The 115,343-nt window shown below is 37.2% G+C and carries 103 protein-coding genes, 1 other RNA gene, 1 pseudogene and 4 other annotated features (1 of these 109 running past the window's edge); of the genes and pseudogenes, 93 read left to right on the top strand and 12 right to left on the bottom strand.

Going from position 1 to position 115,343, the window contains the following annotated elements:
• Together C7Y47_RS12280 and C7Y47_RS12275 are read right to left on the bottom strand one after the other, a co-directional pair.
• Positions 1 to 760: the 5' portion of a DUF2785 domain-containing protein gene (locus C7Y47_RS12280; protein ID WP_142509041.1), read on the bottom strand. The gene continues 83 nt to the left of window position 1, outside the view; 760 of the gene's 843 nt are visible here — the first part of the coding sequence; it begins with the start codon at positions 758 to 760; the stop codon falls past the left edge of the window.
• A gap of 310 nt (positions 761 to 1,070) precedes the next feature.
• Positions 1,071 to 1,547, bottom strand: a complete 477-nt coding sequence (locus C7Y47_RS12275) for a hypothetical protein (RefSeq protein WP_142509040.1) — start codon at positions 1,545 to 1,547, stop codon at positions 1,071 to 1,073.
• A gap of 388 nt (positions 1,548 to 1,935) precedes the next feature.
• Between C7Y47_RS12275 and C7Y47_RS12270 the strand changes: the two genes are divergently transcribed.
• From C7Y47_RS12270 to C7Y47_RS12080, 38 genes are all read left to right on the top strand, one after another.
• Positions 1,936 to 2,925 carry a hypothetical protein gene (locus C7Y47_RS12270; protein ID WP_142509039.1) on the top strand — a complete coding sequence of 330 codons (990 nt, stop codon included), beginning with the start codon at positions 1,936 to 1,938 and terminating at the stop codon, positions 2,923 to 2,925.
• 112 nt (positions 2,926 to 3,037) lie between these two features.
• Positions 3,038 to 4,327, top strand: a complete 1,290-nt coding sequence (gene tig / locus C7Y47_RS12265) for a trigger factor (RefSeq protein WP_142509038.1) — start codon at positions 3,038 to 3,040, stop codon at positions 4,325 to 4,327.
• Positions 4,328 to 5,156: 829 nt separating this feature from the next.
• On the top strand, positions 5,157 to 6,428 hold the full coding sequence (clpX, locus tag C7Y47_RS12260; protein ID WP_142509037.1) for an ATP-dependent protease ATP-binding subunit ClpX: 1,272 nt from the start codon (positions 5,157 to 5,159) through the stop codon (positions 6,426 to 6,428).
• Positions 6,429 to 6,657: 229 nt separating this feature from the next.
• Positions 6,658 to 8,982 carry an endopeptidase La gene (gene lon / locus C7Y47_RS12255; RefSeq protein WP_142509036.1) on the top strand — a complete coding sequence of 775 codons (2,325 nt, stop codon included), beginning with the start codon at positions 6,658 to 6,660 and terminating at the stop codon, positions 8,980 to 8,982.
• 4 nt (positions 8,983 to 8,986) lie between these two features.
• On the top strand, positions 8,987 to 9,568 hold the full coding sequence (yihA, locus tag C7Y47_RS12250; RefSeq protein ID WP_100545006.1) for a ribosome biogenesis GTP-binding protein YihA/YsxC: 582 nt from the start codon (positions 8,987 to 8,989) through the stop codon (positions 9,566 to 9,568).
• Positions 9,569 to 9,687: 119 nt separating this feature from the next.
• Positions 9,688 to 9,861 (top strand): YjfB family protein, encoded by a 174-nt coding sequence (locus C7Y47_RS12245; protein ID WP_012295488.1) that lies wholly within the window; start codon positions 9,688 to 9,690, stop codon positions 9,859 to 9,861.
• Positions 9,862 to 10,023: 162 nt separating this feature from the next.
• Positions 10,024 to 11,682: a hypothetical protein gene (locus tag C7Y47_RS12240; RefSeq protein ID WP_142509035.1), complete on the top strand. Its 1,659-nt coding sequence runs from the start codon at positions 10,024 to 10,026 to the stop codon at positions 11,680 to 11,682.
• A 296-nt stretch (positions 11,683 to 11,978) separates the two neighbouring features.
• On the top strand, positions 11,979 to 13,433 hold the full coding sequence (locus C7Y47_RS12235) for an S-layer homology domain-containing protein (RefSeq protein WP_142509034.1): 1,455 nt from the start codon (positions 11,979 to 11,981) through the stop codon (positions 13,431 to 13,433).
• Positions 13,434 to 13,452: 19 nt separating this feature from the next.
• Complete coding sequence (locus C7Y47_RS12230) at positions 13,453 to 16,356, top strand: vWA domain-containing protein (RefSeq protein WP_142509033.1); 2,904 nt, start codon at positions 13,453 to 13,455, stop codon at positions 16,354 to 16,356.
• A 902-nt stretch (positions 16,357 to 17,258) separates the two neighbouring features.
• Positions 17,259 to 18,623, top strand: a complete 1,365-nt coding sequence (hemA, locus tag C7Y47_RS12225; protein WP_142509032.1) for a glutamyl-tRNA reductase — start codon at positions 17,259 to 17,261, stop codon at positions 18,621 to 18,623.
• Between the two features lie 195 nt (positions 18,624 to 18,818).
• On the top strand, positions 18,819 to 19,646 hold the full coding sequence (gene ccsA, locus C7Y47_RS12220; RefSeq protein ID WP_142509031.1) for a cytochrome c biogenesis protein CcsA: 828 nt from the start codon (positions 18,819 to 18,821) through the stop codon (positions 19,644 to 19,646).
• An 18-nt stretch (positions 19,647 to 19,664) separates the two neighbouring features.
• Positions 19,665 to 20,597, top strand: coding sequence for a hydroxymethylbilane synthase (gene hemC / locus C7Y47_RS12215; RefSeq protein WP_142509030.1), 933 nt, complete (start codon positions 19,665 to 19,667; stop codon positions 20,595 to 20,597).
• Entirely contained in the window at positions 20,587 to 21,348 is a 762-nt protein-coding gene (locus tag C7Y47_RS12210; RefSeq protein ID WP_142509029.1) for a uroporphyrinogen-III synthase, read from the top strand. The genes hemC and C7Y47_RS12210 overlap by 11 nt, the downstream gene beginning before the upstream one ends.
• Positions 21,345 to 22,325 carry a porphobilinogen synthase gene (gene hemB / locus C7Y47_RS12205; protein WP_142509028.1) on the top strand — a complete coding sequence of 327 codons (981 nt, stop codon included), beginning with the start codon at positions 21,345 to 21,347 and terminating at the stop codon, positions 22,323 to 22,325. Before C7Y47_RS12210 ends, hemB begins: the two co-directional genes overlap by 4 nt.
• Positions 22,326 to 23,618: a glutamate-1-semialdehyde 2,1-aminomutase gene (gene hemL, locus C7Y47_RS12200; RefSeq protein ID WP_142509027.1), complete on the top strand. Its 1,293-nt coding sequence runs from the start codon at positions 22,326 to 22,328 to the stop codon at positions 23,616 to 23,618.
• A gap of 794 nt (positions 23,619 to 24,412) precedes the next feature.
• Positions 24,413 to 24,859, top strand: coding sequence for a CoxG family protein (locus C7Y47_RS12195; protein ID WP_142509026.1), 447 nt, complete (start codon positions 24,413 to 24,415; stop codon positions 24,857 to 24,859).
• Between the two features lie 540 nt (positions 24,860 to 25,399).
• Positions 25,400 to 26,299, top strand: coding sequence for a valyl-tRNA synthetase (locus tag C7Y47_RS25655; RefSeq protein ID WP_255505153.1), 900 nt, complete (start codon positions 25,400 to 25,402; stop codon positions 26,297 to 26,299).
• A gap of 268 nt (positions 26,300 to 26,567) precedes the next feature.
• Positions 26,568 to 26,846 (top strand) — a binding site (T-box leader).
• 126 nt (positions 26,847 to 26,972) lie between these two features.
• The gene (locus tag C7Y47_RS12180) at positions 26,973 to 29,618 is read left to right on the top strand and encodes a valine--tRNA ligase (protein ID WP_142509025.1); all 2,646 of its coding nucleotides are present in this window, start codon (positions 26,973 to 26,975) and stop codon (positions 29,616 to 29,618) included.
• 291 nt (positions 29,619 to 29,909) lie between these two features.
• Positions 29,910 to 31,205, top strand: a complete 1,296-nt coding sequence (locus tag C7Y47_RS12175) for a bifunctional folylpolyglutamate synthase/dihydrofolate synthase (protein WP_142509024.1) — start codon at positions 29,910 to 29,912, stop codon at positions 31,203 to 31,205.
• Positions 31,202 to 32,455: a bifunctional folylpolyglutamate synthase/dihydrofolate synthase gene (locus C7Y47_RS12170; protein WP_142509023.1), complete on the top strand. Its 1,254-nt coding sequence runs from the start codon at positions 31,202 to 31,204 to the stop codon at positions 32,453 to 32,455. The genes C7Y47_RS12175 and C7Y47_RS12170 overlap by 4 nt, the downstream gene beginning before the upstream one ends.
• A gap of 527 nt (positions 32,456 to 32,982) precedes the next feature.
• The gene (locus C7Y47_RS12165; protein ID WP_142509022.1) at positions 32,983 to 33,630 is read left to right on the top strand and encodes a hypothetical protein; all 648 of its coding nucleotides are present in this window, start codon (positions 32,983 to 32,985) and stop codon (positions 33,628 to 33,630) included.
• Positions 33,631 to 33,729: 99 nt separating this feature from the next.
• Entirely contained in the window at positions 33,730 to 34,323 is a 594-nt protein-coding gene (locus tag C7Y47_RS12160) for a Maf family protein (protein WP_142509021.1), read from the top strand.
• A gap of 34 nt (positions 34,324 to 34,357) precedes the next feature.
• On the top strand, positions 34,358 to 35,029 hold the full coding sequence (radC, locus tag C7Y47_RS12155) for a RadC family protein (protein ID WP_132357282.1): 672 nt from the start codon (positions 34,358 to 34,360) through the stop codon (positions 35,027 to 35,029).
• A 605-nt stretch (positions 35,030 to 35,634) separates the two neighbouring features.
• Positions 35,635 to 36,654: a rod shape-determining protein gene (locus C7Y47_RS12150; RefSeq protein ID WP_142509020.1), complete on the top strand. Its 1,020-nt coding sequence runs from the start codon at positions 35,635 to 35,637 to the stop codon at positions 36,652 to 36,654.
• A 13-nt stretch (positions 36,655 to 36,667) separates the two neighbouring features.
• The gene (gene mreC / locus C7Y47_RS12145) at positions 36,668 to 37,594 is read left to right on the top strand and encodes a rod shape-determining protein MreC (protein WP_142509019.1); all 927 of its coding nucleotides are present in this window, start codon (positions 36,668 to 36,670) and stop codon (positions 37,592 to 37,594) included.
• A complete protein-coding gene (gene mreD / locus C7Y47_RS12140; protein WP_142509018.1) occupies positions 37,594 to 38,118 on the top strand; it encodes a rod shape-determining protein MreD in 525 nt (174 codons plus the stop codon). Before mreC ends, mreD begins: the two co-directional genes overlap by 1 nt.
• Positions 38,119 to 38,145: 27 nt before the next feature.
• Positions 38,146 to 38,814 carry a septum site-determining protein MinC gene (minC, locus tag C7Y47_RS12135; protein WP_142509017.1) on the top strand — a complete coding sequence of 223 codons (669 nt, stop codon included), beginning with the start codon at positions 38,146 to 38,148 and terminating at the stop codon, positions 38,812 to 38,814.
• A 1-nt stretch (position 38,815) separates the two neighbouring features.
• A complete protein-coding gene (gene minD / locus C7Y47_RS12130; protein WP_132356990.1) occupies positions 38,816 to 39,613 on the top strand; it encodes a septum site-determining protein MinD in 798 nt (265 codons plus the stop codon).
• A 93-nt stretch (positions 39,614 to 39,706) separates the two neighbouring features.
• Complete coding sequence (locus tag C7Y47_RS12125; RefSeq protein WP_142509016.1) at positions 39,707 to 40,261, top strand: M23 family metallopeptidase; 555 nt, start codon at positions 39,707 to 39,709, stop codon at positions 40,259 to 40,261.
• The gene (locus C7Y47_RS12120; protein WP_142509015.1) at positions 40,251 to 40,862 is read left to right on the top strand and encodes a stage IV sporulation protein FB; all 612 of its coding nucleotides are present in this window, start codon (positions 40,251 to 40,253) and stop codon (positions 40,860 to 40,862) included. Before C7Y47_RS12125 ends, C7Y47_RS12120 begins: the two co-directional genes overlap by 11 nt.
• A 45-nt stretch (positions 40,863 to 40,907) precedes the next feature.
• Positions 40,908 to 40,983 (top strand) — a sequence feature (ribosomal protein L21 leader region).
• Between the two features lie 14 nt (positions 40,984 to 40,997).
• Positions 40,998 to 41,306 carry a 50S ribosomal protein L21 gene (rplU, locus tag C7Y47_RS12115; RefSeq protein WP_036124117.1) on the top strand — a complete coding sequence of 103 codons (309 nt, stop codon included), beginning with the start codon at positions 40,998 to 41,000 and terminating at the stop codon, positions 41,304 to 41,306.
• 16 nt (positions 41,307 to 41,322) lie between these two features.
• Positions 41,323 to 41,679 (top strand): ribosomal-processing cysteine protease Prp, encoded by a 357-nt coding sequence (locus C7Y47_RS12110; RefSeq protein ID WP_132356987.1) that lies wholly within the window; start codon positions 41,323 to 41,325, stop codon positions 41,677 to 41,679.
• Positions 41,676 to 41,975, top strand: coding sequence for a 50S ribosomal protein L27 (gene rpmA, locus C7Y47_RS12105; RefSeq protein WP_132356986.1), 300 nt, complete (start codon positions 41,676 to 41,678; stop codon positions 41,973 to 41,975). Before C7Y47_RS12110 ends, rpmA begins: the two co-directional genes overlap by 4 nt.
• 138 nt (positions 41,976 to 42,113) lie before the next feature.
• Positions 42,114 to 42,641, top strand: coding sequence for a Spo0B domain-containing protein (locus C7Y47_RS12100; RefSeq protein ID WP_142509014.1), 528 nt, complete (start codon positions 42,114 to 42,116; stop codon positions 42,639 to 42,641).
• Positions 42,642 to 42,646: 5 nt separating this feature from the next.
• Entirely contained in the window at positions 42,647 to 43,936 is a 1,290-nt protein-coding gene (gene obgE / locus C7Y47_RS12095) for a GTPase ObgE (RefSeq protein ID WP_142509013.1), read from the top strand.
• Between the two features lie 23 nt (positions 43,937 to 43,959).
• The gene (locus tag C7Y47_RS12090; protein ID WP_053484814.1) at positions 43,960 to 44,415 is read left to right on the top strand and encodes an ACT domain-containing protein; all 456 of its coding nucleotides are present in this window, start codon (positions 43,960 to 43,962) and stop codon (positions 44,413 to 44,415) included.
• 474 nt (positions 44,416 to 44,889) lie between these two features.
• Entirely contained in the window at positions 44,890 to 45,765 is an 876-nt protein-coding gene (gene pheA, locus C7Y47_RS12085) for a prephenate dehydratase (RefSeq protein ID WP_132356983.1), read from the top strand.
• A gap of 24 nt (positions 45,766 to 45,789) precedes the next feature.
• Positions 45,790 to 46,179: a thiol-disulfide oxidoreductase DCC family protein gene (locus tag C7Y47_RS12080; RefSeq protein WP_142509012.1), complete on the top strand. Its 390-nt coding sequence runs from the start codon at positions 45,790 to 45,792 to the stop codon at positions 46,177 to 46,179.
• Positions 46,180 to 46,309: 130 nt separating this feature from the next.
• Here the strand turns inward: C7Y47_RS12080 and C7Y47_RS12075 are convergent, their stop codons facing one another.
• Positions 46,310 to 46,843: a transcription repressor NadR gene (locus C7Y47_RS12075; RefSeq protein WP_142509011.1), complete on the bottom strand. Its 534-nt coding sequence runs from the start codon at positions 46,841 to 46,843 to the stop codon at positions 46,310 to 46,312.
• Between the two features lie 140 nt (positions 46,844 to 46,983).
• Between C7Y47_RS12075 and C7Y47_RS25980 the strand changes: the two genes are divergently transcribed.
• The 8 genes from C7Y47_RS25980 (at position 46,984) to C7Y47_RS12035 (ending at position 54,396) form a co-directional block, all read left to right on the top strand.
• Positions 46,984 to 48,021 carry a LysM peptidoglycan-binding domain-containing protein gene (locus tag C7Y47_RS25980; protein WP_142509010.1) on the top strand — a complete coding sequence of 346 codons (1,038 nt, stop codon included), beginning with the start codon at positions 46,984 to 46,986 and terminating at the stop codon, positions 48,019 to 48,021.
• A gap of 70 nt (positions 48,022 to 48,091) precedes the next feature.
• Positions 48,092 to 48,889 (top strand): phosphotransferase, encoded by a 798-nt coding sequence (locus C7Y47_RS12065; protein WP_142509009.1) that lies wholly within the window; start codon positions 48,092 to 48,094, stop codon positions 48,887 to 48,889.
• A 115-nt stretch (positions 48,890 to 49,004) separates the two neighbouring features.
• The gene (gene ruvA, locus C7Y47_RS12060; protein WP_053596159.1) at positions 49,005 to 49,625 is read left to right on the top strand and encodes a Holliday junction branch migration protein RuvA; all 621 of its coding nucleotides are present in this window, start codon (positions 49,005 to 49,007) and stop codon (positions 49,623 to 49,625) included.
• Between the two features lie 18 nt (positions 49,626 to 49,643).
• On the top strand, positions 49,644 to 50,648 hold the full coding sequence (ruvB, locus tag C7Y47_RS12055) for a Holliday junction branch migration DNA helicase RuvB (RefSeq protein WP_142509008.1): 1,005 nt from the start codon (positions 49,644 to 49,646) through the stop codon (positions 50,646 to 50,648).
• 17 nt (positions 50,649 to 50,665) lie between these two features.
• Positions 50,666 to 51,709 carry a tRNA preQ1(34) S-adenosylmethionine ribosyltransferase-isomerase QueA gene (gene queA, locus C7Y47_RS12050; protein ID WP_142509007.1) on the top strand — a complete coding sequence of 348 codons (1,044 nt, stop codon included), beginning with the start codon at positions 50,666 to 50,668 and terminating at the stop codon, positions 51,707 to 51,709.
• 53 nt (positions 51,710 to 51,762) lie between these two features.
• Complete coding sequence (gene tgt, locus C7Y47_RS12045) at positions 51,763 to 52,908, top strand: tRNA guanosine(34) transglycosylase Tgt (RefSeq protein ID WP_132356976.1); 1,146 nt, start codon at positions 51,763 to 51,765, stop codon at positions 52,906 to 52,908.
• A gap of 167 nt (positions 52,909 to 53,075) precedes the next feature.
• Positions 53,076 to 53,336 (top strand): preprotein translocase subunit YajC, encoded by a 261-nt coding sequence (gene yajC / locus C7Y47_RS12040; RefSeq protein WP_142509092.1) that lies wholly within the window; start codon positions 53,076 to 53,078, stop codon positions 53,334 to 53,336.
• Positions 53,337 to 53,760: 424 nt separating this feature from the next.
• Positions 53,761 to 54,396: a DUF421 domain-containing protein gene (locus C7Y47_RS12035; protein WP_142509006.1), complete on the top strand. Its 636-nt coding sequence runs from the start codon at positions 53,761 to 53,763 to the stop codon at positions 54,394 to 54,396.
• Here C7Y47_RS12035 and C7Y47_RS12030 read toward each other — a convergent pair.
• Complete coding sequence (locus C7Y47_RS12030) at positions 54,393 to 55,910, bottom strand: putative polysaccharide biosynthesis protein (RefSeq protein WP_142509005.1); 1,518 nt, start codon at positions 55,908 to 55,910, stop codon at positions 54,393 to 54,395. The two genes, C7Y47_RS12035 and C7Y47_RS12030, sit on opposite strands and share 4 nt — an antisense overlap.
• 93 nt (positions 55,911 to 56,003) lie before the next feature.
• On the opposite strand from C7Y47_RS12030, the gene C7Y47_RS12025 reads away from it, so the two are divergent.
• Both C7Y47_RS12025 and secDF read left to right on the top strand, forming a co-directional pair.
• Positions 56,004 to 56,312: a post-transcriptional regulator gene (locus C7Y47_RS12025; RefSeq protein ID WP_142509004.1), complete on the top strand. Its 309-nt coding sequence runs from the start codon at positions 56,004 to 56,006 to the stop codon at positions 56,310 to 56,312.
• 346 nt (positions 56,313 to 56,658) lie between these two features.
• On the top strand, positions 56,659 to 58,926 hold the full coding sequence (gene secDF, locus C7Y47_RS12020) for a protein translocase subunit SecDF (RefSeq protein WP_142509003.1): 2,268 nt from the start codon (positions 56,659 to 56,661) through the stop codon (positions 58,924 to 58,926).
• A gap of 213 nt (positions 58,927 to 59,139) precedes the next feature.
• Here secDF and C7Y47_RS12015 read toward each other — a convergent pair whose 3' ends face one another.
• Complete coding sequence (locus C7Y47_RS12015) at positions 59,140 to 60,828, bottom strand: methyl-accepting chemotaxis protein (RefSeq protein WP_142509002.1); 1,689 nt, start codon at positions 60,826 to 60,828, stop codon at positions 59,140 to 59,142.
• 320 nt (positions 60,829 to 61,148) lie between these two features.
• Positions 61,149 to 61,506 (top strand) — a binding site (T-box leader).
• A gap of 241 nt (positions 61,507 to 61,747) precedes the next feature.
• Between C7Y47_RS12015 and C7Y47_RS12010 the strand changes: the two genes are divergently transcribed.
• From C7Y47_RS12010 to C7Y47_RS11970, 9 genes are all read left to right on the top strand, one after another.
• Positions 61,748 to 63,112 (top strand): chorismate-binding protein, encoded by a 1,365-nt coding sequence (locus C7Y47_RS12010; protein WP_142509001.1) that lies wholly within the window; start codon positions 61,748 to 61,750, stop codon positions 63,110 to 63,112.
• Positions 63,112 to 64,143 (top strand): anthranilate phosphoribosyltransferase, encoded by a 1,032-nt coding sequence (gene trpD / locus C7Y47_RS12005; RefSeq protein ID WP_142509000.1) that lies wholly within the window; start codon positions 63,112 to 63,114, stop codon positions 64,141 to 64,143. The genes C7Y47_RS12010 and trpD overlap by 1 nt, the downstream gene beginning before the upstream one ends.
• Positions 64,140 to 64,931: an indole-3-glycerol phosphate synthase TrpC gene (trpC, locus tag C7Y47_RS12000; protein WP_142508999.1), complete on the top strand. Its 792-nt coding sequence runs from the start codon at positions 64,140 to 64,142 to the stop codon at positions 64,929 to 64,931. The genes trpD and trpC overlap by 4 nt, the downstream gene beginning before the upstream one ends.
• Positions 64,928 to 65,542, top strand: coding sequence for a phosphoribosylanthranilate isomerase (locus C7Y47_RS11995; RefSeq protein WP_142508998.1), 615 nt, complete (start codon positions 64,928 to 64,930; stop codon positions 65,540 to 65,542). Before trpC ends, C7Y47_RS11995 begins: the two co-directional genes overlap by 4 nt.
• Complete coding sequence (trpB, locus tag C7Y47_RS11990; RefSeq protein WP_142508997.1) at positions 65,542 to 66,753, top strand: tryptophan synthase subunit beta; 1,212 nt, start codon at positions 65,542 to 65,544, stop codon at positions 66,751 to 66,753. Before C7Y47_RS11995 ends, trpB begins: the two co-directional genes overlap by 1 nt.
• Positions 66,750 to 67,541 carry a tryptophan synthase subunit alpha gene (gene trpA, locus C7Y47_RS11985; protein ID WP_142508996.1) on the top strand — a complete coding sequence of 264 codons (792 nt, stop codon included), beginning with the start codon at positions 66,750 to 66,752 and terminating at the stop codon, positions 67,539 to 67,541. Before trpB ends, trpA begins: the two co-directional genes overlap by 4 nt.
• A 197-nt stretch (positions 67,542 to 67,738) precedes the next feature.
• A complete protein-coding gene (gene recJ, locus C7Y47_RS11980; RefSeq protein ID WP_142508995.1) occupies positions 67,739 to 70,057 on the top strand; it encodes a single-stranded-DNA-specific exonuclease RecJ in 2,319 nt (772 codons plus the stop codon).
• A 33-nt stretch (positions 70,058 to 70,090) separates the two neighbouring features.
• Positions 70,091 to 70,603 carry an adenine phosphoribosyltransferase gene (locus tag C7Y47_RS11975; protein ID WP_142508994.1) on the top strand — a complete coding sequence of 171 codons (513 nt, stop codon included), beginning with the start codon at positions 70,091 to 70,093 and terminating at the stop codon, positions 70,601 to 70,603.
• 207 nt (positions 70,604 to 70,810) lie between these two features.
• Positions 70,811 to 71,668, top strand: coding sequence for a PhzF family phenazine biosynthesis protein (locus C7Y47_RS11970; protein ID WP_142508993.1), 858 nt, complete (start codon positions 70,811 to 70,813; stop codon positions 71,666 to 71,668).
• Positions 71,669 to 72,354: 686 nt separating this feature from the next.
• Here the strand turns inward: C7Y47_RS11970 and C7Y47_RS11965 are convergent.
• The 4 genes from C7Y47_RS11965 to C7Y47_RS11950 all read right to left on the bottom strand — a co-directional run bounded on the left by C7Y47_RS11965 (position 72,355) and on the right by C7Y47_RS11950 (position 76,062).
• Positions 72,355 to 73,014, bottom strand: coding sequence for an HAD family hydrolase (locus C7Y47_RS11965; RefSeq protein WP_142508992.1), 660 nt, complete (start codon positions 73,012 to 73,014; stop codon positions 72,355 to 72,357).
• Between the two features lie 90 nt (positions 73,015 to 73,104).
• Positions 73,105 to 74,388 (bottom strand): aspartate aminotransferase family protein, encoded by a 1,284-nt coding sequence (locus C7Y47_RS11960; protein ID WP_366151270.1) that lies wholly within the window; start codon positions 74,386 to 74,388, stop codon positions 73,105 to 73,107.
• 38 nt (positions 74,389 to 74,426) lie between these two features.
• Positions 74,427 to 75,140 (bottom strand): amino acid kinase family protein, encoded by a 714-nt coding sequence (locus C7Y47_RS11955; protein WP_142508991.1) that lies wholly within the window; start codon positions 75,138 to 75,140, stop codon positions 74,427 to 74,429.
• Entirely contained in the window at positions 75,109 to 76,062 is a 954-nt protein-coding gene (locus C7Y47_RS11950; protein ID WP_142508990.1) for a nucleoside-diphosphate kinase, read from the bottom strand. The genes C7Y47_RS11955 and C7Y47_RS11950 overlap by 32 nt, the downstream gene beginning before the upstream one ends.
• A gap of 365 nt (positions 76,063 to 76,427) precedes the next feature.
• Here C7Y47_RS11950 and C7Y47_RS11945 point away from each other — a divergent pair, with 365 nt between their 5' ends.
• From C7Y47_RS11945 to C7Y47_RS25640, 8 genes and pseudogenes are all read left to right on the top strand, one after another.
• Positions 76,428 to 77,156 (top strand): CPBP family intramembrane glutamic endopeptidase, encoded by a 729-nt coding sequence (locus C7Y47_RS11945; protein WP_142508989.1) that lies wholly within the window; start codon positions 76,428 to 76,430, stop codon positions 77,154 to 77,156.
• Between the two features lie 12 nt (positions 77,157 to 77,168).
• A complete protein-coding gene (locus tag C7Y47_RS11940) occupies positions 77,169 to 78,134 on the top strand; it encodes an ABC transporter ATP-binding protein (RefSeq protein ID WP_142508988.1) in 966 nt (321 codons plus the stop codon).
• Positions 78,134 to 78,931 carry an ABC transporter permease gene (locus C7Y47_RS11935; RefSeq protein WP_142508987.1) on the top strand — a complete coding sequence of 266 codons (798 nt, stop codon included), beginning with the start codon at positions 78,134 to 78,136 and terminating at the stop codon, positions 78,929 to 78,931. The genes C7Y47_RS11940 and C7Y47_RS11935 overlap by 1 nt, the downstream gene beginning before the upstream one ends.
• Positions 78,932 to 79,720 carry an ABC transporter permease gene (locus C7Y47_RS11930; protein WP_142508986.1) on the top strand — a complete coding sequence of 263 codons (789 nt, stop codon included), beginning with the start codon at positions 78,932 to 78,934 and terminating at the stop codon, positions 79,718 to 79,720. It begins immediately after the preceding gene.
• A gap of 13 nt (positions 79,721 to 79,733) precedes the next feature.
• Positions 79,734 to 80,561: a hypothetical protein gene (locus C7Y47_RS11925; RefSeq protein WP_142508985.1), complete on the top strand. Its 828-nt coding sequence runs from the start codon at positions 79,734 to 79,736 to the stop codon at positions 80,559 to 80,561.
• Complete coding sequence (locus C7Y47_RS11920) at positions 80,562 to 80,831, top strand: PqqD family protein (RefSeq protein ID WP_142508984.1); 270 nt, start codon at positions 80,562 to 80,564, stop codon at positions 80,829 to 80,831.
• A gap of 96 nt (positions 80,832 to 80,927) precedes the next feature.
• Positions 80,928 to 81,389 carry a hypothetical protein gene (locus C7Y47_RS11915; RefSeq protein WP_142508983.1) on the top strand — a complete coding sequence of 154 codons (462 nt, stop codon included), beginning with the start codon at positions 80,928 to 80,930 and terminating at the stop codon, positions 81,387 to 81,389.
• A 296-nt stretch (positions 81,390 to 81,685) separates the two neighbouring features.
• Positions 81,686 to 81,814 (top strand): annotated as a pseudogene (locus C7Y47_RS25640) (transposase); the annotation flags it as partial.
• A 352-nt stretch (positions 81,815 to 82,166) separates the two neighbouring features.
• Here C7Y47_RS25640 and C7Y47_RS11905 read toward each other — a convergent pair.
• Positions 82,167 to 82,613, bottom strand: coding sequence for a MarR family winged helix-turn-helix transcriptional regulator (locus tag C7Y47_RS11905; protein WP_142508981.1), 447 nt, complete (start codon positions 82,611 to 82,613; stop codon positions 82,167 to 82,169).
• Positions 82,614 to 82,849: 236 nt separating this feature from the next.
• On the opposite strand from C7Y47_RS11905, the gene C7Y47_RS11900 reads away from it, so the two are divergent.
• The 6 genes from C7Y47_RS11900 to C7Y47_RS11875 all read left to right on the top strand — a co-directional run bounded on the left by C7Y47_RS11900 (position 82,850) and on the right by C7Y47_RS11875 (position 89,803).
• Positions 82,850 to 84,106, top strand: a complete 1,257-nt coding sequence (locus C7Y47_RS11900) for an MFS transporter (RefSeq protein WP_142508980.1) — start codon at positions 82,850 to 82,852, stop codon at positions 84,104 to 84,106.
• Positions 84,107 to 84,574: 468 nt separating this feature from the next.
• Positions 84,575 to 85,666, top strand: coding sequence for a carbohydrate kinase (locus tag C7Y47_RS11895; RefSeq protein ID WP_142508979.1), 1,092 nt, complete (start codon positions 84,575 to 84,577; stop codon positions 85,664 to 85,666).
• Positions 85,667 to 85,670: 4 nt separating this feature from the next.
• The gene (locus tag C7Y47_RS11890) at positions 85,671 to 86,585 is read left to right on the top strand and encodes a pseudouridine-5'-phosphate glycosidase (RefSeq protein WP_142508978.1); all 915 of its coding nucleotides are present in this window, start codon (positions 85,671 to 85,673) and stop codon (positions 86,583 to 86,585) included.
• 207 nt (positions 86,586 to 86,792) lie between these two features.
• Positions 86,793 to 88,988: a RelA/SpoT family protein gene (locus C7Y47_RS11885; RefSeq protein ID WP_142508977.1), complete on the top strand. Its 2,196-nt coding sequence runs from the start codon at positions 86,793 to 86,795 to the stop codon at positions 88,986 to 88,988.
• Positions 88,989 to 89,073: 85 nt separating this feature from the next.
• Positions 89,074 to 89,514 (top strand): D-aminoacyl-tRNA deacylase, encoded by a 441-nt coding sequence (gene dtd / locus C7Y47_RS11880; RefSeq protein ID WP_132356955.1) that lies wholly within the window; start codon positions 89,074 to 89,076, stop codon positions 89,512 to 89,514.
• Positions 89,515 to 89,587: 73 nt separating this feature from the next.
• Positions 89,588 to 89,803 (top strand): DUF2642 domain-containing protein, encoded by a 216-nt coding sequence (locus C7Y47_RS11875; protein ID WP_142508976.1) that lies wholly within the window; start codon positions 89,588 to 89,590, stop codon positions 89,801 to 89,803.
• 261 nt (positions 89,804 to 90,064) lie between these two features.
• Here C7Y47_RS11875 and C7Y47_RS11870 read toward each other — a convergent pair whose 3' ends face one another.
• Positions 90,065 to 91,651, bottom strand: coding sequence for an SH3 domain-containing protein (locus C7Y47_RS11870; protein ID WP_142508975.1), 1,587 nt, complete (start codon positions 91,649 to 91,651; stop codon positions 90,065 to 90,067).
• A gap of 162 nt (positions 91,652 to 91,813) precedes the next feature.
• Positions 91,814 to 92,055 (top strand) — a binding site (T-box leader).
• A 96-nt stretch (positions 92,056 to 92,151) separates the two neighbouring features.
• Between C7Y47_RS11870 and hisS the strand changes: the two genes are divergently transcribed.
• From hisS to C7Y47_RS11775, 19 genes are all read left to right on the top strand, one after another.
• Complete coding sequence (hisS, locus tag C7Y47_RS11865) at positions 92,152 to 93,417, top strand: histidine--tRNA ligase (RefSeq protein ID WP_142508974.1); 1,266 nt, start codon at positions 92,152 to 92,154, stop codon at positions 93,415 to 93,417.
• Between the two features lie 259 nt (positions 93,418 to 93,676).
• On the top strand, positions 93,677 to 95,446 hold the full coding sequence (gene aspS, locus C7Y47_RS11860) for an aspartate--tRNA ligase (protein WP_142508973.1): 1,770 nt from the start codon (positions 93,677 to 93,679) through the stop codon (positions 95,444 to 95,446).
• Between the two features lie 138 nt (positions 95,447 to 95,584).
• A non-coding RNA gene (ssrS, locus tag C7Y47_RS11855) (6S RNA) lies at positions 95,585 to 95,784 on the top strand.
• Between the two features lie 131 nt (positions 95,785 to 95,915).
• Positions 95,916 to 96,230: a hypothetical protein gene (locus C7Y47_RS24925; RefSeq protein WP_185903471.1), complete on the top strand. Its 315-nt coding sequence runs from the start codon at positions 95,916 to 95,918 to the stop codon at positions 96,228 to 96,230.
• Positions 96,231 to 96,371: 141 nt separating this feature from the next.
• Positions 96,372 to 97,529, top strand: coding sequence for an N-acetylglucosamine-6-phosphate deacetylase (nagA, locus tag C7Y47_RS11845; RefSeq protein WP_142508971.1), 1,158 nt, complete (start codon positions 96,372 to 96,374; stop codon positions 97,527 to 97,529).
• Positions 97,530 to 97,560: 31 nt separating this feature from the next.
• A complete protein-coding gene (locus tag C7Y47_RS11840) occupies positions 97,561 to 98,283 on the top strand; it encodes a GntR family transcriptional regulator (RefSeq protein WP_132356949.1) in 723 nt (240 codons plus the stop codon).
• A 4-nt stretch (positions 98,284 to 98,287) separates the two neighbouring features.
• Positions 98,288 to 99,007, top strand: coding sequence for a sugar isomerase domain-containing protein (locus C7Y47_RS11835; protein WP_142509090.1), 720 nt, complete (start codon positions 98,288 to 98,290; stop codon positions 99,005 to 99,007).
• A 17-nt stretch (positions 99,008 to 99,024) separates the two neighbouring features.
• The gene (locus C7Y47_RS11830; protein WP_142508970.1) at positions 99,025 to 99,294 is read left to right on the top strand and encodes an HPr family phosphocarrier protein; all 270 of its coding nucleotides are present in this window, start codon (positions 99,025 to 99,027) and stop codon (positions 99,292 to 99,294) included.
• Positions 99,288 to 101,006, top strand: coding sequence for a phosphoenolpyruvate--protein phosphotransferase (ptsP, locus tag C7Y47_RS11825; RefSeq protein ID WP_142508969.1), 1,719 nt, complete (start codon positions 99,288 to 99,290; stop codon positions 101,004 to 101,006). The genes C7Y47_RS11830 and ptsP overlap by 7 nt, the downstream gene beginning before the upstream one ends.
• Before the next feature lie 41 nt (positions 101,007 to 101,047).
• The gene (locus tag C7Y47_RS11820; protein ID WP_142508968.1) at positions 101,048 to 102,223 is read left to right on the top strand and encodes a GNAT family N-acetyltransferase; all 1,176 of its coding nucleotides are present in this window, start codon (positions 101,048 to 101,050) and stop codon (positions 102,221 to 102,223) included.
• Between the two features lie 291 nt (positions 102,224 to 102,514).
• A complete protein-coding gene (locus C7Y47_RS11815; protein ID WP_132356945.1) occupies positions 102,515 to 102,826 on the top strand; it encodes a PTS sugar transporter subunit IIB in 312 nt (103 codons plus the stop codon).
• A gap of 13 nt (positions 102,827 to 102,839) precedes the next feature.
• On the top strand, positions 102,840 to 103,160 hold the full coding sequence (locus C7Y47_RS11810) for a PTS lactose/cellobiose transporter subunit IIA (RefSeq protein ID WP_142508967.1): 321 nt from the start codon (positions 102,840 to 102,842) through the stop codon (positions 103,158 to 103,160).
• Positions 103,161 to 103,206: 46 nt separating this feature from the next.
• The gene (locus C7Y47_RS11805) at positions 103,207 to 104,535 is read left to right on the top strand and encodes a PTS sugar transporter subunit IIC (RefSeq protein ID WP_132356943.1); all 1,329 of its coding nucleotides are present in this window, start codon (positions 103,207 to 103,209) and stop codon (positions 104,533 to 104,535) included.
• Positions 104,536 to 104,560: 25 nt separating this feature from the next.
• Positions 104,561 to 105,646 carry a DUF871 domain-containing protein gene (locus C7Y47_RS11800; RefSeq protein ID WP_142508966.1) on the top strand — a complete coding sequence of 362 codons (1,086 nt, stop codon included), beginning with the start codon at positions 104,561 to 104,563 and terminating at the stop codon, positions 105,644 to 105,646.
• Positions 105,647 to 105,759: 113 nt separating this feature from the next.
• A complete protein-coding gene (locus C7Y47_RS11795) occupies positions 105,760 to 106,734 on the top strand; it encodes an N-acetylglucosamine kinase (protein WP_142508965.1) in 975 nt (324 codons plus the stop codon).
• Positions 106,735 to 107,279: 545 nt separating this feature from the next.
• Positions 107,280 to 108,041 carry a tRNA threonylcarbamoyladenosine dehydratase gene (locus C7Y47_RS11790; RefSeq protein WP_132356940.1) on the top strand — a complete coding sequence of 254 codons (762 nt, stop codon included), beginning with the start codon at positions 107,280 to 107,282 and terminating at the stop codon, positions 108,039 to 108,041.
• 583 nt (positions 108,042 to 108,624) lie between these two features.
• The gene (locus tag C7Y47_RS11785; protein ID WP_142508964.1) at positions 108,625 to 109,011 is read left to right on the top strand and encodes a hypothetical protein; all 387 of its coding nucleotides are present in this window, start codon (positions 108,625 to 108,627) and stop codon (positions 109,009 to 109,011) included.
• A 170-nt stretch (positions 109,012 to 109,181) separates the two neighbouring features.
• Entirely contained in the window at positions 109,182 to 109,742 is a 561-nt protein-coding gene (locus C7Y47_RS11780) for a hypothetical protein (RefSeq protein WP_255505151.1), read from the top strand.
• Positions 109,743 to 110,144: 402 nt separating this feature from the next.
• A complete protein-coding gene (locus C7Y47_RS11775) occupies positions 110,145 to 110,861 on the top strand; it encodes a hypothetical protein (protein WP_142508963.1) in 717 nt (238 codons plus the stop codon).
• 126 nt (positions 110,862 to 110,987) lie between these two features.
• Here the strand turns inward: C7Y47_RS11775 and C7Y47_RS11770 are convergent, their stop codons facing one another.
• Positions 110,988 to 112,277 carry a replication-associated recombination protein A gene (locus C7Y47_RS11770; RefSeq protein WP_142508962.1) on the bottom strand — a complete coding sequence of 430 codons (1,290 nt, stop codon included), beginning with the start codon at positions 112,275 to 112,277 and terminating at the stop codon, positions 110,988 to 110,990.
• Positions 112,278 to 112,477: 200 nt separating this feature from the next.
• Between C7Y47_RS11770 and cymR the strand changes: the two genes are divergently transcribed.
• The 3 genes from cymR (at position 112,478) to mnmA (ending at position 115,304) form a co-directional block, all read left to right on the top strand.
• Positions 112,478 to 112,897, top strand: coding sequence for a cysteine metabolism transcriptional regulator CymR (cymR, locus tag C7Y47_RS11765; protein WP_132356936.1), 420 nt, complete (start codon positions 112,478 to 112,480; stop codon positions 112,895 to 112,897).
• 79 nt (positions 112,898 to 112,976) lie between these two features.
• Positions 112,977 to 114,125: a cysteine desulfurase family protein gene (locus C7Y47_RS11760; RefSeq protein WP_142508961.1), complete on the top strand. Its 1,149-nt coding sequence runs from the start codon at positions 112,977 to 112,979 to the stop codon at positions 114,123 to 114,125.
• Positions 114,126 to 114,179: 54 nt separating this feature from the next.
• Positions 114,180 to 115,304 carry a tRNA 2-thiouridine(34) synthase MnmA gene (gene mnmA, locus C7Y47_RS11755; protein WP_142508960.1) on the top strand — a complete coding sequence of 375 codons (1,125 nt, stop codon included), beginning with the start codon at positions 114,180 to 114,182 and terminating at the stop codon, positions 115,302 to 115,304.
• Positions 115,305 to 115,343 lie beyond the last annotated feature (39 nt).

The raw sequence follows: 115,343 nt of genomic DNA, 5'->3' as shown, positions 1-115,343 counted from the left end.
CGAAGTACAATGTTTTCATTAAATTTAATGTGCATGTACGTCCACTAAAAAAGGCTTCGTTATAGCCTTGAGTCACTAAATGCATTTCAAATTTATCAAATACTTGATCGACAAATTCTATTAATGCTTCCTCGGAATAGTTACGAGCTAGTAACGCTTCAATTATATTCATTAAGCGTTCCTCCTCATCGTTGACGAAGACAGTATCTTTCCATGTAACAAGTTTTAATGCATGCAAGATGAGTGGTGCATACTGTAAGTTAAATTTAGGGTGTTTAATCGTCATGGCTGCTAAATCTGCACCATGTGCAATGCTATGCGCCCAGCCCTTATCATGAACATGACCTCGTGTATCTTTTTCCAATAATAAATAGCGGCCAATCTTTTGAAAGAAAGCTTGTAGACGATCATCATTTAATACTAGTAGTTCAGCATCTTTTGCAAGAATACCTGCTGCAAGTAAAGCAGAAAACGAACGTGTAAAGACACTATCTGTCAATTCTTCACCTAGCTTTAAATATAAAAAATCGTCGCTTGTAACAGTATCAAATAAATATTGTAACTGTTCGGTGCTCAATAAATTATCGCTAAGTATATTAATAAAAGTACGATAAATTAATTTGTCGCGTAATTCGGCATCTGGTGAACCAATGTGCGTTAACATTTCTTGTAACAACCAATCGCCTTTTTGTAACATTAATTCTTGTTGAGCTGAATGTGTCATAGTGGAAAATGATTGTAAAGTATTTTTGATATCCATATGTAATTCCCCCGAAGTTAAGTTCATTCTCTATAAGAGCATTTTTTTTAATGTATTCCTTGATAATCAGTAGTCTTTGTAATTACTTTTATAACAATTCGCAGACATAGTAAATGCTTTTAGAGCTATGCATTTTTATTATAGCGTTTCAATGATAAATTGTGAGTTGTGAAGTTTTCTAATGATATAGGAGTATATTCACAATGGGAATTCCAGAATCAACAGAAAGTTGATATGATAGACAAGCAACAAAAAGGAGTAGACTTAATAAACGAGCTCAAAACAAAAGACATACCTATTAAAGTATGTCTCATCCTAGTTTTGATATAACGGCTGACTTTATACCGAGCGGCCATTCGATAAAGGTATTTTGATTAGTTTTTAATTCTACAAGAATATTTGCATTTATAATGGCATCGATTAGCCATTCACTATAATGAAGGTTCGGTTGAGCGTGCATTAAGATTCGTTGCATATCTTTTTTGTTGATACTTAGCAGTTTATAGTTGCATTCAATGTGTACATTTTGGGGAATAATAAAAAGTGACTCATGTTGGTGTCCAAGTGAAATGGAGCCAGGAATGTGACCTTTGATACTTAAAATATGTGTAATCGCTTCTTGTGTATATACATCAATCTTAGTTCTTGTGAGTAGTTCAAATTCAATCGGATAATCCTTCAGATGGGGACCGTCCGCTGTAGATAACGATACAACTTTAATTGATAGTGCCTCATACATAGGAGAGATGCTACTACCAAATTCACTTACTGTATCTATTAATTGCATGTATTCCACTCCTTATGAAGAACTTTAAATTACAAAGCTGGTGTCTGTAAATAGTAATAAAAAAGATATTATTAATTATAATACAATTTATTACAAAACATGAAATACTAAAGTGAATACTTTTGTTAGAAACGAGCAGTGGATAGATTGTATATATGTGTTGTCATTTACTTAAAAAGTTGAAAGTGACATTTTTTAAAACGTATTTCAACTAATGGGATTGATTGGAGTGAAGTTGGGGAGCGTCCTAGATGTGTGGCAAACCTTCGAGGTCAAATAAGAGTAGCTTACTGGTAAAGTGTTCAGTGAATACGGAAATCAACTCCATGTTATGATGATTATTCAATAAGAAACTAATAAGTAAAATAGAGCTAAAGAGGTGAGAAAAATGACAAAGCGAAAACGGCATGTTATCAAACATGACAATATTGTTGTTTTTCCTGGTGCTGTTCAAACATTAATACGTGAAGGACATATGTATGCGGAAAATTATCAATATGAAGAGGCTGTGGCAAGCTTTGAAAGTGCATTTTCATATGAAGATGGAGACGAAAGTGCATTAAGTACCTACGCGTATGCTTTATATGAATTAAAAGCATACGATAAAGTTAAAAATGTTTGTGAGCAATTGTTTGCTATGGGGACGACATTGTATGTAGAAGTAATGGAACTGTATGTTACAGTATGTATGCAGTTAAAGGAATACCATCAAGTAGAATCGTTAATTACGACATTAATTGAAGAAAACGTACTTCCAGAAGATCAGCTTGAGAAATTTGAACGCATAAGAAGCTTGAATCAAGAGGTTGCTAAGAATCTCCAAAAAAAAGAGGATGCTAAACGATTGTTAGAAGAGCAAGAATATGAACTTTCGAAATTTAGTGCATTAACGCCAAACGAACAATCTATTCGACTGCATCGCTTAATGGATACGAATGTACGACAATTAAAAATAGCATTGAAAGCTATTATTGAATGTCCAACAATCCATCCATTTGTTCAGAGCTTAGCATTAATTCTATTAGTGGAACAAGAAGTGTCGATTGACATTACTGTCTCAAAATTTGATGAAACAATAACTGTTAATCCTAATAATTTAGTCCTACCAAATCAGTTGCCTCAGTATAGGGAAGTAAAAAAAATAATTGAAAATAAATTAGAGCAAGACCCAGCGACGTTGGAAATGGTACAATATTTAATGGCGAAGCATTCCATTGTAACGTATCCGTTTGAATGGCAACCATTCGAAGCCGATGATATTGCTTATAGTTATATTGACTTTGTACAATCGATGCTCGGAAAAGTACAGGAAATGGATTATGAAATCATTGACTTTTTACAAATGTTAGAAAAACTAACTGAACTACATGAGGTATGAAATAAGTTGAAACTATACGCATCTATGTTATACTAAAATGGTTGTCAAAATCGTAGTTACGAATGAATTGTCTAACATTTAAACTTGATTATTTATTTGGAGGTATTTATACATGTCAGCAAAATGGGAAAAACAAGAAGGTAATATCGGTACTCTTACAATCGAAGTATCAGCTGCAGAAGTAGACGCAGCAATGGACCAAGCGTTCAAAAAAGTTGTGAAACAAATTAACGTTCCAGGTTTCCGTAAAGGAAAAATGCCTCGTAAAATGTTTGAACAACGTTTTGGTATCGAATCTTTATACCAAGATGCATTAGAAATCATCGTTCCTGATTCTTATTCAAAAGCGATCGATGAAGCTGGAATTATGCCAGTTGATTACCCAGAAATTTCTGGTACAGAAAACTTCGTACACGGTAAAGATTTCACATTTACTGCTCAAGTAACAGTGAAACCAGAGCCGAAACTTGGTGAATACAAAGGTTTAGAAGTTACGAAACTTCCAGTAGAAGTTACTGATGAAGAAGTAGAAACACAAATTCAAGACCAATTAGCTCGTAAAGCAGAGCTTGAAATTAAAGAGGACGAAGCTATCGTAGAAGGCGATACAGCTACTATCGACTTTGAAGGTTTCGTAGGCGAAGAAGCATTTGAAGGTGGTAAAGGTGAAGACTACCCACTAGAAATCGGGTCAGGCTCATTCATCCCTGGCTTTGAAGAACAACTTGTAGGTGTAAAAGCTGGTGAATCTAAAGACGTAGTTGTTACTTTCCCAGAAGAATACCATGCAGCAGAATTAGCTGGTAAAGAAGCTACTTTCAAAGTAACTATAAAAGAAGTTAAAACGAAAGTTCTTCCAGAACTAAACGACGAATTCGCTAAAGAATTAGACCCAGAAGTTGAAGGTGTCGATGCTTTACGCGCTAAAATCAAAGAGCAAACTGCTGAACAAAAACAAGCTGAATCTGATGCAACACTTCGTGATCAATTAGTTGAAAAAGCTGCTGAAAATGCAGAATTTGAAGTGCCTGCTGGTATGATCAACTCTGAAACTGATCGTATGTTACAAGAATTTGGTCAACGTTTACAAATGCAAGGCATGAACTTAGACCTTTACTACCAATTCTCAGGTCAATCAGAAGAAGATTTACGTGGACAAATGAAAGAAGAAGCACAAAGCCGTGTACGTGTATCTTTAACACTTGAAGCAATTGCTGAAGCTGAAAAAATTGAAGCATCTGAAGCTGATATCGCAGCTGAATTAGAAAAAATGACTGCTCAATTTAACATGACTAAAGAGCAAATTACTGGAGCTTTAGGCGGCACAGCAGTTCTTGAAAACGACATTAAAATTCAAAAAACAGTTGAATTTTTAGTGGAAAACGCTAAAATTACTGAATAGGATTTTTTTGTAACTGGATAAAAAAATGAAAACAAGGTACGGCATTAAACCGTGCCTTGTTTTATCACATATTTTTTATTTAGAATAAGCTAGATTCCCCTTTTAGTTCAGTTAATTATATTATTAGTATTACGACTACTTTCACCGCAAAAAGCATCCTCCAAAAGGAAATACTTTTTTGAAAAGGGGATAGGCAAAGGCCTTTACACTTCTCTAATACATAGTATTGTTTGACTTTTCACACGATGCTAAAATTTGACTTTATTCAGTAGAGATCAAATTGATGTCACAATTCTTCCAAATGAGGAACAACGAAATACATCCTCTTCTGAATGAAGTTAAGCCTCTGGCGAATATAAAAGATTTTAACTTCTTTCAGCCATTATTTTCTGTAGCGACAACAGCAAATGTTTTCTGCGCGAAAGCAAAGCGACAGCTACAATTATGCCGAGGCATAATTAATAGAAATATAAGTTACTTGAGTATTTTTAACTTGTATTAACGGTATTTCAGTGAAGCCACAAGCCAAATATCAGTCGAGAGTCAGAAATCTTGACGGAAAGAAAGGTCTTTGGTCGTTAGAGGTTTCTGAAGAATCAGTCAGTTATACACACAGAATTCAACTACATGCTAAGGTTAAGAGCTGGAATTCATCAAGCTAATGAATGGGCATTATTTGCAATAATGATAATGTTTTTTGTGCAATAAATGTCGAAAACTTTTTGAAATCTTGAAACATAAACGCCATGGTGTAAATAGATGCAGACAATTTATTTGATAAAGATTCAATAATCTTGTAAGATTGTTGCTTGAATAGGGGTGAAACATATTGTTCAAATTTAATGATGAAAAAGGCAATTTAAAATGCTCATTCTGTGGAAAACCACAAGAACAGGTACGTAAACTAGTTGCAGGTCCTGGTGTTTATATTTGTGATGAATGTATCGAACTTTGTTCAGAAATCGTTGTAGAGGAACTGGGTGTTGAAGAAGAAATCGAATTCCAAGATATTCCAAAACCAAAAGAGATCTTAACGATTTTAGATGAGTATGTAATAGGGCAAGAACGTGCTAAAAAAGCTTTAGCAGTTGCGGTTTACAATCACTACAAACGCATTAATACAAATAGTAAAATTGATGATGTAGAATTAGCAAAATCGAACATTGTGTTAATCGGCCCAACTGGTAGCGGTAAAACTTTATTGGCCCAAACATTGGCGCGTATATTAAACGTTCCTTTTGCTATTGCAGATGCTACTTCTCTAACAGAAGCTGGTTATGTTGGTGAGGACGTTGAAAATATTTTATTAAAATTAATTCAATCCGCAGATTACGATATCGAGCGTGCTGAAAAAGGAATCATCTATATTGATGAAATCGATAAAGTTGCACGTAAATCCGAAAATCCATCCATTACACGTGATGTTTCTGGTGAAGGTGTACAACAAGCTCTTCTGAAAATTTTAGAAGGTACAGTTGCAAGTGTTCCACCACAAGGTGGTCGTAAGCATCCACACCAAGAGTTTTTACAAATCGATACTACAAACATCTTATTTATTGTGGGTGGAGCATTTGATGGAATAGAATCCATTATTAAACGTCGTCAAGGTGAAAAAGTAATTGGTTTCGGTTCAGATCCAAACAAAATTGATATGGATGAAGGCTCAATTATGGCAAAGCTAATTCCAGAGGATTTATTAAAATTTGGTCTAATTCCAGAATTTATCGGTCGATTACCAGTACTTGCAAGTCTAGAACAATTAAACGAGGCTGCGCTTGTACAAATTTTAACGGAGCCTAAAAATGCACTAGCTAAGCAATATCAAAAAATGCTTGAACTAGATGGTGTTGAGCTTGAGTTTGATGAAGGTGCTCTTTCTGAAATTGCAAAAGAAGCAATAGAACGGAAAACGGGTGCACGTGGTCTTCGTTCAATTATTGAGTCAACAATGCTTGATGTAATGTACGAACTACCTTCACGCGAAGATGTGAAAAAATGTATCATTACGGCAAAAACAATTACGGATAAAGAAAAACCGAAATTGCTTCTTGAAGATGGCACTGAACTCGATGAAGGTAGCGACACAAAAACTTCAGCATAACGAACAGACACTATGTCTATTGTTATGAGATAAAGAGTAATTTAGCTGACTTCGATTGTGCAATATTCGCACATATCGACAGTCAGCTTTTTATTCATTCATACATAAAGCCAACTGTAATTAGATGAAATTTTTGGCTCAATTGATTAACTAGTGTGAATCAGCTTTTTAGACACATACTAGTAGCGTGGGAGTGAATAAGAAAATTTTGACGGAGGTGAATACCCGCATGGTGACAATACAAAAAACAACAAGTGTACCATTATTGCCTTTACGTGGACTTTTAGTATACCCGTCGATGGTGTTACATATTGATGTGGGTAGAAATCGTTCTGTAGCGGCGCTAGAACAAGCGATGCTAGAGGACCAATTGATATTATTGGTAACACAAAAAGAAGTGCATGATGAACAGCCTGATGAGGAAGATTTGTATACAGTTGGTACGATGGCATATGTCAAACAGATGCTAAAATTACCAAATGGAACACTGCGTATTTTAGTGGAAGGTGTGGCGCGAGCAACATGGTCTAACTATCGGGCGCTAGAAAAATATACGATTGTTGACATCGATGTTAAGGAAGAATCAAACGGTAAGGATGTAGAAACGCAAGCTTTAATGCGTACGTTGTTAACGTATTTCGAGAGATACGCGAAAGGCTCCAATAAAATTACACCTGAAACCATCAGTACTGTGGCAGACATTGAAGAGCCAGGTCGTTTAGCAGACATTATTGCATCGCATTTACCCTTCAAGATTGCAGATAAACAAGAAGTATTAGAGATGCTCAATGTAAAGAAGCGTTTAGATCATTTAATTATTCGTTTGCATGACGAGCAAGAAGTACTTGATCTTGAAAAGAAAATTAATACAAAAGTTAAGCAATCCATGGAGCGTACACAAAAGGAATATTATTTACGTGAACAAATGAAAGCTATTCAAACTGAGCTAGGAGATCGCGAAGGAAAAACTGGCGAAGTAGCTGAATTACGTAAACGTATTGACGAAACAGGAATGCCTGAATCAACGAAAGAAGTAGTGCTTAAAGAGTTGGATCGCTACGAGAAGCTACCAGCGGCTAGTGCAGAGAGTGGCGTCATCCGAAACTATATTGATTGGATTGTTTCATTACCATGGACGAATGCGACTGAAGATCGCATGAATATCGAACATGCGGAGAATATTTTAAATCGTGATCATGACGGGTTAGAAAAAGTAAAAGAACGTATATTAGAATATTTAGCTGTACGTCAGTTGAAAAAATCGTTACGTGGACCAATATTATGTTTGGCTGGCCCTCCAGGTGTAGGTAAAACATCATTAGCTCGATCTATTGCAGAAAGCTTGGATCGCAAATTTATCCGTATTTCATTAGGTGGGGTACGAGACGAATCGGAAATTCGTGGTCATCGTCGTACGTATGTTGGGGCAATGCCAGGTCGTATTATCCAAGGGATGAAAAAGGCAGGAACTATTAATCCTGTGTTCCTTTTAGATGAAATTGATAAAATGTCTAATGACTTCAGGGGAGATCCTGCAGCAGCAATGCTTGAAGTTTTAGATCCGGCTCAAAATAATACATTTAGTGATCATTACATCGAAGAACCTTATGATTTATCAAATGTATTATTTATAGCAACTGCGAATGATTTAAGTACAATTCCTGGGCCATTACTAGATCGTATGGAAGTAATCTCGATTGCTGGTTATACTGAAATTGAAAAAGAGCAAATTACGAAAAATCACTTAATACCGAAACAGTTAAAAGAGCATGGCTTGAAAAAAACACAAGTTATTATTAAAGACGAAGCAGTAGTGGATATTATCCGTTATTATACTCGTGAAGCAGGTGTTCGCGGACTAGAGCGTCAAGTCGCAACCCTCTGTCGTAAAATCACTAAGATCATCGTTTCTGGTGAGAAAAAACGAGTAACAGTGAGCTCGAAAACGTTAGAGGAATTACTCGGTAAACATCGTTTCCGATATGGACAAGCGGAAGAGGAAAATCAAATCGGTGTAGCTACTGGGCTTGCTTATACAACTGTGGGTGGTGATACATTACAAATTGAGGTATCATTAACACCTGGTAAAGGAAAATTGCAGTTAACTGGGAAGCTCGGCGATGTCATGAAGGAATCTGCTCAAACAGCTTTATCGTATGTCCGTTCAAAGATGGAAGATCTAAAAGTGGATGCAGAATATTTTGAAACACATGATATTCATATTCATGTTCCTGAAGGAGCTGTTCCTAAAGATGGACCTTCCGCAGGTATTACTATGGCAACCGCAATTGTTTCTGCAATTTTACACCGTCCAATACGCCGTGAAGTCGGTATGACAGGTGAAATTACATTACGTGGACGTGTACTGCCAATAGGTGGCTTAAAGGAAAAAACACTCAGTGCGCATCGAGCGGGTTTAACGACAATTATTTGCCCGAAAGATAATGAGCGAGATATTGAGGATATTCCTGAAAGTGTACGCGAACAACTAACATTTAAACTAGTGTCATCGGCTGATGAAGTATTAGCCCATGCACTGGACGGAGGTTTTTAAGAAAATGAAAGTCCATAACGTAGAAATGGTCATAAGTGCTGTAAGACCAGACCAATATCCAGAAGATGGACTGCCAGAATTTGCACTAGCCGGTCGTTCAAATGTGGGGAAGTCCTCCTTTATTAACCGAATGATCGGTCGTAAGGCTTTAGCACGTATTTCTTCTAAGCCCGGAAAAACACAAACGCTTAATTTTTACAAAATTGAAGAACAATTATTTTTTGTAGATGTTCCGGGCTATGGTTATGCAAAGGTTTCAAAAACTGAGCGTGAAGCATGGGGAAAAATGATTGAGCGTTACATCACTGGACGCAATGAATTAAAGGCAGTCGTACAAATTGTTGATTTACGTCACCCCCCTACAGCTGATGATCGCATGATGTATGATTTTTTAAAGCATTACAATATTCCTTGTATTGTTATTGCAACAAAAGCGGATAAAATTCCAAAAGGTAAATGGGATAAGCATAAAAAAATCGTGAAAGAAACGCTAGACATGGATAAAAATGATCCTCTTATTGTCTTTTCTTCAGAAAAAGGACTTGGCTTTGAAGAAGCTTGGCGTACGATCGAAAATAAAATGTAATAAAAAAACATCTATTGAGTCTATTATTTAGGACAGTAGATGTTTTTTTATTAAATAATAGGGAGAATCGCTTGATGAATGGAACAACTGACCGATAAATTAAATAGGAGGTGGACTAAATGGATATCGCAGCTTTATCAATGGCCATGAATCAAGCAACTTTAATGCAAAATGTATCTCTAGCTGTAACGAAACAGGCAATGGAGATGCAACAGCAAAATACAGAACAATTAGTTGAAATGTTAGATGCTCCACATCCGACAGCCGGACATACAATTGACGTTCAAGTATGATGAAGCAAAGGTAGCTTGAAATTGGAAGCTACCTCTATCTTTATGTCTAATGGTAGATTTAAAAAGTAAGTAAAAGCACTAAAATGTAACTTTTATAATAGGAAAAACTACCAATAATACGATATACTATATTAATAACAATTTTTTAGGAGGCGGGATTTATTGAAGAAGATTCCATACATACTAATGATTGTGTTACTAACGGTTCTCGGGTATTCATCGAATAAAACAGCTCATGCTGCCCAAATGGTGACTGGAACCTTTGTTGATGTAACATTTTCAGAATATGCAAATGCTAACGGAGTAATAGAAAAAAAGCTTAGTAAAATTACTTTGCAAAATGAAAGCGGTCGTCAAGTTACATACAATATAAATGATAATGCCCGCCTGTATATAAATAATACAGTGACAACAATCGAAGGCTTTAAGATGGGAATGCAAGTAGAAGCGGAAATTTCTCTTCGCAGTGTTGTTGAGTTGCGAGGTACTTCTAATTCTACAAGTGAACCAGAATCTCCAACAGTTGCACAAAATACAAAAACACTTGCTGGAGTAGTGACAAGTATTGATCCAAATGGACTATTCATTATGCTGAAACCAGATATTGGGGAGGAAACGACTTACTATATAAATAAAGATACAGAATATCAAAAAAACTCCTCAGCTGTCGACATTAGCGCCTTATATGTAGGGGATCGTGTTAAGCTTAGCCTTAAAAATCGAAACACATCTATTATCACAAAAATAGAAATTAGTGAGACGGGTACATTAGTTGAAAACCTATATAAAGGTGAGATACAGACAGTTAATGCCAATACAAATAAATTAACTGTCAAAAACCAACATGCTTTTATAAATTGGCAGTTTGGCTCGGACACAACAACGGCTTTATCAACAATGAATTTTTCATCGAAGGTTCCGATATATGTTGGCAATACAAAAATTGAAAAAGGTCAGTTGAAAAATTACATTGGCAGTCAAGCATATTATGCAACAGTTAAACAATTTGGCAAAGAAGTGATTGAAAAGATTGTTGTGTTGAAAAACAATGAGCGCACTTACTATGAACCTATGCTTTCTGTAGATACTAAATATCAATTATTTAAACTTAAATCTGCCGGTACATTATACTTCCACGATGGAACAATTTTAATTAGAAATGGTCGTTTAATTGAACCTACTGGCTTATTAGCGTATGGTACAGCCTTTGTAATTTCGGACGGTGCTGCACGTGATCATTATGCCCAAGTTGTTCAAGTAACAAGTGATAGCTTTATGTCACCAAACTTATCAGGTCATGAATTATATTATGGACGTTTATCACAAGCAGATGGCTATTTAATCGAAATTGATGATGCGATGAAGATCGAGTCAAATGTCTTCAAGAAAACAGAGCGAACTGTTCTATCTGTTAGTAATTCAACAAAAGCCATAGTAGATAATGGTAACAAAATATATAGTGTCATTCCTGATATTGAGCTTCATTTATATGAAGGCGAATATGGATACTTTTATGTAAAGGATGGTCATGTGCAGGCCCTTCATATGCTTAATAAAGCGAAGCCTGTTGCACCATTAATGTTAACTGGTATACTACAGTCAGTTAAATCGAAATACCCAGCAGTAATTAATGTGAAGAGCGTTAGTCAATGGCAAAATGGTCGCTGGTATGAAGCTGGTGAAATGATTGATATGAATATTGACCAAGCTACAATTATTAAAGCTGGTAAAGTAATTCAAGCCTCTGATTTAAAACCTTCTGATCGTTTAGTAGTATTATCAGATCGTTTTGTCAAAGCTCATTTAATATTAGTTGATTAATCAATTTAGAAGTCTGTGAGTCTTCTGCGAGTTTACGTTAGCACTGCGCTTTCGCACAAAAAACAATTGCCACTGCCGCTACGCTATCGCGCAAAAGACATCTGCAGGCCTAAGCACAAAGCCAATTCCGGACGCAATTATGCCGAGGCATAATTGACCTTGAAATTTTCAGGTGTGTTGATAAAAGCAGATAAGAATAAAATCAACACACCTGATTTTTTTGTAAAGTGGATGAAATTTATTGACAGCTTCAAGATGCGGATAGGTATGGAATGAAAGTGAGGGACAAAAAAAGAATGCGAAAACATTTATCTAAAATAATGTTAGTGGTTCTTGCTGTATTTATTATTGGAATTACTATCCCAGAAAATGCATCAGCTGTTTCATTAGAAACAACAGGTGCTGTAAAAAATGAATATACATATGAGGAAGCTGTTTTCATTACAGGAACACCCATTATATTTAAAGGTACTAGTAAAGACATTAAAATTACACAAAAAGAATCTAAAGGAAAGTTAACCGAAACACATAGTCTAAAGCTAACAGCAAGTAATGGTGCGACATTGACACGAAATATGACCTATGAATCTGATGTCGTAGATTATGCTACGATTGGTCAAAAAACATCGAATGGTGTAGTGAAAAAGTATACTGAAAAAATTGTTGTTGGGAAAATAACATATACATTGGTAGATTACCAATTTTCACAAGGGACTGTAGCGGACAATCGTGCAGCCTCTGATTATTACTCAGGTAATGTGATTTCAAGAAAAACATATGCCTTTCAAACTGGAACTGGAAAAAATGCAGTTCAAAATACAGTAACAATTGATACTGATAGTCGTCATGCCGGCTATGAAAACTTCTGGGGAGCGACAGAAACACAAATAACAGAAGCTGTTTATAAATATAGCGACGGTAAGACTAGCCATGTGAAAAACCGTTTATCGACAAGCAAATCACGTATACTAAACTATGAAGAAAACCTAGGAAGTTTAGGTAGCTTTGATGGTGGATATGCGGTAGTAAGTGAAAAAGATGTTATTTCTGAATATACGTTTGATTTATACTCTGGACAAAAAGGTACTCTTGATTTAGATAAAGAATATATGCCGACAATAGAGCGTTTAATCATTCCTAAGTTCCGTGATCTATCAAAGCATTATGCAAAAGGAGCTATTGAAAAATTATACTCTTTAGGTATTTACTCTGATGCAAGTAATTTCTTCTCACCAAATACCCCTATGAAGCGTATTGACTTTACAACGGCGATTGGTAAGGCAGTTGACTTACGTGTTATGGAAGAACCGAAAACGAAAAAATCGACATCAGCTACTAGTGTTTTTAAAGATGTTAAACGTACGGTAAAAGATTATGCCTATATTGAGTCTGCGTATAAAAAAGGAATTGTTAAAGGTGTAACGCCAGAGTACTTCCAACCTGATAATCAAATTACTCGAGCTCAAGCCGCTACGATTTTTGTACGTGCATTAGGGCTAGAAAATAAGGCGCCAGATCCAGGCTATGTGACAAAGTTTAAGGATGATGCGCAAATTCCAAAATATTCAAAAGACGGAATATACATTGCGAATGAGTTAGGCTTAATGACTGGTGACCCTATAACAGGTCGATTTAATCCAGATCAACCATTAACGCGAGCACAAGCATCCGTAGTATTAGAACGTTTCTTGAATTATTTGGAAAGCGATTTAAAACAAAACTATCGTGATGACATATTGTTCTTTAATTAACGAAAGGGCTGAAAAATAAATGACCTATGCTAAAAAAGCATTTCTATCTCTGCTTTGTTTCGTACTAATTTTGGTGACAGCAGCTCCAGCTGTGACCCAAGCGGCTACGACAATTAATGATGTCCCAACAAATAACGGTAAATACAAAGCTATTTCGTGGGCAGTCGATAATGATCTACTCTCATTAAATAGCGCTAATAACTTTTTACCTAATGAGCAAATAACTGATCGAGAGCTTGTTGTAATGTTTGCTAAGCTCGATAAGAACTATGCATTAACATATAACGAAAGTGTCGCATATAACTTTTACAGTGAGTTTTATTTACCGTTCAATGGTACTTACACAACAGCAAATCGTTCGAAAGCTGTTACACGTGGACAATTTGCGCGTATATATGCTGCCTTTAAAGGTTTAGATTTAGACGAGCCTCAGGCAGTTCAATATTTATACACAAATGATATTTCAACAGGAAGCACTGGTAAAAAGACATTTGCCGATTTCGATCCTTCTACAAAGCTGACTCGTGGAGATATTGCTGAATTTTTATATCGCAGTGTACAAAACGGCAACTTTGCTGTACTAGGATTAAAACGTGCAGCAGCAGGTCGTGATAATGATAAAATCACATTACCGCCAGGCTTCATGGGCTCAAACAACGCAGAATTTGAAGTGCCAAAAGATAATTCTAATGATTTTACTGGACCAGAGTATGTGAATAATGCTCTTCAAAGTATTGATGTAGAAAAACCAGATTTAATTGCAAATAATCAAGATTCAACGCTCATTACTGTATCTTTAAAAGCTTGTAATGGTGATCCAATACCTGATGATAAATCTTATACATTCCGTGTAACTTCGTCATATGGAGCAAAAATCGTTGACACATCTGGTGAGGCTGTTCGAAATGTACAATCAGATGGCTCTACTGTCTCTGCAATTGTTATAGCACCAAAATTAACAAAATCTGTACGTGATACAATTACATTTGAGCTTATTAACAACACAGATCCTGGTATGAAATGTCTTGTAGGTGAGAAATTGAATGCACATGTACGTTACTCACCTCAGCCAGAAATGCGCATTGATTATCAAGTGTATGATCCAGCAAACACGGATGATGAAAATGGAAATGTCACACCTCCATATGTACCGTATGAAAAATTACCAACTTTCTTTACTGAAAACATTATTAACGTTCATTGGATTAATCCAGAAGAAAAGCTATTTAGTATTGGACAGCAAACGAATGTAACAAATAGTTTAGGAAATGTGGAAAATAAATATTTACAATATGGTGGCAGTGATAAAAATTACCCTGCATTAGGCTATGAAAATGCCATCTTACAGTTTGAGAATTATAATATTTCTGTTTGGCTATTCGAAACAATTATTCAAAAACGCTTAAAGGATTCTATTAGTGATAAGATTGAAATTATGTATATGATTTCAGATGATGGGCGTCCTATTTACCGTATTCAAGGAATCGATGATGCGATTGCCTCACAGGTTGAGAATATTAATCCAGTCGGTTCTATTATTCAACTTATGGGCTATATGCCAGACGAAAAACAGCTGACGCTCGAGCATTATGATAGTGTCATGAAAATTTATGCAATTCTTACAAGCTTAAGTAACTATGATCGAACAGTATTATTAAAATACCAAGGTGGTAAATTACTCGGTCAAGTAGAAGCCTATAAAAAACGAGTGGAAGCATTAAAAGAAAGTGCAGATGCGGCATCAAGACCATCGGGTAAAGATCGTTATACGAAGGTTATGGTTACATTAGTAAGACCAGGTGGAGAAATTATTACTGATTACCAAGGAACAGTGAAAATTAAATTTGATGGTGTTGAGAAAACAGCTTCATTTGTGACAAATACTTCGGATTATGTAAATCACACAGGAAGCCCAGGGACAGCTGTAGCGTACTTTGATTCGGTTATTTATGGAAAATCAAAAGCTGAAGCAACATTAGTTAATAAAATAGATCCTCGTTATGCAACAATATTGAAGGATTTTAAAGATAAAACAATACCAAAGGAAATTTTCACAAATCCTTACTTTAGTAAAAATTCTTGTTCTTTAGCAACAGAAGTTGCTTACGTAGTTGATTACTCTGCTTCCATGAAAGCTGCTGATCAAACAAATTATCGTGGTAAGAAGATGATGGAAGTAATCAATCAAATTAAGGCTAAAAATAATATTGTTATTGAAACAAATACAAAAGCTACTGTTCTTGGAGAGGGCAGCACAGACAATGTCTTGAAAAAAGATCTATATAAAGCATCAAAAGAGAAGGGTGCTACAGATATTTTTGCAGGTATAGATCTCGCTCTGTCTAAATTCTCAAATGACTCGAAAACTTCAAAAGCTATAATTGTCGTATCAGACGGTAAAACAAGTAAATCTAAAATGACAAAAGTGCTGAACGATGCGAAAAATAAAGGGGTTAAGGTTTACACTGTAAGTATCGGTAAAAAATCACAAGTCAATGATGCAATTTTAATGCAACTGGCTACTGAAACTGGTGGTACTTATTACCACGCTAATGATAACTTACAATTACATCAAGTTTTCCAAAAAATTATTGATGCAATTTTATGTAAAACTGCGCCTTCAAGTTGCGTGAATCCTGAAGATTTATTTGAAGAAGCGACAGTCACTCTACGCAAAGGCAATATTACGATGAATGCAAGAATCGATGGTAATTGCTCAAATGTTGCAAAGATTAATGTACGTTTCCCTTCTTTAAGTGGAGATGTGCAATTTGAATTGACAAAGCGTAGTGATAATGTCTACATGCTAACAAAAACAGTGCAAACAATGCAGGACTTCAAAGTTAATAATGAGATTGAATTCGTAGCATATGATAAAGACGGTAAAATTATAACTACTAAAACTGTGACAATCGCAAATTAATAGATAAAAGTTAAGCTGAACTAATAGACAAAATTAGTTCAGCTTTTTTTGATTTTATATACTTATTACCATAACGTGGGGTTGATTTCCGTTGCACCTCCAATTCAATCAACTTATCTTCATCATATAAGTCAAAAAAATTTATCCTAACCTTCGAAATGAAGCTTTTATTTAGTTAATTTATTAAATTTGGCAATAATACACCTAAAGATACTTTAAGGTGATGATTAATGTACAGAAATGTTTATCTTAATTTAGAATTAGGGAACAATAGTTAAGAAAGTAAATTTAGCCTTGTTAAAAATAATAATTCAACATAGGCATTTTTCTTACGTCAATAATAATTAAAAGAACAATAGAGTTGTAAGATTTGGTTTAACTTTATTGTTTATTCCGAAAGACATATTTACCTAAAAAAAATAAAATAATTGATTATCCTTATTCCAACGTGAAAGTAATAGTTTGTACGTATGAATAATTAGGAATTGCCTTTAGGAATCTTCAATATCAATCATCTTTTATTTGTTCATCATCAGAAGATAGGAATGCCTTTAATAAAACGTATATCATGTGAATAAGTTGATTGGAGTGGAGACTGAGCGACTCATTGGGGATCAGCGTCACAGATGAGACCCTGCAGCGAAGCGAAGCGGCTCATCGGACGCCCCCGGGAAAGCGCCCAGTCGGAACGGAAATCAACCAACGTTTTGATAATGAGAGAAAATGTTCTGGAAAACATTAAATTTGAAACAGGAAGTATAATTTGTTACACTTAGTTTATAATAATTCTAATGTAGATAACGAATTTTAGTTCTTCATGACATGTTCACAAATTATTGATGAACTCTTGTCGAACTGTGCTATAATGAGATTTGTTAATTAGAACGTGAGAGGTGTTATTCATGCATACCATCGTAGTAGGCTTGAATTATAAAACGGCGCCAGTTGAGATTCGTGAAAAGTTATCATTCATAGAGAGTGAACTACCACAGGCAATGGAAGCGCTACAGAAGCAAAAAAGTATATTAGAAAATGTTATTGTTTCGACATGTAACCGCACAGAAATATATGCAGTAGTTGATCAATTGCATACCGGACGTCATTTTGTAAAACAATTTTTAGCGAATTGGTTCGACTTACCTGTGGAGACATTTTCTTCGTATTTAACAATTCGTGAAGAAGATGAGGCAATCGAACATTTATTTAAAGTGACTGCTGGAATTGATTCGATGGTACTTGGCGAAACTCAAATTTTAGGACAAGTACGAAAAAGCTTCTTAAATGGACAAGAGATTGGAACGACAGGAACGGTTTACAATCAGCTATTTAAACAAGCAGTGACATTTGCGAAGCGTGCACATAATGAAACGGCTATCGGTGAGAACGCGGTATCTGTCTCTTATGCAGCAGTTGAATTAGCGAAGAAAATATTCGGATCTTTACAACGGAAACATGTAGCAATTTTAGGTGCAGGGAAAATGGGGGAACTTGCTATTGAGAACCTTTACGGTAGCGGTGTAGGAAAAGTAACCGTCATTAACCGTACGTTCGAAAAAGCAGAAAGTTTGGCAGCTAAATTTGACGGTGAAGCAAAATCTATGAAGGAACTACAATGTTCGTTATTAGAAGCGGATATTTTAATTACGTCTACAGGTGCAACAGATTATGTTATTGACTATGAATTGATGCAATTTGTTGAACGTTTACGTAAAGGTAAACCATTATTTATGGTCGATATTGCAGTTCCTCGTGATATTGATCCACGTGTTGGAGATTTACCAAATGTTTTCTTATATGATATAGATGATTTACAAGGCATCGTCGAAGCAAACTTAGCAGAACGTGAACGTGCTGCGGCTGATATTTCATCGATGATTGGCAAAGAGATTGGGCAATTTAAAGATTGGGTTGCAACTCTTGGCGTTGTCCCTGTCATCTCGGCTTTACGTAAAAAAGCGAATCATATTCAAGAAGAGACAATGATTAGTATTGAAAATAAAATGCCAGATTTAACGGATCGAGAACGTAAAATTTTAAGTAAGCATACGAAATCTATTATTAATCAATTGTTAAAAGAACCAATTTTACAAGCTAAGGAAATGGCAAATTCACCAAAAGCAAATGAACAGTTACGTTTATTCCAACAAATTTTCGGTATTGAGGATGCTGTGGAAGCTGAAGTTACTGTGATGACAGAACAAGAGCTTGAACGCAAAAAACGCGTACAGTCATCACAAACTTCCACTGAACCAAAGTATTCTTTCTAAAGATAACTATGTGTTCGGGGTGTAACTTTAGAATTATTAGTTGTTCCTTCGAGTTTCTTTCTCGTGAACGAGATTTTCTACTGATATTAAATGAGGCGTTTTCGTATCTGTGTGGTAAACTAAGGATACGAAAACGTTTTTTTCTAGGCTAAAGTACATTACTTTAGCACTCTCAAAATAAAGAAGGGATGTCTATTGGCTGATTTGACAATGACAAGGCTCTATGAAGTAATGATTGTCTTGTATGGGATCAGTCTAGTATGTTACTTTACTGATTACTTTTATAAACAAATAAAAGCAAGGCGGATTGCTTTTTGGCTTGTCTCATTCGTATGGGTAATTCAAAGTGCCATTATACTATTAACTTTTGTGGGAACGAAGCGTTTTCCGATTTTATCGTTGTCAGAAGGGATTCTCTTTTATTCCTGGTTGCTCGTGACATTATCAATTATTTTACACTGTATTGCACGGGTTGATCTACCGGTGTTTATTATTAATATACTAGGATTTTTATTTGCTAGTATCTTTACTTTTATGCCGAAACGGTCAACAGGAGTAGTTAGCGATACTTTAATTTCGGAATTGCTTTTTATTCATATATCATTTGCAATATTATCGTATGCAATGTTCTCGTTAACATTTGTTTTTGCGATATTGTATTTAGTATTATATCGTTTGCTAAAAAAGAAAAAATGGTCACATTTATGGACAAGGTTACCATCACTACAGCAGACGAGTAACTGGATGAATGTTTCATTTTTCATTGCTATTCCAGTGCTATTTGTAAGTTTAGTTTTAGGGTTTGAATGGGCACTACTAACGCTAGAGAGTTTTTCAATTTTTGATGCGAAGATTATTGGGTCCTTTATTATTTTAATTTTGTATTGCTTTATATTGTATGTGAATCGTAAGAGTAAGCTGACAGGGACAAGTTATGCGTGGGTACATATATACGCTTACCTATTAGTTGTTGTTAACTTCTTTTTAGGAAGTAGTTTATCACGATTCCATTTATGGTATTAGAAGAGAGGTTGGAGACTGTTGAGAAAAATTATTGTAGGTTCTAGGAGAAGTAAGCTAGCTTTAACTCAAACAAATTGGTTTATCAATGAGTTAAAAGCTGCTGGTGTACCATTTGAATTTGAAGTGAAAGAAATTGTGACGAAAGGTGATCAAATTTTAGATGTGCAGCTATCTAAAGTAGGTGGTAAAGGGCTTTTCGTAAAAGAAATTGAACAAGCACTTTACGACAAAGAAATTGACTTTGCTGTTCATTCTATGAAGGATATGCCTGCAGTACTGCCTGAAGGATTAGTAATTGGCTGTATTCCACCACGTGAAGATGCGCGTGATGCATTTATTTCAAAAGGACATGTGAAATTTGCCAATCTTCCAGCAGGAGCTGTTGTTGGGACAAGTTCTCTTCGTCGCAGTGCTCAACTTTTAACAGTCCGTCCAGATATAGAAATTAAATGGATTCGTGGAAATGTGGATACACGTTTAGCTAAACTTGAAACTGATGAATACGATGCTATTATTTTAGCAGCAGCTGGACTAAAACGCCTTGGCTGGAGCGATGATGTAGTTACTGAGTTTTTACCTGTTGAAGATTGTTTACCAGCAGTAGCACAGGGCTCTCTAGGTATTGAATGTCGTGGAGACGATACGGAGCTATTAACAGAATTAGGCAAGTTAACAGATAGCATTACGTGGCAAGAAGCGCATGCAGAACGTGCTTTCTTAGCTGCTATGGATGGAGGCTGTCAAGTACCTATCGCAGGATACGCAAAGTCTAATGGGGAAGAAATTACATTAACCGGACTTGTTGCTGCTCCAGACGCTTCAGTTGTTTATAAGGAAACTGTTGTGGGCACTGATGCGGAAGCAGTTGGAAAAGAGCTTGCTGAAATTTTAACGAAGCAAGGTGCTTTTGAATTAATTCAACGAGTAAAGGCAGAGCAAGATGCAAAATAATTTACCTTTAGAAGGTAAAACTATTATTTTGACAGGTACATCTAAAACGACAACAATAATAGATGACATTACAGCTTTAGGTGGCCAAGCAGTAATTGCCCCATTGATTGAAACTTGCGAGCTGATCAATAGAAATGATGATATGCAACTAGAGTTTGCGCGTCAATTTGAATGGCTCATTTTTACGAGTCAAAATGCTGTAGAAGCTTTTGCTAGTAAGATGCGACGATTTAGTGTAAATGCAGCGCATTTTCCAGGGAAAATTGCTTCTATTGGTACTAAAACTACTACAGCCCTAGAACAGCTAGGATTCCATGTGAGCTTTATGCCTTCTATATTTAGTGCAGATGTATTTGTTCAAGAATTTCCTAGTGTAGCAGGTAGCAATCCTACATGTCTATTTATTCGTGGAGAAAAAGCGAAAAAGACATTGAAGGAAGGGCTGCCCTTTAAATTGAAGGAATGGACAGTTTATGAAACGATTGAGCGACACGACCAAAAGCAATTAATGATTGAATGTATCCGCGCGAATAGCGATGTCACAGTGATTTTTGCTAGTCCTTCCGCTGTTGACGTCTACGCCAAGGATGTAGCTTCGGTAGTTGGTTGGGAGGCAGTACGTGTAGCCGTAATCGGTCATATTACAGAAGCAGCTATTTTGAATCACGGTGCTATTGTGGATGTTATGCCGAGCGTATATACAATGCAAGCAGTCATCGAGGAAATAACGAAAGTAGGAGAAAGAAAATGACAAAATTACAATTTCAAAGACATCGTCGTTTGCGTGCAAATGCTGCCATACGATCAATGGTAAAAGAAACATACTTACACAAAGAAGATTTAATTTATCCAATCTTCGTTATTGAAGGCGAAAACATTAAAAATGAAGTATCTTCTATGCCGGGAGTTTTTCAATTTTCATTAGATAAACTTGAAGCTGAGATTGATGAAGTTGTTGCTTTAGGTATTCCTGCGGTTATTTTATTTGGCTTACCTGTAGAAAAAGATGCAGTCGGAACTGGTGCATTCCATGATCATGGTATTGTGCAAGAAGCAACACGACTTATTAAAGCTCGCTACCCAGAGCTTTTAATCATTGCAGATACATGCTTATGTGAATTTACAGATCACGGTCATTGTGGCGTAATTGAAGGCGATCAAATTTTAAATGATCCTTCATTAGATGTTTTAGCACGTACAGCAGTATCACAAGCAAAAGCCGGTGCGGATATCATCGCTCCTTCCAATATGATGGATGGATTTGTGGCTGCCATTCGTGCAGGTCTAGATGAAGCAGGCTTTGAAAATGTTCCGATTATGTCATATGCCGTAAAATATGCATCTAGCTACTATGGTCCATTCCGAGAAGCAGCTGATGGTGCGCCTCGATTTGGTGATCGTAAATCATACCAAATGGATCCATCGAATCGTATGGAGGCATTCCGAGAAGCAGAGTCGGATATTGCAGAAGGTGCAGATTTCTTAATCGTTAAGCCAGCTCTAAGTTATTTAGATATTATTCGAGATGTAAAAAATAACTATACATTACCGATTGTTGCGTATAACGTTTCTGGTGAATATGCAATGATCAAAGCAGCGGCTATTAATGGCTGGATTGAAGAGAAAAAAGTAGTGCTTGAAACGTTACTTAGCATGAAACGCGCAGGCTCAGATTTAATTATTACGTATCATGCTAAAGATGTTGTACGTTGGTTGGAGGAGAAATAAATGACGCGTTCTTACGAAAAATCAAAACAAGCTTATGCTGAAGCAATTAACTTAATGCCAGGCGGTGTTAGTAGCCCAGTACGTGCATTCAAATCCGTAAATATGGATCCAATCTTCATGGAATCTGGTCACGGTGCTATTATTAAAGACATTGATGGCAATGAATATATTGATTATGTATTATCATGGGGACCTCTTATTTTAGGTCATTCACATCCTGAAGTTGTACAAGCAATTGCAGAAACAGCAGCGAAAGGCTCTTCGTTTGGAGCGCCTAGCTATACAGAAAATCGATTAGCCAAATTAGTGTTAGATCGACTTCCTGGTATGGAAATGATTCGCTTCGTGTCTTCTGGTACAGAGGCTACGATGTCTGCTTTACGTGTGGCTCGTGGTGTTACAGGACGCGATAAAATTTTGAAATTTGAGGGTTCTTATCATGGTCACGGAGATTCCTTACTAATTAAGGCAGGCTCAGGGGTAGCTACATTGGGCTTACCTGATAGTCCAGGTGTCCCAGCGGATATTGCACGTAATACGTTAACAGTAGCGTACAATGATTTAGAAGGAGCAAAACTAGTTTTCGAAAAGTTCGGTTCAGAGCTTGCGGCAGTAATTGTTGAGCCAGTCGCAGGAAATATGGGCGTTGTACCTCCACTACCAGGCTTCCTACCAGGCTTACGTGAATTAACAAAGGAACATGGATCATTGTTGATTTTTGATGAGGTTATGACAGGCTTCCGTGTTGACTATGGCTGTGCACAAGGTTATTTTGATGTAACACCAGATATGACAACATTAGGAAAAGTAATTGGCGGTGGACTTCCTGTCGGCGCATTTGCAGGGAAAAAGGAAATTATGGAGCAGGTAGCACCAGCTGGTCCAATCTATCAAGCTGGGACATTGTCAGGGAATCCATTAGCAATGACGGCAGGCTATGAAACATTATCTCGCCTTGATAATAGCTCTTATGAATACTTCAAAAAGCTAGGAGATCAATTAGAGGCTGGTTTCCGTGAAGCAGCAACGAAATACAATATTCCGCATACTGTAAATCGAGCTGGTTCAATGATAGGTTTCTTCTTTACGAATGAAGATGTTATAGATTTTGATTCAGCAAAAACGTCTGATTTGCAATTATTCGCTGAATACTTCCGTCTAATGGCAGAGGAAGGTATCTTCTTACCGCCATCTCAATTTGAAGGTTTATTTATTTCTACCGCACATACAGAGGAGCATATCGCAAAAACAGTTGATGCCTTCCATAAAGTATTTGCACAATTAGCAAGATAATAGGTTGTTACAAAATAGCATGCTAGAAGAATTTTCTGGCATGCTATTTTTTGTGGTTTACTAATGTTATTTGCCTTTGTCTGCAATGGCTTATATTTTTGCGGTTCATTACCAAAAGTTGTGTATGACTTTTGTTAAAACGTCTACTATGTAAATTAGTTGATTGGAGTGGAGACTGGGCGACTCCTTGGGGATCAGCGATAGAGGAACGAAGGCTAAAACCATCACATCCTGTGATAACGCCTTCGTGACCAACCTCGTGTTGGCCCGAGACCCTGCAGCGAAGGGGCTCATCGGACGCCCCCAGGAAGCTCTGCTCTGCGCGAAAGCGAAGCGTCAGCGGCAATGTTTTAACTGTGCGAAAGCGTAGCGACAGCAACAAATGTTTTAACTGTGCGAAAGCGTAGCGACAGCAACAAATGTTTTAACTGTGCGAAAGCGTAGCGACAGCAACAAATGTTTTAACTGTGCGAAAGCGTAGCGACAGCAACAAATGTTTTAACTGTGCGAAAGCGTAGCGACAGCAACAAATGTTTTAACTGTGCGAAAGCGTAGCGACAGCAACAAATGTTTTAACTGTGCGAAAGCGTAGCGACAGCAACAAAGCACCCAGTCGGAACGGAAATTAACCACACGTTTTGGTGATGATCCATTTTTCCCCGTTAAATGACAATGAATGTATGGTCGCTTCCGCTTGAAAAAATTTTTATTAAAATTATAACTTTCAGCATAGCCAAATTGTGGGCGAAATCGTATATAATAGAGCTATTCGTAAAAGAAAGTAGTGAATTGATATGGCAACTGGCACACATATGGTCGAAGTACCCGTAGGAATTGAAAATGTATGGGATTTCGTCAGTGATATGGAAAAATGGGCAAAGCTTGTCCCAGGTTATAATGCACATGAAATGATTGATGAAAAACATTCAAATTGGACGTTTAAAGGCAATGTTGGTGTTTTGAAAAAAACAGTACAAGTAGAGATTACTATTTTAGAATGGGTAGAGCCTACAAAAGTAACATTCGAATTAAAAGGACTTTCTGATAACTTTTCAGGAAACGGTTATTTCCTAGCAGAAAGTATTGATGCAGAAAATACAAAAATGACAGGCTTTTTAGAAGTAACTGCAGGAGGATTAGCTGGTCCGATTTTAAATCCAATCTTTAAGCCGATTGTACCTAAAGCAACACAAATGTTAACAGATCGTGTAGCAAATAAAATTAAATTGGTGAATGTATAATACCGCTGTTAACTTCTTTCAGCGGATGTTCAAACACTCGTTAAAATAGGGGAACTCAGGCTAAAAACTTCACATCCTGTGAAAATGCCTGAGTGACCATCCTTGGTACCGCTGACGCTTCACTTTCGCACAGGCAAAAAACACGTTGCTGACGTTGCGTTAGCACTACGCTTTCGCGCAAAAACATTTGTTGGCCCAAAGCCCCTGGCGGATGTTACGGAATCGGCTTTGTACAAGCACAAAGCCGATTCCAGACGCATTATGCCGAGGCATAATTGATATAAACAGTAAAAAGGCATGCTAGACGTTCTAGTATGCCTTTTTTAGGCTCATTATTGGGGCTGATTTCCATTACGGCCGGGGCGCTCCCCTTGGGAACAATACAAAATCCGAATGCATTGTATATCTTCAAGAAAACAAAAAGTGACAGCTATATTTTTACGCCAAGACGAAATGGATTAATCATCCTATAGCATACTATCCTTCGGAACTTCATATGATGCAAGGGGAGGGATTATTATCGAACAGAAAACTTGGAATATGAGTGAAACTTTTTGTTTTCCTGGTTATGGCAGTCCAACAGAAATAGCAGATGTACAAATTAAGCCACGGTGGCAGACGATGCAGTTAGAAGATTCTCTACGTTTAATGGGTATCTATCATATCACAGCGCATGTTCGTTTTGATTTTCAAGACATGAAAGCTTTCCTTGATGATGAAGAATTAGTACAAATTAATGCTCTCGATATTCAAGGGGATACTGGTTATTTTGAGTATGCAGTTCCTTTAAATGTGGATTTACCAAAGGAAGCAGCTATTGAAGATTTAACGGTAAAGGATGTTCGACCTAAATTGACGAATCAGATGTGTCAGCTCGAATGGACGGTTACAAGTATTTTTAATGAGCCTGAGCCAGCATTCGCTTTAGAAAAACAGCCTGTTACTGTCAATGCCTCAGCTCAAATAGAGAAGGGATCCCCTATAAAAGAAACGGCAGCTGTAGTAGCTTCGATTCAAGAAGAAAAACCTGCGGCTGTAGTAGCTTCGATTCAAGAAGAAAAACCTGCGGCTGTAGTAGCTTCGGCACAAGAAGAAAAACCTGCGGCTGTAGTAGCCTCGGCACAAGAAGAAAAAACTATAGCTGTAATGGCTTCGACACAAGAAGAAAAATCTGCAGTTGTAACAACTTCAGAACAAGAGGAAAAATCAAAGTTTGTAACATTTGCAGTAAAAAAGGAAAAGTCTGAAGCAATAGTAGCTTCAGACAAAAAAGAAAAGCCTGAATCAGCTGAGCAAAAAACAATGTTGAGGGAATCCTCAAGTCATATTGTAGTCCGTGAATCCAGCTCCTGGCATGAAGTTCCATCGATGATTTGGGATTTAACGGAAGATTATACACCGCTAAAGGTTCGTGTTTCAAATGACTTCATTCAAAAGTAAATAGCATAGAAGTAGCAGGAGCAATAAGATGATAAAATCTCCAGATGTTGGAATGATGATGACACGTATAAACTGAAAAACACAAATTGGTACAATTATCGTTTTGCAATAAAAACGAAATTGTCGTAACCATGGTGGTAAAAGCCAAGGATTATACTTACGTCGTCGCATTTGAATTTTCACTTCCTTTTCTAGTAGTGCTTCCTAAAAATGACTAAATCACTTGAAAAAATGCACGATTTTGCGGTACAATGTGAAAAAGTCGAATATAGATGCTATGACAGGGAAGAGTAAATTATTAGTACATTTTAAGAGAGGAAACGGTAGCTGAAAAGTTTCTATTTGTACCTAATTGAATGTAGCCCTCGAGCAGCTTTAGTGAACTAACAGTAGTTAAAGCCGGTTAAACACCGTTACCGAATTGAGAGCCAGTAGTAAAAGGTTTAAGCGAGTAGTACATTTTTTTCTGAAGAAATGTGTGGCAGCTTAACTCGCCTCTGCTGGAATTAAAGGTGGTACCGCGAATTTAAACTCCTTCGTCCTTTTAGACGTTAGGAGTTTTTTTTATTTTCATTAATCTTCTGGTACATGTGCCTCTAGCTGAGACATAAAAACAGAACGATTGGTACGATCTCACACCGGTAAAATTATTAAGTCAACAGGAGGAGTCAAAATGACAGAAAACATTTCAATGCCTACAAAATATGATCCGCAGTCCATTGAAGCGGGTCGTTATGAATGGTGGTTACAAGGGAAATTTTTTGAGGCGCAGCCTACAAGTGATAAGGAGCCTTATTCTATCGTTATTCCACCACCGAATGTAACAGGTAAATTACATCTTGGTCATGCTTGGGATACAACATTACAAGATATTTTAATTCGTATGAAGCGCATGCAAGGTTACGATGCACTGTGGTTACCAGGAATGGACCATGCAGGTATTGCAACACAGGCAAAAGTAGAGGCCAAACTACGTGAAGATAATATGACACGTTATGATTTAGGGCGTGAAAAATTCCTAGAAAAAACATGGGAATGGAAAGAAGAGTATGCTGGGCATATTCGCGATCAATGGGCGAAGCTTGGTCTTGCATTAGATTATTCTCGTGAGCGTTTCACACTAGACCAAGGTCTTTCCGATGCAGTTAAAACTGTTTTCGTTCAATTATATGAAAAAGGCTTAATTTATCGCGGTGAACGCATTATTAACTGGGACCCTGCTGCAAAAACAGCCTTATCAGATATTGAAGTTATTTATCAAGATGTTCAAGGTGCATTCTATCATATGAAATACCCATTAGCTGATGGCTCAGGATATGTGGAAGTTGCGACTACACGTCCTGAAACAATGCTAGGTGACTCTGGGGTAGCCGTTCACCCGAAAGATGAGCGCTATCAACACTTAATCGGTAAAACAGTTATTTTACCAATCGTTGGCCGTGAAATTCCTATCGTAGCAGATGACTACGTAGATATGGAATTTGGTACTGGTGTTGTAAAAATGACACCAGCACATGATCCTAATGACTTTGAGGTTGGTAACCGCCACAACCTTGAACGCATTCTTGTTATGAATGAAGATGGTACAATGAACGAGCTTGCTGGCAAGTATAACGGTATGGATCGCTTTGAATGCCGTAAGCAAATCGTAGCTGATTTACAAGAATCGGGCGTGCTTATTCGTATTGAAGAGCATACACATTCAGTAGGTCACTCTGAACGTTCTGGTGCTGTTGTAGAGCCGTATCTTTCAGCACAATGGTTCGTAAAAATGCAACCACTAGCGGATGCTTCACTTGCTCTTCAAAAAGATGAAGAAGGAAAAGTGAACTTCGTACCATCTCGTTTCGAAAACACATATTCTCGTTGGATGGAAAACATTCGTGACTGGTGTATCTCTCGTCAGTTATGGTGGGGTCACCAAATCCCAGCTTGGTATCACAATGAAACAGGTGAAATTTACGTAGGAAAAGAAGCACCAGCAGACGCAGAAAATTGGACACAAGATGAAGACGTTTTAGATACATGGTTCTCGTCAGCACTATGGCCATTTTCTACAATGGGTTGGCCAGATGAGACAAATGAAGAATACAAACGTTACTATCCAACAAGCACACTTGTAACTGGTTATGATATTATTTTCTTCTGGGTTTCTCGTATGATTTTCCAAGGTCTTGAATTTACAGAGCAACGTCCATTCAAAGATGTTTTAATTCACGGTTTAGTACGTGATGGTGAAGGACGTAAGATGAGTAAATCACTTGGCAATGGTGTAGACCCTATGGACGTTATTGATCAATATGGTGCCGATTCATTACGTTACTTCTTAGCTACTGGATCTTCACCTGGTCAGGATTTACGCTATACAACTGAAAAAGTAGAAGCAATTTGGAACTTCTCTAACAAAATTTGGAATGCCTCTCGTTTTGCTTTAATGAACATGGAAGGTATGACATTTGATGAAATCGACTTAACTGGTGAAAAATCAGTTGCCGATAAATGGATTCTAACTCGCTTAAATGAAACAATTGAACGTGTAACATCTCTTGCAGAACGCTACGAATTTGGCGAAGTTGGCCGCGAGCTTTATAACTTTATTTGGGATGATTTCTGTTCTTGGTATATTGAAATGGCGAAGTTACCGTTATACGGTGATGACGAAGCAGCTAAGAAAACAACTCGTTCTATTTTAGCTTACGTTTTAGATCAAACGATGCGTCTATTACATCCATTCATGCCATTCATTACAGAAGAAATCTGGCAGCACTTACCTCATGAAGGTGAATCAATCACAGTGGCAGCATGGCCAACTGTACGTACGGATCTTCATTTTGCTGAGGAAGCAGACAATATGAAGCTCCTAATGGATATTATACGTTCAGTACGTAATATTCGTGCGGAAGTAAATACACCTATGAGCAAAAAAGTACCGCTATACATTTCAGCGAAAGATGTTGCAACGGCTACAGTGCTTGAAGCCAATAAAGCCTATTTAGAAAAATTCTGTAATCCAGAAACGCTAACAATTGGAGAAAGTTTAGAAGCTCCTGGTCAGTCAATGACAGCAGTAGTTACTGGAGCTGAGCTATTCCTACCTCTTGTTGGACTTATTAATCTAGAAGAAGAAATTGCTCGTCTTGAAAAAGAATTAGAGAAGTGGGCAAAAGAAGTCAAACTTGTAACTGGTAAGTTATCGAATGAAAAATTCGTGTCCAAAGCGCCAGAAGCATTAGTAAATGCAGAACGTGAAAAATTAGCCGATTACGAAAGTAAACATGCGGTTGTATTAAAACGTTTAGAAGAACTGAAAAATATGTAAGATTGGGACAGCGGATGGCGAAAGTCATCCGCTGTTTTTTGTATGCAACAAAAGATATGTGTTGTTTTAGGTGAAAATATTTAGTAATTAGATCATGTGGGAGCACTATGGTACACAACAACTACAATAGTATGAAATCAACTTAAAAACACATTGATTCTCACTTTTTAAAGTGTTTTTATGTGTGTTTTTAGCTTTCATTCAAAGTATAAGAGTTTTTTTCGAAATGTATGTGTATTGGGCGCTACTTATACTAAAATAGAGATATTGTAGTAAGAGGGAGTGTTTCTTTTGTTTAAAACGATGCAAGAATGTACAGATTTTATTTTTACGTTAAAGGCAGTTGATTATAAACGTGCACCTCTCGTATTAATACGAGAGGTATTAGCACTTCTTAATAACCCACAGGATAGGCTACGAGCTATCCATTTAGCAGGCTCAAATGGAAAGGGATCAACAGTGAATGCGCTGAGAGAAATGTTACAACATGCTGGCTATAAAGTTGGCGCCTTTACTTCACCCCATTTAGAGCGTGTTAATGAACGTATGACTATTAATGGAATTCAAATTTCTGATGAACAATTTTTACACTATATGAACAACATTGCTAAGATTATTGAGACACATTATGAAGGTGACTTTCCGAGCTTTTTTGAAGTTGTAACACTTATTATGTTCCAACATTTTGCGGATCAAGAAGTGGATATTGCGCTGATTGAAACAGGACTGGGTGGACGTTTAGACGCTACGAATGTCATAACGCCCTTAATGTCAATTATTACAACGATTTCACTAGAACATACTGCGTTTTTAGGAGATACATTAGCAAAGGTAGCGTTTGAGAAGGCTGGCATTATTAAAGAAAATATACCTGTTGTAGTGGGTGTTAAAAGTGAGGAGGCACTTACTGTTATCGAAGAGGTAGCAAATGAGCGTCATGCCCCATGTTTTGTTTTAGGGAAGAACTTTACGGTTGAAAACATTGAACAAGGTACTAATATACAGCATTTTAATTACCGAAAAGAAAATGTGGAGATGGTAGATGTCCCATTAAAAATGGCAGGGCAGCATCAAATAAATAATGCAAGCCTTGCGATTACAGCAATCCTGACGTTAAGAGAGAATGGAGCCATTGATATTTCAGATGAATCAATTCATCAAGCTCTGGCAAAAGCTCAATGGGCTGGCCGATTTGAGCAATTACCGGGCAATATTATATTAGACGGAGCACATAATTCTGAAGGAACTACCGCACTAATTCAAACGCTTAAAACGGTCTATCCACGCCAAAACTATCGATTTATATATGCAGCATTATCGGATAAAGATCATGCGAAAAGTATTACTTTAATGGATAGTATTGCTACATCCATTGCATTTACACAAATTGAGCTCCCGAATGCTATGCCTGCTGATCAATTAGCTGCATTATCTACAAATACGAACAAAATGTATAATGCGAAATGGCGTGAAATGGTTCAAACGATGCTACACCAAAGAACTAATAATGAGGATGTTATCGTCATTACAGGCTCATTGTATTTTATAGCTGAAATACGACAATGGCTACAGGGGGAACAACGATGATTCCAAAATTGAATAGCTACAAGGAAAAGTGGAATGTTCAGAGTGATGATGTTATTAAACCTGGTCTAACTGCGATTGAAGAGGCATTGGCACGAGTAGGTAATCCAGAAAACAAATTGCAAGTCGTGCATTTAGCAGGGACTAACGGTAAAGGCTCTACACTTACATTGCTAGAATCTATCGCCAAAGAACATGGCTTACGTGTTGGTAAATTTATGTCTCCTTGTATTGTGGACGTACATGACCAAATTCAAGTAGCGGGTCAAGCTATTACAGAAGCGGAAATGAATGATGTATTTCAACAAATGCAGACTGCCGGACTAAGTGGGAAACTAACAGATTTCGAACTTTTAACGGTTGCAACATTTTTACACTTTGTCGCTAGTGATGTAGATATTGCCCTTATTGAAGCAGGAATGGGGGGCTTACTTGATAGTACGAATGTGGTTACACCAATTGTGTCAATCATACCGAGTATCGCATTAGAGCATACGAATTTTTTAGGAAATACGATTGAAAGTATTGCCCATCATAAAGCAGGAATTATTAAGCCGTATCGTCCAGTTATTATCGGGGATCTACCGTTAGAAGCGAAGAAATTAATTTATCAGGAAGCTCAAAAAAAGTATGCATCCGTTCTTGAACTAAATCATCAATTTTATGTGGAACAAGAGAAAGATGGAGAGAGCTATATGCATAACGACAATGGCTTCCATATAACAAAGCTTACGCGCACTATGAAGGGGGCTCATCAGGCAAATAATATGGCACTAGCTATTACAGCCTTTTTTGAAGTGGCGACGGCATTAGAGTTACAAGTTAGTGAAGAAGCTGTTCAAAAAGCTGTGAAAAACGCAACTATTTTAGGACGTTTTGAAGAAATTATGCCTTATATTTTTTTAGACGGTGCGCATAATCCAGCGAGTGCAAAAGAATTAGTAGCAACGATTAAGCAAGAGTTTCCAGATGAGCAGATTACTTTTGTAATTGGTATTCTTGCTGATAAGGCTGTAAAAGAGATTTTGCAGCAATTCGAGCAGGTAAGTGATTATTTTTACTTTGTTGATTTCAATAATCCCCGTGCGATGACTGCTCACAACATGCTTAAGCTGTCGAACGCTTCTCATAAAGCAATTTTAGAGGATTATGTGCAATTTTTAAAACGACAGTCAGAAAGCAAATCGAGAACGATTGTATCGGGTTCGTTGTATTTATTAACGGAAGTACGTAGTAGATTAAAAAATATTTAACATCTAGTTGAGCGAACAATATATTTACAGTAAAGAATCAGGTACTCATTAAAAATGAGTCCTGATTTTTTTAATTTAGTGTGAATAATAATTCATTAATTTTTGAGTATTCCGCCTTTGATTCCCTAGAGGCTTTTTTCTAGTGTATTCCCATTTATTCTCTTGCATACTAAACGAAAATTTTTTCTTGGTGAAAACGAATAAAAGCGCCCAGTCGGAACGGAACACAACCATACGCTATGGTGATGCTCTATTTCTGTCTATTAACTCCTTTTTTTATTGAAGCAAAATTAATCTTTGATAGAGGTATTGATAGTAGAGTAAAGAATCCACCTCTTTTTTTATAGTAAAACTTTCGTAGCAAAAATATTTAAATTTGAAGTGAAACATCGAAAATAACTATTAAATCAAAATATAGTAAATTCGCATTTACACATTCTTTCATACATATACTTATATATCAAATTGTAACAATACCGTCTTGTCTAAATTGACTTTGATATGTTAAAGAAAGAGGTGATGGTCGAATGAAAATTGTCAGTCATGTGATGAAAAAACAAGTATTTCGAGCGATGATAATTGGAGGAATAGTTGGACTTTTTGGTGTAGCCCTTTTTTTAGGTATTCTTCAAGCAAGTACTAAATTTTCTTTAAAAAATGATAACGCTGAAGTAGCCACTAAAAGTAATAATGGTAATTCATCAAAAGAAACAATTCCGACAGCAGGAGGAGCAACGAACGGACCCTTATTTTTTGCAAGTCAAGCAGGGGTCTATTCAAATTATGAAAGTGCAAGCTCGTTTGTAGCTGAACATCCTTCATTAAAAGAAAGTGCCATTGTCGAGGTTGACGGAAAATTTTATGTTTGGACAAGTATGGTTACAGATGAAAGTCAGCTTGTCTTTTTAAAAGATCCTGCAACATTTAAAAAAGCATTTACTTTAAGCGGTGACAGTTGTAAGGAGGCAATGATTGCAGAACTTCCATCTGTGCTAGCTGATAAAAATGCAACAAAATTAAATTTTAAGGATAAATCGAAGGATTCTACGTTGCCTGCTGATTGGCAATCTATTGGAGCGGCAGCCTCGTCTATTTCAACAGATATTAGCATCGTTCGCTTACAAGTTTTTGCTCATTACAAATCGAAAAATGCTTGTCTTCAAGTGAAATTTTAAGCACAAAAGATGATGAAATAAGCATTATCTTGATATTTAGAAAATTTTCAAATCCAAAATTCTCCGTTATGATAACTAATAAGGAGGAATGGTCATATAATGTTTAAAACAAATCACAAGCTAGTGCTAGCTTCAGCTTCCCCACGAAGAAAGGAATTGCTTGCAATGCTATCACTCCCATTTGACATAATAACTAGTGAAGTAGAAGAGACAAGCGTCCAGGCAACTACAATGCAAGATTATGTGAAAGGTGTAGCTCTATTAAAAACACGTGATGTGGCGAAAAAAGCCCCAAAAGCCACGATTATTGGAGCAGATACGATTGTTGTTTATGATGATGAGTTACTCCATAAACCTAAAAATCGTGAGGAGGCAATTTCTCACTTATTGCGCTTATCAGGTAAGCGTCATGCGGTCATGACAGCTGTTGCCATTATTGAGCCTAACGGTAATGAAACTACATTCGTCGAAGAGACAAATGTTGTTTTTCATCATTTATCGCAAGAGCTCATCGAAGCGTATGTAGATTCGGGAGATCCTTTCGATAAAGCAGGTGGTTATGGCATTCAAACTGCTGGAACCCTTCTAGTTAAACGAATTGAAGGAGATTATAACAATGTAGTCGGCTTACCACTTGCAACGTTGTTTACGCATTTGATAGCACTTAATATTATCCAATTTGCGAAGGAGTGAAGCTTTTTTGCCAAATGATGTTTTACCAAGGACAATGATACGAGACGTTAATATAGAGGATCGACCACGCGAAAGACTACGGAGACAAGGAGCGATGAGTCTATCGAATCAGGAGCTGCTGGCGATTTTACTAAGAACAGGCACGAAAGAAGAATCTGTTCTTGTACTTGCAAATCGCGTTCTGAGCGTTTTTGAACGTTTACATCATTTGAAACATGCAACAATAGAAGAAATGGTTGCTATTAAAGGGATTGGTGAGGTCAAAGCCATTCAATTATTAGCGGCAATTGAACTCGGTAGACGTCTCGCACAGAAATATAACGATGAAAAATATACGATTCGTTCACCGGAAGATGCAGCTGCCTATTTAATGCCTGATATGACCTCACTGAATCAGGAACATTTCGTAGTTCTTTTTCTGAATGTGAAAAATCAAATTATTCATAGGCAGACGATTTTTATAGGCAGTCTAAATGCTTCGATCGTCCATCCTAGGGAGATTTATCGCGAAGCTGTAAAAAGATCAGCGGCTGCTATTATTTGTGCTCATAATCATCCTAGCGGTGTTCCAACACCTAGTGATGAGGATATTGAAGTGACGAGAAGAATTTTAGAGGCTGGTTATATTATAGGCATAGATTTAATTGATCATCTTATCATCGGTGATCATCAGTTCATTAGTTTGAAAGAAAAAGGATATTTTTAACTTCTTTTAGCGGGTGTCAAACATCCGCTGAAAGAAGTTCAAGCCTCCGGAGGATGTCACGTAATTATGCCGGGGTATAATTGAGCTCTGCAATGTATTTTGCAGAGTTTTTATATTTCCTCAAATTGGATAAAATAATCAAATCGCTTTATTATTTTAAAAATAAATATTTTGTAATATTTTGCGGAAAACTAAAAATAATAGCGAACCTTTTCTGATAGAAAACGTTACTGTATTCGTAGAAATGTCTATAATATTCACAAAAATTGGTAGCCTATTACACGTTGTCTTACAAGAATAAAAATTATATGCTAATCTATACATACTATTTTTGTTTGGGTGGGAATTAAAATAGTATTTTTTCCGCGAGAAGAGGTATGTGGCACTACAAATTCTTGCGTTTTTCCGTTATAATGAACGGTATGATTTTATTTTTATTCAGAAAAAGACTCTCACTCCAACAGGTGTGAGATAAATGAGTGTGTGTAGTTTTTTTCAGTAGGTGTCTAACACTAGGTGAATGAAGATAGAGACTCGGGGGGAATACGCCTGGGTGCAGTTGATGTCAACGAAAGTATGGCTTAAATAGAAAGGGAGTACACAAATTGTTTGGATTAGGAAGTAAAGATGTCGGGATTGACCTTGGCACAGCGAATACATTAGTGTTTATTAAAGGGAAGGGAATCGTTTTACGCGAACCTTCAGTTGTAGCGAAAAATACAAAAACGGGAGATATTGTTGCAGTTGGTAATGATGCGAAAAATATGATTGGTCGTACACCTGGGTCAATCGTAGCAATCCGTCCTATGAAAGATGGCGTTATTGCTGATTTTGATATTACTACAGCAATGATAGAATACTATTTAAAAGAAGCTTGTAAAAATTCTGGTGGTAATTGGAAAAAACCGAATGTTATGATTTGTGTGCCTTACGGTATTACATCGGTTGAACAACGTGCGGTTATTGATGCTGCTCGCCAAGCAGGCGCTAAAGAAGCATTTACAATTGAAGAGCCATTTGCAGCAGCAATCGGTTCGAACTTACCAGTATGGGATCCAACAGGGTCAATGGTCGTTGATATCGGTGGTGGTACAACAGAGGTAGCGGTTATTTCTTTAGGTGGTATTGTAACAAGTGAATCCGTGCGTGTTGGCGGGGATGCAATGGACCAATCTATCATTTCTTATATTCGTAAATCATATAACTTAACAATTGGTGAACGTACTGCAGAAGCAGTAAAAATGGAAATTGGTACAGCATTGGCTGAGGGTTCAGAAGAAAGAATGGAAATTAGAGGACGTGACCTTTTAACAGGTTTACCAAAAACGATCGAAATTTCTTCGCAGGAGATTTCTGAATCTTTACGTGAAGCGGTAGCATCTATTATTGATGGTGTTCGAAAAACCCTTGAACAAACACCTCCTGAATTATCTGCAGACGTAATGGAACGCGGAATTGTACTAACAGGTGGTGGTGCGTTATTAACGAATTTAGACAAAGTCATTAGCCAAGAAACTAATATGCCAGTATTTATCGCAGAAGATCCACTAGACTGTGTTGCTATTGGTACAGGTAAGGCTCTAGAACATATTGATTTAATTCGTCAACAACAAGTTAAAGGGTAAGGGGGTTTAGGCAATGCCACATTTTTTTTTCAATAAGAAATTAATTTTGCTACTCGTAGGCATGGTTTTTCTTGTGGCATTGATTAGCTTCTCATTACGTGAACGGACGAATGCAACTTTACCAGAGCAAATTATTAAAGACACTGTCGGCGTCGCACAATCTATTGTTGCGAAGCCGGCGAATTATATTACTGGTGTTTTTAATAGTATTGATTCCCTCTTAAACACGTATGAAGAAAATAAACGTTTAAAAGCACGCTTAGATGAATTTGCAGCCGTACAAGCTGAGGCATCGGACTTGAAATCTGATATTAAAAAGTTTCAAGAGCTTACGGACAAATCGGAAAGTTTAAAAGCTTATGATCCGATTCATGCCACAGTTATTGCTAGAAATCCTGACCAGTGGGAACAGAAGATTATTTTAGATAAAGGATCTTCACATGGTGTAGAAAAAAATATGGCAGTTATGACAGCAAAAGGGTTAGTTGGTAAAGTTGTTTCAGTGACACCCTTCACGTCTGAGGTAGAGCTTTTATATACTGATAAATCAAACTATCGTGTTTCTGCGATGGTTCAAGGAGATAAACAAGCATACGGTTTAATTGAGGGCTATGATAAAGAGCGTAATGAACTCATCATGAAGCGAATCGATTCAAGTTTAACAATTAAAAAGGGTCAGCAAGTTGTTTCATCAGGACTCGGCGGTATTTTCCCTAAAAATGTGCCAATCGGAGAAATAACTGAAGTAAGTACAGATGATTTTGGATTAACAAAAATGGCCTATGTTAAACCAGCTGCTGATTTTTCAATTTTAGACTATGTTGTTATTGCTAAACGGTCCGCTACCGTAATAGATGGATTTGATAGTAATAAATCTGTTGATAATACATCGAACAAGGATTTAACACATCCACAAAAGGGTAAAGAGGAGGCGGAATAATGGTTCGGTTTCTCATCCCCTCTGTGGCAGTTTTACTATTTTTGGTAGAACCGGAGTTTGCTATGTTTTCACCGATTGAAGTGAAAGGGCAAATCTTTTATTTAGTTCCGAGATTTTTAATCTTATATTTAATATTTATATCCATCTATTACAGCCGTCAGCGAGCGGTAATGTATGGACTTTTTTTTGGTGTCTTGTATGATGTGTTTTACATTGATATTATTGGATTATATTCAGTACTGTTTCCGCTTATTTGTTTTTTAGCAGGGTCTATTGTGAAAGTTATTCATCAGCACTTAGTTGTGACAACGACGATTTCAGTTGTTTTAGTAGCAATTTTAGAATTTATACTCTATCAATTCTTCTATCTTATCGACTTTACAACGATCCCATTATCGGAATTTTTACGTTCACGACTGCTGCCAACGATCATTGCAAATGCACTGTTTTTAATGATTCTTGGTTGGGCCTTCAAGTATCTAATTAATGCGCGTGTCTTGCAGAGAGCACGTGAAGTTTCTTAATAAAGAACAACGTGGGGTGAGGCATTCATGAAAAAACAGTTAGTTAATATGAAGGGGACAAAGGATGGATTTGTTCTTCGTTTAGACGATCAATGTTCGTATGTCGATTTAGTAGAAGAGCTTAAAAAGAAAGTGTCAGAAAGCGGTATCGATAGTAAAGTAGATGTACAATTATATTTGGGCTATCGATACTGTTCTGCTGAACAAATCAAAGAGCTTATTAAAATTGTTCAGGAAACTGAGCAATTAATTGTTTCAAAGGTGCAAAGTGAAGTACTGACTGTCCATGAGAGCAACCAGAAAAGGATTGAAAGTCAACAAGATACATATATTGGTGTGGTCAGATCGGGTCAAGTTCTGCGTTCGTCAGGAGATATTATTATCGTAGGGAATGTCAATCCGAACGGACGTGTAGAAGCGGGTGGCAATGTGTATGTCCTAGGTAAACTCAAGGGCATTGCGCATGCTGGTGTTCATGGTAATAAGGAGGCAATCATTGCAGCATCTCTTTTTGAAGCCACACATATTATGATTGCTGATCAGGTTCAGGTAATGTCGGACGAACATGTAAAAGCAATTAAACATGAAGAGATGACTTGTGCATTTATTGGCTTGGATGGACGCATTACGTACGATCAAATTCACGCGTTAAAAAATATTCGACCATTATTAAATGTGTCTAAGGGAGGTAGCTAGTGTGGGAGAAGCGATCGTCATAACTTCAGGTAAAGGCGGTGTCGGAAAAACAACGACAACGGCTAACCTGGGGACTGCATTGGCTCTACAAGGTAAGAAAGTATGTTTAGTAGATACCGATATTGGACTTCGTAATTTGGACGTAATTTTAGGTCTTGAGAATCGGATTATTTATGATTTAGTAGACGTTGTTGAAGGGCGCTGTAAGATTCATCAAGCGTTAATTAAAGATAAACGTGTAGATGAGAAACTATTTTTATTACCTGCTGCTCAAACAACAGATAAAAATGCTGTTAAACCTGAGCAGATGAAGAGCTTAGTAGAAGAATTAAAAAGAGACTACGACTATGTTTTAATAGACTGTCCAGCGGGCATTGAACAAGGCTATCGCAATGCTGTTGCCGGTGCAGATCATGCAATTGTTGTAACAACACCAGAAATCTCTGCCGTTCGTGATGCAGATCGAATTATTGGCTTGCTCGAACAGGAAGAAATTACTGCACCTAAACTAATTATTAACCGCATTCGCCAGCATATGATGAAAAGCGGTGATACGTTGGATGTTAATGAAATTACAACACATTTGTCTATCGATTTATTAGGGATCATCGTAGATAATGAAGGGGTTATTTCATCATCCAATAAAGGTGAACCAGTAGTAATGGATCCTACTAATAAAGCATCTCTAGGCTATCGTAATATTGCCCGTCGAATACTTGGCGAATCTGTGCCACTTATGGCCATTGAGGATGAAAATAGAGGTGTATTTTCAAAACTAAAAGCGTTATTTTCTAAATAATCATCAGCCTTTTCGTGCATTTGTACGAGAAGGTTTTTTTCTTGTGCATGAATGGACATGCAATCTCATATAGTGTGAAAAAAGGATGAGGGCTTGTTTAAAAAATGGAAATGGTTGGTCACAATAATGCTTGTGGCCGCAATTATACTTGTAATACGTTTAGAGGATCAAGGTGTATTGGAAACACCTGTGAGGAAACTTGTTACAACATCAGCAGATTTAACCTACTTAAGTGAGCTCGGACAAAGCTGGCTAAATAAAGAGGATACAACAATTTTAGTTTCGAGTGATGTTGGGCAAACTGAACTATTATCATTTGCCAATGCGCAAGTTTTTAAGGAAGGTTTTTTATTGCAATATGACATGGGCCTACCGGTTTATGCTGGAAAGAATGGACTTGTCGTTTTTACAGGGCATACAAAATATACCGGTAAGACAATGACAATAAGCTATGATGATGGTACAACAGCATCCTATGGTATGCTGGATAGTTTAGCACAACTTCCATATACAACGGTGCAGGCAAACGATTTAATCGGCATGAAAGAGGCGGGACAACTCTATATTTCGATTGAAAAAGATAAGACACAATATAGCTTAGAGCAGATTGTACAGTGGCTTGAAACAGCGGCGTCCAATGAAAATTAAACTACATCTTCTATGCATCCCTCTCGTATTTTTAATGATTTTTACTGGCCAAATCGCTTATTACGCCATTATTTTATCTTCGTTATTATGGCATGAAGCTGGTCATTTGTTAACGGCAATGTTTTGTGGCGTAAAAGTAAAATCATGCGTTATTACACCTTACGGAGGGGAAATAGAATTTGAAAATCCAGCGGTTGTGCCTGCAACGTCACTCCTTTGGATTGCCTTAGGGGGACCAATCGCTACAATATTAGGGATTGGCCTCGCTTTTTTTATGCCAGAACTGCTTGCTACTAAACTTATTAATGTGCAACTTGTGTTATTAGCAATCAATGTTTTACCGATTATTCCGTTAGACGGTGGTAGAATATTTTTAGCATGCTTATTTTTATTCAATCCAAGTGTTCGTGCGTTTGAATATTACTACTGGTTTTCTCTTCTAATTGCCTTTATACTATTCATGGTAACTTTATGTTACCTTCCACAATCTATTTATTTAGCAATTTTATGTTTATTTATATGGCTTCAAGTGTTTAAGGAATGGAATTATCGAAAATATCGTTTAGCATTCGAGAAATATGTAATGAATAGATTGACTTAAAAAAAATCTTGTGGTAATATTTTAATGTTATTGTTTGTAGCACCTGTGCTACTGCAACCGCACTGGAAAGGTTTAAGTATCGTAGGATCACCTTTATAAACAGGCGAGTCTGAGTCTAAGAGGAGGTGCAGTAAAATGTACGCAATTATTGAAACTGGTGGTAAACAAATCAAAGTAGAAGCTGGTCAAGAAATCTATGTTGAAAAATTAGGTGTAGAAGCTGACGAGGTTGTAACTTTCGATAAAGTTTTATTCGTTGGTGGCGAAAACGTTAAAGTTGGAGCTCCATTCGTAGAAGGCGCTACTGTAACAGCTAAAGTTGTTAAAGAAGGCCGTGCGAAAAAAATCGTTGTTTTCAAATTGAAAGCTAAAAAGAACTACCGTCGTAAACAAGGTCACCGTCAACCTTACACAAAATTAGTTGTTGAAGCTATCAACGCTTAATTGTGAGGTGTAGCGAATGATACAAGTTACGATTCATCACGATGAAAATAGACATGTGTCAGCATTTGAATTTTCAGGACATGCAGAATACGACGAATCTGGTAAGGATTTAGTATGTGCTGGAGCATCTACAATTGCCATTGGTACAGTAAATGCTATTTATGCACTATTACAATTACAGCCAGAAATCGAACAAGCTGCTGAAGGTGGAGGTTATCTTAAGGTAAACTTACCGTCAGAATTAGAGCCTGAGATTGATGCGAAACTACAGTTAATTGTCCAAGTAATGACTGCCCAAGTGTATTCGATGGTGCAAAATTACGGACAATACATCCAAATCAACTACAACCAAGTAGGAGGTGGAACGGAATGAAATTATTATTAACTTTAGACTTACAATTTTTCGCATCGAAAAAAGGTGTAGGTTCTACTAAAAACGGACGTGACTCTGAGTCAAAACGCCTTGGTGCTAAACGTGCTGATGGCCAATTCGTAACTGGTGGTTCAATTCTTTACCGTCAACGCGGTACAAAAATTTACCCAGGTACAAACGTAGGTCGTGGTGGTGACGATACACTATTTGCTAAAGTTGACGGCGTTGTTAAATTCGAACGCTTAGGTCGCGATCGCAAACAAGTATCTGTATACCCAGCATCACAAGAAGCTTAATCTTCTAAAAAGATAACATAAAGCGGAGGACTGCATTTATTGCAGTCCTTTTTTGGGCTAAATTTCAATGAAGAATTAAGGGAAAAATACAGCAAAACTTGTTATACTAGTAAGGATAACTTTATTGGAGTGAATGGGATGAACAATCAATCACTAACCATTAGTGAAGTATTACGTTTTGCAAATCATGATTATGTGAATCAGCTTCAGCTTATTCGCATGAATTTAGATTTAGGTAGAATTGATGAATCAAAAAAACTTATTAAAGAGTATTCAGAGCAATTACAAGTATTTTCTATCCTTAATCGTCTACAATTACCCCAAACAATAGAATGGCTGCAAACAGCAGGCTGGCGCTACCCTTCATTACCAATGAAGTTAAGCGGTGAGATAAAAAAGCCTGTCACAAATACTATTGATTTGGAAGTTGTAGATTACTTAAACAAAACAGTTATGCATGTTTATGATACATTAGATCCATTTACAGAGCAGAGCTTTGTGCTCGATGTACGTGTTGACGATCATACATTTGCCGTGACATTCACGTTAAATGGGCTATGGAGTGCTGATGCATTCACCGAAAAAGGTTTGAAACAATTCGACATTCAAACAGTGGAAGAGACAAATACGTCTTGGATATATGTATTGAGTGCAAGTAGGGAGTGAATTAAATGTTTGTCGATCACGTCAAGATTTATGTAAAAGGTGGCGACGGTGGGGATGGAATGGTAGCCTTCCGTCGTGAAAAATTTGTACCGAATGGTGGTCCCGCTGGTGGCGATGGAGGTCACGGTGGGAATGTTGTATTTCAAGTTGAAGAGGGTCTGCGTACATTAATGGATTTCCGCTACAAACGCCACTTCAAGGCTGACCGTGGTGAGCATGGTATGAGTAAAGGAATGCATGGTAAACGTGCAGACGATTTAATCGTTAAAGTACCACCAGGCACAGTCGTAATGAACGAAGAAACAGGCGTTGTTATTGCGGATTTAGTCGAGCATGGTCAACAAGCGATTATCGCAAAAGCTGGTCGCGGTGGTCGCGGGAATTCCCGCTTTGCAACACCAGCCAATCCTGCTCCAGAACTTTCTGAAAAAGGTGAGCCAGGACAAGAATTAAATGTTATATTAGAGTTGAAAGTATTAGCAGATGTAGGATTAGTTGGCTTCCCAAGTGTAGGTAAATCAACATTATTATCTGTTGTTTCTGCGGCAAAGCCAAAAATAGGTGCTTATCATTTCACTACAATCGTACCGAACTTAGGAATGGTTGAAACAGATGATCATCGTAGCTTTGCAATGGCCGATTTACCAGGTTTAATCGAAGGTGCGCACGAAGGTGTTGGTCTAGGTCACCAATTCCTCCGTCATATTGAACGTACACGTGTTATCGTACATGTAATTGATATGTCGGGGATGGAAGGGCGCGATCCTTATGAAGATTACTTAACAATCAATGATGAGCTAAAACAATATAATCTTCGTTTAACAGAACGTCCACAAATTATTGTGGCAAATAAAATGGACATGCCAAATGCAGAGGAAAACTTAGAAATTTTCCGTGAAAAAGTGGGAGAAGATACGAAAATCTTCCCAGTATCAGCGGTTTCTCGCCAAGGTTTAAAGCCGGTATTATTTGAAATTGCCGACTTACTGGAAGTGACTCCTGAATTCCCATTATTCGACGATCTAGATGAAGAATCAGATGCAACGGTACTTTACAAACACCAATCTGAAGCAGATTCAATCGAAATCTCTCGTGATCCTGATGGTACATTCATTCTTGGTGGATATGCGATTGAGCGTATCTTCAAAATGACAGACTTCAGCCGCGAGGACGGTGTACGTCGTTTTGCACGTCAATTACGTGGTATGGGCGTCGATGAAGCATTACGTGAACGTGGTGCACAAAATGGAGATATTGTACGCTTATTGGAATTCGAATTTGAATTTGTCGACTAAGAATAGGTTTTAGGGGGAAGCGTATGAAGAATGTTGCGAATCAGCGATATTATTTAGTTCGTGAAGATGTTTTAACGGATGCTATGCAAAAAACTTTGGAGGCGAAACACTTACTTTCAAGTGGTTCGGTATCTTCCATTTGGGATGCGGTAAAGCAGGTGGATTTATCGCGTAGTGCGTTTTACAAATATCGTGATGCTGTATTTCCTTTTCACTCAATTGTGCAGGAACGCATTTTAACAGTCTTTTTACAGCTTCAGGACCGTAAAGGAACACTTGCAAAGCTTTTAGAAACAGTGACAATTACACATTGTAATGTACTGACTATTCATCAAACAATACCGATTCAAGGACGTGCTAATGTTACATTGTCATTAGATGTAACTAGTATGACATGTGAACTTGATGATTTAATACAGCAACTCAAACGTTTAGATTTTGTAGAGTCAGCGGAAGTAATTAGTTCTGGTGCATTGTAACTGAAAGCAAGCTTGAATTTTTGACAGAATGTAAGTAAACTCAAAAGGAGCAGTCCCATGTGGTGTAGTGATATCGCTTCATGGGACAGCTCCTTATTCTATGCTAAGAGCATATATGAAAGCATCACATTCTGTCTCAATCTAACATTTGATGGAGAAATATAAAGTGGTTTTTATAGATTTAAAATTCCGAATTTTTCATTAGTTAAATTTAAGAAGCTCATTATCAAGAAGTTGAGGAACTATTTGTTAGAACGTTGTCATGTATATAAGTTGATTTCCGTTCCGACTATATGACTCCTTGGGGATCAGCGTCACAGATGAGATTCTGAAGCGAGCAAAGCGAGTGAAGCTGCTCATCGGACGCCTCGAGGAAAGGACGCAGTCGGAACGGAAATCAACGCCACGTCATGGTGATGAGCCACCTTAATATAAAATCAAAAGCTACAAGTTGTAGTGAAGGAGGTAAATGTAATGACAGAACAACAATGGGAAAAACGAATTGGCTATTTAGGACCAGAAGCATCATTTACATACTTAGCAACAAAGGCAACTTTTCCGAATGAGTGGCTTGTCCCTTGTTCTACAATTCCAGAATGTATTGAAGCAGTAGCTGAGGGGAAGGTAGATTTAGCGGTTGTACCACTAGAAAATGCTTTAGAAGGATCTGTATCGCTAACGCTTGATTATCTATTCCATGAGGCGACCTTATATGTTACAGGTGAGCTTCTATTAAAAATACAGCAGCATTTAATGGTCAATAAAGCACAAAAGGACAATTGGGAATCGATTACAGGTGTTTATTCACATCCACATGCTCTAGCCCAATGTCATAAATACTTATTTTATCGTTTCAGCCATGTTCCGTTACATCAAACGACATCTACAGCAGCAGCTGCAAAATTTGTATCTGAAAATCCAAACGAGTGCATGGCGGCAGTTGGAAATGCAGCGGCAGCAGTTAAATATGGCTTAGAAATCGTTCAACCTGATATTCACGATTTCCATTTTAACCATACACGCTTCTTCGTATTATCAAAGCAAAATAGACGATTGCCGCAAGAATTATCTGATGGACAGGCGAAGACAACTTTCATGATTACATTGCCAACGGACCGTTCAGGGGCATTACATCAAGTATTATCAGTATTTGCATGGCGACAATTAAATTTAAGTAAAATCGAATCACGACCATTAAAAACAGGCTTAGGTGATTATTTCTTTATGATTGATGTATTAGCAGATGAAAAGGAGCCTATGATGCGTGGTGCTATGGAAGAACTAGCTGCACTTGGTTGCAAGGTGAAGTCACTTGGTACATACTTTACTTATCTAACATCGGACGAGTAATTACAATGGCTAGGAGGGATTATTGTGGGGGGCATTATTTTATTTGACGGAGTGTGCAATTTTTGTGATAGTAGTGTGCAATTTATTATCAAATATGATCGAGCAGAGTATTTTCAATTTGCGTCCATCCAAAGTGAAGCTGGGCAGGCATTACTTGCACAATATAAAGTACCAGAAAATATTGATAGTGTCATTTTAATTGAACAGGGAAAGGTATATTTTGAATCTACAGCAGCACTTAAAATCTGTAGGAGATTAGATAGTTTTTGGCCTGTTATTTGTATTTTTATCATAATTCCTCCATCTATACGCAATAAAATGTATCGATTATTTGCCAAAAATAGATATCGTCTTTTTGGACGAAAAGAAGCATGTTTAATGCCGACATCTTCACAACGAAAAAGATTTCTCTAACTTTTAAGCTATCCAAGTAAAGTGGATAGCTCTTTTTGTTGAAATCTGTAAAGGAGAGCTCAAGTAAATCATTTAATGCAATAAGCTGCTAGTCTTTGTGAAAGCTAGCAGCTAAGGAAAGCTTGTTAAATTATTGATCTACAACTAAGTAACCCTTTTTTTGTAAAGTAAGTTCAATTAAATCTAAAATGTCAACAGAAGGTGCAGAAATAACATGAAGATGTGTACCACCTGTAAGTTCGGATAAATAACTTGCCTGTGTTTCATTGACACGCTGAATAAATTGTTTTACCTCATGACGGTTAGAAACCATAATGGATGCGGTAATTTCCCCATAAATTGGGTGTTCAACAATAACGTTTTTTACTGTACCACCGCAATCAACTATTGTAATAAGTTCATCTTCTGCATCCGCGGCAGTGTGGAAGCAAGGAATTGTACGTTCAACAGTTTGCTGTAATTGTTCCTGATGCATATAAAGATATCCTTGGCTAGTTGCAATAATAGGTTCATTTCTAGCCTTTAATAATGTCATATCATTGACAATGACTTGTCTAGAAACATTAGCGAATTTAGCTAGGTCCGTCCCTGTTATAGGTGCTGCGCTTTTTTTTAGTTGTGCTAGGAGTTGCAGTCGGCGTTCTTCGCCTAACATTTTTTTCATAAGAGATCACCTCTGCTTGTAATAAAGGAAGCAGTTTTCCTTAAAACTAGTGTACCATGAAGCATTTCTAACTGCGTGAAATTTTTGTATCCAAATGAAACATTGAACATATGATACGAAGAGAGGAAGGGAGGAAAAAATTGCGTATTCATATTGTCCAAAAGGGAGACACGTTGTGGAAGATTGCGAAAGAGTACGGAGTTTCGTTTGAAGATTTAAAGCGGCTGAATGCCCATCTTGCTAATCCAGATTATATTGTACCGGGCATGGAAATTATCCTACCTGAAAAAATACACAAAGAACCACATAGAGAACATCATCGAGAAACAGATTGGGGAATGCATAGGGAAGGACATAGGGAAGGACATAGAGAGGGTGGACATAGAGAAGGCCAGAGAGAATCCCATAGGGAGGGGCATAAGGAGCACATGCACAAAGAGCATATGCACAAGGAGTCACCTACAAGGCACGTTAAAGAAAAAGAGGTGCAAAGACCAACGCCACCACCAATTATTGTACCACCGCCACCAATGCCAGAACCACAGATGATTCCAATTCCTTATCCAATGCCAATGCCGATGCCTCAGCCAGCGCCTGTTGAGCTTAGCTGGAATCAAAACGTTGTCATGCCAAGTGTAGAGCAAAATGTTTCTCCAATTCAAATACAACCACAGCCCGTAGCCCAACCGGAGGCGCCACCACCAGCACCAATGCCGCAACCGATTTTTATCATGCCACAAATGCCTGCAGTACCACATTGTGCAAGCTGCCATCAGCCAGTGCATCATCATATGTATTGGCCGATGCCGATGCCAATGCCAATGCCAATGCCTATGGAACCGCAAGTTGAGGCGTATACAATGCCAGAGCAACCATCATGTGAAACGGGATGCGAAAAAGTTGCTGGGGCGGGAGATTTCTTAGAATCTAGTACATCTCCATTCTTCCCTATGAGCCCTGAATATCAGCAAATGCCGGAAATGGAACAGCCATGTGGTTGTCATGCACAACCAGCCATGATGCCGACGTGGCAAATGGACCCATGTTACTGTCCACCGCCATGTCCACCACCATGCCCAATGCCATGTCCATCACATTGCCATATGCCACATGCTTCGGTAGGACCATGGATGTCACCGCATTTTTCTCCAGGCGGGATGACGCCTTATCGATGGTGAAAAAGCGTATATCATTGAAGAAGTAAAACCTAATATTTGGAAGTATAAATATCAATCCAAAAATTATTTTGTGAAACGAGCAAAGCAGATAGAAATAGCGGAAAAGGTAAGGGCTATACATCGACGACTTGGACATCTGGAGCCCTCGCTAATCTTACCTTTAATGAAAAGTGAAGATGAGTATTTAATCGTGCAAGATTGGCAAGAAGGAAGTCATAGTGCTAATTTTGCACATAAAAAGGATCGGAAGGAATCACTAAAGCTCTTAAATACATTACATGATACACATAAAAAAATTGCTTGGCAGCGGGTGCCAGGTTTGCACACCTATTCACAGCTTTTAAAATGGCAAATGCGTCATATGCGTTTTAAAAGCAGACGGAATGAATTTCGTGCATTTTTAACAAAAGAAGAAATCAATCAAATTTTACATTATAGTGAGAAATCGTTACAGCTAATCGCTCAGGAAGATGTAGCTGAAAAAGAAACAACGCTTTTACATGGAGATGTCGTCCATCATAATTTTTTATGGTGCTCAGATGGGGAATTACGTTTAATTGATTTTGATTTGGCTCACCTTGGGGAAGCAGATGATGAATACATTTTATGGTTACATCGTGTATTACCTGCCGTAGATTATGACCTTGGTAAAATATTTGCTGAGCTACCAGAGTTGAAACGATTAGATAAAAAAAAGCTACATCGTTTAAAATATCCAAATGAGCTATTACGTGAATGGCTTTTTGCAGTGGATTTACCATTAAATCAACAACTGGTATTTTTAGATTATTTAGTGCCATTTACAAAACGGGCCCTCACATATTGGCCAAAACTGTGGTACGATATTGATAAAATGATAAAGAAATGACCGTCTTTTGGCGGTCATTTTTGTTATGTGAACGACTACTTGTGTTATTTCTTATAGTCGAGCATTCGTTCGTAATATGCTATAATCGAAGACGATGATTGTGAGGGATTATAGAATGTATGATTATTTAAAAGGACAAGTAAAGCGTATAACTCCTGAGTATATCGTCCTTGAACAACAAGGGATTGGCTGGCAGCTAAATACACCAAATCCATTTGCGTTCCGGACATCGGCCCTTGAACAACAAATTTTTGTTCACTTGCATGTACGTGAGGATGCACAAGTGTTATATGGCTTTCCAAATTTAGATCAACGAGAACTGTTTCGTAAACTTATTTTAGTGTCAGGAATTGGACCGAAGGGTGCACTTGCTATTTTAGCTACTGGGAACCCGCAACAGGTTATCAGTGCCATTGAACGAGAAGATGAATCATTTTTAGTGAAATTTCCTGGTGTGGGTAAGAAAACGGCACGTCAAATGATTCTAGATTTAAAAGGTAAACTTGGCGGATTGTTGGAGACTATTGAGCTACCAAGTACAGAAGATGAGCTACCGTTATTTGGTGTGAATCCATATAAACATGAGCTTGAAGAAGCTATTCTTGCCTTAATGGCACTTGGTTATTCTGAAAAAGAATTAGAAAAAATACGTCCACAGCTCGAAGAAAATGACAAGCTTGAAACAACAGATGCATTTATGAAACAAGCTTTACAATTGCTATTAAAGTTAAAATAGTGAAAGGGGGGGAAGTACATGTCTGAACGTATGATTGCTAGTGAGGCAGGTAGCTATGATGAACAGTTTGAATTATCTTTACGGCCACAAAGATTAGCACAATACATTGGTCAACATAAGGTCAAGGAGAATTTACAAATTTTCATTGAAGCGGCAAAGCTTCGTCAGGAAAGTTTAGATCATGTGCTGCTATATGGACCGCCTGGACTTGGTAAAACTACATTAGCTGCTGTTATTGCTAATGAAATGAATGTCAATGTGCGCATGACTAGCGGCCCTGCGATCGAACGTCCTGGAGATTTAGCAGCTATTTTAAGCTCACTGGAACCAGGGGATGTGCTATTTATCGATGAAATTCATCGCCTGCCTCGTGCCATAGAAGAGGTGCTTTATCCTGCGATGGAGGATTTTTGTTTAGATATTGTCGTTGGTAAAGGCCCTGAAGCGCGTTCTGTACGACTTGATTTACCGCCATTTACACTCGTTGGTGCAACAACAAGAGCTGGGGCATTATCAGCACCTTTAAGAGATCGCTTTGGCGTGTTGTTGAGGTTAGAGTATTATGATAATACGTCACTTGCAGAAATTGTTGTACGTAGTGCGCATTTATTTGCTGTTGAGATTGAGCAAGTAGCAGCACTTGAAATGGCGACACGCTCGCGTGGTACACCCCGTATTGCTAACCGTTTGCTAAAACGAGTGCGAGATTATGCACAGGTGCTCGGAGATGGTATGATAACGGAGGGACTTGCTAAGCAAGCGCTTGAGCTATTACAAGTCGATCCTAGAGGGCTTGACCATATTGACCATAAACTTGTGACCAATATGATTGAGCGCTTCCGTGGTGGCCCTGTAGGCTTAGATACGCTGGCAGCATCTATAGGCGAGGAACGTGTAACGATTGAAGATGTGTATGAGCCATATTTGATGCAAATTGGCTTTATACAGCGTACGCCACGTGGACGTGTGGCAACACATTCAGCTTACGAACATTTTGGATATGAATATCCCCAACAAACCTAGAAGAAGGAAGTATTTTCATGCGTGTAGAAGATTTTGATTTTGAATTGCCAGAAGAGCTTATTGCACAAACACCACTTTTGGACCGTACAGCTAGTCGTTTAATGGTAGTGACGCCAGGCTCGAAAAATGTAGAGCATCATCATTTTGCTCATATTTTAGATGAGCTACAAGCGGGAGACTGCCTTGTGTTAAATGATACAAGGGTCTTACCAGCTCGTTTAATGGGCGTTAAAGAGGAAACGGGTGCTCATATAGAAGTACTGCTATTAAAGCAAATGGCAGGTACGGATGAATGGGAAACACTTGTTAAACCAGCCAAACGTGTAAAAGTCGGCACAGTTGTAACATTTGGAGATGGCTTACTGACAGCTACTTGTACAGGAGAGCTTGATCATGGTGGGCGTACATTTGAGTTTAAATATAATGGGATTTTTTATGAAATTTTAGAGCAACTTGGTGAGATGCCACTACCTCCATATATTCGTGAAAAATTAGAGGACAAGGATCGTTACCAAACCGTTTATGCAAAAGAGCGTGGCTCAGCTGCAGCACCAACTGCAGGCTTGCATTTTACAGAAGAATTATTAGCGCAAGTAAAAGCAAAAGGGGTCGAAGTTGTATTTATCACTTTACATGTGGGACTTGGAACTTTCCGTCCCGTAAGCGTAGATTCAATTGAAAATCACGAAATGCATGCTGAATTTTATAGTGTAACGGAAGAAACCGCATCTATCATAAATCGAGTAAAGAGTAATGGTGGAAAAGTGATTGCAGTTGGTACTACCTCTACACGTACACTAGAAACTATCGGCTCTAAATATAAAGGCGAAGTGCGAGCAGAACAAGGTTGGACGTCTATTTTCATTTATCCGGGATATGAATTTACTATTGTAGATGGTTTAATCACAAACTTCCATTTACCAAAGTCTACCCTTGTAATGCTTGTTAGTACGCTTGCAACAAGAGAAACAATTTTAAGTGCATATCATCAAGCTGTAGAAGAAAAATATCGTTTCTTTAGCTTTGGTGATGCTATGTTTATTCGTCCAAAAGGAGAATAAAGAAAAAATCGGAGTACTGTTTTTACTTTAGATAAGAGAGGAATTTTTATAATATGACACAACCAGCAATTCGTTATGAGCTACTTCATACTTGTAAGCAAACAGGAGCACGCCTTGGCATCGTGCATACACCACACGGCTCTTTTGAAACGCCAGCTTTTATGCCTGTTGGTACACAAGCAACTGTTAAAACAATGTCACCTGAGGAATTAAAGGACATGAATGCAGGTATTATTCTGTCAAATACGTATCATTTATGGCTACGACCAGGTAATGATATTGTTAAGGAAGCGGGTGGCTTGCATAAATTTATGAACTGGGATCGCCCGATTTTAACAGATTCAGGTGGTTTCCAAGTGTTCTCACTTAGTCAATTCCGTAAAATCGAAGAAGAAGGGGTTCATTTCCGCAATCATTTGAATGGGGATAAATTGTTTTTAAGTCCAGAAAAGGCGATGGAAATTCAAAATGATTTAGGCTCAGATATTATGATGGCTTTTGATGAATGTCCACCTTACCCTGCGACATATGACTATATGCTGCAATCAGTAGACCGTACAACTCGTTGGGCTAAACGTTGTAAAGAGGCACATAAACGTCCAGAAGACCAAGGTCTATTCGGAATCATTCAAGGTGGAGAATTCGAGGAGTTACGTCGTCGTTCTGCTGAAGCATTAGTAGAGCTAGATTTCCCAGGTTATGCAATTGGGGGGCTATCTGTTGGTGAGCCTAAGGATGTTATGAACCGAGTGTTAGAGTTTACAACACCGTTAATGCCAACGAATAAACCACGTTATTTAATGGGTGTCGGTTCACCTGACTCATTAATCGATGGTGCTATTCGTGGTATTGATATGTTTGACTGTGTATTACCAACACGTATTGCCCGTAATGGCACATTAATGACATCTGAAGGTCGTTTAGTTGTTAAAAATGCAAAATATGCACGTGATTTCGGACCAATTGATCCTAACTGTGATTGCTATACATGTAAAAACTATTCACGCGCATATATTCGTCATCTAATCCGTACAGAAGAAACGTTTGGTATCCGTTTAACGACTTATCATAACTTACACTTCCTATTGAAGTTAATGGAACAAGTACGTGAGGCAATACGTGAGGACCGTCTGGGTGATTTCCGAGAAGAATTTTTCGAGAAATACGGCTTTAATGGACCAAACGCGAAGAACTTCTAGTATTAGTAAAAAGTCATGTAAATTTGTGTGAAATGTGAATATTTCTAGCAAAAAATTGTCTATCTTAGAAAAAATATTAGTAATATAGAAAAATTTTGGGCTTGTCCGTCGCTTTTTTATGGTGGAATAGTCTATACTAATTAAGAATTGGAAAGGGGGCAAAAATGATGGAACAATATTCTGGCTTAATCATGATTTTAATCATGTTCGTTGCAATGTGGTTTATTTTAATCCGCCCTGCTAAAAAGAGACAGCAGGAAACACAAAATATGCAGACTAATTTGCAACGTGGAGATAAAGTTATTACAATCGGTGGCTTACATGGTGAGATTGACTCAATTGAGGACACAACTATAACATTAAAAATCGCAGACAATGTGCGCGTAAAATTTGATCGTCAGGCAATCGGACGTATTGTAAATAACTAATATTTATCTTCTTTCAGTAGAAAATTTCCGCATCTTAAAATGAGATGAATAGGGTAGAGATTCCTTTTCCGTGGGCATGCCAAAAACCTACTGAAATAGAGGAACTCAGTCTAAGAACGCCACGTCTTGTGGCAAGTTATTTGTGCGACAGTGACAGTAACACCGACTGAGTGACCAACATCACGTTGGTCTAAAGCCTACGGCGGATGTCACGGATTTTCAAAGGAATGAATTGTGCCTGCACAATTCAAAATTCGGACGCAATTGCGCCAAGGCGAAATTAATCTTAAAGGCGTTGTCCAAAAAGCGGACAACGCCTTATACCATATTTATAGCTTTGTCAAAATGCAGAATTCATTTTTGACAAGGCTTTTTTGTATAAAAAGTAACGTATACGGTCACCTTATTGTATGGGGGTGACTGCATGGAAGAATATTTTACGATTATTTTTAGAACATGCTTTTTATATGTGTTTATCCTAATAATTTTTCGTTTAATGGGTAAACGTGAGGTCGGCGAATTGTCTGTAATCGATTTAGTCGTATCCATTTTAATGGCTGAGGTTGCTGCATTTGCACTTGATGATTTCGAAAGTCCATTATTTAATGTAATTTTGCCAATCATCATATTGTTTTTCATTCAAATAATAACTGCATATATTTCACTCAAAAATAAAAAATTCCGTGACCTAGTTGATGGTGATCCAGTAATGCTTATAAGAGATGGTGTCATTTTAGAAAGTGAAATGCGCAAGCAACGCTATAATTTAGATGATTTGTGTCAACAATTACGCGAAAACGGAAATGCTTCCGTTACAGATATTGCTTATGCCTATCTAGAGCCCTCCGGCAATTTGTCGGTATACCAAAAAGATGAAAAGGCATTTGTTTACCCACTTATTATCGACGGTGATATTCAGGATAGGCATTTAAAGGTCTTGCATAAAGATACTGATTGGTTAATGGCAGAGCTTGCTAAAAATAATATTACGGATAGTAACACTGTATTTTTTTGTGTTTGGGAGGAAGATCGGCTTCATATCCAGCTGAAAGAATCTTAAACTTTCTTGGCCAGCTTACGAAGGTAGCGCAAATCAGTTATGCGCAACTGATTGGTAAATAGTAAGAAAGTAAATAGTAAAAACAAGGTTACACAGCTACTTAAAATAAAAGGCAGTGGCATTATTTGCATCAGGAAATACTGAGTAACACAAACAGCAATAAAGCAGCTATATGGCACTACAAACATTCTAAAGCCAGCACGCAAATTTTTGCGCTGTCTTACTGTTGCAATATGCAAGAATGAAGTTAATAAAACGCCAAAGCCAATTGCTACAACAGCACCTTTTTCCTGTATTCCAGGCTGAGAAGCAAGTACGAACATAACAAAGAGTTTACCAAGACCACCATAAATGGAGTTCATCATTGCTGCACGAGCCTCACCGATTGCTTGTAATATAGAATGCAATGGACTTTGTATATAATAAAAATAAAAAATTGGGGCCAATATTTTCACATACCCACGATTTTCTTGTAAGTGAAAGAGCTTTATAGCTAAGTCGTCTCCATGAACGAAAAAGTACGTAGCAGCCACACAGCCCACTAAGGATGATAGTCGCAATGATACAGAAATGCGTTCCTGTAGGAGTGGTATATGCTGGCGTGCAACGGCATCACTAACAGCCGGTATAAGGACAATCGAAAGTGCAGCAGATACAAAGGCTGGGAATAATAATAGTGGGACTAGTACACCCGAAATAACCCCATATAAAATTGTTGCTGCGGAGGCCGTTAATCCAGCCATTGTTAAAGCCTTTAAAAAAATGATCGGCTCTAAAAACCAAGTAAAAGATCCAAATAGCCTGCTTCCTGCAGAAGGAAGGGCAATCCGCAACATCGGGGAGGCAGGATAAGCCTCGATTTTGTTTTTCCGTGTCAATAATTTTTTCTTTGAGACAATATAATGCATCCACAAATACAAGAAAGCAACAACTTCAGCTAGAAGCGTAATACCCATAGCAGTGGCTGCTGTAACGGCAGCGTTATCATAGGCAGCGACAAAAGGCAGTGTAAATGTGATGAAGCTAATGCGAATAATTTGTTCAATCATTTGAGACCAAGCTGTTGGTGTAATTTTCGCAATACCCTGTAAATAAGCGCGCAATAATCCAGAACCAACTGCCACTGGTACAGCAAAGAGTGCAATCCAAAGCGTGAATGTTGTTTGTTCATTATGTAAAAGAGTAGACGAAATATATGGTATTGTAAGTGCAACAATCGGCATAAAGATGATCATTCCAATAAATGACCAAAGTATAGCCGTACGCATAACACCAAAGATGCCCTCGCGTTTGTTTTTTGCTAGTAACTCTGCTACAATTTTTGCCACAGCGATAGGTAGTCCAAGTTGAATGAGTGAGATGAAGAAAATGAACGCCGGATAGACGGTCATATAAATGCCGACTGCCTCTTCACCAGCGATACGCATAAACTGCATTCTATAAAAGAAGCCAAAGAGTTTCGATAAAAAAATTACGAACATTAAAAATAGTGTACCCCGTACAAAAGAACTCATGCCATCCGTCCCTTCTCAAGCCACAAAAATTCATTTACACTATTTGTATGCAGACATGTCTTACGATACAACTTTGATTGGAGATGATTCAAAATGAGTATGCAGTATGAGCAACTATTTGAAAAAATTCGTCCTGCAATTGATAGTAAGATGGAAGAGTTTAAACATTATCAATACGATGCGATTACAGCAGAAGAGCTATGGCGTTTCTGTATAGAAAAAAAATGGCGCAAAAAAAATATTGAACAATTACGTTTACATGAAATTATCTCCACTATTTTTTCAGTATCACCGTCCGATATCGTATCATTTAATCAAGTAGAATTTTTACAAAGTAATGATTGGTTTACAGAATTGAATACGGAAGAGTTAAAAATGCTACTTGGTCCGGTTAAAACTTAAGAAGAAAGTGTGAAATTTGTCAAATAATAAAAGAATACTAAAAGTGTTGAATTGACACCAAGCGCAACGTGTTTCATAATGAGTGTGTTGCGCTTTTTTTATTTGTATAAGTATATTTATTCAAAAACCGCCTAATAACTTTTGTAAATTTGGGGGGATTACACCTATACAAATACAGGGATAAATTTGCGCGTTATGAACGATTGAAATAAGTAGAGCAACCTTTTTGAAGCACAGGCAACATTATTCTAAAGGAAAAGGAGGAATAAACGTTTCAAAAGGACTTGCTATTATACTTGTTTGTAGTGTAAGGAATTGCCTTACACAATTCGAGGAGGATTTATAAATGAAACTAAAAAGTCGTATAGTTGCATTCGTACTACTAATGGTTATTTTTACAGCAACCATCGGTACGACTGTAGGCGGCGTCTTAAAGGACATTAAGCTAGGTCTTGACTTACAAGGCGGGTTTGAGGTTCTTTATGAGGTGAAGGAATTACACAAGGGAGAAGAAATTACACAGGGTGTTTTGTCGGCAACAGCAACAGCTCTTAGCCAACGTGTAAATGCTATCGGGGTAAGTGAACCGAGCATTCAGGTTGAAGACAAAAATCGTATTCGTGTGCAATTAGCGGGTGTCGAAGACCAAGAATCAGCACGTAAATTATTGTCTACAACTGCAAATTTAACATTCCGTGATGTCGATGACAATATATTGCTGGATGGTAATGACTTAAAGCCAGGTGGCGCTAAGGATTCCTTTGACCAGCAAAATCGTCCAATTGTTTCCCTAACATTAAAAGATGGAAAGAAATTTGCTGATATAACTAGTAAAATTGCCGCTAAACCAGCAGGTCAAAATTTACTCGTTGTATGGTTAGACTTTGAAGAAGGTGTTGATTCATATAAAGCTGAATCACAAAAAGCGAAGCCTCGCTATGCATCTGCAGCAACAGTTAACCAAACATTAAATACAACAGATGTAATGATTAGCGGGAATTTCACAGTTGAAGAAACAAAAAATCTAGCGGGTATTTTAGATGCTGGAGCACTACCAGTAAAGCTTAATGAGATTTATTCTACTTCAGTAGGTGCACAATTTGGTGACCAAGCACTGAAAAGTACAATTTTGGCAGGTGTTGTGGGGGTAGTAATAATATTCTTATTTATGCTATTCTACTATCGTTTACCTGGCTTTATATCCATTATTACACTTGCGATTTTCACTTTCCTAGTATTAGTTGTATTCGATTGGATTAATGCAGTGTTAACACTTCCGGGTATTGCAGCTATCGTGCTCGGTATAGGGATGGCAGTTGATGCGAATATTTTAGCAGCGGAACGTATTCGTGAAGAACTACGAGTAGGTTATTCAGTTAAACAAGCATTCCAAATTGGCTCGAAGCAGTCTTTATCAGCAATTGTTGATGCACAGCTAACTACATTATTAGCAGCTGCTGTATTATTCCAATTCGGGACAAGCTCTGTAAAAGGGTTTGCAACAACTTTAATTATTAGTATTTTACTAAGCTTCTTAACTGCTGTTTGGGGTTCTCGTGTACTATTAGGTTTACTAGTCAACAGTGGCTATTTTAACAATTCAGCGTGGTTTGGTATTGCCAAATCTAAACAGCATAGCTTAGATGAAAATATTGGAACATTAGATTTATCAACGAAATTTGATCGTTTTGACTTTGTACACAACCGTAAGAAATTCTATACATTCTCATTAGCTATCCTTGTAGCCGGTTTAGTGGTTCTTGGTATATTCCGTCTAAACCTTGGTATTGATTTCCAAAGTGGTACTCGTGTTCAAATTGAAGCGGATCAAACTTTAACTAAAGAAGAAGTATCTAAATACTTAGATAGCATTGGCTTCTCGTCTGACGATATCGTTTTGGCAGGTGAAAAGAACAACTCTGCGGTTATCCGTTATAAAGATGATCTATCGCAAGCAGAAATTTTAAAATTCAAAAAAGAAGCGGGCAAAAAATATGGTCATGAGCCAGGCATAAGTACAGTATCACCAACTGTCGGTAAAGAGCTTGTGAAAAATGCTATTAAAGGATTATCTCTTGCGGCTATTGGTATCATTATCTATGTAGCGGTTCGTTTCGAATGGCGCATGGGTATTGGAGCAATTGTCTCGTTACTACATGACGTATTCTTAATAGTTGCTGTATTTAGCTTTATGCGCTTAGAAGTCGATATTACGTTTATTGCAGCTGTACTGACGATTGTCGGTTATTCGATTAACGATACGATCGTTACGTTTGACCGGATGCGTGAAAACTTAGATCGATATGATACGATTAAAGACCGTGAAGTGTTAGCGGATATCGTTAACAAATCATTACGTCAAACGATGGGTCGATCTGTTAACACAGTGTTAACGGTTATTATCGTTACTGTGTCACTTCTTATTTTAGGTGCACCGTCGATTCAAAACTTCTCAATCGCGTTATTGATTGGTTTAATCACAGGTATGTATTCTTCCATTTGTATTGCTGCACAAATCTGGTATTCACTTAAAGTTCGTGAAATGAAAAAATCAGATGGGCAAATACACAAAAAAGAGAAAAAACAATGGGGTACTGACGAACCTACTGTTTAACATAAGTCTTTAAAACAGGGAAAGGAAACATTTCTTTCCCTGTTTTCTTAAAAAAAGAATCTGTTGCTTTCTTTGGAAAGCAGCAGATTCTTTTTATTTTATTAATTTCGCCCCATAATTCCGTGACATCCGCCGGAGACTTTAGGCCAATAGATGTTTTTTGCGCGAAAGCGAAGCGTCAGCAGCAGATGTTTGGACACCCGCTGAAAGACGTTAAAGTTTAAATTGCAGTAGTAATGCTTGGAGTTGCTGAGCGTTATTGCTTAATTCCTCAGCTACCTCATTCACCTGCTGCATTGTTGCAGCTTGCTCTTCTACTGCTTCAGCAATGATTTGTGAATTGCTCGCTGAAATACTTGCCCCATTTGCAATTTCTGTTACAGAGGCAGCTACCTCTTCAGTACTAGCTGAGATTTGTTCCGAAGTGGCTGATATATCTTCAATTTGGTCAGTAAATGTTTGCACAGACGCTGTAATAGAATCAAATGCATCACCGGCCTCATGAATTTTTGCTACACCATCCTGGACAGATACTAATCCTTCATGCACAGCAGCTGCAACATTTCTTGTATCCGTTTGAATTTCATTTGTAAGGGCAACAATTTGGCCAGCAGATTGCTTGGATTCTTCAGCAAGCTTTCGTACTTCATCTGCTACAACAGCGAAGCCTTTGCCGTGCTCACCAGCTCGTGCTGCTTCGATGGCAGCATTGAGCGCCAGTAAATTTGTTTGTTCAGTAATAGCCGTAATTACTTTTGTAATTTGCCCGATTTCTTCAGATTGCTTACTTAGCTTTTGCGTTAAATCGGCAATTTGTGTAGTTGACTCAGAAATTGTATCCATCTGCTCCTTGGCAGTCGTAATAGTTTTCCCTCCGGTATTGGCAAGCAGCGTCATATTTATAGCATTGTGATGCAAATTTTGAGTAGCCTCAGCAATTCGTTGTACACCAGCAGCTGTTTCATCCATAGCTAGAGCACTTTGTTGAGAGGCACTAGCAGATGAAGCTATATGGTTTGACGTGTCTTGTACTCGATGTGAGATGTCGCTTGTAGTTGTTGTCACTTCTACCGTGCTAGCGGAAAGCTCTTCAGAAGCGGCAGATAATTGTGTAGCGTTGTCCTGAACATTTTTAAGTAGGACAGATAAATTCTGTTTTAACGCATTCACTGCTGTGGCAAGTGTACCAATCTCATCTTTTGAGTTATGTTCCAGCTGAGCAATTGTTAAGTCACCGTGTGCTAACGTATCGGCTGCATGAATCACTTTACGAAGTGGTTGAATGATGGAGCGTTTTACAAAATACATAAAATATAAACCAACAATTGCACTTATAACAAGTAAGACAATTGAAATAATAATAGCTCGCGTAACTGTTTGGACAACACTACTTTTAACCTCTTGCAGCTGTTCGTCTTGATAAGTTAATAAATCATTTGTCAGTGTGTAAATTTCTTTGTTGCTTTTTGTAACTTCTCCATTTATGTATGATAAGGCTAAATCTGTATTTCCACTATTAAATGCTTGCACTGCTTTATCAGAACTTGTTAGTAAATCTTGTTGTAAATCGGTTACTTGCTTCATAATATTTTTTGTGTAATCGGAACGAACAATACCTGAAAGCTCTTGAATGGTTTCTGATAATAGTTTTTCATAACGTTCTAAATTTGATTTTGTTGTCTCATCCTTACTATTTAGAATATAGGAACGTAAAAAAAGCCCCTGTGAGGCAAGCTGCTGTTGTATTTCATCTGTTAATTGAATTTGTACGATTCGGTAATCTAGTACCTCTACTATGTCTCCCTCAACCGACTTAAATTGAAAAAAAGCAATAATACTTGATAATAAGAGTAAACAAATGAATGAAATAAAACCTATATTTAGTTTTTTCTGAACGGACATATTTGTTCCTTCTTTCTTTAATATATTAGAAAATCAATGGTATGAATTTACTATAACTTGATATTCTTACGAGGTCAAGTTATAGTAAATTCTCAAAAGTAGGTAGTTTACTCCCTTTTATTGATGCATAAAGAAGGTGATTTTTCCTATTTATATAAATTCAAAAGTCCTTTCAACTTTTTCCTTTTTCTCTGAATTAATTGACAATTTTAAAAGTTTGGCATAAAATAAGGCTAACTTTTTTGTTCGATACAAGGTAGTTGGTCTCGGGAGCGAGGTCAGCCTTAGAACAGATGAGCTGAGTTTAGATGAGAATAGCTGAGAAATTGTTGAATAAGAGTAGTAGCATAAGTGGGCAATTTAGAGAGTCAGTGGATGGTGCGAACTGATTTGTAGCTTATGTGAATGGACTTATGAGAGTCGCTAATTATTTTCATCCAGTGGGTTTACAAACATCTACTGAACGAAATGAATGCCTCTGGATGTAATTACGCCAAGGCGGAATTGATTATAGCGAACGGATTCCCCACGTTATAGGGGGTGCTTCGACTTAGACAAATCTTTTTGCCATTAATGAAAAAGGTATGTCAATTTTATTGACGAACTAAGGTTGAGCACATAAGGGAGAGCAAATATGCTCTAATATGAGGTGGCAACGCGGTCTTGATCGTCCTCTGCAATTAGGAAAAATCCTTTTTGCAGAGGACTTTTTTTATTGTTTTATACCACCAAAAGCTAGGATATGTAAAAAAATCGATCGGAGTGGAGGCTGGACGCCCACAGGGAAGGGCCCCATCCGGAACGGAAATCAACCCACACTATGATGCTGATCCTTTATATTCAACAAAAAAACGATTCAGCTGCTAAACATTTGTAAGTCCAAGTGCAGTGGATTTTTAAGAAAAGGAGCTTGGTAATTATGCAATCGACGAGTTCGAGAACAAAAATGAAAACGATTAATGCTGATTCTTTAACACCGATTTTAATTTTTAGACGCCTAAAGGGAAGGCTTAAATTCTTACTTGAAAGTTCAGCGCAGCATGAAGGAGCAGGTCGTTTTTCTTTTATTGGTGCTAATCCAAGAAAAACGTATAAAGGCTTTGGAGATGAAATTCAGGAATATTCATATAAGACCGGAAACACCTATACACATAAGGGCGACATGTTTGTATTATTGAAAAGATTAATGCCACGCATTTCCAATACGATACAATTCCCCTTCTCAGGCGGAGCTGTTGGCTATGTTGGTCATGATGCCATAACGATATTATCGACTGATCAGGATAAAGTGCAGCTACCAGATGTGCATTTCCATGTGTATGAGACAGTCATTGTGTTTGATCATGTAACAGATGAGGTTACTTTAATTTATACGAATATTGATGCAGAAAAAAAAGAACCAAATTTAGAGGAGTTGGCGGAGCAGCTTTTAAAAGGTAGAGAGGATGAGGATAAAAGTTGTAGTTATGAACCTTTTGAATCGTCTACGAATGAACAATTTGTAACAACTCTAACATCTATCAAAGCTACATTAGATGAAGATATTACAAGAGCCGTCCTATCAAAGCGTTTGTTAGCAAATTTACAAGGAGATGCTTTCGCTTTATATCGTCAATTGCGTAAAAAACAACCTGCTCCGTATATGTATTATGTCGAGTTTGAGGATCATGTTGTTTTAGGAACATCTCCTGAAAGCCTAATTCGTGTAAAAGGTGAGCGTGTGATTGCGACACCAACAGAGGGGACATTTCCTAGAGGTTCCACAAAAGGTGAAGATTTAGAACATGAACGAAAGCTCTATGAAAACACAAATATTAGGAAGTCACATGCTGTACTTGTTTCTGCCGTGCGACAAGAATTACAGTCTGTGTGCTTCAGAGATTCCATTCAAATCATAGAGGCGATGAGAATTGAGCGTTCAAAGCATGCATTACACATGACATCGAGAGTTGAAGGACAAGTATTACCGATGCTTCATGCACTTGATGTATTAGCTGCGACATTACCATCCTTTGCATCAACAGTTATTCCGAAGGATCAGGCAAAGGACTATTTAGAAAAATCTAGTCAAACTTTAAGAGGAGCACTTGGATTTATTGGTTTTAACGGTCATCTTGATTTTGCTTTAACAGGGAAATCCATTGTCATAGAAAATGAAACGATGCATATGCAAACAACTGTAACGGTGACCAAATACACAAATGTCGATGAAAGTTTAAAACAAATAAAAGAGGACGAACAGGAATTTTTGCAGCTACTTGAAAAAGAAGGAGGTTCACATTAATGGAAGGTATTCGTCAAAAAGTACAACAACGAGAGCATTTAATGTATGAGGAAATGCTACAGGCAGCAACATGGATGTTCCAAGATGACACACCGAAGGAAGAAATCGCAAGCTTTTTAACGGCATTATCTGCCAAAGGTGAAACAGCACATGAAGTAGCGGCATTAGCTACCATTATGTGTTCGTTTGCACTAGACGTACCAGTAAAAGCAGGTGTCTATATGGATAATTGCGGCACTGGTGGTGACGGTCTTAATACATTTAATATAAGTACGGCTTGCGCCTTTGTGTTAGCAGGGGCAGGTGTCAAAATGGCGAAGCACGGCAATCGTAAAATTTCTTCGGCATCAGGAAGCTCTGATGTTTTGGAAGCACTCGGTATTCATACGAATATTTCCATTGAACAAACTATTGAGCTATTAGAGAAAGAAGGGATTGCCTTTTTATATGCTCCAAATGTCCATCCAAAATTAAGGCGACTTGGCGAGGTACGTCGCGCACTAGGCAAGCCAACTATATTTAATCTTGTCGGTCCACTTACGAATCCAGTGCCTTTATCGACGCAATTTACCGGCATTAACCGTCCGAATTTTGTCATGGAGTATGCTTCCGTATTACAAATGCTCGGGCGTAAACGTGCAATGGTCGTTTCTGGGCCACTAGGTTTAGACGAGGCGTCATTAGCTGGCCAAAATACTTTTGTCTTAGTAGATAAAGGAGACTTGATTCCTTTTTCTTTAACTCCAGAGGATGCGGGTCTCAGCTATGCACCAATAGAGGCCATTCGTGGAGGCAATGCAGATGAAAATGCCGCAATTATGCGTAAATTATTAGCTGGTGAACAAAGTGCTTGCTTTGACACAGTTTTATTGAATGCTGGTATTGGGTTGTTCAGCTATGGAATTGCTGAAACCGTTAAAGAAGGTGTAGAAATGGCGAAGGATAGTATTTTCAGCGGGCGTGCCCTTCAAAAATTAGAGGCAGTCGTTGCTTATAGTGAACATATTAACAGAGTGGAGGTCCAACAATGAATATCTTAAATAAAATTCTCGAACAAAAAAAGATAGAAGTTAGTGCTTTACTTGAACAGCCCGACCCGTTAGCTAATTTTACAGAAAAGCTACGACCGTCTTTATTTGAACGATTGAGAAAAGCTGAGACATTACAGGTTATTTCTGAAATGAAGCGTGCCTCCCCCTCAAAGGGGCTAATCGCGCAAGGGGCAGATCCAGTGGCGCAGGCAAAAACTTATGTAGAAGCTGGAGCGGCGGCCATTTCTGTTTTAACAGATAAAAAGTTTTTTAAAGGCTCCTTTGATGATTTAGCCGCAGTTGCAAATGCTGTTCAAACGCCACTTCTTTGTAAGGACTTTATGATTGAGCGTGTTCAAATTCGATTTGCAAAGGCAGCAGGTGCATCTATTATTTTGCTAATTGTAGCCGCGTTAACAGATGAGGCATTACGCGATTTATATAGCTATGCAATAAGCTTAAATCTAGAGGTCTTAGTGGAGGTGCACGATTTAGAGGAGCTTGAACGTGCTATTGCAATTGGTGCCAAGCTGATTGGCGTCAATAATCGAGACTTACGTACGTTTGAAGTGAACTTAGAGCGAACACGTGAAATTGCAGAAGGTTTTCCGTTCGGAGAAGAGAAAGTTTTAATAAGTGAAAGTGGGATTTGGACGCAAGAAGACGCTAAAGCTGTGGCGGCTATGGGAGCTAGTGGCGTTCTTGTAGGTGAGTCATTAATGCGCAGTGGTGATGCAGGTACTAGGCTAAAAAGTTTACAGGTCAATAAGGTAGGTGCATCTGTATGACGAAGGTGAAAATTTGTGGACTGAAGGAACAACAGCATGTGCAGGCAGCAATAGAGGTAGGAGCGGATGCCATTGGTTTTGTCTTTGCGCCAAGTAAACGACGAGTGACGGTTGAACAGGCACAGCAACTAGCTAAACATGTACCGGAGGGCGTTTTAAAAATCGGTGTTTTTGTCAATCCAAGCGTAGAGGAATTACGCACAGCGGTAGAAAGTGTGCCATTAGATTATGTGCAGTACCACGGAGAAGAATCTCCGGAGTTTATTCGTCAGCAAGGTTATCCGGCCATTAAAGCTTTGTCTGTAAGAGGTGTTGAAGATGTTCAGGCTGCTGCTAAATATGATGCAGACTATTACTTATTTGATGCACCAGGGACAGATTTTAAAGGTGGTAGTGGTCACACGTTTGATTGGACCCTTTTAGAGACGGTAGGGATTCCGCGAGAAAAGCTAATTTTAGCAGGTGGTTTGCAAGCTGAAAATATAGAAGAAGCAGTATCACTTGTGTCGCCATTTATGGTAGATGTATCGAGTGGTGTAGAGACAGACGGTGTAAAAGACATAGCCAAAATAAATGCATTTTTACAGGCAGTGGAGAAGGGGAGAGCATAATGGTGAATTCAATTGCAAATAGTGTACCGACAAAGGAAGGTCGTTATGGAAAATTTGGTGGACAATTTGTTCCGGAAACATTAATGACCGCTTTGTTGGAATTAGAGACGGCCCATGATGAGGCAATGAATGATCGAACTTTTACTGAGGAATTGGCCTATTATTTACAACAATACGTCGGTCGTGAGACGCCATTGTATTACGCAGAAAATTTAACAAAAGGGCTAGGCGGCGCGAAGGTTTATTTAAAGCGTGAAGATTTAAATCATACTGGAGCCCATAAGATTAATAATGCGATTGGTCAAGCGCTTCTTGCCAAACGAATGGGCAAAAGGAAAATAGTGGCAGAAACAGGTGCAGGACAGCATGGAGTGGCCACGGCAACTGCATGCGCATTATTGAATCTTGAATGTGTTGTATTTATGGGTGCCGAAGATATAAAACGCCAACAGTTGAATGTGTTTCGCATGGAGTTACTCGGTACAAAAGTAGAGTCTGTAGAAACAGGTTCAAAAACATTAAAGGATGCTGTCAATGCTGCGCTGCGCTACTGGGTGACAAATGTTGAAGATACTCATTATATTTTAGGCTCAGCTTTAGGACCACATCCATTCCCGAAAATCGTGAGGGATTTCCAGCGTGTAATTGGTGTTGAAACTAGAGAGCAGATTTTAGCTAAGGAAGGATGTTTACCAGATGCAGTTGTTGCTTGTATAGGTGGTGGTAGTAATGCAATCGGTATGTTCCATCCTTTTGTCGACGATGAAACTGTTGCGCTATACGGGGTAGAGGCTGCTGGTAGTGGTATTGAGACAGGAAAGCATGCAGCAGCAATTGCCGGTGGACAGCTAGGCGTTTTACACGGTGCATACATGTATTTATTACAAGATGAAAATGGCTTCGTGCAAGAAGCACATTCTATTTCAGCTGGTCTAGATTATCCAGGGAAGGGCCCAGAGCATTGTTATTTACATGATATTGGGCGCGTTAAATTTGATTCGATTACAGACAATGAAGCACTTGAGGGTTTGCAGTTACTGTGTAGAACAGAAGGTATACTACCTGCACTAGAAAGCTCTCATGCCATTGCTTATACAGCAAAACTTGCGAAGACAATGTCTACAGATGACATAATAGTTGTGTGCTTATCTGGCCGAGGAGATAAAGATGTTCATACTGTCCGTAAAGTATTAGGAGGAGATATGTTATGACAACACTACAACAGGCAATTGAAGAAGCGAAAATCGCTGGGAATAAAGCATTTATACCATATATTATGGCCGGCGATGGGGGGCTAGAAACTTTGAAGCCTACGATTTTGAAGCTACAGCAAATGGCTGTAACGGCTATTGAAGTTGGTATACCGTTCACGGATCCTGTAGCGGATGGACCTACGATAGAGCAAGCAGGTGAACGGGCTTTAGCAGAAGGTGTGACATTACGTAAAGTGCTAGAAGTATTAGCTTCATTAAAAAAAGAAATTCAAGTTCCGTTAGTTGTTATGACTTATTTTAATCCTGTTTTAGCTTTTGGGTTAGAGGCTTTTGCGAAAGCTTGTGTAGCGGGGGGCGTTAAAGGATTAATCGTTCCTGATGTACCACTTGAAGAAAGCGCCGTTTTATGTGATACATTAAATCCTCATGGTATCGACATCGTTCAACTTGTATCGTTAACAAGTCCTCCAGAGCGAATTGCACGTATCGCAGCTGCCAGTCAAGGCTTTGTCTATGCTGTGACAGTCAATGGAATCACAGGGGCTCGTACAACCTTTGCGAATGATTTACATGATCATTTTGCTCGTTTACGTAAAGCAAGTCAAATACCAGTACTAGCTGGCTTTGGAATTTCAACGCCCGAGCAAGTGGTAAATATGGGGGCACTTAGTGATGGTGTAATCGTTGGCAGTGCGATCGTGACAGCATTGCATGAAGGTAATTTGGAGAAAATTGAGGCGTTAGTGTCTGCTTCAAAAGATGTGTTTCAGAAGTCTACTCTTTAATGGAGTAGGCTTTTTTCTTTTGAGACTGATACCCAAGGCTTTAACGGTTCTATCCGTCGCTCTGACTTCTATCATTCGAGTAGTTTAGTAAAAATGACGGATTGAATTGAAAATCTGATGGATAAAACTATCATTCTGACAGATAGTGCGGCTAGGCTAGATTTTCGGTATAATAGCTTTCGTGAGGAAGTGAAAAGATGATTCTATCAAAAAAGAAATGGCAGGTAGAGCGCCCAGACGCTAAGCTTGTCCAAACATTACAAAATGACCTACAACTTTCTGCGATTGCAGCAAAAATTTTAGCTGCGCGTGGCTGTGAAACAACTGCGGACGCAGAGAGCTTATTAAATATGACAGAAGCAAGTATCCATGACCCGTTTTTAATGCATGGTATGGCAGAAGCTGTAGCACGTATTGAGCAAGCGCTTGATAATGGAGAGAAAATCTTAGTATATGGCGATTACGACGGGGATGGTGTCACTAGCACGACAGTCATGCTGAATGTGTTGCTTGATCTCGGTGCCGATGTATCGTTTAAAATACCGAATCGTTTTATTCACGGCTATGGACCGAATGAAGCGCTATTTCGTGAAGCACATGAAGAGGGCGCTCAGTTAATTATAACAGTTGATAATGGTATTTCGGGTATTGAACCGATTCGTGTCGCGAAGGAACTAGGTATGGATGTTATCGTTACAGATCACCATGAACCAGGCGATGAATTACCACCTGCTGATATTATTTTACATCCTCGTATACCAGAAGGACATTATCCATTTGGCGAGCTTGCAGGTGTGGGGGTAGCTTTTAAGTTAGCGCATGCTCTATATGGAGAACTGCCAACGCATTTAATTGAATACGTAGCTGTTGGAACAGTAGCGGATTTAGTACCATTAGTTGATGAAAATCGCTACCTAGTAAAACGAGGAATAGAAGAAATGCGCCGATCACTCAGCCCTTGGGTACAAGCATTGTGTGAAGTAGCCAGTGCAGAGCAAGCAAAAATTAACGAAGAAACAATCGGTTTTTACTTTGGACCGCGCTTAAATGCAGTTGGTCGACTAGGAGAAGCGGCGCCTGGCGTCGAGCTATTAATGGCTGAGGATAATGCTAAAGCAACAGCATTAGCGAAGCAGCTTAATACGTGTAATAGTGAACGCAAAGACATTGTAAAGAGTATTACAGATGAGGCGATTGCTCTCATTGAATCAGATAAAAAAATCGGGAATTCACTCGTTTTAGTTATTGCTGGAGAAGGCTGGAATGCTGGGGTAGTAGGGATCGTCGCGTCCCGTCTTGTAGAGCTCTATTATCGTCCTACGATTGTACTGTCACTAGACTATGAAAAAGGAACAGCTAAAGGCTCAGCTCGTAGTATTGAAGGCTTCCATTTATATAATGAATTAGCGAAGAATCGAGATATATTACCTCATTTTGGTGGGCATCCTATGGCAGCAGGGATGACATTATCGATTGAGCATGTGGATGAGTTAAGATCACGCTTAGATGATCAAGCAAGAGCGTGTTTATCAGAGGAACAATTGACACCTGTACTCAATATTGACATACCGCTAAAAATGGATGAAATTTCAGCAGATGCCATTGAAGAAATTTCGACGCTGGGTCCATATGGTACTGATTTTCCGAAGCCTGTTTATGTGCTCGAAGATGTGGAGATATCCTCCATGCGGAAAATTGGAGCAGCAGAAAATCATATAAAAATGGAATTGACGGATGGCTATGAAAAATTGGATAGTGTCGGATTCAATAAAGGACATTTACACGACGAATTAACATATGGAATTAAAGTATCATTTACAGGGGATTTACAAATTAACGAATGGCAAGGACGTAAAAAAGCACAATTTATGATAGAGGATGTCCAAACGACTGAATGGCAATTATTTGATATTCGTGGTATTCGCCAAACATCCCGCTGGTTAAATACGGTTCCAAAAGAGGAGGCAACATTTATCGCCTTCCGTTCAGAAACGGTTACCTATTACCAGTCGCTAATTGGTGTACCAATCCTAACAGTGGATCCTACGCTTTCAAATGTAGAACAAAGCAATTATATCATCCTACTGGATTTGCCACAAAATGTTCAAATGTTAGAAAGTGTCTTACGAAAAACAGCTCCTTCCCGTATATATGCACATTTTTACATGCCTGATTCTCAGTACTTCAATGGATTGCCTACACGTGAGCAATTCTCCTGGTATTATAAGTTTTTAAAAAATCGCCCTGCCTTTCCATTAAATATGCATTTGGCGGAATTAGCCAAACATACAGGTTGGCCGTTAGATGCATTAAAATTTATGACACAGGTGTTTTTTGAACTTGATTTTGTTAAAATGGAGAGTGGACTGACGACTGTCAACGTGAATGCACCGAAACAGGCACTTACAGAGGCACCGTCTTACAAACAGCGTTCAGAACAGATTGAAATGGAGCAGAAGCTAGTATATGCCCCTTATATAGAATTAAAACAATGGTTTGATGAACGATTACATTAATATACGATTAAGTTTCGTAGGAGGAACAATAACATGGATTTAAAGCAATACGTAACAACGGTTGAAAACTGGCCGAAAGAGGGCATTAGCTTCAAAGATATTACAACAATTATGGATAATGGTGCTGCATACAAATATGCAACAGACCAAATCGTAAGTTACGCAAAAGAATTAGGTGCTGAGATTGTGGTAGGTCCTGAGGCTCGTGGCTTCATTATCGGATGTCCAGTTGCTTATGCGCTTGAAATTGGTTTTGCGCCTGTTCGTAAGCCAGGAAAATTACCACGTGAAGTGATAAGTGCTGACTACGGTCTTGAGTACGGTAAAGATACGCTAACAATGCACAAAGATGCGATTAAACCAGGGCAAAAAGTATTAATCTGTGATGATTTACTTGCGACTGGCGGTACAGTTGAAGCGACAGTGCGTTTAGTTGAACAATTAGGCGGTCAAGTTGTTGGTTGTGCCTTCCTAATCGAGTTAAAAGAGCTGAATGGTCGTGAAAAAATAGGCGACTTAAACATAAAAACACTTATTGAATATTAAAACAGGATTTGGTTGATTGAAGTGAAGATTGACGTCCCCCTGGGAAAGCGCTCAGCCGGAACGGAAATCAATCTCTCGTTTCGCAGAAGAGTCATACAATAATATGAAAAGCGTCACATTTTTGTGGCGTTTTTTTTAATATAAAGAGATTAATCGATATAGTAAGCATTAAAAACTTTTAAATTCAAAAGTAAGGGAGAGTTAGCTTTGTCATATTATGTAATTGATGCTTTTACAGCAACAAAATTTGGCGGTAATCCAGCAGGCGTAGTGATCCATGAAAATTTAGATGAAGAGTTTATGCAAAAATTTGCTGCAGAAGTTCGTTTTTCAGAAACAGCATTTATTAAAAAAATAGACAATAAAAATTTTGACATAAAGTTTTTTACACCGACTGTACAGGTTGAACTTTGTGGACATGCAACTATTGCATCCTTCAAGGCATTATTAGACAGTTGTGCTATTGAAGATAATAATACATATTTTATGAAAACACTCGCCGGCACACTTGCTGTTGAAGTGAATCAATCATTTATAATGATGGAGCAAGCTGAACCTCAGTTAGGAAAAATATTTGATGATTATGATAATTTGTCGTACCTTTTTAAAATTGATAAAAGCAAAATAGGAGATATAAATTTCAATTTAGTGCCTCAAGCTGTCAGTACGGGTCTTTGGGATATAATGCTTCCTATTAAAACAAAGGATGATTTGTATGCGTTAAATCCTAATTTTAAAGAACTTGCTGAATATACAAAGATCAATAAAGTGGGGGGCGTTCATGCATTTACACTCGACACAGAAGATGGGATAGCGGAGAGTAGAAACTTTTGCCCACTATACGGTATTGATGAGGAAGCCGCAACAGGTACTTCAAATGGGGCATTAACTTATTATCTTTTTCATAACCACATACTAAATGAATTTGATCAAGAGTACTCGTTCCTTCAAGGACATAGTATGGGTAGACCTTCTAACATCCTAACAAAATTAATAAATAAAAATAATCCAAGAGTTATGGTAGGAGGGCAAGCAATTATCTTGTCAAAAGGGGAACTATGCTAGCTGTTACTTTTTATCCTATAATCAAACAGAATAGATTTATGAATATATATTTGCTCATATTGCTACATATTTTCACTATGAAATAGAGTAACATGTCAGAAGATAAATGCTAAGCGGAAAAGTTGATTGTAGTGGGGAATGGGCGACTCATTGGGGATCAGTGATTAGTGGAACGAAGGCTAAAACCATCACATCACGTCCTATGATAACGCCTTCGTGACCAACATCGTGCTGCTGTCGCTACGTTGCACTACGCTTTCGCGCAAAAAACATCTGTTGGCCCGACACCCTGCCGCGAGCACCGCGAGTGAAGCGGCTCATCGGACGCCAACAGGAAGCTTTGCTCTGTGCGAAAGCGAAGCGACAGCAACAAATGTTTTATCTGTACGACAAAGTAACAATAGATATTTTAAGTTAGAAATTCAGTTACCTAATGTTGCTGATGCCCAAATTCAATTTAGAGGCATACAAAAAAGTAACAAGAAATACCTTCAAAGCACTTTCAGTTGGTAGCTGGAGTAGGTGATTCTTTTCTTTTTGATAATTCCCTATAGTAAAACTGCACCTCCAATTGTTAGATTGTGTCTAACAGCGAGGTGCAGCATTCAATACCGAACTCATAATGATCAAGCTGTATAAAATAACAGTGTCTAACTAAATTTAAATTACTCCCAAAATACGTATTTTTAATTAGATTTTGAATGCTCTACCAAGCTCTTGATATTTAGATGAAAGAAATCATCAAAACGTATTACTTCTTCAGGAAAAGTTAAGAAATTTGTTACTTGGTTAGGAATGACTATACATTTTATCCCAGCCCGTATAGCTGATAATGAACCATTAACGGAATCCTCGATTGCTATTGCTTCATTTGGATTAATGCCTAAAGTCTCAACCACACTAGTGTACAAGGACGGATCTGGTTTTACTTTTTGAACGTCCTCACTTGTCTTAATGACATCGAATAGATGATGTAGATTGAATATTATTAAAAATTCTTCGACCCATAAACGGCTTGAACTAGATGCAATTCCTAGCTTTAACCCTAAGCTTTTTATTTCACAAATTAAGTCATGAACGCCTTCTCTAAGAACTAGAGTTTTCTTTAAGGATTGCATCTTTTTTTTCGCTTTTAGCATGAATTCATCATGATTAAATTTTTCAGTGGATTGACCTTGAATATACTCAAATAAAGCATCGTCTGTCGTACCAATACATTTTGCAAACTTTTGTAACGGAAGTTCAATTTTATACTCATGCTCAAGGATCTCTTTAAATACTTGGAACCATAGTGATTCAGTATCAACGATAGTGCCATCAAAATCAAAAATGATTGCATGTATCACATTTATCACTCACTTTATAAACGAATTTTTATCACTCTTTTTTGATATCATTACTTTATTTTTAAAGTTATCTGATTTAAGAGTTAAAAGTCATCTCATTGTTGTTTCAAATGTCTTTTCTAAACGCGAACATATTTCTTCTGCTTCTTGTAAGGTTAACGTAAGGGCAGGCCTTATTTTTATTACATTTCCAAAGCCATATCTAGATGTTCTCATTAACAATCCGTTATAAAAAGCATGCTTTTTAATCTGGTTAGTTAAGGTTGTGTCAGGTTCACCCTTTTCATTTACTATTTCAAATCCAATCATTAAACCTACACCTCTAACATCGCCAATAAACGGATATTTTTCTTGTAAACGTTTGAGGTATGAAACAATATAGTTACCCGTTTCTTTTATATTTGCTAAAAAAAGGGGTGTGTTAATAATCTCTATTGTTTTTAAAGCAGCTGCAGAGGCCAGCACATTAGAACCATAAGTAAAAGAGTGATGATGCCCATCCATATTTGAATATTCTGGCTTTGCAGCTATTGCTGCAATTTGAAATCCAGATCCCCCTAATCCTTTTGCTATTGTCATTATATCTGGCTCAACACAGTAATAATCAGCTGCAAACATATGTCCGGTACGACCTATGCCAGTTTGAATTTCATCAAATATAAGTGCAAAATTCCTCTCATCAGCCAATTTCCTTAATTTTTTAAAATAGTCCATAGGAGGAACTATGTTATCTCCATTTCCTAGTATCGGTTCCACAATCATTGCTGAAATATTACCAGTACTTGCATAATCAATGAAGTCATTTATACGATCAACACACTGCATACCACATGTATCTGGATGCTGATTATAAAAACATCTGTAACAATATGCGGGAGGGACGTGAGTAATCCCAGTAGATAATAAGCCTTGAAATGGTTCCCTTCTAAAAGATAACCCAGAGGCATTCATTGTATATATAGTTTGCCCTACATGTGATCTAAATAGTGATATTACTCCATTCTTGCCATTATAATTTTGGGCCATTTTAATTGCACCTTCATTTGCTGTGGATCCCCCAGATACCTTTAAATGGATTTTTGTTAAGCTTTGTGGGGTAATTTCGACTAATTTTTCAACGAGTCTAGCTACTGGTTCAGTCATGTAACTTGACGTGACATGAATTAAATTTTCAGCTTGTTTTCTAACAGCTTCTAAAATATCTGGATGGCTGTAACCTAAACTTAAGTTAAATGTGCCAGCTGCACAATCAATATATTCTCTACCTTTTTCATCATAAAGGTAGATACCTTTCCCATTAACCATAACAACATCTTCTGTTGGATTAAAAAAATGTGTATTTAATTTCAATAGTTCTTCGTTTATATTTTCCATTAGGAATTTTAAAGCCATTTTAATTCCCACCATTCATATCAATTGTAAGAAATCTCCGTACATATCGCATTATCTTTTTGATTAAAGAAATCTATGAGATTGTTGTAATTATAACCATTCAAAACCCAACAACACATTTCTGCATTTAATAAAAAACTACTAAGAGTTTCATCTACTGAAGTATGACCTAAACTATTTAAACTTTTAACAGATATTCTAGAGAGTAATTTTGAGTCTATATTTTGATTAGGATCTTTATTATAAATCCCATCAACATCTGTCAAAATCAAAAACTTTTTAGCCTCTAATAAAAATGAAAAGTATGCGCCCATTGAATCGGAGGATATACTCCAACTCTTTTCAAATGGATCTAGCATAAAAATTAATTTTGAAGGAAGTAATACCGGGATTTTCCCCCTATCAAGAATATCTCTTATACCTGAAAAGTTATCAGTTGTTTCAAAAAAATCTAGATTAAAATTGGCAAATATTAACCCAGTTTGATCTTGAGCTCGTGCACATGCTTGGTGATGTGTAATTTCATTTAATGTAAACTGTTTATCTATTTTTTCTATAAGATTGTCAATAGGTCCACCCCCAGGGAAAATAACTATTCTATTGTTCTCACTAATTTTAATTAATGTTTTAGCTAAATTTTGAGCTTCATCTATATTTGCTATTAGACTCCCACCTAGTTTGATTACGTAATCAATTTTTAAATCAACAAAATTCTTCGTTTTTCGTAATTTCATGGTTTTTACCTCCGAATATAATTTCTATTGGAAGTGCAACAGCACTCTGAATAGTCAACATTTCCCATTCCGTCATAAAAGCTCCAAATTCATACTTATTCTTATCAAATTCTTCATATATATTTATTTTGAGAGAGTAGGGTAATAAAAGTAATTTTTTTAATAGATCGCTTAAAGGATGTGTATCTACTATAAAATCAATATAACTTTTTTGAGTTACTAATATCTTGTCTACTTTGGGTGTTAGTCTAATTCTATTGTCTTTCTTTAATACAGATTTATAGAGTTCAGTCTCTTCTAGGAATGTTGTCATTAATAAATGGTGATAGTCTTTAAATTCATCTTGCATTATTAAAAATAATATTCTTCTTTTCAAACGAGAAAGTGTTAAATAGAAATCCAAAAGCTTGTACGATTCAATTTGTTCTCGTAATAATTCGAGCTTTAAAAACGATGAAACATCATTGTTATATATTTCAATATTTAGTTCCTGTTTAGAAAAAAAGTTAGTAATTTCACTTGAACATTTATTAACATCATCTGGTGTATGTATTAAGTTAATTACTCTATTTTCAGCATTAAATTTTCCTCTTAAAGAACTATTAGAGAGATTTGATGGATCAGAAACACCTTTTATTTTTGTTAAAAATTCACTCAAATCCCTTTCTTCAGGAGAATTATCTTTAAGTAATAGCGCTGCACTCCTATCTAATGTAAATAACTTTTCAACTAGCCACCAATTCGGCGTCATTTTGTTAATTTGATGTCCATATAATTTCTCTAATATAGGTAATTTAATATTTAAATATTTTATCCTTAAAGGGAGGATATCGAATTTTTCCAATTCTTCCAATATAAAGAAAATTAAATCTTGCTTTACTGCATCCGGAGACAATAGAATAAAACTAACATCTTTGTTCATATGACTTCTCCTCTCAAATTTGCTAATTTATTACAGTTAGACTAACACTTTAAAACTTATTTGTAAATATTAGTTGTCTAATTAGAGTGATTTTTCAAAAAAATGAAAATATGTATTTACAAATATATGAAAAAAAGTTATTCTTTGTATATACCGTTTGTGGAGGTGAGAACATGAAAAAGTATACAGCGCCTAAAGCAGTTGAAATTAAATTACCATCTGCACTTGCATTGGAAGTAACTAGTAACTAGTAACTAGTAACTAGTAGTTAACAACCACATTTTTAAAAAAGGAAAGTTAGAGTATAGCGCAATTTTTGAGCTCTACTCTAACTTTTTACTAGTTAAAGGATGAAAATATAATATATGGATGATTTAGTGTTGAATAAAAAGGAGAACGTGTTGTGGGGAACCGTATTATTACTTTCTATGTTTGCCTACTTTATTGACTCCTATTATTTATTGATTTTATTTTTCTGGGTATTTACTTTTTTATGTGTCGGAAATGCAAAAAGAATCTATGCTGAAAACGAGAGAGCGCTAATTACTTTTATAAGAAGAAGTATGTATATCTTACCACTGATGGTTCCTTTTTTAATTATTTGGGATTTTTCGTTTACAATCCTGTCTATTTGGTGGTATTTATTGGGGTTTATTCTAGGTTTGCTCTTTATAATACCTAAAATATCCGTTTGGAGATTGGTGTTATCAAATGATTACATACAGTTAACACTTTCAGGTAATAAATTTCAACATATGATGAATATATATACTTTTATTGGTGGCGCAATTTCTGAAGAATTATTCTTTAGATATTTTGTATTAAATAAACAAAATTCCATCCTTATCTTAATAATAAATGTACTTATTAGTTCATATTTGTTTATGCTTTCACATTATGCAACAAAATGGTCTAATAATTTTAGCCAACCTGATTTTGTTATTCAAATTGTATTTGGAGTATTCTCTTCATTTCTTTTTCTATTTTCAGGGTCGATAATTCCCTCAATAATTGCTCACTTAACCTATAATTCAACTCATGTAATTCAGAGTATTAAGAGTATTTGTATTATTAATAGAGATTCAAAAGACTAGGGAGAGATGGAAATGTCTAATATCATTGAGGTTAAAAACTTAACAAGAGATTTTGAAACTAAAGTAGGTTTATTGAACTCGAAAAAAAAGTTTACTAAAGCTATTAATTCTCTCTCCTTTTCTGTGAAAAAAGGGGAGGTATTTGGAATACTGGGACCAAATGGTGCAGGCAAGACTACTACAATTAAAATTCTTACTACTTTGTTGGCTCCTAGTTCCGGTGAGGTAAAGGTTTTAGGACATAGTCCTTTTGGAGAGGAAAGTTTTATTAGACCTCGAATCAACTTTATTTATGGGGGAGAAAGAAATTTATATTGGAGAATTACAGCAAGAGAAAATCTAAGTTATTTTGCAGATCTTTATAAAATTGATAATAAAATAAAAAAAGAGCGTATAGATAAACTGTTGGATTTAGTTGGTTTATCCGAACGGGCTGACGAAAGAGTTGAAACTTTTTCAAAAGGAATGAAACAAAGGCTACAAATAGCTAGAGGGCTAATTAATGAACCAGAAATTTTATTTCTGGATGAACCAACAATTGGTTTAGACCCTGTAGGTGCTCGAGAATTAAGGGATATTATTAAAACTCTTTCTAGAGATGGAAAAACAATAATTTTAACAACTCACTATATGCAGGAAGCTGATGAATTATGTGACAGGATAGCTATTATAAACAAGGGCAGGTGTCTAGCCTTAGATACACCAGAGAATTTGAAAATAAACCTCAATAAGACACCAATAATAGAGCTGGCTGTAAACGAAGTTAAACAAGTGGAAGTTGATAAGATAAAATCCTTAAATTCCGTGAAAGAAGTAATACTAACTGAATTAGTCGATGCAACAAAAATTGAAATACACAGTTTATTTCCTTACAAAGTAATATCTAATATTGTAGACATCTTAGGTGAACAAGTGATTACTAACATGACAATAAGATTGCCTACTTTAGAGGATGTTTACCTGGAGTATATAAGGTAATGGTGATTAAAATGTCAAAAATATTACAAATAATAATATCAAGTCTAGTATTACAAATGAAGCAGTCTTTCACACGTCCAACCTTCAGATTTATTATTATATTGCAACCTATCTTATATTCTACTTTGTTTTATTTTATGTTCAAGGAATCAAAAGAGATAAATGTTGGAGAGTATATTGTTATAGGAACTGGAATCATGAATTTATGGAGTTCGATACTCTTTTCATCTGCTGGAGATATTGAAAGAGAGCGATATATGGGTACATTAGAAACTATTACTGCAACTCCAAGTGATTTTCGTTTGATATTTTTAGGAAAAGTCTTAGGAAATGTGTTTTTTGGAGTATTATCAATGGTTTTAAATGTATTATTCCTAGTGATTTTATTTGGAATAAAAATATCAATTAAGCATCCGTTAGAATTTTTAATATCATTTATTGTAGTATTAATTTCTTTTTCTATCATTTCAATGTTACTAGCGTCAATATTTACACTTTCTAGGAACGCAAGAATGTTAATGAATTCAATGGAATATCCAGTCTACATATTATGTGGAGTGATTTTTCCTGTATCTATTTTACCGAATTTCATTCAATATTTTTCGTATATATTAGTTCCGACCTGGGCAGTGAAATTATTAAGAACAAGCATGATAGGAATTAATGATTATTCGGAATTTTCATCGTATATGTTTTGGATTCTAATTATTAGTTTAATAAATTTATTAATTGGAATCATTTTATTTAAAAAAATTAACAATCAAACTAGAATAAAAGGTACTTTGGGGGTACATTAAATGAGTTCGATAAGCAGATTCCTTCACCAGTCAATACTTTCATATAAATCATTATATGGATTCTTAGATCCTAAGATTTATATTTTAGTAAAAATAGTTACCCCAATTATGCAGCTCATTTTTTTCGTTCTTTTAGCGAGTTATGTAAATGATTCTCAGGATCTTACACCTTGGGTTTTGGGGAATTGCTTTATTCTTAGTATGTATAATTCATTATTTGGAGTAGGAGCTGTACTGGTTAGCGAGAGAAGTTTTGGAACACTCAGCTTACTTATGATTTCGCCTACAAATAATTTTTTAATATTAATAGGTAGAGCTTTCATCCATATTTTTGATGCTACAATTACAGTAGCTATAGGTTTAATAGCTGGTTATCTTTTGTTTGATTTGAATTTTGAAAACACCAATTTCCCACTTTTAATTCTTTGTATAGTAATTGCAATGTTCTCTGCAATGGGAATTGGTTTATTTATAAGTAGTGCTGGGCTTATTACAAGTGATGTTAATTTAGTATTAAATACTAGTGTTTTTGTATTAATGATTTTTACTGGTGCATTATTCCCGTTGAATAATCTTCCAACAGCTCTTTCTGGCATTCCTTATTTTTTACCATTAACAAGAGGTATAGAGGCTTCTAAAATGATTGTAAATGGAAACTTCTCTAATCAAGTCATCGATTTGCTTGCTAAAGAATTATTAATAGGTCTAATATATATGATTTTGGGTTATCTATTATTACGATACACTGATAAGAAGTCTAGGGAAAAAGCAACCCTAGATATTTATTGAAAGGGGAAAAATAATGATAGAACTATTGCCAATATCTAAAAAAATTGCTAAAGAAAAGATTTTAGAAAAGGTTAATTTTTGTTCAAATGACTTTGTATTTTTGAGCGGATCACTTATACAAGGGATTGGAAATACAAAATCAGATTTGGATGTATTCGTAGTTGTAAATGATTTTGAGAGGTTGAAGAGTGATCCAAGTATTGTTTATGACCATAATGCTTTAAAGATATCCTTTGAAGACATTGAGGGCATAGGTTGTGACATAGAATATTGGTCACTTTCTACTGTTAATTCATTGTTAAAACAGCTTAACTCAATAGATTTTAGTGATTCTACAAAAAGAACATTAAACCTATTATCAATAGATGGTACTGACTTTGAGCATTTATCTTCATTTTTACATAGGTTTATTGTAAGTGAACCAATTTACAATGAGCATATGTATGGCGAATATAAAGCAGAAATTAATATGGATAACTATTTTAGATTAATGGCAAGATGCTATATTAATACGATTGATAATACGTATGATGATATAATGGGTAATCTAATTAAAGGTGAACAAGAAACAAGTCTTATACTTGCTAAAAATACACTTATTACGGCCGTTTCAGTCTATCTATATAGTAGGAAAATTTCATTGGACAGAGAAAAATGGGCTTATACACTTTTAAAAAAACATAGTGATTTAGATAATGAATCCCAAAAAATATTAATGCAATTTAATGAATTATATTTTGGTGGTGACACAGATTTAACTTATGAAAAAAAAATAGAAGATTGTTTATATTTCATAAATAATGTTGTTAATAAAGCAGGAAAAAATTTGGGGGGTATGTAAATGTTTACAGAAGATATTGTGTTCAAGCAGAATTTGAATTTTAGAGTTAGAAATATTTCAAAAAAAAATGTATTATTTGGCGATGGGGCTGCGTTCGAACTAAATGATACAGCTAACAATATTTGGGAATTGATTGATGGAAACAAGAATTTAGGTCAAGTCATAGAACAGATAGAGGCGGAATATTTCATAGAAGAAGGTTCTCACAAAGAAGAGATAATCCAATTCGTTGAATTTTTATATGAAAAAAAAGCCATTAAAAATATTTAATTTTATTAGGCTTTTAATTAGAAGCTAAAGTCTGAGCCTGTAATTATATGGGTTCAGCTTTTTTATTTTATATTCTATAAAAAGTACCAAATAATTATGTTTACTTTTCGTTTTTTAACCGAGTTCTGTAGAAAGTTTAGCTTATCTATTAACGATTTTTCTTATTCTCACTTACCTGCACCACATAATCCTAATTCTCTCCCAAATGGTGCTGTTGGTATTTATATTTTTGAGATTGACTCAATATTTTTAAAAGTAGGTAAAGCTGGAGTAAAATCAAAAGCACTATTTAACTCTAATCATTACACGCCTAATGGAGGTAAGAGTACCTTATTCAATAGCATTTTATCAAATAAAGATATTTTAGAAAGTAACCTTTCTGATAATACTTTAAAAAAATCAGTGAGTACTCTTAATGTACATAATACAATAGCGTGGATCAAAAATAATACACATCGTCATGAAATAACATTCGTTACAGAAAATAGATTTCTCTTGAACTTAATGGAGGCATACCCGCAGTATTACTTGGAGCCAATTTTCGAAGGTGAAAACTAGTGAAAAAATAGTTTTGAATTTGATTGATATGGCTGCAAACCAGAGGTGGTCGAGTACATGATATGTAGGAGAACTAAGGACTAAAGGTTAAATCCAAGGATATTTGTTATAGATAGAAATCTTGAATGTGATAAGAATACCTTCATTGGGGAATTCTAGACTTACTGACGATTTCATGAAGAAATGTGGTTATATAAGATATGATGATGATAGTAAACCACTCATTATACCGAAGTTCGCTTTAGACAGAAATAAAAGCCTAATACTTTGATTAATTAGCAGCAATGGCACAAATAACAATTGAATATGAAATACTGTTTTCAGTTCCTGGTTTAGGAGACGCGACAATAGTTGAGTTGCTATCAGAAGTAGGAAGCTTCTCACTTTATGAAAATCCATGCCAACTTATAAAACTATCGGGATTAATTCGATTAATAAAGGAGCTTAATTATATGATAGCAACCACATTTTTAAGTACAGATAATGCAGTACAAGAATACATTAGTTTAATTGACGATTTAAAATGATCGAGCCAATGACCAAAGGAATTGTGAATCACAATCCTTTTGCAAGCAAAAAGGAGAAAATGAAAATATGTCAAAAATAATGTTTTATCCTGTGCGAAAGCGAAGCGACAGCAACAAAGCGCCCAGCCGGAACGGAAATCAACCCCACGTTTTGTTGAAGAGCTATACTTTATTGGCATACATAATAATATGAAAAATCCATTTTGAACAATCATTTTTCAAAATGGATTCTTTTGTTTAGGTTCGTTTTTTATTCTTCATCATAAGATTGAATTATTTTTTGGATAATTTTCAATGTTTCATAAAAATCATTGTATTTTTCTAAGCCGATATCATTGATAATTCTTTCTTGGATATCTTGCCAAATTGGAGCAGCCTCGTTTAATTTTTCAACCCCTTTATCAGTTAGTGTAATGACCTTTGCTCGAGCATCTTGCGGATCTCTTGTTAAATCTACATAGCCATTTCGCTTTAACAAATTAATATTACGTGTAATGGTTGTTTGATCGAGCAGTAAAATTTCACCTAGTCGACTAATGGAAACTGCTTGTTGAAGATCAATATTTGCTAGCATTGAGTATTGTGTAACTTTTAAGCCAGTTGGCTGTAGTAAATTATCATAAAATTGTGTCACGAGCCGCGTTTTTTTTCGAAGGTTTGCACATACACATATTTGTGTATAATTTATATTCTTCATTGCTCCGTACCCCTTTTCGAGTTGGTTCACTATTATAGTAGCCCTATTGATTTATTTTGTTAATTTGGAAAATGTTTCTTGACAGTGATAAAAGTGATTACTAAGATTATATATGTATATACATGATTTTAGGAAGTCATTTACCCTAGTATTACATGCATATACATATAATTGAGCTGTAATCTTTTTCATTAAAGAGCATATTAAAAAATCTTATAAGAATTGAAGGTGTCAAGATGAGGCGTATTCATTATAGCTGGTTTATTTTAGTCGTAACCTTTTTCTCAATTATTGTTGCAGGGATTACAATGTCGTCATCAGGAGTTTTTATAGACTCCTTTGAAAAAGAATTTAATTGGGATCGATCTATAATTGCTTTAGCTTTTGCAGTGAGTATATTTTTATATGGTTTTTCGGGTCCGTTTATGGCGGCGTTACTAGAAATAGCGGGTTTAAAGAAAATGATGCTAGGTGCGATGGCTACATTATTCATTGGCATGATGCTTACGCTTTTCATGACTCAATCATGGCAGTTAATCGTTATATGGGGCGGTATTATTGGTTTAGGAGCAAGTCTTTTTTTAACGGTGTTAAGTCCTTATGTAGCTAATCATTGGTTTGTGAAAAGTAGAGGGTTGGCAGTAGGAATTTTAACGGCGAGTACTGCAACAGGGCAGTTAATTCTCTTACCATTATTGGCGATTATTATTGAATATTATTCTTGGCGATGGGCGATTGGATTAATGCTTATTCTAAGTATTGTTATGTTCGTCGCTATTTCAATATTTATGAAAAATAAACCACAGGATATAGGGATTCTTCCTTATGGACTGGAAGAAGATCTAGAAGTGCAACAAGAGAATCATAAGAAAAATCCGATTAGTATTGCTTTTAATGGTTTATTTGAGGCAATAAGGAAGAAAGAATTTTGGCTATTAGCGGGAAGCTTTTTTATTTGTGGACTTTCAACTAGTGGGTTAGTTGGTACTCATTTTGTTTCTTACTGTATTAGCTTTGGTGTCCCTTTAGTAACCGCTGCAACCTTTCTTTCCTTTATGGGAGTGTTTAATCTTGTAGGGACTACTTTATCCGGGTGGCTGTCTGATCGTTTTGATAATCGATGGTTATTGTTTTGGTATTACCTTTTAAGAGGAACGTCTCTGCTTTTACTCCCGTATGCATTAATGCAAGGGTCGCTAACTTTACTGACAATCTTTACAATATTTTATGGATTAGATTGGATTGCTACAGTACCTCCAACGATTAGTATTTCTAGACAAATTTTTGGTACGAATAAAAGTGGCATTATTTATGGGTGGATTTTCGCATCACATCAAGCAGGAGCTGCAGTTGCTGCCTATGGTGGAGGCCTCATTTATAAGTTTTTCAATTCATATACTTGGGCTTTTTTCCTTGCTGGAATGTTCTGTGCATTGGCAAGTTTGTTTGTCATCATCGTGAAAAAACAAGCGCCTCATCATGCCAATATTTGATAACTAGTTACTCGCTTTGCTTAGAGCGAGACTCTTGACTATCGTCGGTTCCCAAAAATTTGTCAGCTATTTCACTATTGCTTCGTTTTCCAAAGAAAACATTTGTTACTGTCGCTTCGCTTTCACACAGAAAACATTTGTCCAGCTAATATTTGAATTCGCCGCTAACCGAAGGAAGAACGCCGCTAAAGCATAAAATTGCGCCGCTAACCAAGAAAAGAACGCCGCAAAACCCGAATTTCCGCCGCTATTGATTTCACACGCAGCAAACATTTGTTGCTGTTGCTACGTTACACTTCGCTTTCGCACCCCTTCTATACACGACACCTTAATTCCATTGAGGCAATAGTTATCACTAAAAAGTTGAAGCCTATATCATATTGATTTCAACTTTTTTCATTAAAAAAATTTTTGACACTGACCAAACAAAAGTTTATAATATAAACAAATATAACAAAAGGTGATGCTATGAATGAAAGGGAACAGGCGGTCCTTGCATTAATTCGCCAGAATCCGTTTATGTCTCAACAAGAGATGGCCGATAAGATGAATCTGTCTCGACCAGTCCTTGCTAATTTAGTATCGAGCTTGACGAAACAGGGGAAAATTGTAGGCCGTGCGTATATTTTGCCTGAGGAAAATGAAATCATTTGTATCGGTGGAGCCAATCTTGACCGAAAATTTCATGTGAAGGGGAATGTCCAGTTTGGTACATCCAATCCTGCAAGCTCTTCATTTAGTGTAGGTGGTGTTGGACGAAACATTGCTGAAAACTTAGGCAGATTAAATCATCAAGTAACATTGCTGACTACTGCCGGTAAAGATGCTGATTGGCAAGTGATCCAAGAAGCTTCAGAGCCATTTATGAATTTACGTTATGTGGAGCAGTTACCAGACGCTTCAACTGGTTCCTATACTGCGATTATGGATGAGCAGGGCGAGCTAGCATTAGCGGTAGCAAATATGGAAGTATATGATCTTTTATTGCCAAGTTTGCTAAAAAAACATGAGGCAATGCTCATGAACGCAGGCTGCTTTATTATGGACTTGAACTGTCCAAAGGAAACAGTGGCTTACATACAGCAGGTTGCAATTGCCCGTGACATTCCGTTTGTCATCGTACCGGTATCTTCGCCAAAAATGAATCGATTACCTGATACGTTGCAAGGTGTAACATGGTTTATTTGTAACACAGATGAAGCAGAGACGATTGTTGGTCATAAAATCGAAAACTCTGTGCATTATGAAAAGGCTTTACAGCAACTTCTTACTTTAGGTGCTGACCAGGTAATTATTACAGCGGGTAGCAAGGGTGTGTATGCAGCTTCCGTTACAACGAAGCCAAGTCATTACGCGGCGAAAGCTATAGAAAAAATTGAAGATGTAACAGGTGCCGGGGACGCCTTTGTAAGTGCTGTAATCCACAGCTGGCTTACTGGGCAATCCTTTGCAACATGTATTGATGCAGGCTTAACGAATGCCAAAAATACGCTTGCATCCCAATATACAGTAAGACCTGAGCTATCAGTTGATTTGTTAAACAGTGAAATGGAGGAATAACAACATGAAAGAATTCATCGTATTATCAGAAGAAGTAAAAGCAGGACAAGCAAAAGGCTTACCAATCGTAGCATTAGAATCAACAATTATTTCTCACGGAATGCCATATCCACAAAATGTTCAAACAGCACGTGAAGTAGAACAAATTGTTCGTGATAATGGTGCAGTACCAGCAACAATTGCTTTAATCGATGGTAAAATTAAAATTGGTTTATCAGATGAAGAACTTGAAATGTTCGGTAATGCTCAAGGCGTAGCAAAAGCATCTCGTCGTGACTTAGGCTATCTTTTAGCAACAAAAAAATTAGGAGCAACAACTGTAGCAGCAACAATGATCTGTGCTGAGCTAGCTAATATTGAAATTTTTGTAACTGGCGGTATCGGTGGCGTACATCGTGGTGCAGAAACAACAATGGATATTTCAGCAGATTTAGAAGAATTAGCGCAAACAAATGTTGCTGTAATTTGTGCGGGTGCTAAGTCAATTTTAGATATTGGTTTAACTTTAGAATATCTTGAAACAAAAGGTGTACCAGTTGTTGGATACGGTACAGATGAGCTACCAGCATTCTATACACGCCAAAGTGGTTTTGATGTAAACTTCAAGATTGATACGCCAGAGGAAGTGGCAGAAATGCTACGTGCCAAATGGCAATTAGGCTTAAAAGGTGGAGCTGTCATTGCTAATCCAATTCCAGAGACTGAAGCTCTTGAGAATTCATTCATTACAGGAATCATTGAAAAAGCTTTAGTAGAAGCAGAAGAAAACGGTATTCACGGTAAAAACGTGACACCATTCTTACTTGGAAAAGTTAAAGAATTAACAGAAGGTAAAAGCCTTGATGCCAATATTGCATTAGTAAAAAATAATGCGATAGTTGGGTCAAAAATTGCTGTAGCGTATAATAAGTTAAGCTAATTAACTACGGATATAGAAAGAGACCCTTTGCGGATACATTCGCAAAGGGTCTTTTTATTCATTTCCTAGAATATATTTCCCATTTCTCACATTGTTCACGAGAATAACTAAACAAAATGACACAGTTACTTTACAATAGCCCATAATATTTTATACAATTAAGTTTATATCTAATCTGAAAAATTTGACGAGCAAGGTGGACATGTTATGGCGAAAGAGCAAATTTTGACTCCCGAGGACGTTTTTGAGTTAGTCAAATCCTACATGAATGAGGAAAATGTCGCATTCGTGAAAAAAGCATATGAATTAGCAAGGGATGCCCATATTGAGCAATTCCGAAGCTCAGGTGAACCGTATATTATTCATCCTGTTCAAGTAGCTGGTATTTTAGCTGAATTGCAAATGGATCCTGCAACAGTTGCGGCTGGTTTTTTACACGATGTTGTTGAGGATACGGATTTTACGCGTGACGATTTGGTTCACGAATTCGGCGAAGAGGTTGCGGTGCTTGTAGACGGTGTAACAAAGCTAGGGAAAATTAAATATTTATCTAAAGAAGCGCAACAAGCAGAAAATCATCGAAAAATGTTTGTAGCTATGGCGCAGGATATTCGTGTCATTTTGATTAAACTGGCAGACCGCCTACATAATATGCGCACGTTAAAGCATTTACCTGCCGAAAAACAACGCCGTATTTCTAAAGAAACGCTTGAAATTTTTGCACCACTTGCGCATCGTCTTGGGATTTCGACTGTTAAATGGGAGCTTGAGGATACGGCACTTCGTTATTTAAATCCACAGCAATATTATCGCATTGTCAGTCTTATGAAGAAAAAACGTGATGAGCGTGAGGCATATTTAGATAATGTAATGGGTGAGATGAAGTCACAGCTTACAGATGTTGAAATTGAAGCAGATGTTTATGGTCGTCCAAAACATATTTACAGTATTTATCGTAAGATGGTGTTACAAAAGAAACAATTCAACGAGATTTATGATTTATTAGCCATTCGTGTACTTGTCGATAGTATTAAAGATTGCTATGCCGTACTTGGGATTGTGCATACATTATGGAAGCCAATGCCAGGACGTTTTAAAGATTATATTGCGATGCCAAAACAAAACCTATATCAATCCCTGCATACAACAGTAATTGGTCCTTATGGTGACCCGCTAGAAGTTCAAATTCGTACGAAGGAAATGCATAAAATTGCCGAGTACGGGATTGCAGCGCATTGGGCGTATAAAGAAGGTAAAAAAGTTGATAATGAAAAACAAAATGTCGACCAAAAATTAACGTGGTTCCGAGAAATTTTAGAATTCCAAAATGAATCTTCTAATGCTGAAGAGTTTATGGAATCTTTAAAATTTGATTTATTCTCTGATATGGTCTATGTCTTCACGCCTGAAGGAGATGTCATTGAATTACCAGCAGGCTCTGTACCTATCGACTTCGCATACCGTGTGCATTCAGAAGTTGGAAATCGTACAATTGGCGCGAAAATCAATGGTAAAATGGTGCCACTTGATACACCGTTAAAAACGGGAGATATTATTGAAATTTTAACGTCTAAGCAATCATTTGGTCCGAGTCGCGATTGGCTGAAAATAGCCCAATCCTCACAGGCGAAAAATAAAATAAAGCAGTTTTTCAAACGTCATCTTCGTGAGGAAAATATCATCAAAGGTAAAGAGATGATAGAAAAGGAAATCCGTGCTCAAGGTTTTGATGTAAAAGAAACAATGTCAGCGGACAATTTGAAGCGAGTTTGTGAAAAATTCAACTATACAAATGAAGAAGATTTATATGCAGCTGTTGGTATGAATGGAATTACAGCTCAGCAAGTTGTAAATCGCTTAGCTGAAAAACGTCGCAAAGAGCGTGAACAGGAAGAAGCGCTAGAAAAAATTGAACAAAAAATGAAAAATCCTATTCCACAAAAACGGACAGAATCGGGTGTTATCGTAAAAGATATCGACAATATGCTTATTCGACTTTCACGTTGTTGTACGCCAGTTCCTGGAGATGAAATTGTAGGCTTCATTACGAAAGGAAGAGGTGTTTCAGTACACCGTGCGGACTGTCCAAATATTCAAGTTGATGATGAGCAGGAGCGCTTAATAGAAGTTGAATGGGAACATGGACTTACTCCAGAGAAAAAAGAATACCCTGTCGATATTGAAGTTTCAGCCTTCGATAGACCAGGAATTTTAAATGAAATCATGCAAATTGTTAGCGAAACGAAAACGAATATTTTAGCAGTGAGTGGTCGTGCAGATCGTGATAAAATGGCAACGATTCATTTAACGATTTCGATTTCAAATATTTCGCATTTGCATAAAGTAGTGGAACGTATTAAGCAAACACCTGATATATATTCAGTACAACGTGTTATTAACTAATTGGATGGTTGGGCAGAAGCAACTTTGTTATGTACCGAAAATGGAACTTCTGGTGCATACAATAGGAGAATTGAGGTTTTAAAAAATGAAAGTAGTTTTACAACGTAGTAAAGCAGCCTCTGTTACGGTTGACGGAAAAGTAACGGGAGCTATTGATAGCGGTTATGTTCTTCTGGTTGGTATTACACACGGGGACACGCAAGAGGATGTTGAATATTTAGCGAAAAAAGTAGCAAATCTCCGCCTTTGGGAAGATGCTGATGGAAAAATGAATCATTCTATTTTAGAGCATGGAGGGGCTATTCTATCCGTCTCACAATTTACATTGTATGGAGATGCGAAAAAGGGGAATCGTCCAAGTTTTACAAGTGCCGCAAGACCAGAAGTTGCAGAACCGTTATGGGAGGCTTTTAATAATGCCTTATGTGAACACGGTTTACATGTGGAAAAAGGAATATTTGGTGCAATGATGGATGTGGCACTGACAAATGATGGCCCTATCACCATACTTCTTGAATCTAAATAAATGGTACATTTCCTATGATTCCTTCATACATTAAATAGTATGGTTAGTTTTGTAGGAAGGAAGTGTATTAAGGATGACGCAGATAGGAAGCATATCAAATCCATATTTATATGAAACTCTTAATATGATGATTGATCAGGCAATTGTAGTGCAAACTAAGAAAAATATTCAGCAAGGAAAATTAATTTCTGTATTACCTGATGATATTGTTTTAGGGGTTAACCGTACGCCATTATTCATAAGTATGAAGGAAATTGTATGGGTTACGCTAGCAACAATGAAAAAATAAGCGCATAAAGGACCTCTATACTCTTAGAATGTGAGTTGGAGGCCTTTTTTCGTTTTAGCAAGTGTAAGTACTTGACAGTGAAAACTGAGGGTAAACACCAAATGCCATAACTTAGAATTGATTCAGTTCCATAACTTCTATCGAGGAAGAGTTATAACTAGTAAAAAATAAATAAGCTGCAAGGGAAGTACTAGTCTACTGTCCTTTGCAGCTTATTATTAATTTATCTCACAATCCATTATGCAGAGGTATAATGGATTTTTATTGATCTTCGTTAAAGTAATTTAAAATACCTTGGTAGATACCTAGAGTAGCTTGTTCACGGAATTTAGCGTTTGTAATAACACGTTCCTCACTACCATTACTTAAGTAGCCTAGCTCAATGAGGGCAGCTTGTTGACGATTTTCTCGTAGAACTAAATAATTTCCTTGTTGGGTACCACGATTCTTTAAATCGATTTTATTGGAAAGTCCTTTATTTATTGCCTCTGCAAGACCTTGTTGATTACTGTTCATATAATATGAGGTGAAGCCATTAATGGAGCTATCGTCTGTTGCATCATAATGAATACTGATAAAAGCATCTGCCTCATACTGGTGCGCAATTGATACGCGTTTACGGAGTGCAATATATTCATCAGATTCTCTAGTCATGACAACATTTGCCCCAGCAGCACTCAACTTTGAAGCAAGAAGAGATGCCGTTTTCAATGTAACTTCCTTCTCATTTGTGCCTCGTTGTCCGGTAGTGCCGTGATCATTTCCTCCATGTCCAGCATCTACGACAATCGTTAGCCCATTTAAAGTACCTTTCTTGCGTGGTTCAGATTTATCTTTTTTTATAGCAGTAGTAGCTTTGCTCGACGAAGTAGTAGTAACGACCCAGTTCGCTACAAATGCAGTTTTGTCATCTACTTGTATTTCATAAAAATCATTTTTAGCACCTACAATAGGGTAGGTTTCACCAGCATCTACACGTGCAACAACATCAGCAGTTGTTGTTGAATCTGTCCGTAGGTTTGTCCCATTATAAATGATTGTGACAGATTCAAGCTCTGAGGAAGAAGAAGCAGATTTTGATGTCGTTTTTTCTTTATTTGAAAAAGTACCATAAAAGCTATAAACCCAACCTGCTTTATTATCGTTATATTGAATTTTTACCCAGTTATGTTCTTGAGCCAGCACTTTAAAGGTTTGTCCATTTGAAGCTGTTCCTATTTTTTTAGCATTTAAGTCGTGATTTTGGCGCACATTAAGTGAATCCACTAAAACTGTAAATGTTGTATCTTTGTTGATTTTTTTTGTAGATACCTCAACTTTAGGTTCATCAGCCTCAGCCGTAACCTTTTTTTCAGGTAGGTCATTGATTGTAACATAGTCTGTAGATACCCATCCAACTAGTCCGTTCCAATCTATTTTTGCCCATTCGCCATTTTTTTCAATGAGTTTAGCTTGGCTGCCTATTGATAATTGTCCAAGAACTGCTGAAGATATGTCAGGCTCAGTACGAATATTTAGACGATCGACTTGTGAAATCAACGTTTTATCAACCGTTTGTTTATCATTTATTGAAGCTGTTAGCCAAGATGCTACCCAGCCTTCGTAATCGCCTGCTCTTACTTGAATCCAGTCACCCTCACGACTAATAGAAGTTAGCGAATCACCCTCATCTAATGTCGTAATGATTGGATAAGACAGTCCAGGTCCCTCACGTAAATAAAGAATCGTTCCAGTTACTTTTAAATCACTGGTGTCTGCTAGTGCTCTTTGAATATTATTCATACTTGGAATCGCGATCATTAACACTAGTACGAAGATGATACTAATATTTAAAAGTTTTGTCCTCATCAGATTCCTCCTATCTTGTGCTATTTTACCATGCTTTAGTAATAGAATTCGTGGGAAAAAGGTAATGGAATTTGTTATTTTATCGAATGTATTGTAAAAAAAATAAAAACAGTTGACATTGCCTTTTGTTGTGACTAACATAAAGGGTAATCAAAAAATGATTAACCGCTTATGACCAAGCAAGTAGCATATACCTCTATTGGAGAAGAGAGGGAAAGACCTAGGCTGAAATCTTTCCTACAAAAATGTATATTGTGAATAACACTTGAGAGGCTTTTTTCTGAACAGTAATGCTTAGTAGGAAAAAACGGAATCGGCCGTTATCCGATTAGGAGGAGGACGCATGAATTTGATGCGTCAACTAGGGTGGAACCGCGGAAGCTTGTACAGCTCTCGTCCCTTGCAAAACGCAAGGAGGCGAGGGCTTTTTTTGTGGACAAAAAACGAGAGAAGTCCAGAAGACAGCTTGCTCATAAGCAATTTATAAAGGAGGTTTTTCTATGAGTTTTAAAGTGCCACGAGGGACACAAGATATTTTGCCTGGTCAATCAGAAAAATGGCAAAAGATAGAAGCGGTTATCCGTGATATCTGTCGTGTCTATCGCTACAATGAAATTCGCACACCAATTTTTGAGCAAACAGATTTATTTGCACGTGGTGTCGGTGAAACAACAGATGTTGTTCAAAAAGAAATGTATACTTTTGAAGATCGCGGTGGCCGTTCGTTAACATTACGTCCGGAGAATACAGCTGGTGTAGTTCGTGCTTATGTTGAGCATAAAATGTTTGGTGCACCTGATCAACCAGTAAAGCTTTCATATTTAGGACCAATGTTCCGTTATGAACGTCAACAAGCAGGGCGCTACCGTCAATTTGTTCAATTTGGAGTAGAAGCAATTGGTTCAGCTGACCCAGCGATTGATGCAGAAGTTATTGCACTAGCAATGGATGTCTATGAATCAGCAGGTTTAAAGGATTTAAAATTAGTCATTAATTCACTTGGTGACAAAGAAACACGTAATACACACCGTACAGCACTGTTACAACACTTCGAACCACATATTCATGAGTTTTGTTCAGACTGCCAAAATCGTTTACAAAAAAATCCACTGCGTATTTTAGACTGTAAGGTAGACCGTGAGCACCCATTAATGCAATCGGCACCTGCATTAACTGATTTCCTAACAGAGGAGTCAGCAGCTTATTTCGCTCAAGTTAAAACTTATTTAGATGCATTGGGAATTTCGTATGAGGTCGATCCAAATCTTGTAAGAGGTCTTGATTATTACAATCATACGACTTTTGAAATTATGTCAACGGCTTCTGGCTTTGGAGCCATTACTACACTTTGTGGTGGGGGTCGCTATAATGGCCTTGTACAAGAAATTGGTGGACCGGAAGTACCAGGTATCGGTTTCGCATTAAGTATTGAGCGTTTGTTACTTGCGCTTGAAGCTGAAGGTGTTGAATTAGACACAGCATCAGGACTCGACGTCTATATGATTGCTATGGACGAAGAAGCGAAGCTGAAAACTGTAGAATTAACAAGTACCTTCCGTGCTAAGGGCATTTCCACAGAAATGGATTATTTAGATCGCAAAATGAAAGCTCAAATGAAATCAGCAGACCGTTTAGGTGCAAAATATACGATTGTTTTAGGCGAAACGGAGCTTGAAGAGCAAGTAGCTACTGTTAAACATATGGAATCAGGTGAACAACAAAAAGTAGCGTTCTCAGAGTTAGTGAACTATCTATTAAAACAATAAGCGAATCTGTTAAAACATAAATCGTTTATAAATCAATACAGGATTATCTGTTCGTCATTTGGACAGATAATTCATCTAATGAACTGCAAATTTTCCTTGGCATCCATTCACTACTTAGTAGGAACTGTATGCTACATAAGTAAAACAAACGGTTCATCACCGAAAATGGGGGATGACATTTTATGAAAACGTATGTCATGTGGATAAATCAACCCTAAGTTATGGTGATGAGCCAAATAAATTTTGGAGGAATTAAATAATGGCAACAAGAACACATGCTAGTAATGAACTTTCAGAAGCATTAAAAGGCGAAAAAGTCGTACTAAAAGGTTGGGTACAACGTCGTCGCGACTTAGGTGGTTTAATTTTCATTGATTTACGTGATCGTACTGGAATCACTCAGGTAGTATTTAGTCCTGATGTTGCAGAAGCACATGCTCTAGCCGATAAAGTGCGTAGTGAGTACGTAATTGAAGTAGAAGGGACAGTTATTCTTCGCGCAGAAGATCAAATTAACCCAAATGTACCAAACGGCAAAATTGAAGTAGAAGCAACAAAATTAGTCGTTATTAATACGGCAAAAACGACACCATTCCAAATCGAAGATCGCACAGATGTATCCGAAGATTTACGTTTAAAATATCGTTATCTTGACTTGCGTCGTCCTGTGATGTTTGACACTTTCAAAATGCGTTCAGACGTTACTCGTACAATTCGTAACTTCTTACAAAACGAAGGCTTCTTAGAAGTAGAGACACCAATTTTAACTAAATCATCTCCAGAAGGAGCTCGTGACTATTTAGTACCATCACGTGTTCATGAAGGTGAATTTTATGCACTACCACAATCACCACAGCTATTTAAGCAATTATTAATGGTGTCTGGTTTCGAAAAATACTTCCAAATCGCACGTTGTTTCCGTGATGAAGACTTACGTGCTGACCGTCAACCAGAGTTTACACAAGTTGATATTGAAACAAGCTTTTTAACGCAAGAAGAAATTATTGAAATGAACGAACGCTTAATCCAAGCAGTTATGAAAGAAGTAAAAGGTATTGATATCCCTGCTCCATTCCAACGTATGAAATATCAAGAAGCTATGGATCGTTACGGCTCAGATAAACCTGACGTACGTTTCGGCTTAGAGCTAGTTGCTTTAAATGATATTTTTGATGGCTGTAATTTCAAAGTGTTTGCTGATACAGTAGCACAGGGCAAGCAAGTAAAGAGTATCAACATTAAAGGCGCGGCAGACAAATACTCTCGTAAAGACATGGACGAACTAACAAAATTCGTTGGTATTTACGGAGCAAAAGGTCTGGCTTGGTTAAAAGTAACGGAAGAAGGCTTAAACGGACCAATTGCAAAATTCTTTGACGAAGCTTTAGCAACTGCATTAATCGAACGAATGAAAGCTGAAGTGGGCGACATTTTAGTATTCGTTGCTGATAAAGCATCTGTTGTAGCAGCATCTTTAGGTGCACTTCGTACGAAATTAGGTCAAGATTTAGGCTTAATCAACGAATCAGAATTTGCATTCCTATGGATCACAGATTGGCCGTTATTAGAGTACTCTGAAGAAGACGGTCGCTATTATGCAGCGCACCATCCATTCACACGTCCATTTGATGAAGATATTCCATTAATGGAAACTGATCCTTCAGCTGTCCGCGCGCAAGCATACGATATCGTATTGAACGGCTATGAGCTTGGTGGAGGCTCACTACGTATTTATGAACGTGAATTACAAGAAAAAATGTTTAATTTACTTGGTTTCACAGAAGAAGAAGCAAGAGCCCAATTTGGCTACTTATTAGAAGCATTTGAATATGGTGTACCGCCACATGGAGGTTTAGCATTTGGTCTTGACCGCTTCGTAATGCTACTTGCTGGCCGCACTAACTTACGTGACACAATTGCATTCCCGAAAACAGCAAGTGCAAGCTGCTTATTAACAAATGCACCAAGTGAAGTTTCTTCAGAACAATTGAATGAGCTAAATTTAGCAATTAAAACATTTAAAAGATAATGAATACTTCTAAATACCTGGATTCTCTAGCAAAATTTGTTGAGAATCTAGGTTTTTTTGCGTTTTCGCAAGGAGGTAGATTTTTTTAAAGAAAATAGATTGAATTGTCAGATAAAAGATGCTATTATTACTGTAATACGAATCCTGATGTGTTTGTCTAATTGCTAGCTCTACTTAACAGTTTTGACCGAACACATTAGAAACGGGAGCCTTCATTTTGTAGTCGCAAACAAGCCCCACGCGGAGCGGGACGTTTAAAGCTGCAAAGCGGGCACCCCCCTGCGAATTGCGGGTTCAAGACGAATGTTTCTTGGCATAACGGCACAATCGGGATTCGTCATACATAGTAAATAACCACAAAGAGGAGCATAAAATTAGCTCCTTTTTTAGTGCGAAAAAATGGTTATTCAAAAAGACAACTGCATAGGATGATTTATAATAGAACAAATTTGTTAATTGTAGAGGACAAATGACAATGATTCTTGGCTTGAAAATGCATGAAGTGAAAATTGTGCCCTATGATAATGAATGGAAAAATGAATTTATACGGGTTCGTTCCGAGATTATAGAACATACGAATATCCAATGTGATCGTATTCAACATATTGGTAGGTCTCATCGGACGCCCCCAGGAAGCTTTGCTCAAAAGCGAAGCGTCAGCGACAATGTTTTATCCTGTGCGAAAGCGACAGCAACAGCAACAGCAACAGCAACAGCAACAGCAACAGCAACAGCAACAAAGCGCCCAGTCGGAACAGAAATTAACCTCAAGTTATGGCGATAAAACTAAAAAATTTAGAAAATATAAAAAATACTTTTTATTTTTGTAAAAGTGTCATATAATTGGTATAGACAACTATACCAAGTTGAATGATAGCTTGGTAACTTCAGCAAGCTCCTCAAAAAAGATTAGGGGGTGATCTATTTGAAGCATACACTTTTAATTTCCAATGTTACGATAGTCAATCATGATGAAGCACCGTTTAAGGGCGATTTATTTATTAATAATGGTAAAATTATTAAAATAAGTAATAACTTATCTGATCAGGCTGAGCATTATATTAATGGCAAAGATAAAAATTGGATACTACTACCTGGCTATATTGATATGCACATACATGGCTCAGCTGGACATGATGTGATGGACGCTACACAAATAGCATTACATCAAATGGCACGTTCTTTAGTACAAGAAGGCGTTACAGGCTTCCTTGCTACTACAATGACGCAATCTATAGAAGCGATTGAAAGCGCTTTATCCAACGTTGCTCAATTTGAAAATAATGATGATGAGGCAAGCTTATTAGGTATACATGTAGAGGGGCCATATGTATCGAAAAAACGGGCAGGAGCTCAGCCAATAGAATACATTATATTACCGTCTGCTGAGCAATTTACATTCTGGCAGAAAATAAGTAAGCAACGCATTAAACAAGTTACAATTGCGCCTGAGGTAGAGGGAGGCTTTACGTTTATTGAATCGTTAAAAGATTTAAATGTTATTGCTTCCATTGGCCATTCTGACGCATCAATTGAGGAAGTGGATAAGGCAGTAGCATTGGGAGTAAGGCAGGCCACACATTTATATAACCAAATGCGCCCTTTCCATCATCGCCAACCGGGTGTCGTTGGTGCAGTGCTATTAGAAGATCAGGTGAAGACTGAAATTATAGCTGATTTCGTGCATAGCCATCCTCAGGCTGTAAAGCTAGCGTATCGTATGAAAGGAGCGAATGGTATCATTTTAATTACAGATGCGATGCGGGCAAAAGGCTTACATGATGGTGATTATGATTTAGGTGGTCAAACCGTTCATGTTTCTAAGGATGGGGCTCATTTATCTAATGGGGCTTTAGCGGGCAGTGTGCTAACGATGGAGCAGGCAGTAAAAAATATAAAAGCAGTTACCGATTGCTCATTGCAGGAAATTGTCGCAATGTCCTCTACGAATGCTGCTAAGCAATTACAGCTTGCAACGAAAGGTCATATTGCAGAAGGATATGATGCAGATTTTGTATTACTTGATGAACATTTAAATGTACAAAAAACTATTTGTCGGGGTAAAGTTGTATTTGAGAAATGAAAGTAAAGAGGCGATAAGGATGGTGCAACACTTGTTAGATAAAAATTCTCATATACCTATCTATATACAAATAGAGGAAATCATTAAACAACGTATTTATTTAGAAGAATACAAAATCGGTGAAAATATACCTTCTGAGCGAGAGCTTTCTATGCAGTTTGATGTTAGTAGAATGACTGTTCGTCAATCAATCACAAATTTAGTGAATAGCGGATTGCTGTATCGTGAAAAAGGGAGAGGTACATATGTCGCTAATCCAAAATTAGAACAACCACTAAAAGGATTAACAAGTTTCACAGAGGATATGCGGGCTAGAGGGATGGAACCAAGCAGTAAAGTTTTACGCTTTGAAAAAATCGTACCACCAATTGATATTGCTAGAGATTTAATGTTAGAGCCGGGCGAAGAGGTGTTCTTCGTTGTACGAATCCGTAGTGCAGATTCCAAGCCAATGGCAATCGAAAGAACGTATATTCCTGTGAAAGTATATCCAGAATTAGATGAAAAGAAAATAATGGGGTCATTGTATGCGTTAATCGAAGCAAAATTCCATCAAAAAATTGGAAATGCTATTCAGCAAATGGAGGCAGCTATTGTTCCAAAAGAGGATAGTAAATTTTTGCAAATTAATCATACTGCACCTGTGTTAATTATTAAACGTACAAGTTATTTATCTGATGGAGTTCCGTTCGAGCTTGTGCGAAGTACTTATCGAGCTGATCGATACAAATTCATTAGTGAAATTAAAAGGTGATCCAATGGATGCATATTTTTTAGAAATACAAAAGTTAATGCAGGTCGTGAGGGAGCAAGAATATGCCCAAATAAAAGAGGCAGCACAATTAATTGTCAAAAGGCTTCAATGCGGAGGAATTGTCCAATTATTTGGTTGTGGCCATTCTCATCTTTTAGCACAGGACGCATTTTATCGTGCGGGAGGACTTGTACCTGTACGTCCTATCATTATTGAACCTTTAACTTTACATGCAGGAGCAATGACATCATCTAAAAACGAGAAGGACCCGACTATCATTGAACAGTATAAAAATCATTTTGATTTTCATGAACATGATGTTTGCATTGTTATTTCAACATCCGGACGAAATCAAGCACCGTTAGATGTGGCTTTTTTAGCGAAAGAAACAGGAGTGCTAGTCATGTCCCTGCAATCTCTTGCCTATTGCGAACAGCCGACCCGTCATCAAAGTGGACAGCGCTTAGAGGATGTAGTAGATATAGTTATCGATACGCATATACCAATAGGAGATGGTTTGCTGCATCACCATGACATACAGTATGCACCATCCTCTACAGTGATCGGTTCATTTATTTTAAATGCATTATTTAGTGAAATCATAGAGAGTATGGCTTTGTCTGACAAAATATTACCAGTTTTTAAAAGTAATAATGTTGATGCTGATTTGTCTCATAATGAGGCTATGATTACCAGTTATCAACATCGTATTAACTTTAAATGACATGCGGAGGGATATAGATGAAGAAAATGTTTAAAATAACTGCGCCAGAGGGACTACATGCTAGACCAGCAGCATTACTGGTAACGGCTGTAACACCGTTTGAGTGTGACGTTCAGTTAACCTATAAAGAGAAATCGGTCAATTTAAAATCGATTATGGGCGTTATGGCACAAGGGGTAGCACCTGGAAGCATTGTAGAAATTTCAGCAAAGGGATCTGATGCCGAGAAGCTTTTTCAAACAATAACAGAAGTAATGGTTTCAAAAGGAATTGGTGAGGAATGTTAGAAATACAAGGAATTGCTGTTTCTCGAGGCATTGCCTTTGCAAATGCATATTGTTTAAAGGAACCAGATCTAACTTTTGAAAAAGTTAAGATTACTGATGTCCATGCTGAACTAGAAAGATTTAAGGCAGCTATTGTAAAAACGAAAGTGGAGCTACAAGAAATCCATGAAATAGCGCAAGAGAAATTCGGTGCTGACAAGGCGGCTATTTTTGCGGCACATCTATTAGTGCTAGAAGATCCTGAAATGCTTTCATCTATTGAAGCGAAAATTCAATCTGGGGTGAATGCCGAATTTGCATTAAACGAAGTATCGAATTTGTTCATTGCAATGTTTGAAGGGCTTGATAATGTCTATATGCAGGAGCGAGTTGCAGATATTCGAGATGTATCTAAACGGGTATTAACCCATTTGTTAGGGGTTGAAATGGTTGATATGAATCGTTTAACCTCTGATGTTATTATCGTTGCTAAAGACTTAACACCGTCCATGACTGCGATGCTAGATACAACGTATGTCAAAGGGTTTATAACGGATAATGGTGGCAAAACATCTCATTCTGCTATTCTCGCACGAACGTTAGAGATTCCAGCGGTAGTTGGGACGAAAAATGCCACGGAACGTATTCAACATGGAGCACCAATTATTTTAGATGGGACAAATGGCAAGATTTTTGTCAACGCTTCATCGGAAATAACTAGCTTTTATTTGCAGCAACAGAATTTACACAATGAGGAGAATGAAGAACTTCTTCGCTATCGTTCATTACCAAGTTTGAGTGCAGATGGTTTTTCAGTAGAAATTGCAGGGAATATAGGAAACCCTGAAGATGCGGATATGGTCATCAATGCTTGCGGAGATGGTATCGGCCTGTTTCGAACAGAGTTTTTATATATGGAACGTCAGGAGCTACCAACTGAGGAGGAGCAGTTTCAAGCATATAAAAGTGTACTAGAGAAAATGCAAGGCAAGCCAACGATTGTTCGGACATTAGATATTGGTGGCGATAAAAATCTACCATATTTAAAGCTTGCTGATGAGATGAACCCATTTCTTGGCTATCGTGCAATTCGGATTAGTTTAACTCAACAAGAAATATTTCGTGTACAGATTCGTGCATTACTAAAAGCAAGCGCTTACGGCAATTTAAAAATTATGTTTCCGATGATTGCTACATTGGACGAATTTAAAATGGCGAAGGCAATATTGCTTGAAGAACAACAAAGTTTGAAGAGTGATGGATACCTTATATCTGAAAAGTTAGAAGTAGGAATGATGATTGAAATTCCATCGGCAGCCATCATTGCAGATGTATTTGCAAAGGAAGTAGATTTTTTCTCAATCGGTACAAATGATTTAATCCAATACACGTTAGCAGCAGATCGCATGAACGAAAATGTTTCTTATTTATATCAACCGTATCATCCTGCTGTTTTAAGACTGATAAAAAATGTCATTGATGCAGCACAGCATCATGGAAAATGGGTAGGTATGTGTGGTGAAATGGCAGCAGATGAAATAGCGTTACCGATTTTACTAGGATTTGGATTAAATGAGTTTTCCATGAGTGCTTCCTCTATATTAAAGACTCGTGCACATCTCGCTAAGCTTTCCAAACATCAGCTAACACCACATAATGAGCGCATTTTACAACTATCTACGGCCTCAGAGGTCGAGGAATATGTCAAAAATAATCTATTAAGTTTATCTTGAATTGCGCGAATATTCAGTATGGAGAAGGGGTGATCTAGCGTATGGAAATAACAATAATACCGCCAAATGATTATTTACAAATACATCAATTAAGAGATTATTGTTTTCCTAATAAGTATACGGGTGCGCGGCGCGATGATTTTCACTATTGGATTGAGCATAGTACAACATTGGGTGCTTACGATGAAAATAAAGTAGTTGGACAGTTATTCATATTGCCACTAAATATAACAATTCATGGTGAAAATTATAAGATGGGCGGAATTGGTTTTGTTGCAACATATCCTGAGTATCGGCAACAAGGTATTATCAAAAAGCTTATGACAGAGGCCCTGAAGAAAATGCGAGAGAATGGGCAGAGCATATCTGTGTTAGCACCATTTTCGGTATCCTTTTATCGTTACTTCGGCTGGGAGTTATTTGTTGAAAAGCTATGTTACACCATTCCGCAAATGCTGTTTCCTTCTTTCGGAAAGCAGCTGGACGTAGTAAAACGTATGAGCTTTGAGTGGCCAGATCGTGATCTTTTTCAGGCGATTAAAGATTTTCATAATGCACAGGCGTTGTTCAATAATGGAAGTATGTTACGAGATGATGCTTGGTGGAAAAGAATAGAGAGAAGGATGCCTGATAGTCATTTTGCGGCATATTTTAAGGATGATAGTATTGCAGGTTATATTCGCTATATCATTCAAGATGGAACGTTTGAGATTCATGATTTTATAGCTGAGGATTTACTAGCAGAACAAGCGATTTGGCGTTTTATAACGTCTCATGCAGCGAGTGTGAGTAACATTAAAGGAGTTACTTCAAACAACCATCAATTTGGCTTTTATTTTAAAGAACCACAGTTTAAAAAGGAAGTCGTTCAGGATGTGATGGTAAGAATAGTAGATGCTTTGATGTTCATGCAACATTATCCGTGGGGCGATATTCAGGAGCCGTTATATATTCAAATTGAAGATATATTTTGTAGCTGGAATGAGCACGCATATAAAATAAATAAAAGTGGAGATGTCTCGATAATTGAGACAAATTCTAGCCCAAAAGTGCATATGTTAACATTACCAATTAATCTTTTTTCAGCGATGATGGTGGGCTATCTTTCTGTAAAGGATGCTGCCTTGTATGCAAATGAAGAATTGGCTGAAGACATTATTGATCGCTGGCAGCAAGCGTTACCCTCTAATAAACCCGCATTCTATGAATACTTTTAAGTCGTGTATATATTGAAAAAGTAGGTATGAATGTAGTTGGTTCTGAAAAATTAAATTTTTTTGAACTTTTTTCTGGACTATACCAGTAAGGTGAATCCATTCTGTAGTCTGTAACAGAGTTATAGCCCAATTTTTAAAGTCTTTCTATAAGGGAATAAATGGTGTAAAAAGTATATTGTGGTATATACCAATTGATGCTATTCTCATCATAAGAAAGCGATTTCATAGTTAAAAAATCATAAAAATAAAGTTAGTTAAAAAGACGATCTTATCATGAAAAGGAGTGCTTTTATGAAAAACATTATGCTAGTTTGCGTGGCGGGAATGAGTACTAGTTTATTAGTGTCAAAGATGCAAAAAGCTGCACAAGAACAAAATATTGAGGCAGATATTTATGCGATTGCTGAAGGTGAGGTTGACAAAGTATTAGCTACTAAAACGGTGGATGTGCTGCTACTAGGTCCACAAGTACGTTACTTAAAAGGAACATTTGAAAAAAAATACAAGGCAATGAATTTTCCGATTGATGTCATTAATATGGCGGATTACGGCATGATGAATGGCGAAAATGTTTTAAATCAAGCGTTACAGTTGATTGGTTAAGGGGGCAGCGACAATGGAAGAAACAGTTTTGATGGAATCCATTATGGGACTGATTGTGCATAGTGGTAATACGAGAAGTGAATGTATGGAGGCTATCCAGCTAGCAAAAAATGGCCAGATTCAAGAAGCAAAGGAAAAAATACAGGTAGCTAACGAAGCATTGATTGAAGCGCATCATTCTCAGACGGCTCTACTGTCACAAGAAGCAAGGGGAGAAAAAGTAGAAGTATCAATGTTGTTAATTCACGCACAGGATCATTTAATGAATGCCATCACGTTTCGTGATTTAGCAACTGAAATGATTGAGTTGTACGAACGAATCAAAGGGGAATAGCATCAAGCCTTGATGTCACAATAAAAACGTAAAGGGAGTGTGTGAAATGTTCCGTTTTTTAGAAGAAAAATTTGTACCAGTCGCAGCTAGAGTAGGGAATCAGCGTCATTTAGTTGCCATTCGAGATGGCTTTATTACAATCATGCCATTGACAATTGTTGGGTCACTTGCGGTTCTTGTTAATAATTTGCCTATCAAATTCTATCAAAATGCGCTCGATGCCATCTGGAAGCATGAAACTTGGACACAGTGGGGCGGCAATGTTTGGGGAGCAACATTTGGAATTATCTCTTTGTTATTAGCCTTTACAATTGCTTACCATCTTGCAAAAAGTTACGACAAGGATGGACTTTCTGCCGGTGTGATCAGCTTTTCAACTTATTTGACGTTCGGTACTTTTGGTGAAGGTGGATTAACAGGGTTAACGACAGGTACAGGTGGTATATTTATTGCCATTATTATTGCATTGCTGTCAACTGAATTATTTTGTAAATTGACTGGCAATCCTAAGTTACTAATTAAAATGCCGAATGGAGTACCACCGGCTGTTTCAAAATCTTTCGCCGCATTATTACCTGCTATTATTACAATTGGTTTATTTGCTCTAGTTCGTACAATTATTTCGGCAGGCTTTGATATTCCTGATATTGTCGGTTCGTTCTACTCAGCCGTTCAAGAGCCGTTTATGGGCTTAACGAATTCATGGGTTGCGGCATTACTTTTAGCATTTATTCCTACGTTTTTATGGACATTAGGTGTTCATGGTGCTAACATTATCGAACCGTTTATGCAAACGATCAATTTACCAGCTATAGAAAAAAATGTTGAAGCAATTTCATCTGGGGAAATAGCGCCATACATCGTCAATAAACCATTCTTTGATGCCTTCATCAATATGGGTGGTTCCGGTACGACAATAGCACTTATTATCGCCATTTTCATTTTTGCTAGAAAGAATAAGCAATATAATACCGTCGGAAAGCTGTCCGCAGCACCAGGTCTTTTTAATATTAATGAACCATTACTTTTCGGTCTTCCAATTGTGTTAAACCCAGTATTATTCGTACCGTTTATTTTGACACCAATGGTGAACGTAACCATTGCTTTCTTTGCAACGAAGTGGGGCTTTGTGCCAGCAGCTACGGTGTCACCACCATGGACAACGCCACCGATTATTAATGGTTTCTTAGCAACTCAATCTTGGCAAGGAGCTGCCCTTAGTATTGTCTTAATTGTAGTCGCGGTATGTATTTATTTACCGTTCATTTCAATGGCCAACCGCATGGCAAAGCAGAATGAACTACGGGCTGCTGAAGCAGAGGCTCAAAAAGAACAGCAAGTTACAAAATTAGAGAGTCAAAAAGTAGAAGTGTAATTGTGAGCTAACGGAGGTATTTAAATTGAAAAGATTAGGGATTTCACTATATCCTCAGCATAGTACACTAGACGATATGAAGCGATATGTTCAGCTCGCTCATGACAATGGTTTTGATCGAATATTTACATGTCTTATGTCCTTAAATAACGATGAGGAACGACAAAAATTACAACAAATCAATAAATTTGGGCAGCAGCTTGGCTTTGAAATTTCTGCTGATATTGCACCAGCTGTTTTTGAAGATTTAGGCTTAACGTATAAAGATATCGGTTACTTTAAGGAGCATTATCATTTAGCGGCATTGCGCTTAGATATGGGTTTTTCTGGCCAGGAAGAAGCGTTTATGTCGCTCGATGCAAGTAATTTAAAAATAGAATTAAATATTAGTAACGGTACTAAATATGTAGAAAATATAGTATCCTATCAACCGAATAAAGATAATATTATTGGCTGTCATAATTTTTATCCGAGACGTTTCACAGGTTTATCACGTCAACATTTTTTACAAACATCTCAAAAATTTAAAGCAAATCATATTCGTACAGCAGCCATGATTTCATCACAGCATGCGATGTTCGGACCTTGGGAAGAAACAGAGCATGGATTGCCTACATTAGAAGAGCATCGTCATCTTCCAATTACTGTGCAAGCAAAGGATTTATGGCACACTGGTTTAATAGATGATTGTATTATCGGCAATATGTATGCTTCTGAGGAAGAAATACGTGCGTTAGGTCAATTAAATCGCCATAAGCTAGAGCTGAAAGTTGAGCAGTCAATTGAAACGTCTATTTTAGAAGAAGCCATCCTTTTTAAGGAGCCCCATTTTAATCGTGGTGATGTTTCGGATTATGTGATCCGTAGTACGCAATCTCGTGTTAAATATAAAAATGGTGACTTCCCTGTACATGATACCCACCTATTAAAATTGGGCGATGTGACAATCGATAATAATTTAGATGTACGTTATAAGGGTGAGCTCCAAATTGTTTTAAAGGAAATGCCGAATGCCGGATCGACAAATGTTGTGGCAAGAGTTGTAGAAGAAGAACAATTTTTATTAGCACATATTCAGCCTTGGGCATCATTTGGCTTTACGAAATGGTGACAGAAGAAGGGATTAAGCCATTAGAGATAGTGCTTAATCCCTTTTTATCTTTAGCAAGCAGATGTTTTTTTGAGGAACAGCTAAGGTGAAATTGACGAGAAAGGAGTAAGGATATGATTGTATTAGCGATTGACGGTGGTGGAACGAAAACGTCAGCAGTCATTTGTGATGAATTGGGCAATGTTTATGCTAAAGTAGTAACGACTCGTAGTAACCCAACAGCTATGGGTATTCCAATTTTTAAGTCAACGATTCATGATATACTACAAAATTTGCAACAACAAAATCCGCAAGTATTTGCTGCCATAGATAGTTGTTTTGCTGGCATGGCTGGCGTTAAGGAGCTACAGGCTGAAGATGTTGTAGAATCGATAGTACGTCAATACGTTCCTAAGACAGCTCATGTGATTGTTGATAATGATGCTCTAATTGCACTTTATGCAGGCACACTTGGGCAGGCAGGTATTGTGCAAATTGCAGGGACAGGCGCTATTACAATGGGCTACGATCGTGAGCAACGCTTTCATAGAGTTGGTGGCTGGGGTTATCTTTTTGATGATGAGGGCAGTGGCTATGATTTAGGTATTCAAGTGCTGAAGGCTATTTTTCAAAGCTATGATGGACGCGGAGACCCAACAGCTTTGACAGCTGTCATATTGCGTTATTTTTCTGTAGAAAATGTACCACAATTAATAGAGTGTATATATGGAGAAGAGCATCCTCGGACCGTGATTTCACCGTTAAGTAAATATGTTTTCGATGCGGCAGAAGAAGGTGATCGTGTTGCTATTCAGATCATTGAGGATGCTTGTAAGAAATATTATGTGGCAATTAAAGCATGTTACGCTCATATGACTTGGGAGGAAGGGGACGTGCCTGTCGTATTAGTGGGTGGCGTTTTTAATAACGAAGCATATTTTTTACCGAAATTACAGCAATTCGCACAGGCTGACAAAATACCATTGCAATTTATGGCACCAATTTTACAACCGATCGGCGGGGCGGTAATTGCGGCTTTTAAGCAAATAAATGCCCAGCTCGGCTTAGATTTTGCGGCATGTTTCTCCAAAAATTATGAACAAGAATAGTGTTAAGACTAAAGGCAATTGGATGACGATTTATTCAATTGCCTAAATTTTTTACTTTAAGCTGGAAACATTTAGATTTTTAACGGCTCAAGTCAAACTTTACATAAATTCTTTCAGTGGATGTCACGGAATTGGAAAGGAGTTACTAATGGATGTTAGCCTAAAATCATTGTATTCATGTGATAACAGCTAACTGACCTGCATCACGCCGCTACGCTTTCGTGCAAAAAACATCCGCAGGCTAAAGCACAAAGCCAATACGAGACGCATTGTTTATCTGTACGAAAGCGAAGCGACAGCAACGATTATGCCGAGGCATAATTGATTTAGTAGGAATACTTCATTTTTTTAATTATAATTTTTACTTGATGAATATCGTAATAAAATGTAAGATAGGTTTGATTTTATCTTAGTATTTAACTAGGTTTACTAATAAAGTGATTAGTGGGGTGTATTATCCATGATCACCAATCGGGCTTTAACGGGCAATGTATATTACTGTCCGTTAAAGCGTACTAAAAATTCAATAGACGGAGAGTGTAAGGATGTTACATCAATTTTCTCGTAATGAGCTCGCAATAGGAACAGAGGGACTCGAAAAATTAAAAAATACAACGGTAGCCATTCTTGGTGTAGGCGGTGTAGGTTCATTTGCTGCTGAGGCTTGTGCACGAAGTGGTATTGGCCGCATTATTTTAGTGGATAAGGATAATGTAGATATTACGAATGTTAATCGTCAATTAGTTGCCTATCTTTCAACGGTCGGAAAATCTAAGTCAGGTGTCATGAAAGAACGTATTGCTGATATTAATCCAGAATGTGAAGTAATTGATATGCATATGTTTTACACGGAGGAAACATATGAGGAATTTTTCGCACAGGGCATAGATTATGTCATTGATGCGAGTGACACTGTGATGTATAAAATTCATATTATGAAGGAATGTCTAAAGCGTAATATTCCGATGATATCTAGCATGGGTGCAGCCAATAAAATGGATCCAACTCGTTTCAAAATTGCAGATATTTCTAAAACGCATACGGACCCATTGGCTAAAGTAATCCGTACAAAATTACGTAAGGATGGTATTCATAAAGGAGTAACGGTTGTGTTCTCAGATGAGAGTCCTATTGTTGTTCGTCCAGATGTCGTAGAGCATGTCGGAAAACCGGATGCAGCTATTCGTAAAGCAAAAATGCCTCCATCTTCCAATGCCTTTGTTCCTTCAGTGGCAGGCTTAATTGCTGCCAGCTGGGTAGTGAATACAATCTTAAAAGATGTAAAAATTACACGTGTACAAGGCTAATACAACTTTGAAAAATCTGTTATGTCGATAAATATAACTTCTTTCAGCAATTATTTCTGTAGCGAAAGCGAAGCGTTAGCTACAAGTGTTTTTGTACCGAAAGAGTAGCGACAGGTCCAGAGAAGTATTCCACCTCTTTAGGTGTGAGAGAATGCTGTTCTAAATCACTTTTCAGCGGTTGCCCGAACATTCGCAGAAAGAAGTTAAGCCTCCGACGGATGTCACTGAATAGGAAATAAGTTACTGCGCTTTCGCACGCAATTATGCCGAGGCATAATTGCTTAAGTGAGGCGATAAATTCAAAAACTTTCATCGATAAATTAACAATAATTTTTTCGATAAGCTTAAATAATTTTTCGATAAAATAAAAGTGGAACGAAATCACCCTTAGTAATGGTGATTGGCCATTTTATGGAAGTAGCTGTCTCGTTTGAAGACAGCTACTTTTTCTATGTTACAATAGGAACGTTGTAAAAAAGGGATCTACGATATTTATTAGAATATCTATACAATTTATGTGGAAGAGACATATTACGACTCCTTCAACATTTGCTGTAGAACCTATAAAAGGAGGCGTTTTATTATGGAGCAAATCTATCAAATGGAATATAGGGGCTTAAATCTATTCGATGAAATTAGTACAGTAGAATTAGCTATTGATGAAGAAGGGCAAACAATTCACATTTTTGATGTTGGACAAGTTGTTAGTCCTATTTTTAATTTTGATGTTTCGGCCTACGAGCTATCAGATGGTTTCTATAAAATGGCGGATATACTTCGACATAAACGTATATTGACAAATCAACAGCCAGGTAATGAACTAACACTTAGTGAGTGGTTAATTACAAATACGGCCTATTTTTATATGCCACAAAAAAGAATAAAAAAATATGCTCAAGGAAGTATAATAGAAATTATTGATCGAACGAAAGAGCAATCTTTATTTGATGATTATGTACAAAAAATATAATTCTACTAAAATAGTTCGCATTCGGTACTCAAAATGCTAATAATTCACTAAATTGTCTTATTTTTTTCATGTACCCACTTCTTTATTTGGTTTATTGCTATAATTTTAATAATTCCAATAGATAATAAAAAAGTTTGTTTGGATGTGCAGGACTGCCTAGGGGAGTAGGAATGACGTTTAGAAAACAAATGACAATATGGGAGAGTGGGAAAATGGAAATTCAAGTAATTCGTGATCATTTAGACATTGTAAAACTTCAAGAGAAAATGAATGATATTGTATTTGACTATTTGGATACATCTAATAATTATCCAAAGGCTATGAGAGAACTAAATCCTTTGTATACACAAGCTACAACATTTTATAAAGAGTATTTAGACGATAGAGCGGGTGAATTACCAAGTGCCAATACATATTGGCATTTGTTTATAGATTGCTGTGCAAAGCTGTGCTACTTTTTAGCGGCATCAACGTATTATTCATCCAATGAGTTACAAAAAACACCTGAAAAAGTTGAGCAATTATTAACGATTGCTGCCTATTCTTTACCTAGCATTGACCAAGAAGAGAATGAACAATTATTATCAGCAATTTTTGCGCTTTATCGTGAAGTAGTAGGGGATGAAGAGAAAACATCATCATTACGAAATGCTGTGCTTGAACAAAAAGGTGCAGTCAAACAGTGCTTACAACAATTAAAAGTATTTGTTGATAATGAAATGACGAAATAATTAAAGAGTGCTTGAACATTTTTTTAAAATAATATAGCAACTAGAATCTGCTTACTTTTTGCGGTTGATTCACCAATTCTTACAGTACTCTGCTTTGTGAGGGTGATTGGGTTTCAAGTTCTTAAAAAGTATTGCAGATTTTTTTTGTAAATGTTAATAGATTATCGTGCGAAGACCGTGAAGTCCGTTATTGTAGTGATAAAGTTTCATTGTGCGAAAATAAAAAAAGGGCTTTTTACTTAAAAGGTATTTATAGATTTTTGTCGAAATATAGTTAAAAATTGCAAATCTATTTGCAAGCATTATGGCTCAAGCATCAAAAGTAACGGAATTAACTATACGTTATGGTGATGATAAAGATTTATTCCATGCTGTATGAATTTATAGGAAAGGGGCAGTTCAATGTTAATAAACGGTATCGACATCGATTTGGCGAAATTAGAAAAACCGCTCTTATTAGTAAGTGAGAGTGAGGAACTTCTATTTCGACAGCTTATACAAGAAACACTTGAACATGAGCTTACCCAATATCAATTAGCCCTATCAACAAGGAAATCTATCTCATTAGTTAGGGATTTTTGGTTCGCTATGTATAAAGATCGAGAGAAATTATATATCAACAGCGGACATGCGCTCTTGTATCCAATTCGTTTAATCATATTCGAAGTTGTGACACAAGACGACTCCTTTAAACGTTTGTCGAAAAAATCTTTTGGAGATGAGTGTCTGTCACTTATTTATGCCATTGTCCTATTACAATTTGTCTTATTGTGGATAAAGGAACGTTTTAGTGATAACAAGGAAGTATATGAGTCATTAAAATTTTTATATAGAACAACTGATAATAATATAGATGATCAATTTTCTCCATCAAGAGAGCAATCAATTGGTCAAGCAATTGCTGTAAAAGCAATTCGTTCTGAAGTACGGGAGAACTCCCAGGAATTTGCTAGTCTACTCTATCAAACCTATAATTTTCTACATTATTTACATGATATCGAAAAGGACAAAGAGGAGAAAGAAACGACGAGGCAGCCATCGATGAAAGATGTGGAAGAAACATTGAACCGATTTTACGAAACACGCTACACAACAAAAAAGGCGACCTTCACAGGATGATTGTTTAGTAGTCTGTCCTGTTTTTTTAGAGAAAGTAATAAGATAAAAAAATAAGGCGCTTCTTGTTAAAATTGAAGTGCCCTATTTTCATGAAAAAACTAACTTATATGTTTTTCAGTACTCTTATTACTTTTTATCCTTATGAAAAGATTTAAGCTTTTCGTAGATTCCTGCCATTCGTTTTTCTTCACCCGCAATAACAGGTTTATAAAATTCTGTGCCTACAAGCTCATCCGGTAAATATTGCTGGTCTACCCATCCACCAAATGTTCCGATGGGGCTGTTGTGGGGATATTGATAGCCTACATGACCTAAATCTTTTGCCCCTTCATAGTGAGCATCGCGTAGATGATGTGGAATATCGCCTGTTTTTCCTGCATGAATGCTGGCAATGGCGGCATCAATCGCAACAATTGCAGAATTGGATTTAGAAGCAAGGCACATTTCAATAATAGCACTTGCAAGCGGAATACGCGCCTCTGGTAGTCCTAGACGCTCTGCCGCTTGTACAGCCGCAAGCATATGCGGTCCTACTTCAGGATTGGCAAGGCCTATATCTTCATAAGCCATAACTAGTAAGCGTCGACTAACAGCTACTAAATCACCAGTTTCCAATAAATGAGCTAAATAATACATTGCTGCATTCGTATCACTTCCACGAACTGATTTTTGTAACGCAGATAGCAAATTATAAAAATGGGATCCTTTTTTATCACCATAAACGCCAATTCTGCCTACAAGATGCTCAATGATATGATCAACAGCGATTGTTTGACCGTCTACTTCATCACTTGCATAATAAATTGATTCAAGCAAAGTTAATGCCTTCCGTGCGTCACCATTAGCTGCTTCAGCAATTTGATAAATTTGATGATCTGTTAATATAAAGTGATATTTACCTAGCCCGCGTCTTTCATCAGAAAGTGCTTTTTTTATAAGCTCGATTATATTTTCGTTCGTTAACCGTTTTAGTTGATATATTTCTCCACAACGTGAGCGGATAGCGGGATTGACATCATGGTACGGATTTTCCGTTGTCGCGCCAATTAACACGATCGAGCCGTTTTCAACATGTGGCAACAAAGCATCCTGTTGTAATTTATTAAAACGATGAATCTCATCCAAAAAAAGAAGGACTTTTCCTGTGATTCTAGCTTCTTGTACAATATCCTCGACGTCTTTTTTACCAGCACGAGTAGCATTAAGCGCGAAAAAGGGGAGCCTCGAGCTTCCTGCTATGGCATTCGCTATTGACGTTTTGCCGATACCTGGCTCACCATATAGCAGCATGGATGGAACATGTTCATTTTGAATCATTTTATAAAGAGCGGTGTTAGGACCGATAAAATCCTGCTGTCCTACAATTTCATCGAGGGTTAAAGGACGCATGCGATAAGCGAGTGGTTCATTATGCATTAAAATTCCCCCTTTCAACTGTTTTCAATGATTTTTGTTTTTGTGCTTAGAATGAAGCGTTATATAGTATTTTACCTAATTATTTTAAGGTGCAATTAATAGTATATCATAACCTTCCGAGTGTATTTCCGAGTTCTTCGAGAGGAGATTATGATATACTGTTGGTAGTATTTTTGACTAGACTATTTGAGGGTGATAAAATGAAAATTTCTACAAAGGGCCGTTATGGTCTAACGATTATGATTGAATTAGCAAAGCATTATGGTGAAGGGCCTATCCCACTACGCAAAATTGCTGCTGAAAAGGATCTTTCTGAGGCATACTTAGAGCAGTTAGTTTCACCATTACGTAATTCAGGCTTAGTGAAAAGTGTACGCGGTGCATATGGTGGGTATATGCTAGCAAATCCACCAAGTGAAATTTCAGCGGCTAATGTTATTAGCGTGTTAGAGGGTCCAATTCAACCAGTAGAAGGTATTGAAAATGAAGAAGCACCTCAGCGAGAGTTATGGCTCCGCATTCGTGATGCTGTGAAAAATGTATTAGATACAACGACAATTGAGGATTTAGCTCAATATACTGAGGAAAATGTAGCGGAAGGCTATATGTTCTATATTTAAAATTAGGCTAAAGCACATCTCTCTACCCAGAGGTAGAGAGATGAGTCTTTAGCGCTTTTCGTACAAAGGAGTTTTCAACATGAATTCATATATTTATCTTGATCATGCAGCGTCATCACCAATGAATGACAAAGTAATAGACGCTATGACTACAGCAATGCAACAGGTTTATGGGAATGCATCAAGTATTCATGGGATAGGTCGAGAGGCACGTAAATATTTAGATAATGCACGTGAAATACTTGCCCAATCAATTGGTGCTCAGCCTGGAGAAATTATTATAACAAGTGGCGGAACAGAGGCGGATAATACGGCTATTTTTGGTACTGTTTATGCACGGGCTGCTGAAGGGAAGCATATCATTACCACACAAATTGAACATCACGCGGTGTTACATACTTGTGAAAAGCTTGAGCGAGATGGCTTTGATGTGACATATTTGCCGGTTGATGGGAATGGCCGTGTTTCTGTAGAAGATGTGCGAAATGCATTGCGAGAGGATACAATTTTAGTAACGATTATGTACGGCAATAATGAAGTTGGTACGATTCAACCGATTGCTGAAATTGGTGACTTGTTACGCGAACATAAGGCTATTTTTCATACAGATGCCGTTCAGGCATATGGTTTAGAGTCAATTAATGTTGCTGATCTCCATGTTGATTTACTAAGTGTTTCAGCTCATAAGATTAATGGTCCTAAAGGTATTGGTTTCCTATACCAAAAAGCTGGGACACCATACACTAGTTATGCATTTGGGGGAGCACACGAGAAAAAACGTCGTGCAGGTACTGAAAATGTGCCTGCAGTGCTTGGTTTTGCGACTGCAGTGCAAATTGCAAATGAGTTGCGAGAAGAAAAGCGCGCACTATACAATCGCTTTAAGCAAATTTTGCTGGATGTTTTCACGAAAGAAAATCTAGCATTTCATATGAATGGAGATTTAGGCAATACGCTCCCACACGTTTTAAATGTAAGTTTTTCTGGTATGGAAGTAGAGTCATTCTTAGTAAATCTTGATATGGCGGGTATTTGCGTATCGAGTGGTTCTGCGTGTACTGCTGGTTCCATTGATCCATCACACGTTTTAGTTGCGATGTTTGGACAAGGGGCAGAGGAATTACGTAACTCAATCCGCTTTAGCTTTGGTCAAGGTTTAACAGAAGATGATGTACAACATGCCGCAGAAAAAACAGCAGCGATTGTAAAAAGATTAGCCAAAAAATAATTTATTAAAATTATACATTTAATGGAATTTGAATAAAAGAAAAGGTGACCAATTATGAAAGAAACACGTGACCCCTCACAAATTCGTGTTGTAGTCGGCATGTCGGGTGGGGTAGATTCTTCGGTTGCTGCATATTTGTTAAAACAACAAGGATATGAAGTAATCGGGATATTTATGAAAAACTGGGATGATACAGACGAAAATGGCGTTTGTACAGCTACAGAAGACTATGATGATGTTATTAAAGTATGTAATCAAATCGGGATTCCATACTATGCAGTGAATTTTGAAAAACAATATTGGGATAAGGTTTTCACATACTTTTTAGAAGAGTATAAAGCAGGACGCACGCCAAATCCTGATGTAATGTGTAATAAGGAAATTAAATTTAAAGCGTTTTTAGAGCATGCGATGAATCTGGGAGCTGATTATTTAGCGACAGGACACTATGCTCGAGTTGATCGTAGTGGCGAAGGCGAAGTTAAAATGCTTCGAGGCATTGATAATAATAAAGATCAAACGTATTTCTTAAACCAATTATCGCAGGAACAATTATCGCATGTAATGTTCCCAATTGGACATATTGAGAAAAAAGAAGTCCGTAAAATTGCGGAGGAAGCTGGGTTAGCTACAGCGAAGAAAAAAGATTCAACAGGAATTTGCTTTATTGGAGAGCGTAATTTCAAAGAATTTTTAAGTCAATATTTACCGGCGCAACCTGGTAAGATGGAGACAATGGATGGTGTCGTAATGGGCCAGCATGATGGATTAATGTACTATACGCTTGGTCAACGTCATGGTCTTGGAATTGGTGGCGACGGTGAACCTTGGTTCGTGTTAGGGAAAGATTTGGAGCGCAATGTGTTACTAGTTGGACAAGGCTTCAATAATGATTCGCTATTTTCAACTTCACTGACTGCTGTGAAAATGAGCTATAGTTCGACAAAAAAATTGCCCGGGAAATTTTCATGCACAGCAAAATTCCGTTATCGTCAAACAGACACACCAGTAGAAGTGGAAATTTTAGAGGACGGACGTACACATATTACGTTTGCTGAGCCAGTACGTGCGATTACACCTGGACAAGCTGTGGTACTATACGACGGTGAAGAATGTTTAGGTGGCGGTACAATCGACGAAGTATTTAAAAATAATGAAAAACTAACATATGTAGGTTAATTTGCGAAAAGATTGCTTATACTCTTTCCTAAAGCGTAT

The organism is Lysinibacillus sphaericus (assembly GCF_006864135.1).
Lineage (GTDB): Bacteria > Bacillota > Bacilli > Bacillales_A > Planococcaceae > Lysinibacillus.
This window is presented reverse-complemented; position numbering and strand designations above follow the sequence as displayed.

Coding starts and splice junctions, on each gene's coding strand:
- ruvB (WP_142509008.1), top strand. CDS start 49,644: ATGTCTGAACGTATGATTGCTAGTGAGGCAGGTAGCTATGATGAACAG.
- trpB (WP_142508997.1), top strand. CDS start 65,542: ATGGTGAATTCAATTGCAAATAGTGTACCGACAAAGGAAGGTCGTTAT.
- C7Y47_RS12120 (WP_142509015.1), top strand. CDS start 40,251: ATGAAAATTAAACTACATCTTCTATGCATCCCTCTCGTATTTTTAATG.
- C7Y47_RS11890 (WP_142508978.1), top strand. CDS start 85,671: ATGAAAGAATTCATCGTATTATCAGAAGAAGTAAAAGCAGGACAAGCA.
- C7Y47_RS11920 (WP_142508984.1), top strand. CDS start 80,562: ATGTTTACAGAAGATATTGTGTTCAAGCAGAATTTGAATTTTAGAGTT.
- C7Y47_RS12100 (WP_142509014.1), top strand. CDS start 42,114: ATGAACAATCAATCACTAACCATTAGTGAAGTATTACGTTTTGCAAAT.
- hemB (WP_142509028.1), top strand. CDS start 21,345: ATGACAAAATTACAATTTCAAAGACATCGTCGTTTGCGTGCAAATGCT.
- C7Y47_RS11975 (WP_142508994.1), top strand. CDS start 70,091: ATGGATTTAAAGCAATACGTAACAACGGTTGAAAACTGGCCGAAAGAG.
- C7Y47_RS11835 (WP_142509090.1), top strand. CDS start 98,288: ATGGATGCATATTTTTTAGAAATACAAAAGTTAATGCAGGTCGTGAGG.
- mreC (WP_142509019.1), top strand. CDS start 36,668: ATGCCACATTTTTTTTTCAATAAGAAATTAATTTTGCTACTCGTAGGC.
- trpC (WP_142508999.1), top strand. CDS start 64,140: ATGAATATCTTAAATAAAATTCTCGAACAAAAAAAGATAGAAGTTAGT.
- C7Y47_RS12160 (WP_142509021.1), top strand. CDS start 33,730: ATGTTTAAAACAAATCACAAGCTAGTGCTAGCTTCAGCTTCCCCACGA.
- hisS (WP_142508974.1), top strand. CDS start 92,152: ATGAGTTTTAAAGTGCCACGAGGGACACAAGATATTTTGCCTGGTCAA.
- C7Y47_RS11960 (WP_366151270.1), bottom strand. CDS start 74,388: ATGGAAAATATAAACGAAGAACTATTGAAATTAAATACACATTTTTTT.
- C7Y47_RS12235 (WP_142509034.1), top strand. CDS start 11,979: ATGCGAAAACATTTATCTAAAATAATGTTAGTGGTTCTTGCTGTATTT.
- C7Y47_RS11955 (WP_142508991.1), bottom strand. CDS start 75,140: ATGAAATTACGAAAAACGAAGAATTTTGTTGATTTAAAAATTGATTAC.
- C7Y47_RS12230 (WP_142509033.1), top strand. CDS start 13,453: ATGACCTATGCTAAAAAAGCATTTCTATCTCTGCTTTGTTTCGTACTA.
- queA (WP_142509007.1), top strand. CDS start 50,666: ATGCGTGTAGAAGATTTTGATTTTGAATTGCCAGAAGAGCTTATTGCA.
- yajC (WP_142509092.1), top strand. CDS start 53,076: ATGGAACAATATTCTGGCTTAATCATGATTTTAATCATGTTCGTTGCA.
- C7Y47_RS12245 (WP_012295488.1), top strand. CDS start 9,688: ATGGATATCGCAGCTTTATCAATGGCCATGAATCAAGCAACTTTAATG.
- C7Y47_RS11895 (WP_142508979.1), top strand. CDS start 84,575: ATGAATGAAAGGGAACAGGCGGTCCTTGCATTAATTCGCCAGAATCCG.
- C7Y47_RS11795 (WP_142508965.1), top strand. CDS start 105,760: ATGATTGTATTAGCGATTGACGGTGGTGGAACGAAAACGTCAGCAGTC.
- C7Y47_RS11780 (WP_255505151.1), top strand. CDS start 109,182: ATGACGTTTAGAAAACAAATGACAATATGGGAGAGTGGGAAAATGGAA.
- C7Y47_RS12270 (WP_142509039.1), top strand. CDS start 1,936: ATGACAAAGCGAAAACGGCATGTTATCAAACATGACAATATTGTTGTT.
- C7Y47_RS25655 (WP_255505153.1), top strand. CDS start 25,400: ATGAGTGAAACTTTTTGTTTTCCTGGTTATGGCAGTCCAACAGAAATA.
- C7Y47_RS11775 (WP_142508963.1), top strand. CDS start 110,145: ATGTTAATAAACGGTATCGACATCGATTTGGCGAAATTAGAAAAACCG.
- C7Y47_RS12075 (WP_142509011.1), bottom strand. CDS start 46,843: ATGAAAAAAATGTTAGGCGAAGAACGCCGACTGCAACTCCTAGCACAA.
- pheA (WP_132356983.1), top strand. CDS start 44,890: ATGACAGAACAACAATGGGAAAAACGAATTGGCTATTTAGGACCAGAA.
- C7Y47_RS11930 (WP_142508986.1), top strand. CDS start 78,932: ATGAGTTCGATAAGCAGATTCCTTCACCAGTCAATACTTTCATATAAA.
- ptsP (WP_142508969.1), top strand. CDS start 99,288: ATGTTAGAAATACAAGGAATTGCTGTTTCTCGAGGCATTGCCTTTGCA.
- C7Y47_RS12010 (WP_142509001.1), top strand. CDS start 61,748: ATGCAATCGACGAGTTCGAGAACAAAAATGAAAACGATTAATGCTGAT.
- C7Y47_RS11875 (WP_142508976.1), top strand. CDS start 89,588: ATGACGCAGATAGGAAGCATATCAAATCCATATTTATATGAAACTCTT.
- C7Y47_RS11790 (WP_132356940.1), top strand. CDS start 107,280: ATGTTACATCAATTTTCTCGTAATGAGCTCGCAATAGGAACAGAGGGA.
- tig (WP_142509038.1), top strand. CDS start 3,038: ATGTCAGCAAAATGGGAAAAACAAGAAGGTAATATCGGTACTCTTACA.
- C7Y47_RS12195 (WP_142509026.1), top strand. CDS start 24,413: ATGGCAACTGGCACACATATGGTCGAAGTACCCGTAGGAATTGAAAAT.
- C7Y47_RS24925 (WP_185903471.1), top strand. CDS start 95,916: ATGACAATGATTCTTGGCTTGAAAATGCATGAAGTGAAAATTGTGCCC.
- mnmA (WP_142508960.1), top strand. CDS start 114,180: ATGAAAGAAACACGTGACCCCTCACAAATTCGTGTTGTAGTCGGCATG.
- hemA (WP_142509032.1), top strand. CDS start 17,259: ATGCATACCATCGTAGTAGGCTTGAATTATAAAACGGCGCCAGTTGAG.
- C7Y47_RS11805 (WP_132356943.1), top strand. CDS start 103,207: ATGTTCCGTTTTTTAGAAGAAAAATTTGTACCAGTCGCAGCTAGAGTA.
- C7Y47_RS12030 (WP_142509005.1), bottom strand. CDS start 55,910: ATGAGTTCTTTTGTACGGGGTACACTATTTTTAATGTTCGTAATTTTT.
- C7Y47_RS11915 (WP_142508983.1), top strand. CDS start 80,928: ATGTTTACTTTTCGTTTTTTAACCGAGTTCTGTAGAAAGTTTAGCTTA.
- C7Y47_RS11770 (WP_142508962.1), bottom strand. CDS start 112,277: ATGCATAATGAACCACTCGCTTATCGCATGCGTCCTTTAACCCTCGAT.
- C7Y47_RS11995 (WP_142508998.1), top strand. CDS start 64,928: ATGACGAAGGTGAAAATTTGTGGACTGAAGGAACAACAGCATGTGCAG.
- C7Y47_RS12110 (WP_132356987.1), top strand. CDS start 41,323: ATGATACAAGTTACGATTCATCACGATGAAAATAGACATGTGTCAGCA.
- cymR (WP_132356936.1), top strand. CDS start 112,478: ATGAAAATTTCTACAAAGGGCCGTTATGGTCTAACGATTATGATTGAA.
- recJ (WP_142508995.1), top strand. CDS start 67,739: ATGATTCTATCAAAAAAGAAATGGCAGGTAGAGCGCCCAGACGCTAAG.
- hemL (WP_142509027.1), top strand. CDS start 22,326: ATGACGCGTTCTTACGAAAAATCAAAACAAGCTTATGCTGAAGCAATT.
- C7Y47_RS12275 (WP_142509040.1), bottom strand. CDS start 1,547: ATGCAATTAATAGATACAGTAAGTGAATTTGGTAGTAGCATCTCTCCT.
- C7Y47_RS11935 (WP_142508987.1), top strand. CDS start 78,134: ATGGTGATTAAAATGTCAAAAATATTACAAATAATAATATCAAGTCTA.
- secDF (WP_142509003.1), top strand. CDS start 56,659: ATGAAACTAAAAAGTCGTATAGTTGCATTCGTACTACTAATGGTTATT.
- lon (WP_142509036.1), top strand. CDS start 6,658: ATGGTGACAATACAAAAAACAACAAGTGTACCATTATTGCCTTTACGT.
- trpA (WP_142508996.1), top strand. CDS start 66,750: ATGACAACACTACAACAGGCAATTGAAGAAGCGAAAATCGCTGGGAAT.
- C7Y47_RS11940 (WP_142508988.1), top strand. CDS start 77,169: ATGTCTAATATCATTGAGGTTAAAAACTTAACAAGAGATTTTGAAACT.
- C7Y47_RS11785 (WP_142508964.1), top strand. CDS start 108,625: ATGGAGCAAATCTATCAAATGGAATATAGGGGCTTAAATCTATTCGAT.
- yihA (WP_100545006.1), top strand. CDS start 8,987: ATGAAAGTCCATAACGTAGAAATGGTCATAAGTGCTGTAAGACCAGAC.
- C7Y47_RS12035 (WP_142509006.1), top strand. CDS start 53,761: ATGGAAGAATATTTTACGATTATTTTTAGAACATGCTTTTTATATGTG.
- C7Y47_RS11810 (WP_142508967.1), top strand. CDS start 102,840: ATGGAAGAAACAGTTTTGATGGAATCCATTATGGGACTGATTGTGCAT.
- rplU (WP_036124117.1), top strand. CDS start 40,998: ATGTACGCAATTATTGAAACTGGTGGTAAACAAATCAAAGTAGAAGCT.
- C7Y47_RS11885 (WP_142508977.1), top strand. CDS start 86,793: ATGGCGAAAGAGCAAATTTTGACTCCCGAGGACGTTTTTGAGTTAGTC.
- radC (WP_132357282.1), top strand. CDS start 34,358: ATGATACGAGACGTTAATATAGAGGATCGACCACGCGAAAGACTACGG.
- mreD (WP_142509018.1), top strand. CDS start 37,594: ATGGTTCGGTTTCTCATCCCCTCTGTGGCAGTTTTACTATTTTTGGTA.
- C7Y47_RS12025 (WP_142509004.1), top strand. CDS start 56,004: ATGAGTATGCAGTATGAGCAACTATTTGAAAAAATTCGTCCTGCAATT.
- C7Y47_RS11760 (WP_142508961.1), top strand. CDS start 112,977: ATGAATTCATATATTTATCTTGATCATGCAGCGTCATCACCAATGAAT.
- dtd (WP_132356955.1), top strand. CDS start 89,074: ATGAAAGTAGTTTTACAACGTAGTAAAGCAGCCTCTGTTACGGTTGAC.
- C7Y47_RS12015 (WP_142509002.1), bottom strand. CDS start 60,828: ATGTCCGTTCAGAAAAAACTAAATATAGGTTTTATTTCATTCATTTGT.
- aspS (WP_142508973.1), top strand. CDS start 93,677: ATGGCAACAAGAACACATGCTAGTAATGAACTTTCAGAAGCATTAAAA.
- C7Y47_RS11830 (WP_142508970.1), top strand. CDS start 99,025: ATGAAGAAAATGTTTAAAATAACTGCGCCAGAGGGACTACATGCTAGA.
- C7Y47_RS11905 (WP_142508981.1), bottom strand. CDS start 82,613: ATGAAGAATATAAATTATACACAAATATGTGTATGTGCAAACCTTCGA.
- C7Y47_RS12210 (WP_142509029.1), top strand. CDS start 20,587: ATGCAAAATAATTTACCTTTAGAAGGTAAAACTATTATTTTGACAGGT.
- C7Y47_RS12090 (WP_053484814.1), top strand. CDS start 43,960: ATGAAGAATGTTGCGAATCAGCGATATTATTTAGTTCGTGAAGATGTT.
- C7Y47_RS11945 (WP_142508989.1), top strand. CDS start 76,428: ATGGATGATTTAGTGTTGAATAAAAAGGAGAACGTGTTGTGGGGAACC.
- tgt (WP_132356976.1), top strand. CDS start 51,763: ATGACACAACCAGCAATTCGTTATGAGCTACTTCATACTTGTAAGCAA.
- C7Y47_RS11870 (WP_142508975.1), bottom strand. CDS start 91,651: ATGAGGACAAAACTTTTAAATATTAGTATCATCTTCGTACTAGTGTTA.
- C7Y47_RS11925 (WP_142508985.1), top strand. CDS start 79,734: ATGATAGAACTATTGCCAATATCTAAAAAAATTGCTAAAGAAAAGATT.
- C7Y47_RS11815 (WP_132356945.1), top strand. CDS start 102,515: ATGAAAAACATTATGCTAGTTTGCGTGGCGGGAATGAGTACTAGTTTA.
- obgE (WP_142509013.1), top strand. CDS start 42,647: ATGTTTGTCGATCACGTCAAGATTTATGTAAAAGGTGGCGACGGTGGG.
- trpD (WP_142509000.1), top strand. CDS start 63,112: ATGGAAGGTATTCGTCAAAAAGTACAACAACGAGAGCATTTAATGTAT.
- C7Y47_RS12180 (WP_142509025.1), top strand. CDS start 26,973: ATGACAGAAAACATTTCAATGCCTACAAAATATGATCCGCAGTCCATT.
- C7Y47_RS11820 (WP_142508968.1), top strand. CDS start 101,048: ATGGAAATAACAATAATACCGCCAAATGATTATTTACAAATACATCAA.
- C7Y47_RS12170 (WP_142509023.1), top strand. CDS start 31,202: ATGATTCCAAAATTGAATAGCTACAAGGAAAAGTGGAATGTTCAGAGT.
- C7Y47_RS12165 (WP_142509022.1), top strand. CDS start 32,983: ATGAAAATTGTCAGTCATGTGATGAAAAAACAAGTATTTCGAGCGATG.
- C7Y47_RS11900 (WP_142508980.1), top strand. CDS start 82,850: ATGAGGCGTATTCATTATAGCTGGTTTATTTTAGTCGTAACCTTTTTC.
- minC (WP_142509017.1), top strand. CDS start 38,146: ATGAAAAAACAGTTAGTTAATATGAAGGGGACAAAGGATGGATTTGTT.
- C7Y47_RS11950 (WP_142508990.1), bottom strand. CDS start 76,062: ATGAACAAAGATGTTAGTTTTATTCTATTGTCTCCGGATGCAGTAAAG.
- ruvA (WP_053596159.1), top strand. CDS start 49,005: ATGTATGATTATTTAAAAGGACAAGTAAAGCGTATAACTCCTGAGTAT.
- rpmA (WP_132356986.1), top strand. CDS start 41,676: ATGAAATTATTATTAACTTTAGACTTACAATTTTTCGCATCGAAAAAA.